At 38.2% G+C, this 93082-nt stretch carries 59 protein-coding genes and 4 pseudogenes (1 of these 63 running past the window's edge); 33 read left to right on the forward strand and 30 right to left on the reverse strand.

Features of this window, described 5'->3' with window-relative positions; genetic code table 11:
- Nucleotides 1-431 carry the start of a sensor histidine kinase gene (locus tag ACM03V_RS14295; protein ID WP_414621460.1) on the reverse strand. The gene continues 1099 nt to the left of window position 1, outside the view, so 431 of the gene's 1530 nt are visible here — the first part of the coding sequence; the start codon lies at nt 429-431; its stop codon lies beyond the left edge, outside the window.
- A gap of 403 nt (nt 432-834) precedes the next feature.
- On the opposite strand from ACM03V_RS14295, the gene ACM03V_RS14300 reads away from it, so the two are divergent.
- Entirely contained in the window at nt 835-1500 is a 666-nt protein-coding gene (locus ACM03V_RS14300; protein ID WP_414621461.1) for a general stress protein, read from the forward strand.
- A 914-nt stretch (nt 1501-2414) separates the two neighbouring features.
- On the forward strand, nt 2415-2918 hold the full coding sequence (locus ACM03V_RS14305; protein ID WP_414621462.1) for a BON domain-containing protein: 504 nt from the start codon (nt 2415-2417) through the stop codon (nt 2916-2918).
- 207 nt (nt 2919-3125) lie between these two features.
- Here the strand turns inward: ACM03V_RS14305 and ACM03V_RS14310 are convergent, their stop codons facing one another.
- Genes ACM03V_RS14310 through ACM03V_RS14320 form a run of 3 tightly spaced genes read right to left on the reverse strand, consistent with a single transcriptional unit; the run spans nt 3126 to nt 8422 of the window.
- A complete protein-coding gene (locus ACM03V_RS14310) occupies nt 3126-5534 on the reverse strand; it encodes a CHASE2 domain-containing protein (RefSeq protein ID WP_414621463.1) in 2409 nt (802 codons plus the stop codon).
- Nucleotides 5527-6789, reverse strand: a complete 1263-nt coding sequence (locus ACM03V_RS14315; protein ID WP_414621464.1) for a DUF1822 family protein — start codon at nt 6787-6789, stop codon at nt 5527-5529. Before ACM03V_RS14315 ends, ACM03V_RS14310 begins: the two co-directional genes overlap by 8 nt.
- 1 nt (nt 6790) lies before the next feature.
- Nucleotides 6791-8422 carry a hypothetical protein gene (locus tag ACM03V_RS14320; RefSeq protein ID WP_414621465.1) on the reverse strand — a complete coding sequence of 544 codons (1632 nt, stop codon included), beginning with the start codon at nt 8420-8422 and terminating at the stop codon, nt 6791-6793.
- Nucleotides 8423-8932: 510 nt separating this feature from the next.
- On the opposite strand from ACM03V_RS14320, the gene ACM03V_RS14325 reads away from it, so the two are divergent.
- Both ACM03V_RS14325 and ACM03V_RS14330 read left to right on the forward strand, forming a co-directional pair.
- Nucleotides 8933-9544 (forward strand): hypothetical protein, encoded by a 612-nt coding sequence (locus ACM03V_RS14325; RefSeq protein WP_414621466.1) that lies wholly within the window; start codon nt 8933-8935, stop codon nt 9542-9544.
- Between the two features lie 372 nt (nt 9545-9916).
- Nucleotides 9917-11059: a calcium-binding protein gene (locus ACM03V_RS14330; RefSeq protein ID WP_414621467.1), complete on the forward strand. Its 1143-nt coding sequence runs from the start codon at nt 9917-9919 to the stop codon at nt 11057-11059.
- Nucleotides 11060-11141: 82 nt separating this feature from the next.
- Here ACM03V_RS14330 and ACM03V_RS14335 read toward each other — a convergent pair whose 3' ends face one another.
- Nucleotides 11142-12542, reverse strand: a complete 1401-nt coding sequence (locus ACM03V_RS14335; RefSeq protein ID WP_414621468.1) for an IS110 family transposase — start codon at nt 12540-12542, stop codon at nt 11142-11144.
- Between the two features lie 446 nt (nt 12543-12988).
- Between ACM03V_RS14335 and ACM03V_RS14340 the strand changes: the two genes are divergently transcribed.
- Together ACM03V_RS14340 and ACM03V_RS14345 are read left to right on the forward strand one after the other, a co-directional pair.
- Nucleotides 12989-13729: a DUF928 domain-containing protein gene (locus tag ACM03V_RS14340; protein ID WP_414621469.1), complete on the forward strand. Its 741-nt coding sequence runs from the start codon at nt 12989-12991 to the stop codon at nt 13727-13729.
- A 359-nt stretch (nt 13730-14088) separates the two neighbouring features.
- The gene (locus ACM03V_RS14345; RefSeq protein ID WP_414621470.1) at nt 14089-14439 is read left to right on the forward strand and encodes a hypothetical protein; all 351 of its coding nucleotides are present in this window, start codon (nt 14089-14091) and stop codon (nt 14437-14439) included.
- Nucleotides 14440-14654: 215 nt separating this feature from the next.
- Here ACM03V_RS14345 and ACM03V_RS14350 read toward each other — a convergent pair whose 3' ends face one another.
- A complete protein-coding gene (locus ACM03V_RS14350; protein ID WP_414621471.1) occupies nt 14655-17552 on the reverse strand; it encodes a CHAT domain-containing protein in 2898 nt (965 codons plus the stop codon).
- On the reverse strand, nt 17504-19321 hold the full coding sequence (locus ACM03V_RS14355) for a ShlB/FhaC/HecB family hemolysin secretion/activation protein (protein WP_414621472.1): 1818 nt from the start codon (nt 19319-19321) through the stop codon (nt 17504-17506). Before ACM03V_RS14355 ends, ACM03V_RS14350 begins: the two co-directional genes overlap by 49 nt.
- Before the next feature lie 293 nt (nt 19322-19614).
- On the opposite strand from ACM03V_RS14355, the gene ACM03V_RS14360 reads away from it, so the two are divergent.
- On the forward strand, nt 19615-20166 hold the full coding sequence (locus ACM03V_RS14360) for a Uma2 family endonuclease (RefSeq protein WP_414621473.1): 552 nt from the start codon (nt 19615-19617) through the stop codon (nt 20164-20166).
- 246 nt (nt 20167-20412) lie between these two features.
- Here the strand turns inward: ACM03V_RS14360 and ACM03V_RS14365 are convergent, their stop codons facing one another.
- Nucleotides 20413-20787, reverse strand: coding sequence for a hypothetical protein (locus ACM03V_RS14365; protein WP_414621474.1), 375 nt, complete (start codon nt 20785-20787; stop codon nt 20413-20415).
- A gap of 584 nt (nt 20788-21371) precedes the next feature.
- The gene (locus ACM03V_RS14370) at nt 21372-24020 is read right to left on the reverse strand and encodes a filamentous hemagglutinin N-terminal domain-containing protein (protein ID WP_414621475.1); all 2649 of its coding nucleotides are present in this window, start codon (nt 24018-24020) and stop codon (nt 21372-21374) included.
- Nucleotides 24021-24688: 668 nt separating this feature from the next.
- On the opposite strand from ACM03V_RS14370, the gene ACM03V_RS14375 reads away from it, so the two are divergent.
- The gene (locus ACM03V_RS14375; protein ID WP_414621476.1) at nt 24689-25549 is read left to right on the forward strand and encodes a hypothetical protein; all 861 of its coding nucleotides are present in this window, start codon (nt 24689-24691) and stop codon (nt 25547-25549) included.
- Nucleotides 25550-25794: 245 nt separating this feature from the next.
- Here ACM03V_RS14375 and ACM03V_RS14380 read toward each other — a convergent pair whose 3' ends face one another.
- From ACM03V_RS14380 to ACM03V_RS14390, 3 genes are all read right to left on the reverse strand, one after another.
- Nucleotides 25795-26733, reverse strand: a complete 939-nt coding sequence (locus ACM03V_RS14380; RefSeq protein WP_414621477.1) for a glycoside hydrolase family 25 protein — start codon at nt 26731-26733, stop codon at nt 25795-25797.
- Between the two features lie 292 nt (nt 26734-27025).
- On the reverse strand, nt 27026-27487 hold the full coding sequence (locus ACM03V_RS14385) for a hypothetical protein (RefSeq protein ID WP_414621478.1): 462 nt from the start codon (nt 27485-27487) through the stop codon (nt 27026-27028).
- Between the two features lie 425 nt (nt 27488-27912).
- Nucleotides 27913-28089: a hypothetical protein gene (locus ACM03V_RS14390; RefSeq protein ID WP_414621519.1), complete on the reverse strand. Its 177-nt coding sequence runs from the start codon at nt 28087-28089 to the stop codon at nt 27913-27915.
- A gap of 340 nt (nt 28090-28429) precedes the next feature.
- Between ACM03V_RS14390 and ACM03V_RS14395 the strand changes: the two genes are divergently transcribed.
- On the forward strand, nt 28430-28621 hold the full coding sequence (locus tag ACM03V_RS14395; protein WP_414621479.1) for a hypothetical protein: 192 nt from the start codon (nt 28430-28432) through the stop codon (nt 28619-28621).
- 33 nt (nt 28622-28654) lie between these two features.
- Here ACM03V_RS14395 and bioF read toward each other — a convergent pair whose 3' ends face one another.
- From bioF to xseA, 6 genes and pseudogenes are all read right to left on the reverse strand, one after another.
- Nucleotides 28655-29818: an 8-amino-7-oxononanoate synthase gene (gene bioF, locus ACM03V_RS14400; protein WP_414621480.1), complete on the reverse strand. Its 1164-nt coding sequence runs from the start codon at nt 29816-29818 to the stop codon at nt 28655-28657.
- Between the two features lie 89 nt (nt 29819-29907).
- Nucleotides 29908-30546, reverse strand: a complete 639-nt coding sequence (gene ruvA, locus ACM03V_RS14405) for a Holliday junction branch migration protein RuvA (RefSeq protein WP_414621481.1) — start codon at nt 30544-30546, stop codon at nt 29908-29910.
- Complete coding sequence (locus tag ACM03V_RS14410) at nt 30543-31289, reverse strand: sucrose-phosphate phosphatase (protein WP_414621482.1); 747 nt, start codon at nt 31287-31289, stop codon at nt 30543-30545. Before ACM03V_RS14410 ends, ruvA begins: the two co-directional genes overlap by 4 nt.
- A 235-nt stretch (nt 31290-31524) precedes the next feature.
- Nucleotides 31525-31866 (reverse strand): annotated as a pseudogene (locus ACM03V_RS14415) (ketopantoate reductase C-terminal domain-containing protein); the annotation flags it as partial.
- A 112-nt stretch (nt 31867-31978) separates the two neighbouring features.
- Complete coding sequence (xseB, locus tag ACM03V_RS14420; RefSeq protein ID WP_414621483.1) at nt 31979-32185, reverse strand: exodeoxyribonuclease VII small subunit; 207 nt, start codon at nt 32183-32185, stop codon at nt 31979-31981.
- Nucleotides 32186-32316: 131 nt separating this feature from the next.
- Nucleotides 32317-33558, reverse strand: a complete 1242-nt coding sequence (xseA, locus tag ACM03V_RS14425) for an exodeoxyribonuclease VII large subunit (RefSeq protein ID WP_414621484.1) — start codon at nt 33556-33558, stop codon at nt 32317-32319.
- Nucleotides 33559-33697: 139 nt separating this feature from the next.
- Here xseA and ACM03V_RS14430 point away from each other — a divergent pair, with 139 nt between their 5' ends.
- Nucleotides 33698-35140 (forward strand): phosphotransferase family protein, encoded by a 1443-nt coding sequence (locus ACM03V_RS14430; protein ID WP_414621485.1) that lies wholly within the window; start codon nt 33698-33700, stop codon nt 35138-35140.
- Between the two features lie 187 nt (nt 35141-35327).
- On the opposite strand, the gene ACM03V_RS14435 is transcribed toward ACM03V_RS14430, so the two are convergent.
- Nucleotides 35328-36782, reverse strand: a complete 1455-nt coding sequence (locus ACM03V_RS14435; RefSeq protein ID WP_414621486.1) for an FAD-dependent oxidoreductase — start codon at nt 36780-36782, stop codon at nt 35328-35330.
- Nucleotides 36783-37274: 492 nt separating this feature from the next.
- On the opposite strand from ACM03V_RS14435, the gene ACM03V_RS14440 reads away from it, so the two are divergent.
- The 4 genes from ACM03V_RS14440 (at nt 37275) to ACM03V_RS14455 (ending at nt 46799) form a co-directional block, all read left to right on the forward strand.
- Nucleotides 37275-38255 (forward strand): ABC transporter ATP-binding protein, encoded by a 981-nt coding sequence (locus tag ACM03V_RS14440; RefSeq protein WP_414621487.1) that lies wholly within the window; start codon nt 37275-37277, stop codon nt 38253-38255.
- A complete protein-coding gene (locus ACM03V_RS14445; RefSeq protein ID WP_414621488.1) occupies nt 38245-39018 on the forward strand; it encodes an ABC transporter permease in 774 nt (257 codons plus the stop codon). The genes ACM03V_RS14440 and ACM03V_RS14445 overlap by 11 nt, the downstream gene beginning before the upstream one ends.
- Before the next feature lie 670 nt (nt 39019-39688).
- Nucleotides 39689-42673, forward strand: a complete 2985-nt coding sequence (locus tag ACM03V_RS14450; protein WP_414621516.1) for an esterase-like activity of phytase family protein — start codon at nt 39689-39691, stop codon at nt 42671-42673.
- Nucleotides 42674-43397: 724 nt separating this feature from the next.
- Entirely contained in the window at nt 43398-46799 is a 3402-nt protein-coding gene (locus ACM03V_RS14455) for an alkaline phosphatase (protein ID WP_414621489.1), read from the forward strand.
- A gap of 67 nt (nt 46800-46866) precedes the next feature.
- Here ACM03V_RS14455 and ACM03V_RS14460 read toward each other — a convergent pair.
- Nucleotides 46867-47332: pseudogene (locus ACM03V_RS14460) on the reverse strand (Uma2 family endonuclease); the annotation flags it as partial.
- Between the two features lie 615 nt (nt 47333-47947).
- Between ACM03V_RS14460 and ACM03V_RS14465 the strand changes: the two are divergent.
- From ACM03V_RS14465 to ACM03V_RS14495, 7 genes and pseudogenes are all read left to right on the forward strand, one after another.
- Nucleotides 47948-48193: pseudogene (locus tag ACM03V_RS14465) on the forward strand (alkaline phosphatase); the annotation flags it as partial.
- Nucleotides 48194-48508: 315 nt separating this feature from the next.
- Entirely contained in the window at nt 48509-50512 is a 2004-nt protein-coding gene (locus ACM03V_RS14470; RefSeq protein WP_414621490.1) for a DUF4114 domain-containing protein, read from the forward strand.
- 379 nt (nt 50513-50891) lie between these two features.
- Nucleotides 50892-55082 carry a phytase gene (locus ACM03V_RS14475; RefSeq protein WP_414621491.1) on the forward strand — a complete coding sequence of 1397 codons (4191 nt, stop codon included), beginning with the start codon at nt 50892-50894 and terminating at the stop codon, nt 55080-55082.
- Between the two features lie 761 nt (nt 55083-55843).
- Nucleotides 55844-56602: a peptidylprolyl isomerase gene (locus tag ACM03V_RS14480; RefSeq protein ID WP_414621517.1), complete on the forward strand. Its 759-nt coding sequence runs from the start codon at nt 55844-55846 to the stop codon at nt 56600-56602.
- A gap of 261 nt (nt 56603-56863) precedes the next feature.
- Entirely contained in the window at nt 56864-59911 is a 3048-nt protein-coding gene (locus tag ACM03V_RS14485; RefSeq protein WP_414621492.1) for a peptidase domain-containing ABC transporter, read from the forward strand.
- A gap of 161 nt (nt 59912-60072) precedes the next feature.
- Complete coding sequence (locus ACM03V_RS14490; protein WP_414621493.1) at nt 60073-61623, forward strand: HlyD family type I secretion periplasmic adaptor subunit; 1551 nt, start codon at nt 60073-60075, stop codon at nt 61621-61623.
- Nucleotides 61624-62485: 862 nt separating this feature from the next.
- A complete protein-coding gene (locus ACM03V_RS14495; protein ID WP_414621494.1) occupies nt 62486-64162 on the forward strand; it encodes a Calx-beta domain-containing protein in 1677 nt (558 codons plus the stop codon).
- Nucleotides 64163-64783: 621 nt separating this feature from the next.
- On the opposite strand, the gene ACM03V_RS14500 is transcribed toward ACM03V_RS14495, so the two are convergent.
- Nucleotides 64784-65305: an ISL3 family transposase gene (locus ACM03V_RS14500; RefSeq protein ID WP_414621495.1), complete on the reverse strand. Its 522-nt coding sequence runs from the start codon at nt 65303-65305 to the stop codon at nt 64784-64786.
- Nucleotides 65306-65927: 622 nt separating this feature from the next.
- Between ACM03V_RS14500 and hppD the strand changes: the two genes are divergently transcribed.
- Both hppD and ACM03V_RS14510 read left to right on the forward strand, forming a co-directional pair.
- Entirely contained in the window at nt 65928-67007 is a 1080-nt protein-coding gene (gene hppD / locus ACM03V_RS14505; protein ID WP_414621518.1) for a 4-hydroxyphenylpyruvate dioxygenase, read from the forward strand.
- A 257-nt stretch (nt 67008-67264) separates the two neighbouring features.
- Nucleotides 67265-67951, forward strand: a complete 687-nt coding sequence (locus tag ACM03V_RS14510; RefSeq protein ID WP_414621496.1) for an HAD family hydrolase — start codon at nt 67265-67267, stop codon at nt 67949-67951.
- Nucleotides 67952-68058: 107 nt separating this feature from the next.
- On the opposite strand, the gene ACM03V_RS14515 is transcribed toward ACM03V_RS14510, so the two are convergent.
- Nucleotides 68059-68685 (reverse strand): CPP1-like family protein, encoded by a 627-nt coding sequence (locus ACM03V_RS14515; protein WP_414621497.1) that lies wholly within the window; start codon nt 68683-68685, stop codon nt 68059-68061.
- A 1379-nt stretch (nt 68686-70064) separates the two neighbouring features.
- On the opposite strand from ACM03V_RS14515, the gene ACM03V_RS14520 reads away from it, so the two are divergent.
- A complete protein-coding gene (locus tag ACM03V_RS14520; RefSeq protein ID WP_414621498.1) occupies nt 70065-70784 on the forward strand; it encodes a response regulator transcription factor in 720 nt (239 codons plus the stop codon).
- A 589-nt stretch (nt 70785-71373) separates the two neighbouring features.
- On the opposite strand, the gene ACM03V_RS14525 is transcribed toward ACM03V_RS14520, so the two are convergent.
- Nucleotides 71374-71574: a DUF2811 domain-containing protein gene (locus ACM03V_RS14525; protein WP_414621499.1), complete on the reverse strand. Its 201-nt coding sequence runs from the start codon at nt 71572-71574 to the stop codon at nt 71374-71376.
- Nucleotides 71575-72059: 485 nt separating this feature from the next.
- Here ACM03V_RS14525 and ACM03V_RS14530 point away from each other — a divergent pair, with 485 nt between their 5' ends.
- Entirely contained in the window at nt 72060-73313 is a 1254-nt protein-coding gene (locus ACM03V_RS14530) for an MDR family MFS transporter (protein WP_414621500.1), read from the forward strand.
- A 406-nt stretch (nt 73314-73719) separates the two neighbouring features.
- Here ACM03V_RS14530 and hisIE read toward each other — a convergent pair whose 3' ends face one another.
- The gene (hisIE, locus tag ACM03V_RS14535) at nt 73720-74367 is read right to left on the reverse strand and encodes a bifunctional phosphoribosyl-AMP cyclohydrolase/phosphoribosyl-ATP diphosphatase HisIE (RefSeq protein ID WP_414621501.1); all 648 of its coding nucleotides are present in this window, start codon (nt 74365-74367) and stop codon (nt 73720-73722) included.
- 537 nt (nt 74368-74904) lie between these two features.
- Between hisIE and hemL the strand changes: the two genes are divergently transcribed.
- A complete protein-coding gene (gene hemL, locus ACM03V_RS14540; protein ID WP_414621502.1) occupies nt 74905-76203 on the forward strand; it encodes a glutamate-1-semialdehyde 2,1-aminomutase in 1299 nt (432 codons plus the stop codon).
- Nucleotides 76204-76309: 106 nt separating this feature from the next.
- Here hemL and ACM03V_RS14545 read toward each other — a convergent pair whose 3' ends face one another.
- Nucleotides 76310-76477 carry a metallothionein gene (locus ACM03V_RS14545; RefSeq protein ID WP_414621503.1) on the reverse strand — a complete coding sequence of 56 codons (168 nt, stop codon included), beginning with the start codon at nt 76475-76477 and terminating at the stop codon, nt 76310-76312.
- 579 nt (nt 76478-77056) lie between these two features.
- Between ACM03V_RS14545 and ACM03V_RS14550 the strand changes: the two genes are divergently transcribed.
- The gene (locus tag ACM03V_RS14550; RefSeq protein WP_414621504.1) at nt 77057-78673 is read left to right on the forward strand and encodes a protein kinase domain-containing protein; all 1617 of its coding nucleotides are present in this window, start codon (nt 77057-77059) and stop codon (nt 78671-78673) included.
- A gap of 1006 nt (nt 78674-79679) precedes the next feature.
- A complete protein-coding gene (locus ACM03V_RS14555; protein ID WP_414621505.1) occupies nt 79680-80450 on the forward strand; it encodes an FHA domain-containing protein in 771 nt (256 codons plus the stop codon).
- 414 nt (nt 80451-80864) lie between these two features.
- Here the strand turns inward: ACM03V_RS14555 and recA are convergent, their stop codons facing one another.
- On the reverse strand, nt 80865-81956 hold the full coding sequence (gene recA, locus ACM03V_RS14560) for a recombinase RecA (RefSeq protein ID WP_414621506.1): 1092 nt from the start codon (nt 81954-81956) through the stop codon (nt 80865-80867).
- 525 nt (nt 81957-82481) lie between these two features.
- Nucleotides 82482-82635 (reverse strand): annotated as a pseudogene (locus tag ACM03V_RS14565) (adenylate kinase); the annotation flags it as partial.
- Nucleotides 82636-83079: 444 nt separating this feature from the next.
- Between ACM03V_RS14565 and ACM03V_RS14570 the strand changes: the two are divergent.
- On the forward strand, nt 83080-83616 hold the full coding sequence (locus tag ACM03V_RS14570; RefSeq protein WP_414621507.1) for a P-loop NTPase family protein: 537 nt from the start codon (nt 83080-83082) through the stop codon (nt 83614-83616).
- 124 nt (nt 83617-83740) lie between these two features.
- Nucleotides 83741-84310: a dCTP deaminase gene (dcd, locus tag ACM03V_RS14575; RefSeq protein WP_414621508.1), complete on the forward strand. Its 570-nt coding sequence runs from the start codon at nt 83741-83743 to the stop codon at nt 84308-84310.
- Nucleotides 84311-84577: 267 nt separating this feature from the next.
- On the opposite strand, the gene thyX is transcribed toward dcd, so the two are convergent.
- Complete coding sequence (gene thyX, locus ACM03V_RS14580) at nt 84578-85300, reverse strand: FAD-dependent thymidylate synthase (RefSeq protein WP_414621509.1); 723 nt, start codon at nt 85298-85300, stop codon at nt 84578-84580.
- Between the two features lie 137 nt (nt 85301-85437).
- Between thyX and ACM03V_RS14585 the strand changes: the two genes are divergently transcribed.
- Nucleotides 85438-86019, forward strand: a complete 582-nt coding sequence (locus ACM03V_RS14585; protein WP_414621510.1) for a thioredoxin family protein — start codon at nt 85438-85440, stop codon at nt 86017-86019.
- A 164-nt stretch (nt 86020-86183) separates the two neighbouring features.
- On the opposite strand, the gene ACM03V_RS14590 is transcribed toward ACM03V_RS14585, so the two are convergent.
- Entirely contained in the window at nt 86184-86702 is a 519-nt protein-coding gene (locus ACM03V_RS14590) for a hypothetical protein (protein ID WP_414621511.1), read from the reverse strand.
- Nucleotides 86703-86853: 151 nt separating this feature from the next.
- On the opposite strand from ACM03V_RS14590, the gene aroA reads away from it, so the two are divergent.
- Nucleotides 86854-88200 carry a 3-phosphoshikimate 1-carboxyvinyltransferase gene (gene aroA, locus ACM03V_RS14595; protein WP_414621512.1) on the forward strand — a complete coding sequence of 449 codons (1347 nt, stop codon included), beginning with the start codon at nt 86854-86856 and terminating at the stop codon, nt 88198-88200.
- A gap of 129 nt (nt 88201-88329) precedes the next feature.
- Here the strand turns inward: aroA and ACM03V_RS14600 are convergent, their stop codons facing one another.
- Nucleotides 88330-90066: a hypothetical protein gene (locus ACM03V_RS14600; RefSeq protein WP_414621513.1), complete on the reverse strand. Its 1737-nt coding sequence runs from the start codon at nt 90064-90066 to the stop codon at nt 88330-88332.
- 305 nt (nt 90067-90371) lie between these two features.
- On the opposite strand from ACM03V_RS14600, the gene ACM03V_RS14605 reads away from it, so the two are divergent.
- Nucleotides 90372-92909: an ATP-dependent helicase gene (locus ACM03V_RS14605; protein ID WP_414621514.1), complete on the forward strand. Its 2538-nt coding sequence runs from the start codon at nt 90372-90374 to the stop codon at nt 92907-92909.
- The last annotated feature ends 173 nt before the right edge of the window (nt 92910-93082 follow it).

Raw genomic sequence — 93082 nt, forward strand, 5'->3', positions numbered from 1 at the left:
TTGCTTTTTTCATTATCTTCTTCTGCTAAGACTAATATTAATGAAAACTTTTTTGTAAAAATTAGACAAAACTGTTCCTTCGACAAGGGATCTACCTTTAGCAGAGGTAAAACCGACTCATCAGAAAGATTTTCTGGTGTTGCGATCGCATCGCCGGACATATGAAAAGGCATCAAAGCCAAGGGATTAAATGGCTTAGCCGTAAAAGTTACAGTCCGTAAACACTGATTAAGCTTAGACTCGCACAATACAGGTGCGGGTGCAGCCAAAACTAATCCTTGATTGGCTAATGGTGCAACTACAGATAAAGAATTTAACAGCAACTGTTGAGCAACAGAAGTAGCTATACGCCATTGTTGTCGTGCTTTATGCGACGAACATTCAGCCTGAATAGCTCCCTTTGCAACTAAAATTTCCTTTAAACTCGGCAAAATCCACTTATACTCATACACTAGGGTTCACCCCTTTATTTCAAAGCGACTAACAGCTTCAGAAACTGGTGATTCACTATTACTTATGAGCTTACCTAAAATATATCTTCTAACAAAAGTAGTAGAACCGAACAACATTAGGTGCGATTTCCGTTTTCAGTTATCAGTAGCGAGTAACTTATTCTTCCGCCCATCTCCCCATCCCCCCATCCCCCCATCTCCCCATCTCTCCATCTCCCCATCTCTCCATCTCCCCATCTCTCCATCTCCCCATCCCCCCATCCCCCCATCTCTTCCCAAATTTCCCCCTGAAGACAGATGCGAATTCTTAACTGATGATTGATTGCAATTGGAGTTCGACAAGGGAGAACAGTTGTACGGACACATAAATTGGAGAATTTAAATGGCTTTGGGCGAAAATAGACGTGCTGTTGGTACATTTTCGAGTCGTAACGATCTTGAATATGCTCTGCGGGAACTTAGAGATGATGGCTTTGATATGAATAAAGTTTCTGTAATTGCTAGAAATAGTGATACTGGTAATCAAGTTGCTGGTGTAGAAACGACTGATGATGTTGGAAACAAAGCTGATGAAGGTGCGGCAGCAGGAGCGCTTACGGGTGGGGTTTTTGGAGGTATAACAGGTTTAATGGTGGGCTTGAGTAGTTTAGTCATTCCTGGTGTTGGCCCAATATTGCTTGCTGGTGAGATTGCTACGGCTCTGATAACAACTGTTGCTGGGGCTGGTATTGGTGCTGCTAGTGGTGGTTTATTAGGTGCGCTGGCTGGCTTGGGAATTCCTGAAGAAAGAGCGCATATTTACAATTCTAGAATCGAGCGCGGCGATTATCTATTAATTTTTGATGGAACGGAAGCTTCTATTAATCGTGCTGAGCTTATTGTCAAAAATCGCAGTATTGAAGAATTTGAAATTTACAATGCTCCAAATCCGGTATTAAACAGTTCGGATAATGTAAATACAAAGGCGTTAAGCGAAGCTCTACCGAAGGTAATGGGCGATACAGATCCTCAAGTTGTAATTATTGACAGTCGCGAATCTGCATTTTAAAGGAAATGGGGAGCAGGAGTTAGGAGTTAGTAATTGTTCACTGCTCACTGTTCACTGCTCACTGCTCCCTGTTCCCAAGTAATTAATATTACTAAAACTAATATCTAATATAGGTTTTGTTGAATTTATAAAACTTTTGGATAGGAACTGTATTGATGAGAAGTAGGTCTTATAGAAAAATAATGTCGAGAGATTTCAACCTTTTACTTACAAGATTCTTGATTGATTTATTCGCTTCTCAAAACAGATCGAAAGTGTCAAGAGTGTAAAGGGTGAAATTATAGTTATTTTTTTTAACATAAGTATCTATAAATAACTAAGTCTTAGCAACAAAACATCAAAGTTATTGCGACTTAGGTCATGTTCAGTTGTTAATTCTTAATGAATTGTACAACTATTTATTAAATTTTTATATATACCAGTTTTTTAAAATACTCATTGTTCAGCAATAATGCTTAAATTAGCGTAAAAAAACTGCAATAACTCACTTCAGTGTAAAGATAGATAAATTTGCTGTATTGAGCTTCTGTAAACTGTTTTAAGTATGATTCTCAGTTAGATTTATTAAACTAATAGAAACTTTGAAAAAAGTGTGGCTAAATTTCACAAATTTGCTAACATCAAATAGCTGCTGTTCGGCGGCCTTGCATACACGCATTTAAAAACTCTTGACGAAGATGTCGAGTGCATATAAATGTAATCCCTTATGCTTTGTCGCACTGTTGATGGTTTACACCTCAAAGATTACAGGAAAACAACTGAGAGGCAAGTAAACTTATCCGATAGTTTTGGTTTAATTTAGTACCTTTTATGGTACTTGCTCAAATCCATCTTCGATTGTTTTTTTAACATTCGCTCCTCAACACAACACACGGATTTATTAATTGCTTAGAAGGGTCTATTAGGAGATTCAAATGAAAAAATTTATTCCTCTTCTCATTAGCGGTATTTTAGCTACAGGTGCAGTTGGTTGTGGTGAAGAAGCCGCTAAGACTGGTTCTGAGAATCCAATACAACCATCTGCAAGAGAAGCTAGCGAGACAGAAGGTTTAAATCAACCTTTAAGCGAACCTGGAGCAGTTCCTGGAGCGGAAAGCGCACCTATAGATCCAACTGCTGTAACCGAAGGCGCAGATCCGCTAGCAAGCGATTTATCAAAAGAAGTTAGTAAAAAGCTAAAAGAAAATTTACCAGCTAGCAACCTAGAAGTTACAGAGCAAGAAGGAGTTGTTACCGTTGGCGGTACAGTTTCTTCCCCTGAAGAACTTCAGCAAGTTGAACCTTTAACTACAGGAGTTAAAGGTGTGAAAGGAGTAAATGTTGAAGCAAATGTTGATGGTGCTGCTCCCGCTCCCGAAGATGTTGTACCTGGTGCTGAAGGTGCTGCTCCTGATGCTGAAGGTGACAATCCTCAGTAGTAAGTAGACCAAATTTATTTAATATCTAATAATGTAGAGACGTAATACCCATTCGTCTCTTTTATTTTGGATCGGGGATCGGGGATTGGGGATTGGGGATTGGGCATGGGGAATTAGCCAGGATGGTGCGTTGCGCTACGCGACAACACACCCTACGTCTATTACCTATTACCTATTACCTATTACCTATTACCCATTACCCATTACCTATTCCTTTTTCACACTCAAGACTGCAACAATTCCACCCGTACCAAGTAAAGCTAACATTGAAGGAATTAACGGCAACCAACCGCCTTTTGTTAATGCAAACCAACAAAGTATATATAAAATAATTGCAGCGCTACTAATTGCTATTGTTTGATGTATTCGGTTTTGCCAGAACCAAATTATTATTCCACCCGTACTAGAAAATAATAAAACTAAAATAGTATCTCCCCATTGAGGAAACCACCATAATAAAGTTCGGTTGTCTTCTACCGCACTCAAAATTTGACTTATTGCATGAGCATGAATAAATAATCCTCTAATTTCTCCGTAAGCTGTATCGTGAGTATCGCGAATGCTTGTTGCTGTAATGCCAATTAATACGATTCTATCTTTTACCCAATCAGGATTAAAATTATGACTATTTTCTAAAACATCTCTGATGGTAACTTGTTGGGCGATTGTAGGGGTATTACGATAATTAATTAATAGTTGATTCCCGCTGGCATCTAAGTTTTGATATCCACCACTTTGAGGCTGTAAGCGTTTGATAACAGTATCGCCAAACTGCCAATTTTTATCTACTGTTGTAACAGGAATTCCTTTAGATGTAGATGTAGATTTAGATTTAAAATATCTATATAATAATTGCCAAGCAAAAGAATAAGTTGTGGTACAACGAGAGATATTTGCAATCGGATTGGGACTCCGGGATAATAAATACCTCCTAATGGTGTCTTCTTGATTTTGATTTTGCAATTTATCATCAAATAAATCGACGTATCCTACTTGTTTTTTGGCAATATTTGGTGGTGGTGCAACACTATTTTTGAGATTATTTCCCGCACAAATGGCAATTAAATTTTTATTTTCTTTCCATTGATTAAGTAGGGTTTGTTGCCGATTGTTTTTATTATCGTTTGTAAGTACGGGTTGATCTCGAAATATATCTACTCCAATCGCTGCTGGTTGATATGTTTGAATTTTTTCTACAAGCTGGCTTAAAGTTTGATCTGGTATGGGATAACCGTATTTATTACTACTAATATCTTCTTCATCAGCACCAATAATTAAAATTCGCTTGTCTGCTTTTTCAACAGGCATTTTTTGCATTAAAAAATCAAAGGCTTTTAATTCCCAGGGTTGCATTATTCCCAACCATCTCAAACCCATCAACAATACTGTAATAATTACGCTGCTAAAGATTACGGTAGAAATTTTTGGTTTAACATATGCTCTACTAGATGAAGGTGAAGGAGAAGGAATATCAATATTTCGTAATTGCTGCCAAGTCGGGGGAATTTCTGCGGGATTTTGAAAAATTACGGGTAGCCAAGATGCACCGGGAAATTCTCCTTCTATTCCCTGCAATCTTTCTCTTGCTTCTCTTACTGCTAAATAAAAAGATTCACCTCCAGCAAAAATTGTTAGAAAATGTTTTAAGAATTGCTGCGCTACACTATCGGGCACGGGTTCCCGCATCACAATGATTTGCGGTATGTGTAAATCTATTAACTGAGCGGCTAAACCTAAACCTTCGCAGGAGTTAAAAATCGCTAGCTGCAAACCTCTTTCGATGGCTTTATGGAGAGCATTTTTTAATTCATTAATTGTTAAACTATCGCTGTTATTAATATAAATATTGCCGATATTATCGTCGCACTGAGTATTACTATGTCCGGCAAAAAATAGAATATCCCATCCCTTTTTATCCCAAAGCAATTCATCTAATTCTCTGCGCTGGGGTTCTACTAAAAATACTGTTTCCGCATCTTTTAGTTGTGTAATAACCTTTTTGTCTGTTTCAACGTCAATTCCGTTACTATCACCAATAATGGCTAAAATTCTCACTTTTTTACCGGAAGTATGTTTGATTTTTCCCGGTTCAAAATTCAAAGAACTTAAAGACATTTCTGTACGAGGATAATCATCAAAAAACTGCCAGTTGTACCAAGGAATTTTGCGTAATTGATTATCTTCGGTTTGAATAATAAAATGAATTTCGTCTTCAGGATGCAATTCTTTACGCAATTGACGCTCTATTGGGCGAAATTCTGGAGAATCTAACCAATTATCCAAATTTATTTTCAACTGCTGACAAACATCGTTAAAATCAGCATGACTAACGTGAGTTATATCTGCTTCATCAATAGTTATATCGTCATCGTCATCTTCATCTTCATCTCGATCCAAAGTTAAAGGCTGAATGCTGCGAATATTAATTGAACGGGCTTTGTATAATAATTCGTAAAAAAGTTGCCAGCGACGATAAAGTTCTACTAATTCGGGTATTGCTGGTAAGCTGCCAGTAAATTGCATTACTTTACCAGATAATTTTAATTGAGCAGTTACGAAGGGAAAGCCTGTTTGTACACTTCCTTTTCCTAAATTTAATACGACTACTTTACTCATGATTTCCTGGCATTTCAATCGCAAAATCTTCGGTGATGCTAAAGTTATCCAGCGCAACTTCTACGCTAAATTTTTTACCTATCGGACAAGTAAACCGTTTTAACTGAATTAAGTTATCTTGAGTGCGCGATTCTAGTTGCTGCAACACTTTCCCGGTGCGCGATCGCAATGCTAATTTCATGTTTGCTGGTAAGTAAGTTTCGCCAGCAGCAGGGTGTAACTGGATACGAACGCCGATTTTATTATCGTTTTCCCTAGTTAAACCAATTAGCAATGCTACCGATTTATTACCTAGCTGTATTCCTAAATCAATTATTTTTGCTGCTTCCACAGTCATTTCTTTAGAAGCATCACGTTGTCTGAAAGCAAAAGCTAGATTTCCGGTATCGGGATTTATTAATGTATCTAAAGATTGCCAACCAGTTTCAAATGCTGACTCAAACCATTGTCCTAAATTTACCGCAGCTTTGTTAATTACTTGGGTAATTACTTCGCGTCTATTTTCCCTTTGCTGTTGTTGATATAGTTGTTTTCTTAAGCTATCGTCGCCAATAAATGCCCCCCATTTTCTAAAAGGTACATCTAAACGCGGTGAATAAAGATTTGATTCATTGAAAATTTCTAGTAATTCTTGTATTTCAGCTTTGGATAAAACGGGTAATGCTTCTACTACGGGTTTTGGAGTAGGAAAAAGTTCGATTCCCATCCACATTGCTGTTAAATCTTCGGTTAATTCTTCAACTGCAATAGAATAAGTTTCATCTGTTAAATCATGTTCGCCAATTTCTTTTAACTGCTGATTAGTTGTATATCCACATATTCGTAACCAGCATTCTGATAAATTTATTTCTACTGCTAAATAGTAATTACCTACCCACTGCGGTAAATCAACCCACTCGCGAGGAACTTTGAATTCGGAAAAATCTTTGTCTTCGTGAGGTATTAATATCAGTTTCGCTGTATCTAATTCAATTGCTGTACCGTTAACTACATTCCAAATACTAGATAAATCGTTTTTTTGCCAAATCTTTAGGTTTTGAGATGATAAATCTGTTTCGTTTTGAATATAATCTTGCAAATATTCTAAAACAGTATTTGTACAAAGAGAATTTAGATAACTTCTCCAACGTGCGGTTGCATTATCATAATGATGCTGTTGCGTTTCTTTCCATATCTTTTCTCGTTGCTGTTGAGAAAATTCGATAAAAATCTGTTCTGGGTAAATTAATGCTAAATCATTTATAGTTAAATTCATTTTATGCCTCTACTTTTTGATTTTGGTTTTGATTTTGATATAATGCGGCTTGATTTGCTACGAGCCAATTTTCAATAAAGCTCTCTACCTTTTCAACAGCAGAATTAAATTGTTGTAGTTTAATTTCTAGTTTATCTTCAACTTCTACGGAAAATGGTTGCTGAATTTTAACAATGCTGTTTTTCGCTTTAATATAAGCATCAGCTAAAGAATCTCTGATGTCCATATTTTTAATTCTTTGCTGGTTATATTCATTCAATGTATCCAGATAAGGGATTAAGTTTAATTTATCCGATTCATTTATTTTATTTAAAAACGTTTTTGCTAATATTTGACGAAAGAAGTTTTTGCTATGAATGCTCAAATATCCTTTAACATCATTGAGTTTATCTTTACAAAGACGATCTATCTCTCGCGCACCAAGTTTTTTTTCTGAAATATCGCTATAGCGTTTAATAAATGCTTTCAAGATAGTTTTAATACTCCTTTGAAAATAACGAGCTACCTGATATTGTTTTTCTAAATTAAGAATTTCTAAAAAGTCATTCTGATTGATTTCTAAACCCAACCAAAGCAGTAATGATTTTTGTTCTGATTTTTCTAAACCTTGAAATTCTTTTAAAATAATATTTCTGACTTCTTTTGATTGTTGTTGCGTTTCTTCCTCAATCAATTCATTTGTCGATTCGGCTGCTATTTCATTAATATAATTGTGTTCTTCAATAGATACCAGTCGTTTGCTTTGTAAATTTCGTACTGCTTCCACGCAGGTTGCTAGCATCTGTTTGATAGTTTGGCGATCGCTCAATGTATCTTCAATTTCCAAACGTCGAATTTGTTTGTTATAACGGATTGCAATTAAATCGAGTTGTTCGTTTGTTAGTGCTGTTGTCGGTGGTTTGCGATGATGGCTGCCATCGCTGCCATCGCTGCTAGGTGGATAAAGCTCTAAAAATAACTCATTAAAAGCTTGCCAAACCAGAGAATACTTGATGAGATTACTTTTAGAAATTCCAAAATTAGTTAAAGCTTGCTCTAATTTACTTTTAGTTGTATTTCGCAGCAAGCCATTATCCGAGTATTTTAAAGACTTTGTTTTTAATTCTCCAACGATTTTATTTTTTATAGTTCTATTTAGAGCTACACTAGCGTAACTTTGTAAAGCTGTTTGAGATTCAAAAGAATATCCTCTTAGTAAATAAGCTGGTGCTAAGGCAATTTCAACACCCATGATAAAACAGTCTTCTAAAGCATAGTATGAACCGGAATTAGAAGTTAGTTTTAACTTTTGGCTAACGTCTCTAGCTGCATAAAAGCAAATTAACTGTAAATAGTTAAACAAACATAATTTGGCAAGTTTGTAACAGATGGTATAGCTGAAAGTTACAGCTAAATTTGCTTGATGACTCCACAAAAAATAATAACTTTTGCGAGCTTCTAGTAAGAATTGCAGAAAATATTGTGCCAATTCATCTTCGCTAGCCCCACAGCTATCTTCAATCAGATTTTCTAAAAAAGGTTTTAATCCTCGGTGAGTTTCTTGCTGAGTAAGTACGCTGGCGGTACCTCTGAAATTATCTCGTAAGGATATACCTGTTAAAAATCTATTAATAATTTGTTGATATTTAGACATTTTTCTAGTTTCTTATGATCTATTTTTTAGATTAATCGCTTCGTTACACCCCAAGTTTTAAGAAATAAAAACACGTCTACTTTTATTTATTGGTACTGATGTATAACGATTATGCAGATAAGGGATTTATATTTCTATTTAATTTAATGTATCAGGAAAAATACTGATTAAACTTAAAAAAAACGTAAAAATATATGATCTTTATATGCTGCTTGTTTGAGAGAACAATCAAGCAGATAAGTAGCTCGGCGTGAATAAATATAGCTGTGATTTGTCATTGCGACGAGGTACGAGGAAGCCATCGCTACTGTTTCGAGTTTTTTACATTTCTTTACATAGTTAGTTTTATTTTGGCTAACTTACTTATATGTTTTAGATGTTCGGAGACGTTGCAGTATGCCATCTCTAGATTTTTTTCAAAAAATTTCTCTAAAAATATTCTACTCCTGCATACAGCTTCTACAGCTAAACCAATTGCTTAATAGAAGATAATTAAAGACTATCAAAAAAATGAAAAACTCTAAATTATTAGGCTTGGCTTTAGCATCACTTTCTACCCTTACTTGTGCATCATTTGCGATGACTACAGATATCAAGTTAGGAGATAAAGGAATTCAAGTTGTACAAGCCCAAGCAGCAGCAGAATCCACTAACCGCAGTCAAGTACGCAGTAATTTACAACAAAACGGTTGGGATGTTGTTTGGGGACACAACTTTACTGAAGGTGATTGGGTAGAAGGAACAGGTGCGATCGCAACTTCTGTTGCATCGGAAAGTCCGGGACCATTCATGAAATGGTTTGATTACAAATTAGAGCAAAACTTACAAAAGCTTGCTCGTAATTCGACTCAATTAACAACCAGTAGGTTGAAAAGCATTGTCCTCCAATCATTGAAATCAAAGCGAATTGTTCAAAACGATCAATTGCAACTTCAAGCAGGATTTGTAACTTACAAACGGTGGAAACGTGTAGTTTACAGTGAACCACACACTTATAAATGCAAGCAGCGTTTACCTTTTGGAGGTTGGACGTGGAGTGTCTGCTCAACAACGAAAACAGTAGATAAATCTGTTCCACTACCAAATTGGCATCAGTTTTATGTACGTTACAGATTGCGATGATTTTCTCACAAGTTTGAATAAATAAATTGGAATAATTAAAAGTTCATCAAGGAAGAGAGAATAAGGACTTAATTAGAAGAACGTAATCGGGAAAGTTAGATTTTAACTGGTTTATTTTCATAGTAGTTGTAGAGACGCTATATATAGCGTCTCTACTTTTTTGCTCGGCTAATTTTCAAATAATTTATAAAAAAAATTCCTACCCCTGCATACGACTTCTACAGCTAGACCAACTGCTTAATACAAGGCTTTAGTAATTAGTCAGCGCGATCGCAAAAAGAAATTTAAAAAAATATTCTACCCCTGCATACCGCTTCTACAACTAGACCAACTGCTTAATAGATAACAAAATTTGCATTAGGAAACAATATCATGTCTAACTTCAAAACTGTACACGGAACTCACGGTAACGATAACTTAAACTATACAGGACAACATCATAAATATGTAGTTTATGGTCGAGGTGGTAACGACTCTATCTATGGTGGTTATGGTGATGATAAGTTATTTGGAGAGCATGGACACGACTTTTTATATGGTCAAGGTGGTAATGACGAGCTATATGGTGGTGATGGAAATGACTATCTATATGGTGGTGATGGAAAGGATAAACTTTACGGTGGAGATGGTAATGACTATCTTATAGGTAATAGTGGAAAAGATTATTACGATGGTGGACATGGTTCGGATCATGTTTCTTATTACTACCATACCGAAGATATTCATGGGGATTTAGAAAAAGGTGTCGTCAGTTTTTCTGATTCACACTACGAAGAAACTCTGAAAAATATTGAAAACTTAACAGGGGGTTCTGGAAACGACAAGCTTAAAGGCGATCGCGGTAATAATACTTTAAATGGTGGTGAGGGGGACGATAAACTTTACGGCCGGGGTGGTGATGACTATCTTTTTGGTGGTTATGGCAACGATAAACTTGAAGGTGATGAAGGTGATGACTATCTATACGGTGGTTATGGCAACGATAAACTTGATGGTGATAAAGGTGATGACTACGTATATGGTGGTTATGGCAACGATAAACTTGAAGGTGATAAAGGCAATGATTATCTAAATGGTGGTTGGGGAAATGATTCTCTCTACGGTGGACACGGCCATGACAATATTCTTGGTGATTTCGGAAACGATAAGTTGGTTGGTGGTTCTGGTAACGATACTTTGGATGGCTATGGTGCTTTTGGAAATACTTCGAGAAGTCATGAATCCGATATTCTGACTGGTGGTGATGGATCTGACCTTTTTGTTTTAGGGTCGAAAGACTTTTCCAGCTATAATACTTACTATTTAGGTAATGGTCATGCTACTATCACTGACTTTGACAGTCATGAAGGTGATACAATTCAGGTCTATGGTAGCAGTAGCCATTACGACTTAAGTTTTGAAAATTTGTCGGGTGGTCACTCGTTAGACACTTTAATCAAAAGTAACGGAGATTTGATTGCTGTTGTTGAAGATACTACTCATGTTAACCTTCACCAAGATTTTACTTTTGTCTAAGTCATTCAAATAGCCTACTGAATTGATTTTGATGGATTGGTTTTCATTGTTATTTCTAGGAGACGTAGCACTGCTACGTCTTCTAAGAAACTTCTTGTACAGTGGGCTGTTCGACAACATCTAAGCCAAGTGATTTGGCTGTTTTTTTCAAATTACGAACAGCTCGTTCTTTGTATTTTTGCTGATAATAATCAGCACCAGGATCAACATAAGATTCGCCATATTTCCATAAATGGTAAAAAATACGAGCGAGTTTGTGAGCAGTGGCAGTAATTGCTTTTGGCGCACCAAGTTGGGCTTTTTTTCGACGATAGAAAGCACCAATGGCAGATTTGGAGGAAGCAACAGATTGAGCGGCAACCCGTAAAGCAGTAGCAGCGCGATTCACAACTGTACGGGTTTTAGAACTAAGAACTTTACCACCACTAATACGACTACCAGGACATAAACCAAGCCAGGAAGCAAAATGCTTTGCTGTTGGAAAGCGTGATGGATCAAGTCCAACTTCAGATATCAGGGTTTGAACAGTTAAAACACCCATTCCATCAATGCTGGTAAAATCGACACCAGTAATCCGGTAAAGATGAGAACGCAAATCAAATTTTGGTGCGTTACCTTTAGGCTTCTTAGCCCGATTTTGAGGTGGTAAAGGTTTTGTATGTTGGCTTTTATCTTCTAAGGAAGCTAAATATTCTTCAATCTGGATATCGCACTGTTGAATTTGAGTTCGATAAATTTCATACAGATACAATTCTTGTTGAAGTACAAATATATGCTCAGCACGATAATCACCACTCAAGGCTTTCTCAATCTCAGCTACACTACTTTTGACACGACAATCTCGCATTGTCGCTAATATTTTTGGGTCACGTTCCCCATTCATGATTGCACGTAGTATTTTTAATCCCGTAACTCCAGTAATATCGCTCAAAACTTGATGTAACTGTAAGTTCATCTGCGAGAGAGCTTTTTGCATTCTTAGTACGTGTACGCTACTACTACGGATTAAATTATCTCTTTGTCGAATGTAACTTCGTAGTACGCAAATTTCGTCATCCGGTCTAAAAGAACCCGACAACAACCCATAGCTGTGTAATTTTTGTATCCATTGACAATCAAGTACATCACTTTTTCGTCCTGGAACTGTTTTGATATAGTGGGCATTTACCAATCTAACTTCAAAACCGTTTTCTTCTAAAATTTGAAATAATGGAATCCAATAAACTCCGGTTGATTCCATTGCCACAGTGGTAACTCCACATTGTTTTAGCCAATCGGCTATTTGATTTAAATCAGGTGTGAAGCAGCCAAAACGACGTACATTTTCACAATCTCGCTCTGCTGGGACGCTTACCCAATGTTCCGATGCTCCGATATCAATCCCTGCTGGATTTGGGTTGATTAGTTCAAATTCTTTAACATTTTTAGACTGGGATTTTTTGGTAAAAGATGATTGCTTGTTTTGGTTTTGTCGTTTTGGCATCTTAATTCACCCTGTGATTCTTCAAGAGTAAAATGCACTCGTGACCTGGACTACGAATAATATATGATTCTTCTAAACGGGATAGTACGCATATAACATGCTCCTTCACCAATGTTCTGTTCGTAAATTGTCCAGAACCAGGCTCTACAACGGGTTATAAACTCACCATTGACGATTCGGTTTTAGCTGTCTGAGTGCCTTTCTAGAATACCGCGCTTTGAAAGTTTCTTTCATTACTGTTGGGGAGAAAGTCCCCCCATGACCCGCTCTACACAGTTTTGGGTAAAACAAATCGTTAATACAATAAATATTACACTATGTAAATATCTGTATTTTTTTCTATATTTTTTAAACTAACTATATCGCTACCTAAGTAGATATATATCATAAATGATACAATACGACTAAATAAAATAAATAATTCTAGTTAACTAAAATTAAGTCATATGAAGATTTTAAAGCATAAATTCAAACTATTCCTGGCGATAACTTTAGGATTTAGTAGCTTAATAATTTATCCCAATTTAGTTACAGCACAAAGTAATACTCAAGAAGACGATTTTCCCGCAGCGCCGGATACTGGTACTCCTACAGGAACTTCCACACCAGGAGGTTCTCGTCCCCAGAAAAATTGCCCGCAAACGAAGTTACCTTTACGGGCTTTAGTTGCTAATAACGGTAAAGATTTTACTGTTTCTGAATATCCAAATTTATTATTTAACGTTCCCTATGCTTCTAATCAAATTCGTAACATTGAATTTGCTTTAAAAGATCCAGCAGAAATGAAAACGGTATACCGTACTGCTATCAAGTTAACTGGGAAGGCAGGAATAGTTAAGGTATCAATTCCTCAACAGGCAAAATATGCATTGAAAGCAAATAAAGATTATCGTTGGAATTTAATTTTATATTGCGTAGGAAATAAAACCGACGAACCAGACCAAAATTTAATGGGATGGATCAGACGAGTCCCGATGACATCTCAGTTAAAATCGCAGAAATATCAAAGTTATATTCAAAATAATATTTGGTATGACGGTATTCATTTATTAGCTGAAAACTATTTTGCTAATCCCAATAATAGCAAATTAAAAGCAGATTGGAATGATTTATCTAAGTCGCTGAAGTGGGATAATTTAGATAAAAATGGCTTTGCTGAAACTGTTTTGGTTGAACCAAGGGAATAAACCTCACCCTGTCTTTACAGACATCCCTCTCCTTATTAAGGAGAGGGAACGAGGGTGAGGTTATTAAACTAATATATTTCTAATAAATTTCCAACAGAAATATAAACACTCCAATCACAAGGTTTGTTAGGATATTTTCTTCTATATACTATTGAGAAACCCGGTTTTTTGAAAGAAACGGGTTTTTTCATTTCTATAAAAAATTTATCAAATTGAAAAATCAGCAAGAAAAAAATTATAAACCTGCATACCGCTTGTGCAGCTAGACCAATTAATAAATAGAAAGCGAGGTTAACTGATTCACAATCATTGCTCGCACTCTAATTGTAAGGAAACTCAATCAAATTAGGTCTAACATCATGATTACTAAGAAAATTTCTTTAGCTTTATCCACTTTGGGTGCAATTGCTTGCTTAATCATTCCTACAGAAGCAAACGCTCAAAGCTACAGACGATTTTCTAGACCCAGAACCAGAAATCGAATACAGCTAACAACTCCAGGTTTTGGAACACGAAGAACTTCAGGAAAAACAAGAACTTCAACAATGACAAATTCTACAGGAAGAACTACTAAAACAATAAATACTCAAGGAACAAGAACTGAGGTAACAACAAGTGGTTCAGGAAGAACAGTAACTGAAACAAAAAGAACTTCAAAGAAAAGTAATTTTTCAATAAAAATGCCTTCTTCAATAAGAATACGTTTTTAACGGATGAAGTTATTCGGTTGGGTTAGACAGGTTTACCAAATTTTACTTGTAACGAGAATTTTCGTAACCCAACATCATGATTATGGATAATAATCGTAGAATATTGATAAAAAGAATGTTGGGTTACGGTTCAAATACAAATTATTCGTTTAAAAACATATTTTATTGTGAACCTAACCCAACCTACAAGCTATTACCCACTACCCATTACCTATTTACAACCAATTGCCAACTAAAATATAAGCCCCCCAATCATAAGGTTCGTTACGATATTTTCCTGCAAATACTAATGCTTTCTGCGCTCGATGTAAGGCTTCGGCTTTACTAACTCCGGCGTTCAATTCCTGATAAAATCTCTCGATCAATTTAATCGTAAATTCATCATTTACTTTCCACAAAGTTGCTAAGGTACTATCGGCACCTGCTCTTACTGCTAAACCTGCTAATCCTAATGTGGCTCTGTTGTCACCGCTAGCGGTTTGACAAGCGCTTAAAACTAATAGCTCGATGCGATTTGATGTTTGTCGATTTTCACCACTTAATAATCTATTTATATCATTTGGTCGCAACAGTTCATTGTAAGCGAGTATATAGGTTTGTTCTGGATCTGAACTGAAGTTTCCGTGGGTTGCTAAATGAAGTACGGAAAAGTTTTCATTTTTTAGTTTTTGCTGTAAAGCTTTTTGATTGAATTGTTGATTTAACAAGCTTTGAGTGGATGCTAATTCTGAAATTTGGTTTAATTCTTCTTTAGCATTTATAGCTTCAAATTGCCGGTTTTCTACTTCCAATGCTTCACTGATTCCACCTGCTAAAATTTTAAGTTTTTCAGAAGAAGGACGCAAATTAAACAGTTGAGAAGTTGGTAAAACGCTTAAAGCATATTTTTTTTCAACCAAATATTCCTTGTTTTTTTGGTCGTATAAAACAGCCATTGGAATATTACGCAGTTCGGTATCGAGAACGAATACTAAGGTTTCTACTGCTTGATTTTTTTCTAGTTCTGTTTCAAGGGGTTTTATCAACCATTGATATACAGTTTGAGAGTTTTCATTTGCTGTTTCGGTGTCTCGTTTGGCTATGGCTTTGCGTAATTTTTGAGCAGTTTTTTCAACTTCATTTCTGGTAACTGAATTGCTGAAAGATTTGAATTGCTCTCCGGGTAGCTTGTAAACAACTTCTAATCTATTTTCTAAAATAATTGGATAGATAAATGCTGCATTTTTTCCAATTTGAGTATTTTGTTGATTTCTAGCTACAGAAGCAAGATTACAGCGCAAAAAGTTTTCTAATTCGGCTAGTTGGAGGGAGTCAATTAAGTTAATCGCTGATGTTAAATTCTTTTGAGGTAATGAACCATTTTCTGTGTTTGTTAAAAGTAAATTAACTAACTGTCGATAAACTGGTTCGACGTTATCGCGGAAGGAAAATTGGACATCTGAATTTATACTGAGTAAATCATCGCGGACTAATTCTAAAGTATTGACTGCTGCTTGATAATTAGCAACAGCTTTTGGTTTATCTCCTTGAATATTCGCTAATCTTCCTAATTGCCATTGCCACTGATAAGCTATACTTGGTGCCTGTGAAGGTTGAGCTAGTAATAAAGCTTCTGAGGTTAACTTTTGGGCTGTTTTAAGATTTTGGTTTTTTGAGTTAGTCTTATTTTGCGAATCAATTTGATTTTTAATTGCTAAATATTCATATAAACTACCGCGATTCCCGATTGCATAAGATTTTGCTCTTTTATCTGCTAAAGTTTCGGCAGTTTGTACGGAATCTTTCAAGATATTATCAATTTCTTGCCATGAAGTAACTTGATTTGTAAGTTGTGGCTGCTGATTTAAACAAGCTAATTCGCGAGCTAAGTTAATTTGAGCGTAAACTTTTGTGCGACTCGGAGATAATTTTGATAAGTTAATATTTTTAGAAGCTTGCAGTGCAGTTGTGAATTTTCCCGTATCTGTCAGCAAACTAAATCGATTGAGTTGGGCTTTTGTCGAAAATTCATCAGATTGCAAATCTATTACTTTTTGATAAGCTTTGTCAGCTTGTTCGTAAAATGGTATCGCTTCTGATGGTACGGTATTTATAGTACACTGCCAGGGAGTAACAATTTTTGGGGTTTGTTGATTGCGATCGCCAGTTTGGCTGGCGCGTCTTTCGCGCTCTAAATTTGCCCTTGCATAAAATGTATTCCCCAGACTCAGCCAGGTTTTGGCAGCAATTGCGGGTTTATCTTTATTTATAGTTAAAGCTTCTTCCAAAGCTGTTTGAGAACCTTTCAAATCCCCGGTAGCTCGTAAAATATCTCCCAAACTCAGCAAAGCTTGTGTTTTCAAAGCTGCTGGTAACGTTTCAACATTTTGCTCTATCTGCCCTACGATAACTTTTGCTTGCTGATACAATCCCAAGGATTGCAATGCTTGCACTTGATTGATTTGATTTTGAATTAATCCAGAATTATCGTTTAATTGTTGATAAATTTTAGCCGCTAATCGCCAATAATTCAAAGCATTATCCGGCTGAGAGCGCTTAAACAAAAGTTTGCCGTAGATATCTAATGATGGCGCTAATATTTTTAAGTTTTGGGTATTAATTCCAGTAATTTGTGGCTTTTGACTATCAAAACCGATTATTTGCAAACTTTGATTAATCGTTTTTTCTGCTTCCTGCCATTCACCAAGTTCTTGGTAAGCTAGGGAAATATTGCTTAAAGTTACAGCTTGATTCAGTGTATTTCCGGTTTTCTCAAAATTATTAATCGCTTGCTGTAGCTTCTCAATCGCTTGCTGATATTGCCCCTTATCGTAATAAATTTTCCCTTCTCTTACTATTTGAACGATAGATGTAGGAGCTTGCGACAATACCGGCGAGATTCCAAACGCCAACAGAAAACCAATCAAAAATAAAACTGCCCATACTCTCTTCATCTTCTTCTTCAGCGCTCTCTGTGTCTCTGCGGTTTTATCATCCGTAAATTTGTGGAAAACGAGTAATATATATTTTTTAAACGCAGAGGAGCGCCAAGGTAAGCGCAGAGGAGCGCGGAGGCGAAACCGTTTCAAAAAGCGTTCCACTGTAAGGAGAAAAGCAAACCATTTTCTTGCCATGTTCTGTCCCTCGAATCTACGTTAGTTAAAGGAATACCCCAGTCCAAACGGGCGATAAAATCGTTGTTGTTGCGCCACTGCAACCCCATCCCCAAAGACACTAAAGTACTGGTACTAGGATTTTCTATACCGGAATTATTCCAAGCGGTACCAATATCGAAAAAAGGAATTATCTGTAAAATTCCTGTTGGTGCAGACTTATTTTTACCAGTGCGAAGAATCGGTAACTGAACCTCAGCAGAAGCAAAAACCCCGTTATCAGCAAGCAGCTGATTTTGACGATAACCGCGCACGCTGCCCAAACCACCGATATTAAACTGTTCCGACGACAAAAGCCCTTTATCCGACAGTTGAGCATTAGCGCGAACTAACAATAAAGTATCTTGTGCTAAAACTCTTACCCATTGCCCTTGCCCTTGCCATGCAAAAAACCGGCTATCGGGGACGAATTCGCCAGTTTCGGGAATCCTTTCGTTAATGGTTGAATCGAAAGCATCCAACCCAACGCTAAATTGAGAACGAAATGCAATTACTTCTTTAGCGTTTTGCTGAGTCCAATCTTGAAAAAATCGCAGCGCAAACACGCGAGTATCTCCCTCATCATCAGCACCGGGAGAAAGCGGAAAAGGTTGATCTAACAAAGAAGTGGAGCTATCTCGTAAAGAAGTGCTTACGCCAACCGCCAATTCTCTAAAAGTTCGGTTTTTGATGCGACGACTCAAAGGTTGACGCAAGGAGATTTCATAAAAACTAGATTGAGATTCAATATCAGAACCACGACCATCTTCGTTTATATCATCAAAAGGTGGTTCGATGACGTTGCTATCGGTGGTGTTAAAGCTAAAACGCAAAGTTCCATTTTGAGAATTCAGCGGTAAAGTATAGCTCGCATCCAAACTATTGCTACCGTCGGTGTTGCTGTAACCCAAACTTAAAGCATCACCCAACCCCGTAACATTACCTTCCCTAGCGAAAATCTGTCTCTGAAAACTTCCTACACTTGGCGATCGCCCGTTATCTAAACTAACGGTAGTATTAAAAGATTTCGCTTCCTTAAATTCTACATTTAACACGCTCAAACCCGGACGGGAACCAGCGCTCAGTTGTGCGGAAACCTGTTTAATTAAAGGATTAAGGCTGAGTAACTGTAATTTTTCCTGTAAGCGATTGACATTCAAAGCTTTATCGGCAGAGATTCCCAAACGAGATTTAACATAGCTGCGGTTAAGTCGTCGGGAACCTGTAATATTAATTTCTTCTAACTTACCTTCAATAACTTTAATATTGACAATTCCCCTTTGTTGATTGCGGGTAGCTTCGGGAATGGAAATAATTGCTCCAGAAGTGGTGTAACCTTTTGCTGCATAAAAACTCGCTACCTCAGCAGCAATTTGCAGCAATTCTTGTAATGAAAAGCTTTGTTTTTTTATAAACTTGCTTAAAACTTGCCGAGTTAATTCTTCAGATGAAAAAACGGTATTTCCCGTAAACTGAAATTCAGTGACGGTAATAGTTTCCATCCCAGGAAATGTATTTAATGGAGTAGGAGTTAGAGGAGAAGGTAAAACATCTTCCGGTGGTGGAGGTGGTGATGGATTAGGGTTGGGAATTGGTACGGGCTGGGGAGTTGGAGGAATTATATCTTGGGGTGGTAATTGCTCGGAGTCAGGATTAGTGATTTGAGCCTTTACAATATCAGCATTCAAAATGGTGGTTATTGTTAAACCTAAATGTAACAATAGCAACCAGCTTGATAAACATTTATTCATTTTTAATTATTTATCATATATAGAATTATTAAATTAGATAAAGTAAATTCAAGTTAATTATAGATTTACTCAAATCTTAATTTTTATTTATAAGAGTAATATTAAGCAATATCACTGAGCTTGTCTAGTAACTTTAATGAAAATAAATATTATTTTAATTTTTGTTGATATGTGAAGCTAGCATCACTAATATTCTCCTTTAGCTTTTCGTTGCCCGATTAATGTTGAAGATAATCCCCCGATTAAAAATGCTTTAACATGAGAAAATACAAACATCATGGAGAAAAAGCGGTATGACTTTTATCGCGACAAAGTGGACAATTGACGACTATCACCGGATGATAGCTGCTGGGATTTTAGAAGAGCGCAAAGTTGAACTACTAAAAGGAGAAATTGTTGAAATGTCACCGGAAGGAGAACCTCATGCTTATTGTAGCGATGAAGCTGGTGAGTATTTAAGCGAATTATTAGGTAAACGTGCCAAAATTCGTCAAGCTAAACCAATTACTTTACCCAACGATTCGGAACCCGAACCAGATATTGCCGTTGTTCAACGTTTAGGAAGGGAATACCGAGAACATCACCCCTATGTAGAAAACATTTTTTGGGTAATTGAGTATTCTAACTCCAGTTTAGAGAAAGATTTGGAGAGAAAAAGCAAAATCTACGCCGAAGCAGGTATTGCAGAATATTGGGTCGTAAATCTCAAAACATTACATTTAATAGTGTTTCGAGAACCATTAAATGGAGATTACGCGACTAAATTTACACTTGCTACAGGAATAATTAAACCCCTTGCATTCGGTGATATTGATGTTTTGGTAGAGCAGATTATTAATAAGTGAAAATAAATTAAATTAAATTAAATTAAATTAAATTAAATTAAATTAAAAATTATTGTTGTGATTTCACATTAATAGGAGACGTAGCAGTGCTACGTCTCTACACAGGTTTTGCGTTTGCGATGAATTAATAATTTATACAGTCGGAAATTACTACTTTTTTCTTTGCTATTCTAGAAACTTTTTTATCCACCTTGCTTTCCTCTTCCAAAACCAACGGAATCCAAGAAGCAATTACATCTTCACTGTTTAAAGTTTATCCCGGTAATTAGTTCCAGCACAGTTTAAACGCGGAGTTAAGACAGGCAACACGCTTAGAGGATTTAAACCACTATTCTGTACTAAACAGTTAGCTTCATTTAGAAAATTTGAAATATTTCTTTTTTCTGGCAATGAAACGTTAACTTCAGCCTTTCCAATGGGAGTATCTATGTAACTTTCAATTATTGAGTTTTTAACTGCTGAATTTCCAGAGGAATTATCAATTTCGTTCGGAGTCTCCAAAACTTCTTGAGTTTGCTGCTGAGTAGGCTCTGCATTAGCAGGGTTTGAATTAGATGCAATAAATCCGGGAATAACTAATGCTGTAGATATAAATAATGCTGCAAGTGTATTGTTTTTCATTTTAATTTATCCTGCGATTTACGAAATGTTGAAGGTTTAATTTGCTCTGTTATTAATCAATTGGTTCGGTTGATTAAGCAGTATGCAGGTTTATAATTTTTTTCTGAAAATTAATTTAAAGATGCACAAGCCAATGGGATTATAGATATTAAATTTTTATTTTGTATTTCTCCCAAAAATTAAGAGACTTTGCATTGCAGCATTGCAACGTCTCTACACATGATTTCTTGGTTCAAAATCGTCTGGGATTGCAAATCAAGCGGCTAATAGCTTAAGACTACTTAAATAGACTGAAACACCTACCCAGTCGTATTTATCTGAAATCTTGCACCATTCTCAACAACCGCCTTGGAATAAATTCCCAGGCTCACATACAAAGTCGTCTAAAGACGACTGAATAAGGCTTTTAGTGCGTTTTAACGTACTTTGTATATTAGCCTTGAAATTGATTTCAAGGCGGGAATTCGGGCTTGACGACAATGGTGCAAGATGTAAGATTTATAGGACTTTTGCTATGAGAAGAGGGTTTGCAACCCTCGGCGGTGTTGATAATGGTACAAGATGTTAGTTGAAAAACCTATTTCTCAACTCCCACAATCAAAAACTCTTCCCTTCCTCTCCACACCCCTCGCTACCCTAGAAACCTTCTCACCCACCTGAGTTTCTTCCAAAACCAAAGGAATCCAAGCAGCAATTACATTTTCACTAGTTAAAGTATCCCCCGGTGAAGATGGTAAACCACCACTCCCAATATTGAAAAATGCCACCGCTGCTTCCCCAGAGACTTGACATCCTTGAGCAACTTCTGTCGATTGAGCATCTTCGGGTAATTCCACAGTCTCCGGATTCGGTTCAATTCCAGGGGTTTCGATATTCACGTTACCATCAAAACCTAGTTGCGAACTTGCCGTAATATCGCTGAGTGAAGTTGGCTCATCTCGAAATTCTATACCAAATATTCCAAAGGCTGTAATATCAACATTTCCCCCATTACCTGCAAAAGCATTCGCAGTAATGTCGCTGTTTTCGTTAGGAAAAGCGACGATAAAACCATCGGGAGAATTTACGTTGATATTACCACCGTCACCACCAAACTGTTCGTCTCCTGCGGTGGTGGAAATTTTACTTTCATTGCGGAGTAATAATAAATCTTGAATATTTAAATTGATATCGCCACCCGTATTGCTGCGGGTTGTGGTGAATATTTTACCGTTATTGAGAGTAAGCGAATTTACATTAAGTTCAATTTCCCCACCTGTATTATTCCCCGAAGAACTAGCAGTTACTTCCCCACCATCTTGGATATCCATTTTCTTCGTCGTTACAAAGATTTGTCCAGCATTTCCCGTACCCTCCGAAGCAGTGAACAAAGTACTGTTAACCAGCGAATCTCCAACCGTACCGCTACCGCTCACCAGTACCGACTCAGCAGCATTAACCCGTAAAATTCCAGCACTTCCTCTTTCCTGACTCACAGCATTTTCTTCCACCAAAGAACCAGTTCTCACCAATCCCCCATTGCGGATAACCAACTCATTGACATTCAAAGTTAATTCACCCGCTTTACCCGTACCAAAAGTATCTGCTATAACTGTTCCCCCTTCTTCAACAGTTAATTTACCAGTATTTATGAGTAAATTTCCAGAATCTCCAGTGGTAGGAACTAATTCTCCTGAATCATTTATGTAAGAAGGTTCCGCAGAAACAAAAATCCCACTTCTTCCACTGAGTAAAGTTGCATTTGGCGCACTTCCACTTACAAGAATAGAATTAGTAGCATTTATATTTAATTCTCCACCCTTGGAAGCATTTCTTGCAGTACTTGCGATTTGTGCGCCATTAAGAAGAGTTAGTTTTGCAGTTTCAACAGTTAAATTTCCGGCGTTACCTGAGCTTCCTTCGTTAACTTGAGCAAACAAACCACTAGGAATATCCGTTCCAGCTACAACACCTTCTAATTCTATTGATTCGGAAGCTTTGACAGTTAAATTCCCTGCACTACCTTCAGCAAAAGTTGAAGCTTTAATTTGTGCCCCATCTTTGATCGTTAGTCGTTGTGTCTCAATTATCAGATTTCCCCCATCACCGATGTTATAAACATCAGCAAACAAAGTACTAGGAAACTGAGCATCGGCTGATGTACCTAAAGCTTCTACTGATTCCGACGCTTTAACAATTAAATTTCCACCCTTTCCTTCTCCAAAAGTGGATGTTGAAATACTTCCCCCATTTTCAACAATCAATCGCTTGGTTGCAATGGAGATAGTTCCACCATTACCTGTATCGTTAACTTCTGCAAAAAAGCCACTGGGAAATTGAAATCCATCAATTGTTGCCGTACCATCCAATTTGACTAATTCCGATGCTTTGACAGTTAAATCTCCAACTTTTGCTTCACCAAAAGAATTTAAATATACCTGACTACCTTCTATAAGGGTTATTTGTCTTCCCTGAATTTGAACGTCTCCCCCTTTACCACCGGAAGTATCAACATATGCAGCTTGAGATAAACTTATATCCCTGAAATTCTCAATTCCTGCATAACCCAGTACAATTCCTTCATCCTTTGAAGTCAAACTAACTGTATTATTCCCCTCAATGCTTCCCAATTCAATTCTTCCAGTTTCCGCTCTGAGGAAACCACCTTCTATATTTACATCACCACCTACCAAGGCTAAGGTTTTTCCCGGCTGTACCCCAAGCCCAATAAGTTCCCCAGTATCTTGATTAATTAGTAGCGAGCGATTTGTTATCTTTCCCGGTACACCTTCAAATTGCAAGCCAACAGGTGCGGGAACATCAACTGTTAGTAAAGGTGGTGGTGCTTGGGGATTACTAGCACTAAATAAATTGTTATCGGAAAAATTGATGCTACTTGCAGTACTAGCGACAAAAGAACCTTTGACATCTAGACTCGCATTTTCTCCAAAGAAAATACCATTGGGGTTAATAAAAAATAAATTGGCATCACCCGAAACGCCTAATTTACCCAACAAAACAGAAGCATTGCTTCCGGTAACTCGGCTGAAGATATTTTTGATTTCTGCGAGATTAGCAAAATTAGCTTCTCTTCCTTCACCAATATTGAATTCCTGGAAACTGTGAAAAAGATTACTTCCCCTCGCAGCCCCTCCTTCAATCAAATCAACTTGTCCGCTTACAGGTGAAACTATCGATTTTTCACCACCAAGGCTATCATCAGCCGTAATTTGAGCTAAAGCTTTATTACCCAAAAATAGTATTGCATTGCTCAGAGCTAAGAAGATAAATATATTACATTTTAAAAGTTTGTATTGCCAGGGAATAATCATTTTTATGAGATTTTATAAATAGTGGGTTGAGTGTGGAAGTAAATTCGGAACCTCTCTCCATGAACGCGAAGCGTTTTCTCGTAGAGTACCTCTCTCCTGCAAGGAGAGAGGCTTTGATTTCATAGTCCCCCTTCCCTCCTAGGGAAGGGGTTAGGGGTTAGGTTTCCGACAACTTGAACTAAAACAAAACTCTTCAACAAGACAGAATATTATGCAAATTTAATCAAATTACCGATCGCTACGTCTTTTCACTCAAGCTGATACCTCTCCTAACACAATATTTAAACTCAAATATAGTTATTCAGCAAAACATCTTAAACTAAATTTATGTTTATCAATCTAACGTAAAAGAATGATAAATTATGTTTAAATTACACGTAAACCTCAGTGAAAACACTTCTATAGATGATTAGTACGTGATAGTATCAATCCGTAAAGATAAAGCACTTCGCAAGCACATTAATTTCGTTCAAACAAAGCTATATTGCATCCTCTGCGATACTTGATTCGCTCAGGGAAGTTTCGTCATGCTTTACGAAACAGTATATTGCTGTAAAAAATTCACTGTAAAAATTTAGGAGAAACAAATAGTGAGAATTAATTTACAAAAATTCACTCTTTCAACATTAACCTTTTCATTAGCTACAACTTTAGCTGTAGGAGGTTTTAGCGAGTCTGCGAGTGCAAGGGGCGGAGGTGCTAGTTATGATAAATCAAATGTTCAACCTGCATTGAGATTTGATGCTTTCTTTGAAATGGATAATGGTGATCCAATACTTGAGGATGAAAGTAGTAAGGATGATGATGATATTGGTATTTTTCTGAATGCTATTAAAGTTGACACTATTCAGATTAATAAAAATGATACGGTTAAACCATTGGAACTAGAATTGGAACTAGAATCATTGCTACTAGGAGCAGAAATTTTTGTTGGTGGAGAACGAGCAGAAAAAATTGGCATACTTGATAATAATCCTAGTCAGAATGATGAAAATTTTCTATTTAATCTGAGTGCAAAGCAAGAAAATGGCTCAATACAATATCAAATCTACCAAGGTGATATTGATACACCAACTACAGGAATAAGATTTGCTCCTATACCTATAGAAGTACCTTCTTCGGATAGTGATTTAGATTTCGTAAATAATATAAAAGACATCATAGAGAGTAGTAATAATGGAGAATATGGAGTAGAAGATAATAATGGCAATTTTAATAAAAATGGCGCAGGTGTGCTTGGATTAGCAATTAACAAGTCAATTCGATTTATTGATGAAGAAACAAAAAAAAATGATGGCGGTTTTGGCGATTTTCCGGACATTCTAAATATTAAACTTATCCCTTCTCAAAGCGCCACCACAATCCCAGAACCAAGCACCGCACTAGCAAGTTTATTCGCAATAGGTTTCGCTGGTAAATTCTTACGCAAATCCAAGAAAAACAACGCTTAAACCAACTTTTCCACCATTATTATTTAGTTATTAGCTGGGACTTTACAACCACAATTGGTATTAAAAATAATGCCAAATGCTAATCTAAAAAAACTCAATTTACAGCAAAAGGACGGAGGCTATATAACTCAATCGATGAGTGTAAATTGCTTCCGTGCTGATTATTTATCTGTATCAAATTAATTCAATATTTTGGATTTGAAAATTTTAGAATATGGTATGCAAAGTTGATGAGTTTACTTTAATTATGCAACCATAGAATTTCTCACAAAAGCTACTAAATTTTCAAACGAACCATTAAAGCGATTTCTATCTACTTTCCCTGAAATTCCTGCAACAGTGCCATTTTCGGTGTATTGCCAAAAAGTCCAACCATTACCACCCCAGTTATTTGCTGGTACGCTGGGTTTTTGTTTGGTGTAATGAGCAAGCCAGAGTGGATACTGAGTCAATACAGGTAAATTATTCATATACTCTTGCCAAAAACTAGGACTGGTATAGATGATTGGCTTAACTCCTTTTGCTTTTTCTACTATCTCCAACCACTCTCGCACGCATTTAATACGCTGATTTACGCTCAGTTGTTGCCACTCTCGTGCGACTTTATCTGGATAGTGTTCCACATCTAGAACTGGTGGCAAATCACCTATTTCCATTGTATTTCCAACTTGTGCGAGAAAGTTTTCTGCTTGTTGTTTTGCATCTTTCAAGGGACGAAAGAAGTGATAAGCACCGCGAATCATACCAGCTTCTTTCATTCGTTTCCAGTTAGTAGCAAACACTTTATCTACATAAGTGCCACCTTCAGTGGCTTTTGCAAAAGCAAAGGAGACATCGCTACTTTTAACGGTTTGCCAATCTATTAATTTACCGTTGTGATTGGAAACATCAATTCCTAATTCCTTGTCTGTTTCACCTACTAAGAATATATCAACAGCATCACTGGTTAATTGCTTGTTCTCTTGATTAAAACCATTCACAATGATGCGTCGTTTACCTGCTCGATTGAAGATATAATCTAGTGACCAATCGCCTTCTAAAACAGTTAGCTCTGCTAGTTTATATTTTTCATCGGCTATCAATTCCACTTTATAAATTTCATTAGCAGCAGTACCTGTAAATGTAACTAAGTTACCAAGTTGAAAGCTAGCAAAATTATTTGGAGCGATAAATTTGACAGACATTTGCAATTTCCTAATTAATTTAAAAAATATTTGGTTGCGAAAATTAATGTGTAGATATCTTTTCTAAAGGCATAATTTTATTTACCTCTACAAAAGCTAAAATGTAGTTGCACCCTAATACTGCTGTGCAAAATTCAAAAGTCATTTAAAGTCAACGGTACTGTCTTTTCTTTAAGTTTTTACTTTTCGTTTTTGACTTGCGCGTAGCGCTATATTTGCTTTACTACTAATCACGTACTAATAATGGTACGTTTTGTAGATAAAGGGACAGTTGCCTTTAAAAAAATCATTTCTAGCTATAGGTAACAAAGAGAGGTAAAGAATTTACTTCTTGTGTGGATAATTTAGACATTTCTTTTTCAAAGTCCTGAAAACGGTCAGCAGTTAAGACAATACAACCCAAAGAACCAGGTACATTAGCATCTTTGTGAATACCAAAGTCACTTCTTACACCACCTTTATCAGTTGTAATTTGGTGTGGATCTATTTTGTAAAAGTTTCCTTGTATTCCTTCTTTGTGATTCAAATCAATCGGCTTAGTGTGAACTTTCCAAGATTTTAATCCTGGTACTCTATACTCTGGTGGTATAAGACCTCCTCTTTCGTGAAAGCTTTCAGCATATTGCTTTTTACTTGTGCTAGCTGTAGCTTTCCATATCTCTACGGTACCTTGTTCCAGATGACGCAAACATAAACGACCTTGGTCTAAACCTCTATCTCTATCAAAGTGTAGTGAAAAATTTAAGAAATACATATGCTCTTCCTCAGATATTTTGACAATAAATTTAGATTTAAGCAATACAAAATATTTTATTAATCTCTTCTTGATTGCTATTTTGTTTTGCTTTATGTTCTATTAATCAATTGGTCTAGTTGTTTAAGCGGTATGCAGGGTTATAATCTTTTTTCTAATTAAATTGAATCTGCCGTGTACTGTTAAATAATTGTGAGCATCTAAAATATGGAAAAATATCATTTGTCATTGCGAGCTTAAACTCTTGGTTATATTGCAGTAATGATATGCAGATGTTTAATTTTAATTTCTTATAAATTTATGCTCAAAAAATTAGAGACTTCGCAATTGCAAAGTCTCTTGAAAATTTTAAAATTAATTTGTCAAACATTTTTCTATACCTTTCCTTGTTTTGTAAAGAGCATAATATGAAATTACTATGATTCTCAAACCATAGGAGCCATAGCAGAAACGCATCCTATCTTGGCAGTAAAATTTGGATTTTCGTAAATAAATTCGCTGTAATCAGCTAAATCATCGATTCCAACCAAGTTAAGGATAATTTCGGTTGCTAACCAAGAAGAAGTTTTTACCAATAATTTTCGCCAACGTACATTCATCACAGCCTCTCTTGCCAGGGTAAGCTTATTAATATTTTTTTTAAACCTTACTTATTTATTAGTGTCAGAGTTGGGATATTATGCAGTTTCTAGAAGAAATATCTGTAGAAATTCGATTTATGGTGCGTTGCTATTATCAAAACCGCCTTGGAATCAATTCCCCTTTCTTATATAGAAAGTCAGATTTATCTAATATCTTGCACCATTGTCGTTAAGCCCTAATTCCCGCCTTGAAATTAATTTCAAGGCTGATAGACAAAGTACGTTAAAACGCACTAAAACCCATACCCAGTCTGATTTATCTTACATCTTGCACCATTGTTGTTAAGCCCGAATACCCGCCTTGAAATCAATTGATGCGGCTAATATACAAAGTACGTTAAAACGTACTAAAAGCCTTGCTCAGTCTGATTTATCAGACTTTGTATTTGAGCCTGGGAATTTATTCCAAGGCGGTGTTGAAAATGGTGCAAGATGTAAGATTTATCAGACTTTGTGTTTGAGCCTTGGAATTCCCAACCGAGGCGGTTTGTGAGGCTAACTGAGAATGGTGCCAAATGTAAATAAATCAACTAAAATCCTGCAACACTTCTACCAATTTTTCAATATGACTTGCTTGATGAGTAGCCATTAATGAAATGCGAATTCGACTTGTAGGAACTGTAGGGGGACGAATTGCTGGTGCGAAAATCCCCGATTCTTTGAGATAATTTCCGATTTTCAAGGCTTCTGCTGCACTTTCTAGTTGAAAACAAACAATAGCTGATTCTGATGGTAATATTTGCAGATTTGGCAGATTAGACATCAAGTCTTTCAAATAATTTATATTTTCCCACAACTGTCTGCGCCGAGTGGGTTCTTTTTTAACTATATTAATTCCTGATAAAGCCGCAGCAGTATCAGCGGGTGAAAGTGCGGTAGTATAAATCCAGGTAGGAGCGCGATTTCGTAAAAAGTCAATTAAATTTTTGCTTCCGGCAACGTAACCACCCAAACTACCCAAAGCTTTACTCAAAGTACCAACTTGGATTAACTGCCTATTCGTACAGCCAAAATATTCCACGCAACCAGCACCAGTTTCTCCCAAAACTCCAGTAGCGTGGGCTTCATCTACCAACAACATACAGTTAAATTCTTCAGCAATATCTAATAGTGACGGTAATGGACACAAATCACCATCCATGCTGAAAACGCTATCGGTAATTATCAAGCAACGGCGATAATTTTTCCGAACTTCTTGCAATTTATCTTTCAAAATTGCAACATCGCAATGGGGATACTCAATAACCCCTGCACCACTGAGAATTGCCCCATTTTTCAAACTCGAATGATTGTACTCATCGGATAAAATTAGATCGCGTTTACCAACCACGGCGGTAATTGCACCCAAATTTGCTAAATATCCCGAACTGAATACTAAAGCATCCTCCGTTTTTTTGAGAGATGCGATCGCGCTTTCTAATTCTCCGTGTAATTCCCGATGTCCGCTGAGTAATCTGGAACCAGTACTACCAGTACCCTGATATTGAATAGCAGTAGTTGCAGCCTTAATTAAACGTTTATCCCCCGCCAAACCGAGATAATCATTGCTGGCAAAATTAATCACCTCGCGTCCTGACAAAATCACCGTCGCACCACTACCACCGTCGATAGACTGCACCTCTCGGTACCAATCAGCGCGGTGAATAGTTGCCAAAGATTGCTCTAGCCAAGCGTAACAGTCATCAGTCATCAATTATCAATTATCAATTATCAGTTACTAGTTATTATTATTCATTGTTCATTGTTCATCAGTAATTGTTCATTGTTCATTGATAATTGTTAACTGTTAACCGATTCGCTGCTAAGATGGGCGATCGCCTGTTTAATCCAATCTTCGACAAAAGCATCTTTGGGTAATCCAATGTCTTCGCCGACGACGTGTAAAGCGTAACTAACTTCGTGAGCGGTGTAGCCCAAAGCTAGTAAAGTCATTTGCACTTCTTCGAGAATTCCGGGTGCGGGGCCACCTGTCGCCACGAAGAAACCGGCATTTTTACGCCAATCAATTAACTTGCTTTTCAATTCCAAGCAAATGCGCTCGGCGGTTTTCTTACCGACGCCGGGAGCTTGAATTAATAACTGAACGTTAGCAGCAATAATCGATTGGACTAACTCGGGTAATTCCAAAGTATCCAACAAGGCAATAGCTGAAGCACTACCAATTCCGCTAACACTGATTAAAAAGCGAAATAAATCCCGTTCTGCTGGGGTACTAAAGCCGTAAAGTAATGGTACCTCTTCGCGAACTTGATAATGGGTAAAGACTTGAACTTCACCCCCCGACTGCGGTAACTGCTGCGCCAATCTAGCGGGAACTTGTAAATCGTACCCAATGCCATTCACTTCCAAAGTCAAAGTATGACGATTGGCGTTATTGTTCGAGATACCAGCAACGATTCCTTTGAGATAACTAATCATAAGAAACCAAAATATTTTAAGCCTTCAAGAATTCCACCTGCACATACATTTTTCGCCAGGTAACGGTGGTTAGCAGGATTTTTATTATGCCACTGGATTAATTCCGGACGAGCGTTTCCCACAAGGATACCTCGTTCTTCTCCAACAGCAAACAAAGCAATATCATTGCCCGAATCACCGCAAGCTACCGTTCTTTCTGATACAAAATCCCACTTTTGGCGGAGAAATTGCATCGCCTGACCTTTATCGCTGTTACTGGGTACAATGTCAAGGTCAATACCACTGCTGTAGATCAATTTGACATCTAAACCGCTTGCGGACAAATTAGATTCCAATTGCGGTAAAACCCCTGTAGCAACTGATTCTTCAAGGAAAAAGCTTACCTTGAATTTACCTTGTTCCGTGTCTGGTTGGGGACGTAACTCGGAGAAATCAGCAGTTTTAGATAATACCACCTCTCGGTTCCATCCTTGAGAAAGTTTTTTTGCCCAGTCAGCATCTGGAGTATCTTTTTTATCCAAATAAATTTCCGTTCCTACGGATAATACCAAAGCATCTGGTTCGATCAGATTTCTTTCCTTTTTAAGCTCCTCATATAAAACTGGCGATCGCCCAGTAGCATACACAATTTTAGTGCCATATTCTTGACGGTGTTTGCTTAGAAGTTGCTCTAATTCTCTTAAAGCATCATCGTCACCGACGAAAGTGTTATCTAAATCCGTTACGAACAGAAATCTAGCCACGTCTTCATTAGCTCCCTGGTTAAAGCTTTACCATCAAAAAGTTTACATTAATTGTTAGTAGTTAGTGGTTAGTGGTTAGTAGTTAGTAGTTAGTAGTTAGTTATTAGTTTTCAGTTAGATGGGGTGAGGGAAGCGGTTTATCAATACTTAATTATTTTTATATTTATATAGGACTTACGCAAAGCCCCCCTTAAAAAGGGGGGTTGGGGGGATCTTAACGTGTGGAAAGCTTAATTTATCGTTGCGATTGCGTAAGTCTTATTATATTCAAAACCGCAAATTGAATATATAAATTATTTGTAAGGGTTATTTCAAATTTGGTGACTATAAAAAATAGAAAACGTAATTTTTTGTGTAGCGTTGGGAATTTAGGTTGCTGATACAGACACTCAATTTGCGGTAAACAAACACCTTTCTCTTGGGCTTTCCGTAATCGATTACCAAAAATTGCTTCTACTTCTAAGAGACGATTTTCGCCGTAGTCAACTTTCATGCTGGTACGGTAAGGTTTCATTTTTACGGTATAGTCGAGCATCATTTGAACGAAGCTATCTTCAATTATCTTGCCAGTACTTTTTTAGATATTTAAGATTAGACATAAAATCAACCACCGTTGCAGAAATTCGAGCAGCCAAAACAATATTAAATCAATGAACAATTATCAATGAAAATTGATAATTGATAATTGCTCACTCCTCACTGTCTTGTAAAGTTTCAATCATTAAATCTACCTGTTGTTGTCGCTGAATAAGAAAACTTTCGCATTCGCGTAGGGATTTTACAGCAGTGCCAAATTGTTCAAAGACTTCTTCTAGCTGCAATTCTCCGGCTTCGATGCGAGATATTATAGTTTCTATTTCCGCGACTTTGGTTTCGTAATTCCAATTTTTACTCATGGTTGTCTTTTAATCTTTAGCATTATTGTACCTGGCGGTTGAAACCGCTGCTACACAAGCAAAACCCACCTCCGTGGGTTGTTTATATTTTAAATTATTATTTGATAAGGCATTTTTCTATTACCAATTACCTATTCCCCATTCCCTTCAATTTCTATAACTTTCACCTTCGCCGCACCTTTGCCCAACTGGATTAATAACTCTTCTCCTATTTCTAAATCGTCAGCATCGCGGGCAATTATTCCATTCTCTTGTCTTACGACTGCATAGCCGCGTTGCAATACTGCTTTGGGATTTAATGTGATCAATTTTTGTCGTAATAATTCCAAATGCTGTTTTGCTGGTTGCGATTTTGAATTCATTGCCTGGACGAGTTTTTCGCGTTTCCAAGCTAAAGCCTGCATTTCTTGTTCGATTTGCTTGTCTAATTGATATCGCTGTAAACGATTTCGCAATGTTTGTATTTTATTCTGGGCAGTTTTCACCGAATCATTAACTACTTCAGATAAAACAGCAATGCGATCGCAATGTTGATTATACAAATCATCTAATGATGGTACTACTATTTCTGCTGCTGCTGTTGGAGTATGTACGCTTGCGTCTGCTGCTAAATCGGCTAAAGATTCATCGCGTTGATGTCCGATACCAGTAATTATGGGAATCGAACAATCGGCGATCGCTCTCACTACCCGCTCATCGTTAAAGCACGCTAATTCTTCAACCGCACCTCCTCCGCGCCCTAAGATCAAGACTTCCGCACGTCCATCTTTTTCGACTCTTTGAATTGCTTTGACTATAGAATTCGGCGCTTGCTCTCCCTGCACGGTAGCGGGGGAAAATAAAACCTGTAATCCTGGATACCGACTCTTAAGTGTTTTCTGGATGTCACCCCAAGCCGCAGCAGTAGGAGAAGTGACAACGGCGATAATTTGCGGATGAGTGGGAAGCGGCTGTTTTCTTTCTTCATCAAATAAACCTTCCGCCGTCAAACGATTTTTTAATTGCTGGAAACGTAAAGCCTGCAAACCCACACCCGCAGGTATAGCTTGCCACACGCTGAGTTGATATTCTCCCCGCGCCGGATACAGTCGAATGCTGCCTAAAACTATTATTTGCTCGCCAACGGTAGGCATTTGAGCAAGTTTCGGGATTTGACTTTTCCAAATAATGCATTTAATCGAAGCATCACCATCCGTATCTCGTAAAGTAAAAAATAATCCCGCACGATGGTTGTTGGCACTAGAAACTTCACCAGTCACCCAAACTTGTCGTAATACAGAATCTTCTTCTAATAAAAGTTGAATATAGTCAGTTAAACCAGCAATTGAAAGCGCCGAATCGGGAATAAAAGATTTTTTTGGTTCGGAATTCATATTTTCAGTTAGCAGTTAATAGTGATCAATTATCAGTGATTCTAGCCAAGAATTTAATACCTTTATTACATCTCCGAAAACGCTAAAATATATACTCAGCATCTTTAACGAATCAATCTTTCTAAAAGGCTAAATTTGTATGAGTGAAAATGCCTCACAAAAATCACATCGAAGTAAAACATCGCCTTTTTCCACCATACAGCTATTCTTCAATCAACTATTAAATAAATTTATTAATCGCAAATGGAAATCTCATCTCTACGCGATTCTACCTCATCCTACTGAAGCTAAGGTTTTGATGCTATGGAATAAAAGTGGTTGTTCGTTACCTCATATTTGTGTAAATGATGATTTAGAATGCGATGATATTCCAATTATCAACAAAGAATTAGAGCAAAAACTTGGAATTTCGGTAAATATTTTATATTGCACTAAAAATTATTACGACAAATCAAAGCATGAAATTCACAGTGTATATGTACTTGAGCAAAATGATTCTATTACAAAACTCAAAGAAGGTTCTTGGATAGATTTAGAAACGTTAAGAAAGTTATCTGTGAAATTACCAGAGTATAAATTAGTTATCGAAGAATATCTGACGGAGATTGAAAGCGGTGATATTCCAGAAGTGCGATCGCCTTGGGCTAAAGTGGGTTGGTTCGATTCTGCAAATCAATGGATTAACGAGCAATTACAGGAATTAAACTATCAGCAGCTTTCTCCGGTGGAATGCATAAAAAATTGGGCAATTTCTTGTGTATTGCGAGTTGCTACAAATCGCGGAAATCTTTATCTCAAGGAAGCTTCTACACTACCGCTTTTTTGTAACGAACCAGTAGTTACAACCGAATTATCAAAATTATTTCCCGAACATATTCCAACTGTTCTCAGTATTGATTCCCAGCGTCACTGGATGTTATTAGCTGACTTTGGAGAACCTATTGGCAGAAGTTCATCTGTCAAAGTCAAAAAAGACGTTTATCTTTTGCTCGCTCAAATACAAATTAAATCGGTTGAGCATATTGATCGTTTGTTGAATGTCGGATGTTTAGATAGACGTTTGGAAAAGTTAGCAACTCAAATCGATGCTTTATTCAACGATAAAAATGCTCTATCGCAATTGAAACAAGCTGAAATAAACCAGCTACAAACACTTGCTCCATATCTGAAAAACTTATGCAGTCAATTAGCTGATTATAAAATACCTCAAACATTAGTTCATGGTGATTTGCATTTAGGAAATGTAGCGTTGTATAACGATAACTACCTTTTATTTGATTGGACTGATAGCTGTATTGCTCATCCTTTTTTTGATATGTTTCAATTTTACTTTAGTCGGAACAATATACCTTTTCTATCATCTGTAAAAGTTGTGAAGAACGAATATCTAAATCAATGGACGATTTATGAATCAAAATCTCGTGTGTTAGAAGCTTGGAAATTAGCAAAACCATTATGTGCTTTGCATCATGCGGTTACATACCAGTATATTAGTAACTGTTTGGAACCTAGAGAAAAACATTTGTTTAGTAATGCTTTAAGTGATTTTCTACGAGAGATTTTGAAGTGTAAAATTGAATAAGTTGAATAATAATCTTTTTAATATATGAAAAAATACAAAGACATTTACGAATGCTTTGATGCTTGTTTTGTCTGTTAAATCTACTTTAAATAACTTAGCGTTGAAACTAAAGCCCCATTATTGCGCGGTTATATCAAAACCTTGCTTCAATTTCCTATGAGCGTGATGATGGAATACTAGGCTTAATTTAATTCTGCAAAGCTTCCACCACTTGCTCAAAATCGCGAGCAAATATTTGTTGATTATACTCGTCTAATTGTTCTTGATTTGAGGAATAGCTAAGCCCTGTCATTGTAACTTTTTGAACGTATTCCATTAATGGGCGGCGTATATTTTCGTATTTTTCAAATGCTTCTTGAATCGCTTTGTCATCGTTTAATTTATCTGAAACGGCAAGTTTATTAATCAGTTCGACAATAGTTAATGCATCTTCCAAGCCTTGATTTACTCCCTGAGCGGCGAAAGGAGGCATTCCGTGGGCGGCATCACCTACTAATACTACTCTACCGAAGTGCCAAGGTGGTTGTATATTGGCGGAATTCTCTTGGGTATGCAGGTTGGCGGTGTCGGGAAATGGTAAGGAATCGGAAATAATGGCGCGGTGAATATAGTAAGTACGATGTTGCATATTCTCCGGGTTTGATAACCGTACTAATTCTTTGATGGCGTGAGGGAAATTATTCTTTTCTAACTGTTTTAATGTTACTTCGATTCGAGAATTTTCATCTAATTGATTTAAGTTTACAGAAATATGAATCAGATATATAAATTCACCTGGTTTTCCAGCTAATAAAATCATTCTCGGTGGTTGCTCGGAAGCAGAATTAGTTAAATTTACATCTTGAGAAATAGTGACTATTGGTAAATTTTGGAGGAATTTTTCTTGTATTTCTGTTTGGATATCATCGGGAACATCAGCGATTTTAGAGCAAATTATAGCTGCATATCCAGAATATTCGGGACGAGAAAAAGTTTCATAACTGGTATCTTTATAAAGTAGCTTGCGAACGGTAGAATTTATCCCATCTGCCGCCACAACTAGCTTAGCCCGAAAACATTTTTCCGCTGCTGTTTCAGTATTAATATCTATATTTTGAGATTCAGATTGAGTATTTTCTGCTTCCGGATTCCAGTGTGCGTAGGGATTATTTTCTACCGTCACATCAGAAAGACAATCGACTCTAACGCATTCATTTTCTGGTTCGTAGACAACATCAATACAGCGATGGTTGGCTTTTACAAGTTCAGGAGGAATTAATTTTCTTAAACTTGTTTGTAAATCAAACCAGCTTATGGTTAATTTCCCTTCACCATAGCTTTCAAACCATTCGTAAAAGTCGAGTGCAATGGTACGTATTGGCTCTCCTTGTAAATCTCTGACAATCCATTTGGGTGAAGGTTGAGAATTTTTTGACTGAGTATTAATTCCTGCGGCTTGTTTAACTTCTTCGTAGGCTGTTGTACTTAAATATTTTAAAGCTTTTAATCCATTAGTAAGAACGTCTAAACGTTGTCCAACCCGACGAAAGGCTTTGGTTTGATCTAAAACTAGAATATTTTCTATCCCACGCTGACGCAAACCATTGGCTATTGCTAATCCAACAGGCCCAGCGCCAACTATAATTACATCATAAATATGCATAATAATTAGCCAATAACTGCAAATCCCTTTCTTAGAGGATCTATACTCGGAACCTCTCTCCAAACCTCTCTCCTAGAAGGAGAGAGGCTTATTACCCCCATTCCCTCATAGGGAAGGGGGGCAGGGGGGTTAGGTTTCTGAGGTGCCCGAAGTAAAACATAATACTTTTCAGACATCCTCTTACAGCAAAAGTCCTCTTCAGAAGACTGCAAACATTCAGGACTATACTATCTTCTCACGTTCATCTAAGAAGTTTAATTTTAGAAACAATTATTTGCAAGACAAGAATATAAGACAGCGAAAGCCGCAGCAAAGCTGAACGCCTTTATAAAATCAAGCTAAAGTGCGATAATTAAAAGTTTTCAGGCTTTGTGAAGAAATTTAAAAAATTACCTACTAAGGTACTGTTATAGTTTCAAGATTTGTTTAATAATAATTTTTGATACTCAAACGGTTGATAAACAGACAATCTAAAATTCAACATCTAAAATTGTGTCAACACAACCCGATTTAATTATTTCCACGGCAAATTTAACAAAAAGCTACAGTAAAAAGTCAGTTGTTGAGAAGTTAAATTTAGCCGTACCTCGTGGTTCAATTTGCGGTTTTCTTGGCCCGAATGGAGCGGGTAAAAGTACTACAATCAAACTATTACTGGGATTGGTAAAGCCAACTAGTGGAGACGGTACTATTCTTGGTAAAAATATTGTAAATGATAGCGTTAGTATTCGGGAAAAAGTTGGTTTTTTAGCTCAAGAGCCGCGTTTTTATGGATATTTAACCGCTCGCGAAACTCTACGTTTTGTCGCTTCTTTCTTTTTCAAAGGTTCTAACAGCCAAATTGAAAGTCGAATTGATGAGATTATCTATATTGTAGGCTTAGATGGCAAAGCAAACCGTCCGGTTAAGGGTTTTTCTGGAGGTGAGCGTCAGCGTCTCGGTATTGCTCAAGCTGCCATTAACGATCCAGAATTAATTATTCTCGATGAGCCAGCGTCAGCTTTAGATCCTTTAGGAAGACGTGATATGTTACAGATTATCGAAAGTTTTCGCGGCAGAAGTACCGTTTTTTATTCAACCCATATTCTTGATGACGTGCAACGAGTCAGCGATATGGTAGTTATTCTCAACAACGGTAAATTAATTGCTCAAGGCTCCATTCAAGAATTGCTGGCAGGAAATCGCAGCCAATTTCATTTAACAGTACGCGGTGACGGTTTAACTATACGCGATAAATTAAAAAATATATCTTGGATTAAAAATATTCATATTGAACCAGGAATTCCCGATATTAATAATAATAGAACTAGTAAGCTGCACGTTAACGTTACTAATCCAAATCAAGCAGAAAACGAACTTTTACGTTTAGTAACATCAGATAGCGAAACGGTTGTAACTGAGTTTGGACGCACTTCTTACCAGTTAGAAGATATTTTTGTAAATTTAGTAGAGGGAGACAAAAATGCTCGTTAGAAGCTCTGCTAATACTTGGCTGCGCGGTTTTTATCCCATATTTAGAAAAGAATTAGTTCGTTTCTTTGGAAATAAACGCTGGATATCTCCATTATTTCTTTGGATGGGATTATCAGCAGCACCAACAATTTCTTTGATTACAGTTGGTGGCTCATCATTCTCAGCAAATCAAGGCATTGCGTTATTGTCGTTATTTTTGTGGCTGGGTACTTTCCCAATGTCGATTGGAACTATTGTAATTAGTCAAGGTGCGATAGTCGAAGAAAAATTAACCCAAACCTTGCTATGGATTTGTTCTAAGCCTTTATCAGGTTCGGCTTTTGTTTTAGCTAAATTTGCAGCTTATGCTGTTTTTATTGCTGTAATCGTGTTAGGTGCCCCCGCATTAGTTATAGGTATTACAGCAGCTATGTTGGGAATAACTCTTAATTTTTTATTCAACTATCTTGGCAGCATACTGATGATTTATTTGCTGTTACTGTTCATTTTGGCATTAACTTTAATGCTGGGAACGTTTTTTCAAAAGATTAGCTTTGTTACGGCGATCGCCCTTATCGTTTATGTTACCGGAGGTAGTTTAAATGCAAATAAATATTTAAAGCAAATTGAACCCTATAGTTTTGCAGCGTTGCAGCGTTATGCTGTTGAAACTGCTGCTGGAAGTTTTCCCATACAGGCTTTGTTTGCAATCGGAATTACGCTTTTATTGATTGCGATATTTCTGTATATTGCTTCTTGGCAAATGGAACGATATGAGTTTTAAATTTTAAAAACTTTATTTTATATTTTACCCAATCCAAAATTGCCGAGATAACAAGGAAAATATTTAGGTTATTATTAACAGCTTTACTGATTTGAATATTGACATTCGCATCATCTTTGTTTAGTCCACTAAATTATGGAGACTTTATAATTACCAAATTTCTAACTTAATAGCATTTAATAGTCTATATGTCAATCAATTTTTATTTTAGATTTACGGTCTTCGTAGCGTGTCCGGAGGACATATTTAGATTGTCCACATAAATAAATTTAGGGGCTTCTCTGATGCCGGGATTCACAAAAAAAGATTTATGACCTAGTTAAAACCTTCTTGCAAGAAAGCCGTTCGTAATTCAATCCAAAATCCAAAACTTGTACTGAGCTTGCCGAAGTATCTAAAATCTAAAATTTTTTCGGTCATATATAATTATTTTTTAGCAAAATATATTTTAAAATCAATTAATTAACATAAGCTTTATCAGTCATTAACACAATATTAAACTTTAATTTCTAATCTAAGGTTGGTAGCAAAAAAAATCACTTTAATAGTTACGTAATATCCAGACGTTCTCAAAAGCGCGATTTTTAAATATATCTCTTATCGTCCCTTTGTCAAGAAGTGAGGGAAACATAAGGGTTATGTTTTGTGGCTATTAAATCGGTAGAAAATCATTAAAAGGAAATACACTTCAATGGCTGACGTTAAGTTAACAGGATTCGCATCGTTACCAGCCGACACCTTTGCAGAGGGTTCCCCAGCAGGTGCTGATATTTCTGCGAATGGACGCATGGGACCTTTTGAAGGGCAGCCGGTACAAGGTTTTAGTGGAGTGCAGTTTGCACCGAATAATGACGGCTCTTACTGGTTTTTATCGGATAACGGTTTTGGAAGTAAAGATAATAGCGCTGATTATTTATTGCGGATTTATCAAGTCAATCCCGATTTTAAGCAAGAAAACCAAGGAGATGGAACCGTTGAAGTTGAGCAATTTATTCAACTTGCCGATCCAGATAATTTGATTCCTTTCGATATTGTTAACGAAGATTCTGCACAACGTTTGTTAACTGGTGCGGATTTCGATATTGAATCTTTTGTAATTGCCGATGACGGTTCGATTTGGATTGGGGATGAGTTTGGACCGTTTCTACTTCACTTTGACTCTATGGGGAAGTTGATTGAAGCACCGATCGCAACTCCGAATTTACCAACTAGCGATGAACCATTAGTGCGATCGCCACAAAATCCCGATGTACTTTTCAACACCTTGGATGGAGAAGCGCCGCTGGTTATAGCCCACCGTGGTGCTAGTGGAGAATTACCCGAACACACTTTGGAAGCATATCGTCTCGCTATTACTCAAGGTGCTGATTTTGTCGAACCAGATTTAGTCATTACTAAAGATGGGGTGTTGATTGCGCGTCACGAACCAATTTTAGATAATACCACTAACGTTGCTGAGGTGTTCGGGGAAGAACGTAAATCTACAAAACTCCTTGATGGCGAAGAAGTTACGGCTTATTTTGCTGAAGATTTTACAATAGCCGAAATTAAGCAACTGCGGGCAGTACAACCCCTTGCTTTCCGCGACCAATCTTTTAACGGTGAATTTGAAATTCCCACTTTCCAAGAAGTTATCGAACTTGTACAAGAAGTGGAAGCCGAAACCGGGGAAAAAGTAGGGATTTATCCAGAGACAAAACACCCGACTTTCTTTGACGAACAAGGTTTATCTTTGGAAGAGCCGTTAATTCAAACTTTGCAAGAGACTGGTTTCACCGATCCCGACAGAATTTTTATTCAGTCTTTTGAAGTTGCCAATCTCCTTGATTTACAAAATAACCTACTTCCCGAAGCTGGTTTGGATTTACCTTTGGTACAACTTTTGGGTGATGTCGAGGATAATTCTATTAACGAAAACGGTGGCGGTTTTTCTGTACCTTACGATATTGTTGCCAACTTCAGCAATCCTGATTTTGATGCAGCAGACGCAGAAGCTGTTTACGGCGATTTTGTGAGTGTAGTTCCCGATTTTGGTCAAGATGTCACTGGTGATGGTATTCCCGATACGACTTATCAAGATTTAGCCACCAAGGAAATCTTTGATTATATCGGTGAAACTTATGCTGAAGGTGTGGGACCTTGGAAAAATAGCTTTGTACTGCGCGAAGCCCTAGACACTCCCGTGGATGGGGATGGTGATGGAAATGCACAAATCACAACCCAACTCACCGGAGAAGTTCGTCCTTATGTAGAATGGGCGCATGATGCGGGTATGCAAATTCATCCTTACACTTTGCGAAATGAAGAACGTTATTTAACTTTAAACCCCGACGGAACCCCGCAAACTGCCGAAGCTGAATTTGAACAGTTAATTGAATTGGGTGTGGATGGTTTCTTTACCGACTTCCCCGAAAGCGGCAGAATTGCGGTTAACCAAGAAATTGTCCCTGCCAATCTTGCTTCATCTCGCGGATTTGAAGGAATGGCATTTAGTCCCGATCGCAATACGCTATATCCTTTATTAGAAGGTGCGGTTGAAGGAGATGCCTCAGATGCTTTACGAATCTACAAATTTGATGCCACAACCAGCCAGTACACTGGCTTAGTTGGTTTCTATCAAACTTCAGTTCCCGGTCATGCAATTGGTGACTTTACTCCTATTAACGATTCGGAATTTTTAGTTATAGAAAGAGATGGCAAGCAAGGGGAGGAAGCTGAATTCAAGAAGATTTTCAAAGTTGATATTTCCAACATAGATCAAGACGGTTATGTACAAAAAGAAGAAGTCGTCGATTTATTAGATATTCAAGACCCCAACGACCTCAATAACGACGGTGAAACCACTTTTGATTTCCCCTTCGTTACCATCGAGGACGTTTTAGTTATCGACGAAAACACAATTTTAGTTGCTAACGACAATAATTATCCTTTCTCTACTGGACGAAGTGAGGGTATCGATAACAATGAAGTCATCCTCCTAGAGTTAGATAAAGCTCTTAATTTAGATCCTCGTTTGGGTAGAAGCGCGATGGAGCCTGAAGAATCTAAATTAGTAGCGGGTAGCGATGGTGAAGATTTATTTGTCGCTGGAGATAATTTCGAGGGTAATAATAACAGCCTCTTTGCTGGTTCTGGTAACGATGAGATCGATTTAGCTTTTGGTGGAAGTAACAATCGGGTTAATGCTGGAAGCGGTGATGATGTAATTTTTGTAGGCAATCAAAACCGCGTTTTCGGTGGTGCTGGTAATGACGAATTTGATGCTACCGATGGCATGGGTGGTAATCGGATCTCTGGTGGTATGGGTGATGATATCTTCTATCTTGGTATGAATGACCGTGCTTTGGGTGGTGCAGGTGATGACCAATTCTATGTACAATCCGGTGATGGTAATATCCTATCTGGTGGTATGGGTGCCGACCAATTCTGGATTGTCAGTGGAGAATTACCCGAAGCTGCGAATACCATTGTTGATTTTGAAGTTGGTAATGATGTAATTGGTATTTTGGGTAGTGCTGGCTTGGGTATTGATGCATCAACTTTAGAATTGAATGTAGTTGATGGTAATACCGAAGTTGGTTTTGCTGGTAATACATTAGCAATGCTCAACGGTGTGACTGGTTTGGATATCAATACCAGCGTTGTATTTGCTTGATTATTAGGTCATAGGGGGACTTCCCCCCAATAAAAACAGAAGAAACTTCAGGTTGTTTGGAAGAGGCTGAAAAGCTCGCCATACTTTTGTGTGTTTCTTCTTTCTCTGTGGTTTCATCTCTATCCTCTATAAATAAATCAAAAATTACAAAAAATACTTTATTGATTATTTTTTCTTGATACTAAACCCTCAATTAATGTGAGTTCGACGGATGAAAAATCATCCTTCCTTCTGACTGGAAGGTCGAAGACCTCCGGTCAAACTGATTGAAAAAATTCTGTTATGCAAACGAGCAGTGATTGAGTCAGTGAACGACCATCTTAAAAAGATATGTTAAATTAAACACTCTCCGCACCATACATAGTACATCTAATTTTTTGGTTAACTAGATGACAGGTTTGAACGCCTATATTACTTTCGACTAAATCCTCATAGATTGCTGCCGAAGTAGTCAGCGTACAAAAATAGTGTATTATTTCAGTTTTTATATATAAGCTAAATAATAATCTTTAGTTTTAAAATTATTCCTTTAGTAAGAAGAAATAATCAAAATTATCTTATGTGTAATAAAAGTATGAGTTACTCGAATTAACCGATTCTTAACTTTTTAATAACTATATATAAATAATTGTTATGTATCTTTAGAAATAGCAATATAAATTGCACTGAGTTATATTTCTTGCTTTTTTAATCAGCAAAAACCAATAAGCATTCATCAAAAAATATGGCGAATTCGACTACTGGTAATCACGTTATTTTCGTTCACCCAGATGGAACTAGTCCATCTCATTATGCGATCGCTCGATTTGTTCAAGAAGGTCCTGATGGCAGATTGAATTGGGACAAATTAAGTAACGCTGGTGTATACCTGGGTCACATGGAAGACCAACTTGGAGGTACTTCCAATGGTGGTGCAGTTACCCACGCAACTGGTGCTAAAGTTTACGCAGAATCTTTTGGTTTTGAAGAAGATGGTTCCGCGATTACCTCGCTATCTGGTACTGAAAAAACCATCGTTGAGGAAGCGATAGAAGCAGGGAAAGTAACTGCTTTGGTTCAGTCTGGCGCTACATTTGAACCAGGTACAGCTGCATTTGTAGCTAAGACCCAAGAGTTAGATAATAACGGTCAAAGAGTTGTACCTCGTTCTCAAGCAGTTGCAATTACCAGGCAAGTGATTGAGTCTGGTGTTGACTTCATCATGGGTGGTGGTGAATTAAATATGCTACCAGTTGGTACTGAGGGTTTCCACGGTACTGCTGCTGAATATGATGCTCTGAGTAGTAACCCACTACAACGACCGACAGAAAACCTGATTGAATTAGCTCAGAGCAACGGTTACACGGTAGTTTACACCGAAGAACAACTCAACGACCTGCTCGACCCAGCAAAAACTCCCATACCACCAACCAAAGTATTGGGTGTATTTGCTCCCATCCATACCTTTAACGACCGTCCCGAGGAAGTTTTAGCGGAACGGGGATTACCACTGTATCTGGAAACTGCTCCCACCATCGCCGAGATGCTGGAAGTTACTCAGAAGTTGATGGAACAGCATCCCAACTTTGATAATGGTTCGATCGCCATTGTCGAGGAAGAAGGAAGCGATAACTTTGGTAATAACAACAATGCTGCGGGTACTCTCGAAGGAGTAATTCGGGCTGATGCAGCAATTGGTACAGCGCTTGATTTTATCAATAAATATCCCAACACACTACTATTAACCGCTGCTGATAGCGATGCAGGTGGTTTGGAAGTGCGTGACCCTCTTAATCCTGAAGAACCTGTAGGGACAGTCAATGCTAACCCCACCACAGAACCCCGTCCAGTTCCTCTTGACGGTGTAGATGGTAGAAATACGTTACCTTTCACCGCTGCTCCCGATGAGAATGGTGATGTATTTAACTTCGGTGTCGGTTGGGCTGGTACACCAGATTTTCCTGGTTCGATTGTATCGAAAGCCGCAGGTTTAAATGCAGATAAACTCCCTTCGACCGTTGATAACACGGCGATGTATGAGTTGATGTATGAAACCTTATTCGACACCGAACTTGAATCCCGCAACCCCGCACCTACACCAGCACCAGAAGCCACAAAAGATACTGGGAACGTCATCTTTATTCATCCCGATGGTACCAGTCCTTCGCACTTCATGGCGCTGCGGAACATTGACCAAGGTCCCGATGGGCGGCTCAACTGGGATAAAATGTCCAATGCAGGTGTGTACCTCGGACACATGGAAAACCAGTTAACAGGTACTTCCAACGCAGGTGCTGTTACCCACGCTAACGGGGTGAAGGTATTTAATGAATCCTTTGGCTTGGAAGAAGATAACTCTCGTGTCACTCCCGCTTCTGGTAAAACTGGTTACACCATATTAGAAGAAGCAATTGAGGCAGGAAAAGCCACAGCCCTGATTCAATCAGGACAAATGGCCGAACCAGGAACCGCTGCATTTGCTGCGGAAACTACTAACCGTGATGGTGACAATATCCGTGCCAGAGACAAGTATGCAGAGATTATCGAGCAGGTAATCCGTTCTGGTACCAATGTGATTATGGGTGGCGGTGAACTGTATATGTTACCGCAAGGTACTACAGGTTTCCATGTCACTGCGGAATTAGATGCAGAAGAAACTAGTCCTGAACGTCGTCCAAGTATCAACTTGATTGAATTAGCTGAATCTTTGGGTTATACAGTGGTGTATACCGAAGACGAGATGAATCAGGCAGTTAATAGCGACACCCCCCCCGAAAAACTGCTCGGTGTCTTCGCGGCTGAAGCTACCTTCGATGCCCAGACTGAAGAAGAATTAGGTTTAAACACCGATAGCCCTTTACCTTTGTACGTAGCAACAGCACCCACTGTTGCAGAGATGCTTGATGCATCTTTGAAAATCCTCGAAAATGACCCCGATGGTTTCTTTGCAGTAATTGAGGAAGAAGGTACCGATAACTTCGGTAATAGCAACAATGCTCCTGGTACAATTGAAGCCATCCGTCGTGCGGATGCAGCGATTGGAACGGCAATAGACTACATCGATAACAAAAACCCCAACACGCTGTTAGTAACCGCAGCAGACAGCGATGCGGGTGGTATGGAAGTATACCAATTTGCACCTTATACTCGTCCTAGTGGTAACTTTGATGCGAGCAACCCAGAATTAGCAGATACTCAACCAGAAGTACCTTTTGTTAACGTCAATCCTACCACTGAAAGAGACATCAATAATTTCCTCGATGGTCAAAAGGGTAGTACAGCAAGCGCGGAAAATCCCTGGGAAGCATTCCCCGCAATGGATAGCATTGACGGTCCTATGGGTAACTTTGGTGTCGCTTGGGTAGGAACTCCCGACTTCCCCGGTAGCATTGTTGCTAAAACCTACGGGATGAATGCGGATAAGTTATCTAGCACCGTAGATAATACAGAAATTTACGATGTTATGTACGAAACACTGTTTGGTCTTGCACCCCAAGATGCGGCTGAACTGCAAGAAACAGAGTTAGTCTCTGGAAATACTGATGGTAGTCCGTTGATTGCGACTCGTAACGGTAGTTTCGACGGTATCAATGATACAGTATTTACGGGCGTAGGTAACGACGAAGTAGATGTTTTAGCAACTTCTGCGATTGCAGGTAGCAACCGGATTAACACAGGTAGCGGCGATGATACCATTTTCATCAGCAGTAAGGATAACCGTGTTTTTGGTGGTGTTGGTAATGACGAATTAGATGCTACCGACAGCATGGGTGGTAATCGAATGTCCGGCGGTGCAGGTAATGATATCTTCTACCTAGGAATGAATGACCGTGCTTTGGGTGGTGCAGGCGATGACCAATTCTATGTACAATCTGGTGGTAATAATATCCTATCTGGTGGTATGGGTGCCGACCAGTTCTGGATTGTCAGTGGAGAATTACCCGAAGCTGCAAATACCATTCTCGACTTTGAAATGGGTACCGATGTAATTGGTATCTTTGGTAGTGCTGGCTTGGGTATTGATGCATCAACTTTAGAATTGAATGTAGTTGATGGTAATACCGAAGTTGGTTTTGCTGGTAATACATTAGCAATGCTCAACGGTGTGACTGGTTTGGATATCAATACCAGCGTTGTATTTGCTTGATATTTGATAGATAGTTGCGTTGAGCGCAGGATTGTGGAGACGTAGCAATGCTACGTCTCTACATAAATCATAAATCCTCTGGATTCACTCCTAACTCTCGCAACCGTGCGGCTAAACGTTCGGCTTTTGCACGTTCTTCTTCAAGCTGCTGTTGTGTTTCTTCAGCTTTCTGTGTAGGTGTTGGTATCCAATTTCCTTGAGCATCATACCAGCGCAACCACAGACCTTGTATATCTTCATAGGAGCCTTGCCAAACTCCTAAACCGGCGTTGAATTGTATCTAACCACAATTTTTGGTCAGATAAAGGCATTTCCTCGAAACGAGTACCAACTAATTGGAATACTCGCAATGTATTAGTATATCTATCAAACACCACATAATAAGGTATTCTTAAAATCTGTTCATAAACTTCCCACTTGGTTGGTGGCTTGTTAACTTCTCGTAGAGTTTGACCTAAATCTTCTGGTTCTGTACCGGGGGAAAGCAATTCGACTACCATAAAAGGACTAACTCCTTCTTGCCAAATTACATGGCGCGAAGCTGCGCTTACGCACACGTCTGGGGAGGGAATAGGGAATAGGGAGTAAGGTTTATATAACTCACGAGTAATTATATAAATAATTTTGCGTCAGTACTTAAATAGTCGCCTTGACCGCATACAACGTCTTTAGATTATTTTAGGACTTAGCAACGGCGGCATATTTTCTTGTAGGGGAGGCAAAAAGCGGTGTAGATTTTCTTCCCGCTTTATTGCCGTTGCTGTGACACTTATAGAAATTCTGAACGTAGTAATAAGGCTTGTGGTATCACGCACCAACCACCTGTATTTATAAAAAAATATAAAGAATGCGAAAAAGCAAATCATATAATCAACTTTGAGCTTGATTGTTAATAATTAATGATTATTTTTTATTTGCCAAAAGTGTTTTTAAAACAACTATTTTCTAGAGAAAAAGTATCCAAATCTATCAATTTGCTAATAAAATAATTTCTTTTTTAAAGTTTATTTAATACTCTCTTAATATAAAAATGAAACAATCTATTTCATGCTGCTCAGTATTTTTTCGCATCCAAATTTTCTGAAGACCTAGCGATCGCTTTTATTTTGGTTTCACTGGCGTAATTTTAGATAGGGAATTTACCTTTAATGGCTAAGAATACAATTATCATGATTGGCGACGGCATGGGCTGGGAAATGGCTCGCGTCGCTGCGATATACAAACAAATTCAGGAAGGTGCTACTGGCAATAGTCTCAGTGATTTTTACACCGAGGGTAAGGGAAGCGGACTTAACCTACAAAACTTAGAAAATTACGGTTTAGTAACTACCTATGGAACCACCATCGCGGGTGATAATGGTATTTACAACACCAGTAATTCTGCTCTTGGAGGTGACATTAGTTGCATAAGTTTTGATTTGATTTTGATTTGATTAGTAATCAGTTAATAAAATGACTGATTCTTAATCGATTCTGAACCAAAATTAACTTTTTAATGGTACGTAATATCAAGTCTGGCTAATTAATAAATCAAGAATAGATAAAACCTAAAAAAATTAGATATAAGCTTATAAATTCATAATTTTATATTGTATCTGTTTAAATTATAGTTACTTTTTTTATGTATCACAGTTTACTTGAGTTGAATTACTAGTTTTATTTAAGTTGTATTGAGGAATAAAAATATATTTGAAAATATCAACAAAATAATGGCAATTATTAACGGTACTGCTGGCAATGATGAGTTGATAACTGTAGAAAGTAATGATGAATTACTCGGCTTAGAAGGTAATGATTTTCTCGATGCTGTAAGTGGGAAAGGAAACAATATTCTGCGCGGTGGTGACGGAGATGATGAGTTATTTGGCTACAAAAACGACCAATTATTTGGAGATGCGGGGGACGATGACCTCTACTCTGATGGTGAAGGAAATAATCAATTGGATGGGGGTGAGGGAAATGACAAAATTTTTCCCGACCGTAACGATATAGTTGATGGTGGACTTGGTGATGATATAATTTTTGCTGGACGCGGTGGTAATACTTTTACGGGTGGTTCTGGCAAAGATATATTTTGGATTGCAAATGTTGAGTTACCAGAAAATCCGAGTATCATTACCGATTTTAATTTTATCGAAGATACAATCAGAGTTGATTTAGAAGGTGTTGAAAATTTTGCTGACCTTTCAATTAACCAGCAAGGTAATGATACTATTCTCAGCGCACTTGGTAGACAATTAGCAATTCTCCAAGGTGTTGCTGCTAATCAACTTAATCCAACCAATGTAATTACCGATAAAAATGCTCCTAACAATCCGGGAACAAATCAACTTACTATTAAAGATGCAACTTTCTCAGTTGCAGAAAATAGTGCTGAGGGAACATTAATCGGTACGGTTAGCGCTAATGACTCCGATGAAGAGAATATCCTCACCTATAGTATTACTGATGGTAATCTAGATATTGATAGCGATGGGAATAGTGCTTTTAGTATTAATGCTAGCGGTGAAATTATTGTTAATGACTCTGATGATTTAGATTTTGAAACAAATCCTCTTTTTAATTTATTAGTTACAGTTGCTGATAATACTACTTTAAGCGATACGGCTAATATCACTATTAATTTACAAGATGAACCTCTACCTCAATTTGATATTGAACAGACTAAACAAGGTATTTTTAGTTTAATTGGAGATACAAACGAAAAAGCAAATCTTTTGTTCTCACTAGTCGGTGTGGATGCTGCTAACATTAATGAAATAGGTGTATTTGCTGTTGACGAGAATAATGCTGTTAATGGAATAAATCCCGATTCTTTACAATATATTCAAGAAGGGTTAAAACAAGGTAGAGCGATTTTTTCGGCCATTAATAATCAGCCAAATGGTTATGCAGAATTAGAAAAAACGCGCATCTTAGAAGGATATCAAAGCGGCGAACGTTTGGTATTCTATCTAGTAACAAATAATACTACTGATAGTGTTGTTGATGGTAGAACTTCTCCAGACAGAGTTGTTTTAAGTTCAACCTTTGCTAGTAATGATTTTGCTCAAGTCAAAATTGCAGATATCGGTAATGGTAAATTTGAGTTAGCTTGGGAAGACGAAATTGGTGGTGGCGATCGCGATTTCAATGATTTAGTATTGAACTTGGAAATTACCGATCAACCCGCACCAGACGGTACTAATTTGCAGGGTGGGAATACTTCAGAATTAATCGACTTGAGAGCATTGACGGGTAATGTAAGTATGACAGCACAAGTTTTTCGGGAAGCTGCGTTTGATAACGAAGTTGTTTTCTACAGAATTGACAACCCCGATGGTATTATCGGTAGCTTTAATCCCGAAACTGCTTCTCAAGCTGATTATCTGAGCCAAGCTTTGCAAAATTTGGTTAAAGATATTAATGGTGATGCGATCAAACTTGGAGTTGAAAATCAAAGTACAGCTTCATTTACAGCAGAAGTTGCAGCTGGGTCAATTTTAGTACCAATGATGATTGTTAATGGTAGTTTAGATCAGCTTCAAGATAGTAACACTAGCAATGACCCCACAGTTTACTTCCCTTACATTGGTGCTAATGCTGATAGTGTTGACCACATTCGTTTACTTGGTGATAATACCTTTGGCTTTGAAGATTTAGCTAATGGTGGCGATATGGACTTCAATGATATGATTGTCAAAGTTGATTTTAATGGTAATATCCCGGTTTAATTAAACTTCTTGGATAAGTAAAAACCTTGTAGAGACGTTGCAGTGCAATGTCTCTAAATGCTTTTGATGAAGCGGTTCGTTTTAAACAAAAATGGCGCAAATCAGCTAAATTAAGGTTGCTAATATTTCATACAGCGCTTTTGAGCTAAGTGAGGTACACCAATTTCAAGGGTAGTTTTTAAGTCTTTAAATTTGAATCGCTTACTGTACATCATAAACATCGAATCTACTGTAAATAGTTATTTAACCCAAATTTATCCTTGACTTAACCTCCAGATGAAACATTTGAAGTGAGTATTTTCACAGAATAAATAATTTCTTTTTTCTACAAAAAATACTCAAATCCCGAATTAAATTAGTTAAAGGATAAACATTAACAATGGCTGATAATTTGAGCCAAAATCAGGTGCGTTTCGCAACCTTCAACGCTTCCTTAAATCGCAACAATGCAGGTGAATTAATTACCGATTTATCTACTCCCGATAACCAACAAGCGAAAGCGGTAGCCGAAATTATTCAGCGGACAAATCCTGATGTGTTGTTATTGAACGAGTTTGATTATGACGAAAACGGAACTGCGATCGCCAATTTCAAACAGAATTATTTAGAAATTAGCCAAAATGGTGTTGATGCTGTAGAGTATCCCTACGTTTACTTAGCACCTTCTAATACAGGAATTGCCTCTGGGTTTGATTTAAACAACGATGGTACTGTCGGTGGTGGTGATGATGCTTTTGGTTTCGGGTTTTTTCCCGGACAATTTGGCATGGTAGTATTATCCAAGTATCCCATCGTAGAAGATGAAGTTCGTACTTTCCAGGATTTCTTATGGAAAGATATGCCGAATGGCTTTTTGAGTAATGACCCTACCGTGGATGATGTCGCTACTCTTGTCAACGAAAATCTAGGTGGTTTCTACTCTCAAGAAGAAATAGATGTTTTACGTCTTTCTTCTAAAAGTCATTGGGATGTTCCAATTAATGTAAATGGTGAAATTATTCACGTTTTAGCTTCTCACCCCACCCCACCAGTTTTTGACGGTGCAGAAGATCGAAACGGTAAACGCAATCATGATGAAATCCGCTTTTGGGCTGATTATGTAACTCCTGGTGAAGGGGATTATATTTACGACGATAGTGGTAATACAGGTGGGTTAGATAATAACGCCAAGTTTGTCATTATGGGAGACCAAAATGCCGACCCATTTGATGGTGACAGCACAGATAACGCAATTTTGCAACTATTAGATAATTCGCAAATAAACACTGCTGTAACTCCGTCGAGTCAAGGTGGGGTAGATGCCGCAAATCGTCAAGGAGGAGCGAACGCTACACATACAGGTAATCCCGCATTTGATACTGCTGATTTTGCAGATGATACTCCTGGTAATTTACGGGCAGATTATGTTTTACCTTCCAATAATTTAGATATTAATCAAGCTGGGGTATTTTGGCCAGAAACTGAGGACCCCCAATTTCCTTTAGTGGGAAATTTTCCTTTCCCCAGTTCCGATCACAGATTGGTTTATGTTGATGTACAAGAGGCTAATGTTGACCGGAAAACTGTTACGGGTGTAGAATTTTTGGGTGAAGTGACTTTCCCCACTGGTTTACAGCTAGATGAAACACAAGTCGGGGGAATTTCTGGTTTAGCTTACGATGCAAATAGAGGTATCTATTACGGATTATCTGACGATCGCAGTCAAATCAATCCTGCTCGTTTCTACGATATATCCATTGATTTGAGTGATGGTTCTTTGGATGATGGGGATATTAGTTTTGATAGCGTTACTACTCTTTTAGATGAAAATGGTCAACCTTTCCCTCAATCAAGTCTTGACCCAGAAGGAATTGCTCTCACCAAGAATAATACTTTATTTATTGCTTCGGAAGGGGATGCGAATCAATTAATTAATCCCTTCGTCAATCAGTTTTCTTTGCAAGGCAAACAACTTAGTGAATTACCAATTCCTGCAAAATTCCTACTTACCCAAGATCAAACCAGCGGAATTCGTAATAATCTAGCTTTTGAAAGTTTAACAATTACTCCCAATCAACGTTATCTATATACTGCGACTGAAAATGCTTTGTTTCAAGATGGAGCAGCAGCAGATGTAGAACAAGAAAGCTTATCGCGAATTATAAAATACGATCTGACAACCGAACAACCCGTAGGAGAGTTTGTTTACGAAGTTGGGGAAGTGCCAGTTGCTCCCGATTCTGACGAAGATTTTCGTACTAACGGTTTAGTTGAATTATTAGCGACTGACAATAACGGTACCTTGTTAGCTTTGGAGCGTTCCTTTACTGCTGGTAAGGGTAATACCGTTAAGCTTTATGAAGTGCAAACTCAAGGTGCGTTGGATGTTAGCAGTCAAAATGATTTATTTAATGAAGCCGAAAATCAAGCTTTTGAAATCGATCCAGCGGTAGATAAACGTTTATTGGTGGACTTTGCAGATTTGGGAATTGCTCCCGATAATTTGGAAGGTTTGGCTTTGGGGCCACAATTAGCAGATGGGAGTCAAAGTTTGATTGTTGTTAGCGATAATAATTTTAGCGATACTCAAAAAACTCAATTTATCGCTTTGGCTTTAGATTTCAAAACTACTCCAGCGGTACTTCCTACTGTAGAAACTCCTTACACTATTGATGATGAGGAAGCACCAGAAGGTGTTTTAGCTGGAGATTCCGACGATCCAGCAATTTGGGTAAATCCGAATAATTCTGGTGAAAGTATTGTGATTGGAACTTTGAAAGATGGTGGTTTAGCCACTTTTAATTTACAAGGAGAAATTCAGCAGGTAATTTCAGCACCAAATTTTGGGGAACAACCTTTATTTGGGGAAAACCTCGAACCAAAAGAATTTGGCGGTCGCCGTTTTAACAATGTCGATCTGATCTACAATTTTTCTCTTGCATCAATGTTAATTGGTGCGGAATCGAAAGTTGATTTGGCAGTTGTTTCCGATAGGGAAAATGACACCCTCGCTATTTTTAGTATTTCAGAAAACGGTCAACTCGATAAATTATCTACACCACAATTAGACGATGAAGAATTTTCAATCTTTGGTGTAGATGATGGTGAAGCAACTGCTTACGGTTTAGCAACTTATACCAGTCCCGTTTCTGGGAAATCTTATGTATTTGTTACTCAAGCAGATGGTAATAAAGTTGCTCAAATCGAGTTAACTTCTAAATTAGGTCCCGCTGACGAACAATTGATAGAAGCTGAAGTTGTTCGTACTTTGGAATTACCAATACCCACAGGTGATGCAGAAGATTCTCAGTCAGAAGGTTTAGTTGTTGACCAAGAATTGGGTTTCCTTTACGTAGCATTAGAAGATGAAGTTGGTATTGTTAAATTCTCTGCGGAACCTGATGGTAGTAGTGATTTCACGGTAGTTCAACCTTTAGATGCTGATTATCTAGAACCCGATATCGAAGGTTTATCAATATATTACGGTGCTGACGGAACTGGTTATTTAATCGCGAATAGTCAAGGTGATTCTTCCTATGCTGTCTTCAGTCGTGAAGGTACAAATGAATATTTGGGTAGCTTCGTTGTCGGCGATAATAATGGAATCGACCAAGTAAACGAAAGCGATGGTTTAGATATTATTAATGTACCTTTGGGTTCGGAATTCCCCAACGGTTTATTAGTAGTACAAGACGGAGCAAACGACCCCCAATTTGTGGTAGAAGACGAAGAAGAATTAGAAAATGCCAGCACTAACTTTAAATTTGTACCTTTAGAAAATCTAGAGATATTAAATCTAGACACGAACAGCTATAATCCCCGCAATCCTCAGCCACAATCCTTAGTAAACGGAATTGCCAGCGGTGATACCACTCAAAATTCTACTGTTTTATGGGCGCGGAGTACATTTCCCGGTGAAGTTAGCTTTGAATATTCTACCGATGCTAATTTCAATTCCGTTATCGGTACAGTTACCGCAAACGTCGAGAATATAAACCTTCCCGTCAAAGTTGAAATTGAAGGTTTAACAGCAGGAACCGAATATTACTACCGCGTTACCGATGCAGCAGGCGATCGCGCATCGGGTGAATTTGAAACCCCAGCAGCAGCCGGTACTAGAAACGGTTTGCGCTTTGGAGTTTCCGGAGATTGGCGCGGTGAATTGGCTCCTTATCCAGTTATTAGCAACGCTGATGAACGGGATTTAGCATTTTTTGTCGAACACGGAGACACTATCTACGCTGATGATGCTTCTCCCGCAGTTTTGAACGCAGATGGTACTCCTAAACAGCAAGCAGAAACTATTGAAGAGTATCGCGCTAAACATAACGAAGTATATTCTAGTCGCTTTGGCAAAAATACCTGGGCAGATTTACGGTCATCTACTTCTATTTTAGCCACCATTGACGACCACGAAGTTACCAACGACTTTGCAGGTGGTGCAGATGCTTCTACAGATGACCGTTTTGCAGAAACCAGCGGTTTGATTAACGACACCCAACTCTATGAAACTGGTTTACAAGCCTTCCAAGAATATAATCCTTTACGCGATGAATTTTATGGTGATGTCGGTATGGAATTTACCGTCTAAAAATAAATTTTTGGGCAAAACATCATAGGTTTGTAGTAGCACGGTGACTCGCATCTGAAATCCGGATACGAGTCACCGCGCTACTACGAGCGAACCTTCCTTTACCCCGCAAAATTAATGTGGTGGAGTACTAGCCTTACAGGCTGCGAGCTAAATTTTGGCGAATTATTTTCACTAAATTCTAATAACAACCCTCTTAATAACCTAACTATTACTCCTCCTATATCCAAGTAAACACTGATGCCTCTATGTATTTAATCGCTACTTACAGAATATACAAGAAGATGCATCTCGATTTACCTAATGCTGGGTTTATACTATGAAGACCATTCTGTCAAGGATAATTTTACGGTTTCAATAATTTTGATTGATTGTTTAATCGTTTGTATGGGCGGGTTTAATAACCCGCTCTTAGAAAGTATTGTATAAAAAACCGGATATCAATTTTTGACAACGGTTAAACTATTAAATAGCTTGTTGCAAATAAAAAAAATGTGTAAAAACTGTAAAAAAACTTACGTATGTATTGACTCTACCCTTGGCAAATGCATGAGTTTTTAACTACTATGATTTTCAGTAATTACCCGAATAGCATATGTGACTAAATCTAGGTATTAATAACATTCAGCAGTAACTAGTAAAATTAACCTCCTTGTTGTCTTTTATTCTTTATTAACATATTCACAACCCGTTAATAACTTTATAGATATACTTTGATTGAAACAATTTATGACAGCGGCAACCCGAATGATACTGATATTATGACCGCACTTTTACAAATTGGCGATCGCGCAATTAATGTTGATGAAATTCTTCCGCTGCTTAAGCAGTACGGAATGCTGCCTCAGTTGCTTAGAGAAATAGTCATTGATGATGCAACTGCTTCTATCTCGCTGGCAGAAGAAGAAGTTCAAGAAGCGTATAAACAATTTTATCAGCAGCAGCAGCTAGGAGATGAGCAGCAATTACAAGCTTGGCTAAAATCCCGTGGTTTGGAGCGCGAACAACTAGATTATTTGGTGACTCGCACTCTTAAACTAGAAAAATTCAAACAAGATACTTGGGGATCGAAAGTAGAATCATATTTTCTTCAGCGCAAGGAAAAGTTAGATAAAGTAATTTATTCGCTAATTCGGGTTAATGATATTGCCGTTGCCCAAGAATTATATTTTCGGGTACAAGAAGATGAGCAGCCTTTTGCAGAACTTGCTCGCGAGTATTCCAAGGGGCCAGAAGCGCAGACGGGTGGTTTAATTGGCCCGGTAGAGTTGGGTGTTCCCCATCCGGTTTTAGCGAAAATGTTGCTTAAGTCTCAACCGGGGCAAGCATTACCCCCAACTCGCTTAGGAGATTGGATTTTAATTGTCCGCTTGGAACAATTTCTGCCCGCTCAGCTAGATGCAGCCACCCACAAGCGACTATTAAACGAGCAATTTGAAACCTGGCTCTCTGGAGAAATATCTTCTGTTATCAACAATAGTCAGTTATCGGCGGATAAAGGTGATTCTAAAACGGATTAATTTTATTTTAGATTTTAGATTTTTGTCCCGCCAAACTTTCCAAGACGGATTTTGGATTGAAATTTCAATATTTTAAAGCTAGCAGTTAGCCCAGTAAAGAAAAATCAAAAAATATGTAATTCCTTTTAGAGTGCATTATGCCGTGAGTCAGCCTCAAAATCCAAAATCCAAAATTCTCAAACATAAAGGTGTATTTACGGGATAAATCCAAAATCCTTGGCTCCAAAAGAAAAGCATCCGTTGTTAAAATCCAAAATTCAAATGACTTATACAACAACTAACATCCAAGAATTTTTAGCGGACATTGCCCCTTTTAACCAGCTGCCACCGACGGCATTGGCAAAGCTTTTAGAAAAAGCACAGCTGTTCCGCTACCGCATGGGGCAGGTGATTTTGGCGCGGGAAAAAATGCCCGCTCAAATATCCGTCCTTTTTTCCGGACAAGTGCGCTTATTGGGTTACGAACCCCAAACCCAAATACCCGTAACTTTAGAAAGAATGCAACCCGGAGAAGTTATGGGTTGGCTCGAAACAGTGCGGGGAGTACCTGGCTCTACTGCTATCGCTTCAACGGAAGTTATTTGTATTAACTTTAATGCTGCGGATTTTTTAGCTTTATTAGATCAAGAAAAAAGCTTTGGCACATATTTTTACAATCGTGTGGGAATAGTTGAAGTATTTGAATTGCTATCGAAGCAGCTAAGTACCCATGCTAATAATCAGTTAATTTTACAAGCATCCGAGTGTGCCAATTGCAAAGAATTAACCCTGAAGATTTTTGATGAGACGCAAATTGTTAATTTAACAAATCGCGATACTGCAAACCAGTTAAATCCCGATTATGTTTGGTTGGTGAGTGGAGGAACGGTTTCTCCGGAATTAATCGGCAATCGTTTTGATGAAGATGAATCTTTACGCTTAGGAAGTAGGGTTCGTTTGTTGGGAGTAAAAGCAAATGTCTTTTCGCTATCAGAAGACACGCTGCAAGATACTACCGAAGAAGTGCAGCAAGCCCACATCAGTGAAGTAATTCCAGCCGGAGAGTCTTCAGGATACGATGATATTCCCTACGCACCTAACGAACCACCTGAAGCGGAAGGTCATTATAACAAGCAAGATGCTGCTGCTGCGATTAAATATCCCCACGTGCGCGGTAGTGGCGAAGTCAATGCAATTCTGGCTTGTTTCCAGATGTTGAGCAAGCATCTAAATATGCCCTTCCGCAAGGAAGTTATTCGTAAAGTATTGATAAATCAAAAAAAGCGCACGGGTTCGCTGTCGTTGCAGCAGTGCGGTGCTGTAGCTCAATTAGTAGGTTTAAGACCCCAGCTTGTCGGCGTACCTTCTAGTGCGTTAGGAAGGATTGAAGCTCCTGCAATAGTGCAATGGCAAGATAGTTTTGCCGTACTTTACGAAATTACCAAAAAAACCATAGTACTTGGCGTACCGGAATCGGGTATCCTGCGTCAGAACACCTCAGATGTAGCCCAGGTGCTGCTTCAGTCGCAACCTCAAACCGAAGAACAACAAGATGCCATCCCCATATTGCTGCTGCAAGCCACCTCAGAAACCCCGCAGCAAAAATTCGGGTTAAGTTGGTTTGTACCATCTTTAAATAAGTATAAAGGCGTACTTGTAGAAGTATTTATTGCCTCCTTCTTTTACCAGTTGTTCGGTTTGGCTAACCCGCTTGTAACTCAGGTAATTATCGATAAAGTAATTAACCAAAACAGTCCGGATACGCTGCAAGTTCTGGGTGTATTTCTACTGGTAATTGCAGTATTTGAAGCAATTATTGGTACTATTCGTACTTATTTGTTTGTCGATACCACCAACCGGATTGACTTAGCTTTAGGTTCGGAAATTATCGACCATTTGTTACGTTTACCATTACGTTACTTTGAAAAGCGACCCGTAGGTGAACTTTCCACAAGGGTGAACGAATTAGAAAAAATTCGCAGCTTTTTAACGGGAACCGCTTTAACAGTGGTTTTAGATGCGGTTTTCTCCGTGATCTATATCGTGGTAATGTTTATTTATAGCTGGCTATTGGCTCTCGTAGCCCTGGGGACATTGCCGCTATTTGCCATTCTTACCTTTGTAGTTTCTCCCATTGTGCGGCGACAGCTACGGTTTAAAGCAGAACGTAACGCCGAAGCACAATCCCACTTAGTAGAAATTTTATCCGGTATCCAGACAGTTAAAGCCCAAAATATTGAATTGCGATCGCGCTGGCAATGGCAAGAACGTTATGCTCGTTATGTAAGTGCTGGTTTCAAAAACGTACAAACTTCTACTGCTGCTGGTTCTACCAGTGGTTTTCTTAACAAGCTTTCCGGCTTACTCGTGCTGTGGGTGGGAGCTTATTTGGTATTAGACAACAAACTAACTTTGGGACAGTTAATCGCCTTTCGTATTATCTCCGGTTACGTTACTTCTCCCTTGTTACGTCTTACCCAGTTATGGCAAAACTTCCAAGAAACCGCTTTATCCTTGGAACGCTTGAGCGACATTATCGACTCACCCCAAGAAGCCACCGAAGAAGACAAAGGTAACATTCCCATGCCGATGATTGAAGGGGCTGTTAAATTTGATGACGTTTCCTTCCGCTTCAAACCCACCGGCCCGATGCAGTTAAATAACATTAGTTTAGAATTTCCACCTGGTGTATTTGTCGGTGTCGTCGGACAAAGTGGTTCCGGTAAAAGTACGCTGATGAAACTGGTACCGCGCCTTTATCCTTTAGAATCCGGGCGCATTCTCATTGACGGTTACGACATTAACAAAGTAGAACTTTACTCCCTCAGACAGCAGATAGGGATTGTGCCACAAGATACACTACTTTTTGAAGGTTCGGTACAGGAAAATATTGCTTTAAACTTTCCTGATGCCACCCCAGAGGAGATTATCGAAGCTGCTAAAATTGCAGTAGCGCATGAATTTATCATGGAACTGCCGAATGGTTACAATAGTAGGGTAGGCGAACGAGGTAGCGCTTTATCCGGCGGACAGCGGCAGAGAGTCGCAATTGCCCGTACAATCTTACAAAATCCGCGTTTGTTAATTCTTGATGAAGCTACCAGCGCTCTCGACTATGAGTCCGAACGTCAGGTATGCTTAAACTTAGCAGAAGCCTTCAAAGGACGAACAGTTTTCTTTATTACACACCGTTTAAGTACAATCCGTAATGCCGATATAATTTTGATGTTAGATAAAGGTTATGTAGTAGAACAAGGAACCCATCAAGAACTAATGTCACTCAAAGGGCGCTACTACTGTCTGTATCAGCAACAAGAAGCACAAATTTAATAAAATCGGGAATCGGGTCTAGGGCGTTGGGCATAGGTCAAAGGTCAAAGGTCTGCATGTTTAATTTATAACTCTCAATTCCCAACTCCCAATTCCTAACTCCTAACTCCCAACTCCTAACTCCCAACTCCTAACTCCCAACTCCTAAATCCTAAATTCCCATGACTCAACTCAACGGTAATCTTAACGGTAAGACCTCTCCGCAATCAATACTCCCTAAATTCGAGAAAACTCCCCAAGATTCCATTCAGCAGAAAAATGGTAGATCCCAGGTTCCCGAATTTGAGCAAGCTGTAATTTTACGGCGATCGCCAGTATTCTCGCGAGCAGCGTTGTGGAGTATTTTGGGCGTAACTGTATTTACGATTAGTTGGGCAGCTTTTAACAAAATTGACCAGGCTATCCCCGCTCAAGGAAAATTAGAACCTCAAGGAGCGGTTAGGGAAGTGCAGGTTCCCGTTAATGGTCTGGTGGAAAAGGTTTTTGTGAAAGATGGACAGCGAGTAAAAGCAGGAGACGTGCTGTTACAACTGGATCATGCTGGTGCTGAAGCGGAACTGACTTCTGCAAATACAGTTCGCAAAGCTTTAATGATGGAAAATCAGTTTTATCGCAGCTTGTTTAGTAATGCGGGTTCTCCATCACAACCAGCTTCGATTCAAGTTCCTCCAGAAATGGCAAGATTGGCTCAAAGCCGTAATGCATTATTAAATGAAAACCAATTTTTTAGAGTGCTGCTGAGCGGAAAGAGCCAAGGTGCAAATCTGACTGGGGAAGAGCAACTGCGTTTATTTTCGAGTCAAACAGAATTAAGAAGCCAAGCGGCTCAAATTAAATTAGAAAGAGATCAGCTAGAGCAGCAATTAGCTCAAACGAAAGAAAGACTTGATAACTCCCGAAACGTGTTAGCTATAAACCAAAGAATCCTTAACAGTTTAGAAAGTTTGAATACAGAAGGTGCAATTCCTCGCTTGCAGTACTTGCAACAAGAGCAGGAAGTTAACAACCGCAAGAGCGAAGTTGCTCAACTCGGTTCCGAAATACAGCGTCTCAGATTAGCTATGATTCAAACAGGTCAGCAATTACAAAATGCTTTGTCAACTTCGACAAAAGATACCTTGACTCAAATTGCAGACAACGAAAAACGCATTGCTGAAATCGATAGCCAAATTAATAAATCGATAGTCGAAAATGAAAAGCGGATTGCCGAATTAGACGGTCAAATCAAGCAAGCAAAATTAACTAGAAAGTACCAAGTTGTTCGAGCTCCAGTAGATGGAACAGTATTTGACTTAAAAGCCGGTAATCCTGGTTATGTGGCTAATACTACCGAACCCGTGTTAAAAGTCGTACCGGAACAATCTTTGATGGCTGAAGTATTTATAACTAACAAAGATATCGGGTTTGTGAGAAAAGGTATGCCCGTTGATGTCAGGATTGAAAGCTATAACTTCAGCGAATTCGGCGATATAAAAGGAATTCTTGTATCTGTTGGTGAAGATGCCTTACCCCCGGATGAAATTTATCCCTACTACCGTTTCCCGGCTAAAGTGGAACTGAATCGACAAACTTTAAACGCAAACGGAGAAAAATTACCTTTACAATCTGGTATGTCCATTACAGCGAACATCAAAACACGAGACAGAACTATTCTGAGTATATTTACCGATAAATTTACTAAAACAGTGGAAAGCGTCAAGTTTGTCAGATAAATCGCTCAGTTTAAGATTAGTTTAACGTTTATATAAAGATTTCATCCTGTGTATTGCAGCAGGATGAAATTTTATTATATATTGTAAGAAAATAATAAACTTTCTGTAAATAAATAAAAAATCTATGTTTTTTTATTGACTTTGTATTTTTTTAGTTTATCTTGTATTAGTGAGTTTACCAAGTATGTGTTCCCCTCCTGTGCTATTTCCGGAAAGTTAGATTCATTTCTGACCAGAAGATAGATAAGCGTGATAATAGAAAAATTAAAATTTAATTATTTCTACCAAAAAAGTAAAATTCCATGCTCTACTTCTAGTACGCCCTATTTGAAAAGCTTTATCATCGGCGTTTTCAGAACATTTCCGGAGGATGTATCAAACAAACTGTATTGCTCTATTGAAGCATACAATAACTTAGATGAATTAAACTGCAATTAAAACCTTTTACTTCAGGCATATGTCCTAATGCAGAGTAGTAGGTTATTTTTGCATCACAGTATTTATCAGAACATCGGCTAGCAGTTTGCTGTTAATGGAAACCGAATACGGATTCCTTAATTTTTGCTACCCGAATAATATCAACAAAAAAATGAATTAGAAAAGTAAATTCTCAAAACTATTGCTCTATAAAGGCTGCTAAAAATCCGGACATTTTTTCCGAGCAGGGAACATCTGCAACGCAACGTCTTCAAATGTTAAGAAGTATATATTTTGTGGTCAAAATTTAAAATCTAAGTAAGGGGGGAACAACGTTTTTCAGAAAATAGAAAATATTAAATGTAGGATAACACAGTCATCATCATATTAGCTGCATCTATCTCAAGAAATATCTTTAATACAAATCTAAAAAGAGGTTTAGGAAATGGACGAAAACATTCAATACAACTTTGCTTACCTTATCGATACATCCGATAGTGTAGGAACAGATACACTTCAACAAGCTAAACAAGCCTATATAGATTTAACTCAATCCTTAATTGATAGCGGAATTGCAGATGTCAGTAAATTCGCAATCATCCCTTTTGGGAGTAATGCATACCTTGAAACACCAGTAAATGCCACCGAGGCGATCGCAACAATTGAAGGCTTATCTAGTAATGGTTTTACCAATTTCAATGCAGCACTTGAAACAGCAACTCAATATTTCTCTACCGCACCCTCTGGAGCAAAGAACATAGCCTATTTTTTCTCTGATGGGTATTCAACTACAGGAGGAAGTTTTAACGATTCCGCAAAAGCTCTTAAAGCAGTAGCTGACGTTCAAACTTACGGTTTTGGTGCTGCGAATATCATAAATTTGAGGATTATAGATTCAGATCGACCTGATTTAGTCCCCGAAGCATCACAACTAGCTACTAAATTTGTTGCTAGTACAGATGGTTTGGTTGTAAATAACCCTCAAGTTGCTGCTTCTAAAAAGGATGGAGATAGTGATATTGAAATCACATCTGCTCCTCCCTTAGCAGCTGTAGAAGAGAACTCATCAGATACTCCTACTGAGGAAGTCTTAAACAGAGACGAAGAAAATTTGGTTGATAATTCTGTTGTGGAAGCTCCAGCAACATCTGAGAAACCAGAAATTGGTAATATAACCAAACTCGCTAGCAGCATCGATCCATTGACTGGTGGAGAGCTTCCCGTTGTAAATATTGAAGATGTTTTCATTAAAGAAGGTAATTTCGGAACCAGCATCGCTCAATTTACCGTTGACTTATCTTCACCTGCCACCGAGGAGATTCGGTTTTTATACCAAACTGTTGATGGAACAGCGATTTCAGGTTCTGATTATAATCAAGCATCCGGACAAATTACAATTCCAGTTGGTGAAACCAGCGCCAAAATTGACGTTGAAGTGAATGGGGATAGTGAGGTTGAGCCAAACGAAGAATTTACTCTGAATATATTCGGGCTATCTTCAGCAAAAGAAGCAAATAACAAAGCAGAATATAGCAAAGTAGCCGTGATCGAAAACGATGATATTGTAGAAAATTCGCCAATTATTACCCAAAATGAAGCCCCAAGTACGGCAATACTGGATGCGCCAAATATTGTTGATGAGAATCTACTCGATTTAAAATCTCTTACTGGAGAGGTAACAATTAACTTCACTGTAGATAGAGAAGCATTGTATGACAATACCGTCGGTTTTTACAAAATTGAAGACGGAGAAGGAACTATTACAGATCCTGTTACCGGGAATCAATTCAAACCAAGTGATGGCCAAGCTTATGCCCAATTAGCGATCCAGCTTCGCGAACCCGAACTAGAACTAAGCGTAGATAGTCAGAGTTCCATAACTATTCAAGATACCCTCTCAGGAGGATATCTCTATGCTCCCTTCCTCATCGCTGATGGAGATATTGATAGTTTTGAGGGAGATTTCAACCAAGTTTATTTCTCGTTTGCTCAAGCCAACTCCGATAAAACCGAGCATATTCGTTCGTTAAGAAACAACACCTTGAATTTTGAAGATTTATCGAATGGTGGTGATAATGACTTCGACGATCTGGTTATCCGCACTGAGATTGTACCTGTATAGCTTGCGCTTGTTGTTAGTTTAATAACTTCTTACTTATTCACGATTTGACTTGGCTAGAGTTTGAAATCCTCATTTAATAACTTGTAAACTGTGTCGATTTTATAAATGTAATTTTGATCGCACCTGTTTAAAAAAAGGCGGCTTTTCAACACTTAAGTAGGTTGGCACCAATAAATATAACTATGTAACGAAATGTAAAAAAGATTGAAACCCTTGCGATGAACCGCAGCTCCGCTGAATGCAACCGAATGCCTCGTCGCAATGACAAAATATAATCACGTTTATTTACACCCACCTACTTAGTAGTTTTTTTATGTCTAATACAAAAAGTAAGTTTGGTATTGGAACCTCTATTGCGATAATCGGAATCATTGTATCTATCTCGGTGCCTGAAGTGAGATGCGTTGTAGGATTTAAATCTGAAACCTGTGCAAATCAACTGAAAACGGTAGAGCTTTTTTTTCAAACAGAGAAAGGAGAAAGCTTAGGCAGTGTGAAAGTTCAAATCAATACTTTTGGTACACCGGAAACAATATGGAGTAATGATAATGGGTATGCCAAAGCTAGAATCCCAAGTAAAGAAGATGTTGTCATTAATTTGAGCAAGGAAGGCTACCCTACTCAAAACTTCACGATTAATTTGGAAAACGAACAAAGTACAAACAGAATTATTAGACTAAAGAAAGATTTGTCCAAAGTCCAATCATCAATCCAACGAATAATTGTTTTTTGGCTTACTGGAAAATCTTTTTTTGCTTTTGATAGCCATAAACCAAGTTCAAATAGTCCTGATAACCAATCATCTGTTTCATCAAAAATAATTCGTATTTTCTCTTTTAAATCATGCATTATTTTCAGAGTAGGAGATACTTCTTTAACTTGAGCGAGCTTCTTTATCTGTTCTTCGTTTAAGTCAAATTCATTTTTTAATAGAGCATATTTACTTTTCCTTAATCCATCTAAAATTTTTTCATACTTATCTTTATTTGGTTGTGATTTTTCTTTTTTAATAGAATCTTCTATCTTTCTTTTCTCTCGTTTTCTTGTCTTATCTAATTCTTTATTGACTTGTGTCATTACATGAAATCTATCTGCAACAACTTGGGCATTTGGTATAATTTCGGAGACTAAATTTTTTAGCATACTAAGTGTTGAAGAGCCAAATATTTTTGTTAATAAACCATTATTTGTAATTCATCAAATACCCGAACATCCAGAAATATACATAACTTTGTTCAAAAAGCCGACTCAGCAAGAAACAGATAATACTGTGGCGGCTATTGACATTTGAGAACAAATCTGAGTTAAAACAAGCACTAATCAAAATTATTACTCATTGAATTGGTAAAACTTCAGATAACTATATTCCCATCTATACTATTGGCGAAACATTTGATAAAAAATACGGTAAAGCAATTACCAAGATACTCAAATAATTAAACATGAGCGGTAATTTAGTCAATTTTTTACAGTCTTGCAATTCTTTTGAGCTAAAGAAAACAGGTAATATATGGCAAGTAGCAGTTATCAGTGAACAGTAACCAGTAACCATTAACCAGTAACCAGTTAGGAGTTAGGAGTAATTAAGGTTAAAGGCTAAAATTATCCTTGTCCCCTTGTCTTTGCATCTCCCCTTTCTCCCATGCTTTAAAAGAAATTTTGCTCAAAAATAGCGATTTCCTGCTTAGGAGTGACTTGAAATTCTAGCAAAAAAGGCAGAATTAACACACAGACAAGCAGAATAGTGCCTTTTTCTTCAATCAAAATGAGAATTGCTTACGTTCACTTCTATGTTGAAGATGCTAAAACTTGGTGTGATTGGTTTGTACATCATCTTGGTTTTCATAAATTAGATGATGATGCTCTTAAGAGTAGTTTTCCCGGTAGGGGAGATACAGCTTCTCATACCTCCACCGAAGTAGTCAAAAGCGGCTTGGTTTGCTTTGTGCTGTCTTCACCAATATCATCTATCAGCCCAGTGACAAAATATCTACGTCAACATCCACCGGGAGTTGTAGATATCGCGTTTGAGGTAGAGAATTTATCCGCGATTATTGCCCTAGCAGAGCGATCGGGAACAAAGGTAACACAGCCCACCGTGGAATATCAAGAAGATAAAAATTATATTAAGCAGGCATCTGTTGTTGCCTGGGGAGGGCTTACACATACTTTATTGGAAAAACAATTAACATCAGATGTTGTTGAAAATTATTCTTCGACAAATTCCATCCAAGCAATAGATCATATCGTCTTGAATGTTCCCGTGGGGGATCTAAAAGCTGCTGTTGCTTGGTACGAGGATATTCTCGGTTTTCGCGGGCAGCAGAAATTTAATATTCAAACCGAATATTCTGCTTTGCACAGCCAAGTAATGGTTTCTCCCGATGGTAGCGTGCAATTACCAATTAACGAACCTGCAACTCCCAATTCCCAAATTCAAGAGTTTCTTAACGCTAATCGAGGAGCAGGTATTCAGCATATAGCTTTACAAACCAGCGATATTATTCGCAGTATCGCTCAATTTCGCAGCCGTGGAGTTTCTTTTCTCCCCATCTCTAAAAATTACTATTCCCGCTTGAAAGAGCGAACAAATTTACCTCTTTTACCAAATGAACTCAACTATATTGCCGAACAAGAAATTTTGGTAGATTGGAAAGAAGATTTTCCGAATGCTTTACTTTTACAAATTTTTACCCAGCCTATTTTCCCTCAACCAACTTTTTTCTTTGAGTTTATCGAGCGTCGGGAATGCGCTCAAGGTTTCGGAGAAGGCAATTTTCGCGCTTTATTTGAAGCAATGGAACTTGAACAAATTAAACGGGGAAGTTTACAGGTTAAAGGTTAAAAATTAAAAGCTAATCCCTTCCCTCTTTCTAAGCTGGAGGGATGGCGATTTAAACCGTTTCTAGTTTAATTATCAAGTTGAAACATTTATCATTGAATTAATCTGAATGCGCTCTAATCTAAGCACGGGATAAAAGCAATCCTTACACAAAAGCATCCGTTGTTAAAATCCATAATCGATTGGCTTATTAAATATTCACAATTGGAAGATAGCAATTCTTGCGATAATCTGTAAATAAACTTTACAATTGAACGGGAATGATAAGAATTATTACAGATTTTGATGGGCCTATCAGCGATGTTTCCGAACGTTATTATCAGGTTTATCTATTGTGTTTAGAAAAAAATAGCTGTCAAAATCAGCAAGTACGAACACTTTCTAAAGAAGAATTTTGGGAATTAAAGCGTTCGCGTATTCCAGAAAAACAAATAGGTATTATGTGTGGTTTAGAAGAAGCACAAGCAGAAAACTTTGCGGCACAACGAAAACAAACCGTACATACACAGCCTTTTTTTGAACATGATATTTTAGCAACCGGCGCTGTAGATGCTTTATTAAAAGCTAAACAAGCCCGAATTGATTTAGCAGTAATGACTATGCGGCGAGTGCGAGAATTAGAGTATGCTTTAAACAAATTTGATTTATACCAGTTTTTTCCTGAAAATCGCCGGTATTGCCTTAGTAATGATTACGTAAAAACCCGCGATATAAAGGATAAACCGCTACTTATGGAACGTGCATTAAAAGAACTACCCCCCTCAGAAGATACTTGGATGGTTGGGGATACTGAAGCGGATATAACTGCTGCAAAAAAACATGGTGTAAAGTCAATTGCGGTGGAATGTGGCATTCGCGATCGCGCTCAACTTGAAGCCTATACTCCAGATATTTTTGTTAAAAATTTAACTGAAGCGGTTAATTTTATACTTAAAAGTTATGAGTAATTAAAAAGTATTAAAACTAGACATAAAAAAATGGGTTTAAGGGAATTAATTGTTACGTTAAAATCATAACTACTTATTAAATAGATTCCCTATTTCCCAACCTTTACCTATTTAAGAAAGCTGCAAACCAGCCATAATAATACAAAAGTGACTACAGTGGCAAACTGATTCGTTGTAAGATCGGCTGATTGTAATTGTTGTGCAAGGGCACTAGCAATAAGTCCTCCAACAATTAAACCAATTATTAAACCAATTAAAGTTAATAAAGCTGCTCTACCGAATCTACTTTCTTTACGATTCAGGAAATAAATACTGACTCCAACTCCAAGTACTAACATTAACTGTAAAATCGAGTCGTTTTCAGTTCTGTAAAACAAACTGTTGGCACTTAAACCTAAATACCAAACTCCAGGTATAACTACGTCAAGGGTACTGGGTTTATCTACTATACGTTGCAGCCATGCGGGTGATTGCTGTTTCGGAACGGGACTTACGTCGGGAGCTACCTGCTCTCTGCGCTCGGGAAAGCGAATGCGTTCGGGTACTTTGATTTTCCCTTCTTGACGCATCCGCAAGCGGTCCATCAATACAGCATCATAAGCCGCTTCAATCATTTCAAGACGCTGACTATCGCCACTTTGTTGTTCTACTAGGCGATCGCGTGTATCTTGAATTTCTTCAAAGCTAGCGTCTTCTGATACCCCAAGTTTTTCGTAGGGATTTTGGTCGCTCATGGGAGTTAATTACTGATAGCAAAGTCGGAGAAAGGCGTTGTTTAATAAAAACTATTTTATGATTTATTTTGGTAGAAACCAATATTGTCGAATCGAGCCACTCTCCCAAATTTAATTCAAGAAATTTAGGCTAGAGGGAAGCTCGCGGTATAGCTTGTCTCCCGGTTTTATATGCATAAAACAGCAATAATCTGCTAAACAATTCTTGCTTTTACAAGAACCACGATAACTTACGATTGGGATTCGGGAAATACACCGGCGCAGGCTACATTGACAGACGAGCTTAGGGCACTCACGGTGACTTGAATCAACATTTGTAAGCAACGGGGCAGTCTGCGGCTTCGATCTGGGGACAAAACCCTATATAGAAACGGAAACGGCATACTTTGTCGAGCGATTATATCTTGGTACTTTCAACCGTGGATTGCGGACAAAATTTGGGCAAGTTAGCAAGGTGGTTAACTAACTTATTATACCATTTTACAGCAATTAAAATTGCCCGATTGTCGTGCTGACCTCCAATTAGAAATAAGTGGGCTTGCGGCAAAATGCAAACTTTGAAGGCGATGGCTAATTTCTTTAAAAAAATAGGTTACGGTTTCCGTAAAAATAGTGGTTAGGCTTTTTTGCAATATGCCAAATGCTACATAGATTAATTGGTTTATAATCAGCGTTGCTTTCGGGTTCGCTGCCTATCTCATGGATATCGGGAATAGTTTACCCCTGAAGAATACGGTTTCATAGTTCTTTTCAATTTTTATCGTATTACTAGGTAGCGATCTTGAAACATACTCAGACTGAGTGCCCAAGTAATTTACACTCTTTTTTAACTTTATAATATCGCAATAACTCCGTGTATCCCCTCATGCCGTTGAGCAATTAGAGCTTTACTCTAGAATTTGAGTTAAAAACACAAAAAGTAGACATCTTTTATGAAAAAATTAAACTTTGTGTTTTATTTAAAGCAGCGATATTTCTCCGGAGGAAAATTTGTTAATTAACCTATGAACTTTTTTTCGTGCCGTTTAACCGCATATAGATTTAAAATTGATAGCGTAACGGTTATTTATATCTTGAATTAACTCATTTTCTAGTTTAATCTTCAAGTTATAGAGTTGGATGTTGAAATATCTATAATTGTTAGATATTCTCACCTGCCTTATAAGAGCATTGCTGCTTTATACTCAGGGTTGCATAAAAGATAAAATTTATGTTCTCCGCTTACCGTGATTCCAAGGCATTACAAAACGTAAGTCGAATGGGAAAACGGATTATGAGAGCTTTAGCATTGTAGATTATTTTTGCCCAAACGCGGATATCCGCGCTTAAAAACGCAATCCGCTTGTAAATCCTATGAATTTTTTTGCAAAGTGATGGTCATGGCTCCCACCGCCAAGATTCTTGTAGTTGACGACGATCCTGCCGTTAGGAATTTAATCCAACGCTTCTTGATGAAACAAAGCTATCAAGTGGAAGCTGCCGAAGATGGCAAAACCGCTTTAGCTCTATTCGAGCAATTTAATCCAGATTTGGTAATTTTAGACGTTAATTTACCAGACGTAATTGGATTCAACCTTTGCCAAGAAATGCAGAGTCGTAACGGTGTTTTTGTTTTAATGCTGACTAGTCGTGCGGACGAAGCCGATAAAATTCGTGGCTTTTCCAAAGGTGCTGACGACTACTTAACTAAACCCTTCGGTTTAGGAGAGTTAGAAGTCAGAGTCGCAGCCATTCTGCGCCGTCAGCGCGTTGTTACCACAGCGGAACAAAAACGTTTGGTTTTTGAAAAATTGATGATAGATCCTGTCCGAAGAGAAGTTTCGCTCAATAATCTACCAGTTCCTTTGACTGCTTTGGAATTTGATTTATTACATTTCCTTGCCAGTCATCCCGGCCGAGTTTGGCGACGTGCCGAACTTATCCAAGAGGTATGGGATTATGAGTATGTCGGCGACCAAAGAGTTGTAGACGTACATATAGGTCAAATTCGCAAAAAGATTGAAGCTGATGCTGCCCAGCCTGCTTTAATTCAGACAGTACGCGGCGTTGGTTATAAATTTGAATGTCCGGCTCCAGCCCCGCAACCTGAGAAAGTTTAGTGCAACGGGAGGTTAAACCTCCTTTCATCCATTCTCAGTTTATGGCGCTCCGAAGCGGGCTTATTTAAACTTTATAATAGACGGGTACTGTAGATTCTTTTATGAATGCCGTTGCTTCAAATTTTAAAAAGGTTTTGATTTTTATGTCAGAATGCCCTGACATTCTCTACGTAGTTTAAACGATGGTGAAATATTTATTTAATTACTAAATTTTTTAACTGATGAAGCCTAACATTTTTTTGTTTGAAGAGTAATATAAATAATTAAATCCTCTCTAAGCAGGATATTAATTTTTATTTGAAAATTCTATTTATCTATAAACCCGGTTTTTTTGGAAAAACCGGGTTTTTTGTTATTGCTAATAACCAATGCGTGTTAATTAACGCTCTCATTTTAGAAGAAAACGAGTAATAAGGAACGACAATCGCTTCCTTATTGGTACGCAGCGAGTAATAAAGAACGTACATCAATTCTTATACTACCTACTACCGTGCATACTCTAACCAATTTTAGATATTGCTCTGCACCTCAACCAAGGCACTCGGCATTAACCGCTCGTAGGCTTTGCACCAGCAAGCGGCTTTCTATTTTAAGAATAATGATGAAATAAGGTTTCTAAATAAACTCTAGCTGCACGGCGATCGCTATCTCCATTTTGAAGCAGAAACAAAGACAGAGCAGCAGTCATTACTCGGTCTTGATCCCAATCTGGATGGGTTTCTAAATAATTCTTCAAAGAGTCGTGAAGTGTTTCGGGGACTGCTGCATTTAGGCTAACTGTGGCGTTCATAATTCTTCTCCTGAAAATCGGGCTATTAAAGGGGCAATACAGAGCTACTATCACCTTTATGGAAAACAAACCTGCTTCATATAAAGCTTACGAATGTGTGCTGCATAAAGGTATCGGCAAACTGCAATATTACATTGATTTTTGGGTGGACTAAAAAAATCTTGTCGCATCATTTTGCGCTAAGAAGGGGTAGGTTTGTCAATGCTGCGAAATGTTACAAAGTTAGGTATCAAATTCTGCCCTCTACGGAATAATCAGGCTTATATACCTTTTATTGTTACAATACTTAATAATAACTCAGTCCTTACAAATTATTATTCTGGTTTTCAGAAATCCCCAGCAATATCTTAAGAAGCCTATTGAAACGTAAATAACCTGTGGAAAACTTATAGAGTGCCTGTGGAAACTATGTGGAATCAGTGAGGAAAATTCTGGTTAATGATAAGAATTACAACGCATATTATCTACTTATTGCTTTATAGCCCATGAAATCCTTTCTACGCAACCACTTACCGACTATTGATACTCAAATTTGGATTTTGGCGATCGGTAGATTGCTAAGCGAAGTGGGTACGGGTTTTACTTTGTTTTATGCTCCCATATTTTTTGTGAATCAAATCGGTTTATCGGCAACTACCGTTGGCATCGCTTTGGGAAGTAATTCTATTTCAGGAGTTGTGGGACGGATTTTGGGTGGCTCTTTAGCTGATTCCCGATTTTGGGGCCGTCGTCGTACTTTATTATTGTCAGCTGCTATTTCAGCAATTGGTTCTTTAGTTTTAGCCGCAACAAATGATTTTGTCACTTTAGTTATTGGTAATTTGATCAATGGGTTAGGTGTAGGTTTGTATTGGCCAGCGACAGAGGCTGTTGTTGCCGATTTAACTAATAGCAAAAACAGCCGTGAAGCGTTTGCTATTACGAGGTTTGCAGATAATATTGGTCTGGGTTTAGGAATAGTTTTAGCTGGAGCATTGGTAGCGAGTACTGCCAACTATCGCTTGCTATTTATCATTGATGGGGTGTCATTTATTGTATTTTTTGGGGTTATTTATGCATCAATTAAACCAACATCACATCATGCAGATGCAATATCGGATTCTACTCCGCCACAACTAGATTCTTGGGTAGCTGCATTAAGAGATAATCGTCTGCTTATATTTGTGGTAGTGAATATTATCTTTACTACTTATATTTCTCAGTTACACAGTACTTTACCTCTTTATTTCAAGAATTTTATTCAGGTTTCCGAAGTAGATAAAGGTATGAATGAAACAACTATCAGCGCTCTTTTTACTTGGCACTTAATAGTCGCGATAATTGCCCAATTACCTGTTGCTCGGTTAATGAAGCGTTTATCCCACTCCTCCGCGCTTAGCATTTCTGCTTTATTATGGGCAATTGGTTTTATTTGTATTTGGGTAACGGGTGTTTCATCAAGCTATTCAATATTTTGGGCAGCTTTGGCATTATTCACCTGGGCTTTGGCTATCGTTTCTTACACACCATCAGCGGCAGCTTTTGTCAGCAATATAGCTCCAGTAGATAAACGCGGTATCTATTTCTCGATTAATTCCCTTTGCTGGGCTGTTGGTTATTTGATTGGCCCCCCTTTGGGTGGTTGGGCATTAGACCAATCCCGATTTGTTATTAATAGTTTTTGGTTAAGTTTGGCTGCAAGCGTTATTTTGACAATTACAATTTTACGCTATTTGCAACGTTTGATTTCTAGTTCATAGTTTGTTAAAAAAAAATAGCCGCTGAATAATTTTTTTATGCTATCAAGAAAATAGGTTTAATAAATTGATTTGTATTTTGATTTTAAAAATAATGAAAAAATCGATTTTTATAAAATTGCGGAAATAGATGAAGAAATTCGTGATATCATTTTTATATAATGGAAACATTGACCAAAAAAATAATTTAGCCAAGATTACCATTATATAAATAAGCTTATCATCAAAACTGCCCCTAAATCAGCTTCTTAAATAAAAAAAAATTTTTCAAGCACAAAAAAAATCAAAAAAAAAGAAATAAACGGCAAACTGAGCAAACCTGATGTAACAAGGAACATAAAGCGATAAATAGTTTTGAATCATTAAAACCAACGACTCAAAACTAGCGAAAAAATGGTGATAAACTACTTTATTTACGTCTTTCTTGCAACTTGCGATAAACAGATTTCAAATCGACATTATGATGAGCTAAAGCGACCAAAGTATGATAGAGCAAATCGGCGACTTCACCAGCGATCGCATCTGCATCATCATCTTTACAAGCCATAACCACTTCAGCAGATTCTTCACCAATCTTCTTCAAAATCTTATTATCGCCACCTTGAAATAACTTACAAGTGTATGAATCCTCGGTGGGATTATCGCGTCGGTTGGATATTACGTCAAATAATTGTGACAAAGTATCCGCAGGAGGTGGAATAATTTTGCTATCAACCTGATGAAAACAACTTCTTTCTCCGGTATGACAAGCGATATCTCCCAGTTGTTCGACACCAATTAAAAGAGCATCACTATCGCAGTCGTAGCGGAGACTATGCACCAGTTGAATATGTCCGCTCGTAGCACCCTTATGCCATAATTCTTGACGGGAACGACTCCAAAACCAAGTTTCACCAGTTCCCAAAGTCTTAGTTAAGGAATCTTGATTCATCCACGCCATCATCAAAACCGTGCCATCCAAATAATCTTGGACTATAGCTGGCACCAAACCTCGTTCATCGTAGCGAATTTTATCGACGGGAATACAGTTTTGCGAATCTGTTACAGAAAAAAACATACCAGCTAAATACCGCCCTTTAGTAAGAATGATTCATCAATTCACGATATCATTCTGTATGGTGTATCTTTACGGGATGTTTTTGATTTATGCTTACGGTTAGACTTCAAAGAATCGGGAATATGCCGCCTTACTAATGCATTCTCGGCAGCTCTTAAAGTGACTTAATGATCCTTGGAAAGTTCACCGTACCAATGGACAGCCGAGTTGAAAGCTGCCCGATAAATATCCTCAACAGCCGTCTAGTAGCGATTGCGAATTTCAATACGGCAAATCCCGATCTGACCTACATAACATATTCTTATTTTTCAGGGAACGCTAGTTCAGCTAATTTATTACGATATAAGTTTGAAACAGCGTTAAGTAGGTGGGTGTAAATAAACATAACTGTACTTTGTCATTGCGAGGAGGCACGACGAAGCAATCGCAAGGATTTCGGGTCTTTTACATTCCGTTACATAGTTAGTTTTATTTCCGCCAACTTACTTAACCCCTATCCAAAGATAGACGATTATTATTACACTCTAGGAGACAGCCTTGGTAAATACAACGATTAAAACTACCAAATCACAAGAAATCTTTTCAGCCGCTCAAAGCTTGATGCCGGGAGGAGTAAATTCTCCTGTCCGCGCTTTTAAATCTGTAGGTGGTCAACCTATCGTTTTTGACAGAGTAAAGGGTGCTTATATTTGGGATGTAGATGGCAACGAGTACATAGATTATGTAGGTACCTGGGGTCCAGCAATTTGCGGTCATGCTAATCCCGAAGTAATTGCCGCACTGCATGAAGCTCTCGAAAAAGGTACCAGTTTCGGTGCCCCTTCAGTATTAGAAAATGTTTTGGCAGAAATGGTTATAGATGCCGTTCCTAGTATTGAAATGGTAAGATTTGTTAATTCTGGGACTGAAGCCTGCATGGCCGTGTTAAGGCTGATGCGAGCTTTTACCAAACGAGACAAAATTATCAAATTTGAAGGGTGTTACCACGGTCACGCGGATATGTTTTTGGTGAAAGCGGGTTCTGGGGTAGCTACCTTGGGTTTACCTGATTCTCCAGGGGTTCCAAAATCAGTTACCAGCGACACCTTAACTGCACCTTTTAACGATCTAGAAGCCGTAAAAGCACTATTTGAAGAAAACCCCTCGGAAATTGCTGGCGTAATTTTAGAGCCAGTGGTAGGAAATGCTGGTTTTGTTCCTCCCGATGCTGGTTTTCTGGAAGGATTGCGCGAAATAACTCAGGAATACGGCGCGTTATTGGTATTCGATGAAGTGATGACAGGCTTCCGCATCTCCTACGGTGGCGCTCAAGAAAAGTTCGGCGTTACTCCCGATTTAACTACTTTGGGTAAAATTATCGGTGGTGGTTTACCTGTAGGAGCTTACGGTGGTCGTCGAGATATCATGTCTATGGTTGCACCCGCAGGGCCAATGTATCAAGCCGGAACCTTAAGCGGTAATCCTTTGGCAATGACTGCGGGTATCAAGACGTTGGAATTGCTGCAAAAGCCAGGTACTTACGATTACTTGGAACGAATCACCAAAAAATTAGCCGACGGTTTAATACAAGTTGCTCGCGAAACTGGTCATGCTGCTTGTGGCGGTAATATCAGCGGTATGTTTGGTATGTTCTTCACTAGCGGGCCGGTTCATAATTACGAAGATGCCAAAGCTTCGGACACTGCTAAATTTGGACGCTACCATCGCGGAATGCTAGAACACGGTATTTACCTAGCACCTTCTCAATTTGAAGCTGGTTTTACCTCCATAGCTCATACTGAAGAAGATATCGAGCAAACTTTACAAGTTGCACGAGAGGTTATGTCTGGGTTGTAAAAACAATTGCTGCTGATTTCTCTTTCTCATATATATGCTAATCCCGTCTAACAAATAAGACGGGATTGTATATTTCGTGAAGATTTTACTTTTATCGATTAAAGGATTAATTACAGCCACAACCACTTTGGGCACAACCTGTCATGGTTTCATGACCTTCAGCGCAAGCTTGAGAACAGTAATATTGGCCATCTTTTTTAATTGCGCTATCAACTTTTACGATACACAAGCATTTCTCGCACGCGCATTTCATTAAATCTACGGTAGTTGTCATTTTTCTCTTAGCTCCAAAACATTTTTTTCAAAATCATTATAGAATATCTGAACTGATATTCATATATTTAAGATTAGCATATATTTTGCTGGTGCTACAAATGTAAGTAGGTAAGTACAAAAAAATGATTATTGAGATAATGTAGGTCAGGAAGTACAGGGGAAGAGGTTTGAAATAAATTTACATTTATTTATTTGTATAGCGTTATTTTTCTGCACCAACTTACAATTTTTAGCAGTTATGTATGATAACGAGATAATTTTGGCTTTCAAATTTAGTAGGACTTACGCAATTGCGACGATAAATTAAGCTTTTCAGACGTTTAGATCCCCCCAACCCCCCGCTAATTTGGAGAGCTTTGCGTAAGTCCTATTTAGTTAACAAAAAATAATAAAAATCAACCGAAAAATTTCTAAAATTACGTATTTATACTATAGATTGTTCAAATATTGCTTAAACTTTAGAAACTCTTCAAAACAAACCTAGCAATTTGCACCTGGCATCTGATTATTCATATCTCAATAATAGAAATAGAGTAATTGCTCCCCGTTATTTTTTTTTGTAGCGAGTTGACAGTGCATGAGCTACTGCTTAAATCCGAACTGTCCCAACCCAGAAAACTTGCCTTTTAGTGAGAGATGCCAATCTTGTGGGGCGCGAATATTGTTGCGCGAGCGTTATCGAGTTACCAAATCATTAGGTCAAGGTGGCTTTGGAGCGACTTTTCTCGCACAAGACGAGGCATTACCTGGAGAACCTAGTTGCGTAATCAAGCAACTACGTCCTTCTGGAACTGCACCCCATGTTTTACAAATGGCGCGGGAATTATTTGAGCGAGAAGCCGTAACGCTGGGTAGGATTGGGAATCATCCCCAAGTTCCACGTTTACTAGACTATTTTGAAGACCGCGAACACTTCTATTTAATTCAAGAATACGTTCATGGTTTAACTATACAGCAGGAGGTAAAACATAGCGGAACATCAACAGAGGCAGGAGTAAAGCAGTTTTTGAGTGAGATATTACCATTATTGCAATATATACACTCACAAAAAGTAATTCACCGCGATATTAAACCCGCAAACTTGATTCGTCGCGCTCAAGATGCCAGATTAGTTCTGATCGACTTTGGTGCTGTCAAAAACCAAGTTAACCAAACAGCAGCAATGCAATCAGGACATACAGCATTAACTGCGTATGCTATTGGTACTCCTGGTTTTGCACCTCCCGAACAAATGGCAATGCGTCCGGTTTACGGTAGCGATATTTATGCTTTAGGAATTACGTGTATATACTTATTAACTGGTAAATCTCCCAAGGATTTAGAATACAATCCAGCAACGGGTGAAGTGATGTGGCAACAACTTGTACACGCGAGCGATCACTTTGCACAAGTACTAGCAAAAATGATGGATGTATCGATTCATAACCGTTATCAGTCAGCTGATGAAGTACTTAGAGCCTTGGAGATGGAGCCTTATTTAGATAGTTTGGCTTCTGGTTTAGCTGCTCCATCAAATCTTAGTGGTAGTCCCAGAACTTCGACAGGTGTTGTAGATGGTACAAATACGACAAATAACTCCTCTACTAGTTCCTCTAGTACTGGAGTAGCTCAAGTCGCGGCAGCGATTCGAGCTAGAAAAGCCAAAGCAACTTCCGGTACTGCTGTACGAACCAGAAGAGCGAACAACCCCGTGTTAACATCTAAAGCCGCAACTTCTGTATCGGATTCGGGTAAATCTTCCAGTGGAAGATCCCAAACACAGCGTCGCTTAAATTCTGAAAGCCTAACGAAAGCTTATTTGAAGGGAAGACGGGATTTTGCTTTACATAATCTGAGTTTGCTAAGTTTGCAAGGTTCGGATTTATCAGAAACAAACTTTCATTCTTCTAAGTTTGAAAAAACTAACCTTCAAAGCGCAAATCTTTACAACAGCGACTTTGGACGAGCTAACTTAAACAAAGCCAATCTTAGAGATGCTAATTTAAGTAAAGCTTATTTCAACCATGCCGATTTAGAATTAGCAGACCTTCGAGGGGCAGACCTCAGCTATGCTCATCTGAGTAATGCTAATCTCCGTGGAGCTAATTTGTGTGGCGCGAATCTTACAGGTGCTAAAGTAACTCCCGAACAATTAGCATTAGCAAAAACTAATTGGATGACTGTACGTCCTAACGGAAGAAGAGGTTTATTATGATTTGACGGGCTGAAAATAAAACAATTTACTGTTTTGTTTAAAGTTAAATCATTATAAGCCTCTATATATTCGAGGGCAAAGATAATTAAAAACGACAAAAACAGCCCCGCGAGCAATAATGTTAAGACCGCAATGAATGTAACCGCGTTGTTTAAAAAGTCATCAATCAAGGATTTATTATAGAGAAATATATGTTGGTTTCATCGCAAAATTACAATAAAAAAGTTTTGGCAATTAAAATTGTATAGGTTAATTTCCTCTATAATTCCTTTTACTTTAGGATTACTATAGAGGAATATTTGTTGGAATTATCATCTTTTTTTAAGTAGGAAATATCTCTAAGCCTTTTTCTTAATTCGCTTGATTTTAGCAAAATCAATCATAGGTTTTAAAAATATACGTTGTTTGTGAAAAATACTGATAATCAATATATTTTTATAATAATTTTTACTTATATATGGATTTCTTTATATAGAATTAGCTTTTGAAAAATCTAACTAAGTATTTGTACAAATATCTATCTAAAGATATATATTTATTTATTTTTCCTCAACAACTTCTACTCTAGGACTGATTACATTAAAAAATATAATAAGATACTTTGAATAAATAATTCTCATGCCAAGCATAAGATACTGTATAGTATAGAACAGCGCAGTGAAAAATTCAGCTTGTCAAATAAATGTTTGATTATGTTGTTCTATAATGCGTCTACTAATAACTATAGAGAAATTAATATTTAAGAATTTATCGCAATTAAACGTACTTTTGATCGCCTTAATGTAGTTTAAAGATAAATAAATCGCTTAATTTCAATACAATACGTCAGGACTTAGGCAAAGCCTCCTCAATTCCGAATGAGAATTGGAGAATTTTGGTAGCCCGAATCTTTAATTTACCGTAATATTGACATAAGCTCTATGTGTATGAATACAAGTAATAAGTTCTGACTTTGGACAGAAACCAAGTAGTGATGAGCAATATTAGCGAGTTAAATTTTTTATCAGTGAAAGGCTCACTTGTAACGCCCGAATCTATACCCCTTGAGCTAAAACAGCGATTAAGTCTATATCAAGTTTTTGTAAAATTGTATGAGAATCATGGCAGTCTCTTAGAGCAGATTCTTAAATTAGAAAACTTTTCCGAATCTTCGTTGAATGTAGCGCAGTTGTATTATATACAGGCTGTTGTTGATGGAGAAACGGTTTACGTAACTACTAACTTACGTGATGGTAAAAGTCAAAGTTTGCGACAGTCTCAGAATACTTGGACTATCGGGCGCGATCGCAACAGTGGAATTAACATTAATAGTAAGTATGTATCTCGTCGCCATGCTGCGATTCGATATATTAAACAAGGGTTTTATTTAGTAGACTTTAACAGTACTAACGGTACTTATATTAATGGCGAACAGATTTATCGCCCAACCAAGCTTGAAGAAGGAGATATTATTCGCGTAGGTAATATTACTTTTTCTTTTTTCATCAATCATAGTTGTTCTGTTTTACCTACAGTTGCAGTAGAGTTATTGATGCAGTTGGTACCCGCCTCACCAGGTGATGATAACGCTCTTAGCAATAAAACCGGAACATTGCATTCGTACTATAAAAGCAAGACGAAAACTCGAAGGCTTAATGATAGCGAGTATATCGATGAGGAAACTGAGTGTGAGGAAATAGCGCGGATGCAGACTTTTGAAAAGCAGTTAAGTCAAGAGTGGAAATCCGACATTTTAGACCGTTTTTATAGCAAGCAAGCACCTAAAGATTTAGTTTGATGAGGTGCTTTAATGGTAGCAGGGAACAAAGAAAAATAGTAATACAGCTATAGGAAAACGAAAAAAAAACACTCTGCCTCTACACAAATGATAGGTAGGATAACTATTATTAAACTTTAATCAAAAAATAGGCTTTTTACTAATATCAGTAAAGACGGCTAATAATGACTAGTCGTCTTAATTTATAGAATATAAATCAAATTTTCTTAACAAAGATTAAGTCCGATCAATTACTTACTATAAAGCTAGTAATTTATGGCAATTAATACATATTTTGACCAGAACCATATTTTAGCTTCAGACATGAACGCGAGATATCGTGGGAAGGCAAGCAGGCATTTAAACTAAACTTGAATTGCCTCCACACGAATTACCAATTATCAGTTACCTAACTCATCCCAGCGAGCGATAATGCTATTCTTCATCTAATTCTTCTTCATCTTCTTCTTCATCTTCTTCTTCGCTTGGTTGCCCTACGGAGTTAGCAGAAACAACAGCGCCTAATTCTAGCTTTTCAAGTACCTTTTGCCTAATTTCTTCGAGTATTTCCGGTTTTTCTTCAAGGTACTTAATAGCGTTATCCCTTCCTTGAGAAATATTATCACCATTGTAACTGTACCAAGCTCCCTTACGATTGATAACGCTAGTTTCTTCTGCTAAGTCAACAATACAACCCAGAGTAGAAATACCTTTACCAAAAATTACGTCAAACTCGGCAATTCTAAAAGGTGGTGCAACCTTATTTTTAGCAACCTTAACTTTTACGCGAATACCGAATTCTTCCGTACCTTTTTTCAAGGTTTGAATGCGTCGAATATCCAAACGTACCGAAGAATAATACTTTAAAGCGTTACCACCAGTAGTGGTTTCAGGATTACCATAACTGACCCCAATTTTCATCCGCAACTGGTTGATAAACATGACCGTGCAGCCAGATTTACCAATATTTCCAGTAATTTTACGCAAAGCTTGGCTCATCAATCGGGCTTGAAGACCGACGTGAATATCGCCCATATCGCCTTCAATTTCTGCGCGGGGAACTAGTGCTGCTACCGAGTCAATCACCACGATGTCAACCGCAGCAGAACGCACTAATTGGTCTACGATTTCTAAAGCAGATTCTCCGGTGTCTGGTTGGGAGATTAACAAGTTTTCAATATCAACACCCAAAGCCGCAGCATAGGTAGGATCGAGAGCGTGTTCCGCGTCTACATAAGCTGCGATTCCACCTTCTTTTTGTACTTCAGCAACCGCGTGCAGCGCTACGGTTGTTTTACCAGAACTTTCCGGTCCATAAATTTCAACTACTCGTCCCTTTGGTAAACCACCACCTAGCGCTAAATCTAAGGTAAGTGCGCCCGAAGAAATCGTCTCTACACGCATCCGGGTGGCATCCCCAAGACGCATGATTGTACCTTTACCAAAAGTTTTCTCTATCTGGCTAAGCACCATGTTGAGCGCTTTTTGCTTGCCTGCATTCTCTTTGCTATCTGTGTTAACCGCCATTTGAGCCTCTAAAATATATTGATGTGGGGTATTGGTTGGATAATCTTAATAGAACAGATATACTATCATGCCATCTTAGCACTGCCGAACGCTATATAGTTTAGCTGGGTATTCAAAGAATATTAAAATTGATGACCAGTTGATGACCAGCTAAGGTTTCGGATAAATGCTTATTAGTCTAAGTTGGGTAAAGGGTAATAGCGATTGTTGAAACAAATATTTTATCTATATTTACATAAATATGGTTTCAGCCCGTTTATTGATTTCTCTCGACTTTTGATCGCTGTTCAATTCAAATAATGATTTGATCTAGCTAGAAGCGAACATTGATACGATGCTCGATGGATCGGTTGAGCTTCTTCCGGTAAAAACTTGACCGATTTGTTTATTGCTTCGTGTGTATTATAGTACTCGCCTTTATGTCTTATTGTAATTGAGAAGCTTGAGTTAAATCTTTAATTTAGATTGTATTCTGAATTATCCAACGCCGGGAAAATATTAATTTATTATTTAGCATCACATCAACTACATAGAAGCCTTGGTATTTGAGAGCAATGAAATGATATTCTCTTCTACGGCTTCTGGGGATTGGTTGCCGTCGATAGTCGTGCCGACGATGACGACGGTGATAACATTCTAATATAGGAACCGTCCGATTGTAGAAAAGTTTAACGCGACGCGCTCACTATTTCTAACTAGTTAAAAGCTAATTCACCCGTTGCGATCGCATACCGTGCATTTTCATCCAATTCGTCTAACCTTGATACAGCCTGCCTTAAAATTTCACCCGTGGAAATTATAGGTACGTCAACAGTGCTACAGAAGAGCAGCCCTTTGAATGAATTGAGATTTTCCTTGATATCGCAACTATTTTTTAAGCCTTATCAATCAATTTAACACTGAGATAAAAGACATTTTTATTTTACCGCCTCTTGCTTTTGTGACAATATAAATATAAATTTTAATAGCTATTGACTTAAACGCAAATGTAGTGATTGACTAATAATGCAGCTAATCACAAGAAGCTACATACATCTATTGTTCAACTTGAGACGGCAAGTAGTTTTGAAATAAATTGCATACCGCGAAAATACTGATTTAACGTGTTTTATAACATTAATTTATGGTTGCTCAGCTAGAAAACAAAAGTGTAAATTCGACCGTTAGTTTATCACATACAGTTAAAGGGTTAGTACAAGTTTTTACTAGTTCTCACCGTAGCTTTTTTACCAATGTAATGGCGCAAGCACTGAGAATAGCGGGTCAAGGGACCCCGGTTTTGATAGTGCAATTTCTCAAAGGTGGTATTCGTCAGGGGCAAAATAACCCCGTGGTGCTGGGACAAAATTTGAATTGGATTCGCTGTGACTTACCGCGTTGCATCGACACACCACAATTAGACGATACTGAAACCGAAGCATTGCATTCATTGTGGCAGTATACACTGAGTGTAGTGAATGAAGGTAAGTATTCTCTCGTTGTATTAGATGAATTAAGCTTAGCGATGAACTTCGGTTTAATTCCCGAAACAGAAGTTTTAGAATTTTTAGCTAAGCGTCCCCAAAACGTTGATATTATTCTCACAGGAGCGGAGATGCCTAAATCTATTTTGGATTTAGCAGACGAAATTACTGAAATTCGTCGTCCGAATCGGTTGTAGGAAAAGATGGGAGTTAAAAGCTAGGAGTTAGGATTTAGGAGTTATTCATTTTTTAACCTTTGACCTTTGACGTTTAATCTTTAATTTTTAGTCTGTGATTAAAAACGATATTTGGATTTCTAAGATGGCTCAAAAAGGTATGATTACTCCTTTTGAAGCTAGTTTAATTAGAGAAATTAAATGCGATGAAGGCAGTTTAGCACGTCGCGTTATTAGTTATGGTTTGTCTTCCTACGGTTACGATATACGTCTTTCTCCCACGGAATTTCGTATTTTTCGACATATTCCCGGAACTGTAGTAGATCCTAAAAATTTTAAGGAGCAAAATTTAGAATCAACAGCGTTACATACTTCTGATTCAGGAGATTATTTTATCTTACCTGCTCATTCTTATGGTTTGGGTGTTGCTTTAGAAAGGCTGGAAGTTCCAGATAATATTTCGGTAATTTGCATCGGTAAATCTACATATGCTCGTTGTGGAATAATAGCTAATCTGACACCAGCAGAAGCTGCGTGGCGGGGTCATTTAACTTTGGAATTCTCTAATTCTTCAAGTGCAGACTGTCGTATCTACGCGAATGAAGGTGTAGTACAGTTATTATTTTTGGAAGGTGAACCTTGCGCTATTAGTTACGAAGCTCGTCAAGGTAAATACCAAGATCAACCTGAAAGAGTGACGATAGCGAGAATATAAGTCAGTGAACAGTGAGCAGTGAGCAGTGAGCAGTTATTAAGAGGTTATAGTTAATTAATTCATTAGGACTTACGTAACCGCAACGTTAGCGCCTAGCGGAGCGTACCGTAGGTATTGCGTGTCCCGCAAGAAACATAAAATTAGGTATTCCCAACATTGAGATCCCCCCAACCCCCCGCTAATTTGGGGGGCTTTCCGTAAGTTTTATTGATAATTGTTCACCGATAATTGTTTATTGATAACTGCTAACTGTTAACTGATAACTGATTATGGTGCCAATCTTGCTTTACCTAAACGGTGAGATTTGTACCATTCTGCTATTGCTGGAACCCAATCTTCAAAGTGAATTATCATTAGTTCGCATAGCTTTTGAATTTCTAGTTGAGCGTCTTTTTTATTTCTCATATCTAAGAAATGCATTAAAGACCTTAAGTTTAAGCTAACTATAAAATGCTGCCGATAGTCAAATGGCATTTTTCCTCTAATGTGTTCTTCAGAAATGCCATTATCAAAATCGATTTTGTAACGTTTAACAGCTTCCATGCACCAGTCTAAATCGGCTTGTCTTTGTTCTGGTGAATAGTAATATTTTTTGCCTTGCCGATTAGTGTAATAGTCTACAGGGCGTAAGTAAAAAACATCTTCTATATCTTTTTCACCTTCTGCTACTTTGATAAATTGTTCTGAAGTATATCTAAAGGATTGAACATCAAAAGATACGCTAATACGATGAGTACGCGCTTGTTGCATAACGCTGTGGGGAAAATAACCGCAGTTAAACACGATTTGAGGATGTTCTAAGGGACCGTAATGACCTCTTTCTCCTGCTAAAAGCCGTTTTACTATAATTTCACCACATTGGGATTCTGAAGGGAATTGATCGCGATCGTCATACACGAATCTATCGGTATAGTCTTGATGCATGGCAGCATAAATTACTTGCTGCGGATTTGGTGTTTTTGTAATAACTTCTACTCGAAATCGATTCATATTTTAAATTGGGCATTGGGCATGGGGAATAGTTAGGAGTTAGGAGTTAGGAGTTGTAAATTATTTTTTGTCTTTTATATCTATCCTTTAAAATAGCTGAAAAAGACTGTTTTTTGAACCAAGGTGTGAGAAAAGTTATGGCTTTAACTGCTTCAACTATGTTGTCTTTGGGAACGAAGGCTCCGGATTTTCAACTACCTGATGTGGTATCTGGGGAAACTATTTCTCTTTCTACGTTTACGGATAAAAAAGCTTTATTGGTGATGTTTATTTGTCGTCACTGTCCGTTTGTGAAGCACGTACAGGAAGAATTAGCGAAGTTAGGAAAGGATTATTTACAAAGCGATTTAGGAATTGTTGCGATTAGTGCAAATGATGTTAAAAATTATCCCGATGATGCACCAGATTTATTAAAAACAATGGCGACGGAATTAGATTTCAATTTTCCTTTGTGTTATGACGAAACTCAGGAAACAGCAAAGATTTATACTGCTGCCTGTACTCCAGATTTTTTCTTGTTTGATGATGAGCAAAAGCTTTTCTATCGCGGACAATTAGATGATAGTCGTCCGAGTAATGGTAAACCCGTAACCGGAACAGATTTACGCGGTGCTATTGATACCGTATTGGCAGGTAAATCGTTAACTGAGGAACAAAAGCCGAGTATTGGTTGCAATATTAAATGGAAGCCGGGAAACGAGCCGGATTATTTTGGGTGAAAGTTAGGAGTTAGGAGTTAGGAGTTGTTTCTTATTTAGGACTTACGCAGTAATAACGTAAAGTATAGTGTTTCAGACATTTTAGATCCCCCCAACCCCCCTTAAAAAGTGGGGCTTACGTAAGTCCGATTATTAACTAACAACTAACAACTAACAACTAACAACTAATTCTGAATTTCTAAGTTGAGGATGTAATTTCCTAGCTGAACTTTACCTGCCCACAATTCGTATTCTACTCGTAGGTGTTCGGGTAAAGGGTTTCCGCTTAAAGTTAGATTGCGAGTAAAGTTTCTCAAGCGGATTGGCTGGTTGTTTTGCAAGGATTCATTAGGCAGCCAATAACGACTCATCCCGTAAACTCCTTCTTCCCAAAAGTGCCGGTAACTTAAATGTGGATTGCCTTGCATTGTCATGATGACTCTGTAAGGGGAGATTTCTAACCACAAAATTCTGGGGCTACTTAAAACGCGAGGGTTGGTTTGTGCTGATGGTGTAAAAAAGGCGTTTTGCGAATTTTGGGATTTCGCTTCTTGCTCGGTTTTAATCGGGGGTGCATTCAATAATAGGTGGAAGCGCTGGCTATCTTTTTGATATAAAGTAGCGGCAGTTTCTACAACGGATCGGACTGGTAAATCCGTAGAAATTAAGGATAAACAAACGGGTTTGCGTTGATGAGTCAGCATGAGAGGGATGGGATAACAAGAAGAAGGATAAATAAGTTTAATATTGGAGTTAGGTGTCGGATTTAACGTTAGGATAAAGGGCGAAGAAGTTTATACGTAAAGCTTTTGCTTGGGTATAATTTCCCATACAGTCACACGCCAGTTTATCCTAATGTCCGCTTCTGTCATAACCATAGAAACTAAACAAAACCGGAACCACAAGTTAGTTGTTCGACGACCAAAGTCGGGACTATCTTTAAATGGTAAAATTCGAGTCCCCGGCGATAAATCGATCTCACATCGAGCATTGATGCTTGGCGCACTTGCTGAAGGTGAAACTCGTATCGAAGGATTGCTTTTGGGAGAAGATCCCCGCAGTACAGCTAGCTGTTTCCAAGCGATGGGAGCAGAAGTAACGGAATTGAATACAGAATTGGTACGGGTTAAAGGTATTGGTTTGGGCAATTTGCTCGAACCAGTTGATATCTTAGATGCTGGCAATTCTGGCACCACATTGCGACTGATGTTAGGTATTTTGGCATCCCATGCGGGACGTTTTTATACAGTAACGGGGGATAGTTCCTTGCGTTCGCGTCCTATGTCTCGTGTGGTTAAACCTTTGGAACAAATGGGAGCGCAAATTTGGGGAAGAGATAATAATTCTAAAGCACCCTTGGCGGTTTGCGGACAAAATCTTAAACCTATTCACTACCATTCTCCCATAGCTTCGGCTCAAGTGAAATCTTGCGTTTTGCTGGCTGGTTTATCGGTGGAAGGTAAAACTACTGTTACCGAACCAGCGCTGTCTCGGGATCATAGCGAACGAATGTTACAAGCTTTTGGCGCAAAATTGGATATTGATACCCAAACTCACAGTGTTAGCGTTAACGGGCCGGTAAAATTATACGGACAAAGCGTAGTAGTACCGGGAGATATAAGTTCGGCAGCTTTTTGGTTGGTAGCTGGTGCAATTGTATCAGATTCAGAATTATTAATTGAAAATGTTGGCGTTAATCCAACTCGTACTGGCGTTTTAGAAGCTTTGGAAATGATGGGGGCTGATATTACGCGAGAAAACGAAAGGGAAGTTGCGGGGGAACCTGTAGCCGATTTAAGAGTACGTTCGAGTAAACTTAAGGGCTGTACCATCGAGGGAGATATCATCCCAAGATTGATTGACGAAATTCCTGTTTTAGCCGTGGCGGCAGTATTTGCCGAGGGTAAGACTGTAATTAAAGATGCCGCCGAATTGCGAGTTAAAGAGAGCGATCGCATTACTGTAATGGCAAATCAACTCAACTCGATGGGAGCCAGCATAAGCGAATTACCCGACGGTATGGAAATTACTGGTGGAACTCCGCTTACTGGTGCCGAACTAGACAGCTTTACCGACCATCGGATTGCAATGAGTTTGGCGATCGCCGCTTTGAATGCATCCGGTTCCACTACGATTAATCGTGCGGAAGCGGCATCGGTTTCTTATCCGGATTTCTTTGAAACTATCAAAAGGATTATTTAATTAAAATGGAATAATTCTTATCCAAGCTTTCCACAAGTTTAGATCCCCCCAACCCCCCTTCAAAAAGGGGGGCTTTGGGTTTAGATCCCCCAAGCTCCTTAGAAAAGGGGGGCTTTGCGTAAGTTCTAATTATTTTGTACACCGATAAAGTTGATAGGGAATACCAATTCTGTAATGCTGATTAGTATCGATGTTACAGGATAAGGATTGAGAAACTTTAATTTGAAGGGGATAATCGTGTCGTAATCTTCCAGGTGCAAATATCCATAAATTGAGTTGAGAAATATTTTGATTGGGTATTTGGGAAAGATTTTCAAACACGGCTTCCCAGCCAGAAGTTTGGGTTAAAAAAGCAAATTTAGAATATTTGTCAGCAGGAATGCCATCGCCTCGATCAAATGCCTGCTTTTCTCTTTCCAAAGCTAAAGCATAACTCAAACCTAAAGCCACATCTTGATAATTACTATATGCCATTACAGCCATTACGGGAACGGTGGGTTCTTGATAGATATTTTGCGCTACTTGTTGGGGTAGATATGGTTTTTGAAAAGCTAAGTTATATACAACGAAAATACAACCGATAAAACCAACGAGTAAAATTATCGGTAGTGATACGCGAGTTTTTATGGAATCTTGGACTTTAGTTAAACTAGCTGCAATTAAAGCGCTGAAGCTGGGATAATAAATAAAGTTGTAGCGGGGTGCAACTGTGATATCTTTTCCTAATATGTAGGAAATCGTAAATATTCCTAGTAATACAAAAGTTGTGAAGCTTAATAAAGCTAAAGTAGGTAAACAAGTTGTGGGTTGTCGTAATAACAACTTGATTCCTCTAAATACTTGCCATCCCAACCAACCCGTAAATAGCAAGATTAGTAAACTAGAAATGATTATTATTGCTAAAGGCTGTCCTTCTACGGGTAACATAACTACCATTACAACCCAATTCATCAAGGTTTGATATAAAGGTTCGATGTGTTGGGGTGTAGGTAGCCAACTGGTTTCGGAACGGTTTAAATGATTTTGCATTACCAATAGCCAGGGGATAATCGCGATCGCAATTGCACTGATGGATAAAATTAATGCGATAAAACAATTTCGTAAAGATGTTTTGCTGCTATGGAAACCTCTTTGAGCATCGGAGAGAGGCTTAAAATTTGACGAGCTAGATAAAGATATTAGGAGTAATAAGGTGGCAACCTGAGCTATTAAAGCAATAATGCAAAAATAGTGAATGTAAATAGCAATAATATTAATAATTGTCCATGTCAGCCAAAGCCAAACTTTAACTTGTTGACGTTGAAAAATATCTCGCTGAATTTGTATCAGCGTTAACAAAGATAAACTTATTGTCAGCATTGGTAAAGTGTAATGCCGCGCTTCCTGGGATAAATAAACAGCGAAAGGGGAAACAGCAACAAAAGCAGCACCCATTAATCCAGCTTTACGAGAAAAAGCTAATCTGTTAAGAAAATACACCGCCACAACCAACGCGACACCAAACCATACAGAAGGCGATCGCAATTTATTTACCCAGTCATCACCAAGGGGAGCAACCCATCCCAAAAGCTCATACATTCCGCAGAAAAATAGCGGTGGATGGGTAGATTCGGTAGCAATATTTTGAGCAATTTGAGAACAAGTTACTCCAGGTTGATAACTAAAAACATCCCGCAATTTTTCTAAAGGAAAGACAATATCTAAGGGTATAGAACTATAATTTTTACCTAAACTAAAGATGGCAGTGATAACTTCATCCATCCACAAAGGTTTTAGTTGCAAATTCCAAAAGCGCAAAATAATCGCCAGTGAAATAAAAAAAGTTAAACTCAAATAATGTAAATTTAGCTTTCGATTTGTCATCATTAAATTATTAGCTAATTGAGGAATGGGAGCAACTAAGAGGATGTTTTAGAAGCATTATGTTTTACCTACAGCATCTTGGAAACCTAACCCCCTACCCCCTTCCCTACGAGGGAATGGGGATTAAAAGCCTCTCTCCTTGTAGAGAGCAGCGCGTTGCGGAGGTTCCCTCCGTTGTAGCGACTGCGGAGAGAGAGGTTTGGAGAGAGGTTTTTAGTATTTTTCTTGACTTTTAAAACATCCTCTAAACTTCTTTCCAATCTCAATATTTATTGTGAATATAGAAAATCTACTGTATAAATTCTCATATGTCAGACGCTAATCTAACAAGTTCAGTGCCAGATAGTTTATTGTCATCGCGATTGCCGACGCTGCATACATCTTCGCGTACTGCCTCGATTGTCAATATCCGCAACTCTCTACGTATCGGGCAGCAACCAATGGCAGACTGGAAAGGTGGCCCCTTAGCAGTATCTGCGGTACCCGGAGCCGGTAAATCAACGGGAATGGCTGCTGCTGCTGCAATTGCCATAGCTCGCCAATACGAAAATAAAGACTCATTACGTCCGACAATTCGTCGTCAATTAGTAGTTGTCACCTTTACACGTTCCGCTGCTGCTAATATTAAAGCCAAAATCCGCCAATATTTAAGAGAAGGTTTATCTTTACCTCAAACGGGTTTTGTTGTTTATACTTTGCACGGTTTAGCGTTAAATATTGCCACCCGTCATCCCGAATTATCCGGTTTAGAGCTAGATTACGTCACGTTAATTACCCCAAATCAAAGCCACCGCTTCATCCGCACCGCCGTAGAAAAGTGGATTGCAAATAATCCTCGACTGTACGCTCTATTAATGGAAGGAATGCAGTTTGACGGAGAAGAAACCGAAAGATTGCGCCGTCAATCGGTTTTACGTACAGAAGTATTACCAGAATTAGCAACAGCGGTTATTCACGAAGCCAAAAGTTCGGGAATGACACCCGAAGATTTACATCAATTAAGCCAGCAAAGCATCGATGCATATGAAGTTTTGAAAATCGCCGCCGGATTATACGAACAATATCAAAACCTGATGAGGGATAAAGATTTCATCGACTACGACGACATGATATTAGCAGCATTGCGAGTATTAGAAAACGAAAACGCCAGAAAAATCGAACAAAAGCAAGTATTCGCCGTATTTGAAGACGAAGCCCAGGATTCTAGTCCGCTTCAGACTCGTTTGTTGGAAATATTAGCGAGTGGGGAAGTAGAGGGGGGAGAGGGGGAGAGGGGGAGAGGGGGAGATGGGGGGATGGGGAGATGGGGACAAGGGGACAAGGGGACAAGGAGATGGGGGGATGAGGATATAATCCAAAATCTAAAATCTAAAATCCAAAATCCGTTGCCCAATTCCCAAATTAATATAATTCGGGTTGGAGATCCAAATCAGGCGATTAATTCTACTTTTACGCCAGCAGATCCGATTTATTTTCGCCAGTTTTGCCAGGAATGCGATTCTCAAGCACGTTTGGCAACTATGGATCAAGCTGGAAGAAGCAGTAGAATTATTATTGAAACTGCAAATTTTGCTCTCGAATGGGTAAATAGTCTCTACCAAAGCAGACAAAATAATCACGCACAAAAACAATCTTCCCCCCATCCTCTTCCCCTCCCTTTTCGCTATCAAAGAATCCTTCCCGTGGATGCTAACGATCCACAACCGAATGCTAACCCCGCAGCAATAGGAAGAGGAGTAGAAATTTACACTCCGGAAGATATTCATAATACCGTTGAATTACTGTCAAAAAGAATTATCGAATTATTTCCAGAAGATAATGAAAATAATGGCAGTGCGGCAATATTAGTGAGAGAAAACCGTCAGGGAAACTGGTTAAGCCAAGAACTTAGACCAATTTGTAAAAAGCATAATATTTTACTTTACGACGTAGGGGAACAAGATAGACATTCTCACGTACCAGAAGAGATATTGGCAGTTTTGCAATTTTGCGATCGCCCTCATTCTCCAGATTTTCTCAAGGCTGCTTTAGGGGTTTTAGTTAAACGAAGATTAATCGAACCCCAAGATTTAAACGCTTTAGCTTCCTTACCCGAGGAATTTCTATATCCTTCTCCTTTAGCACCACTGCAAACCGAAGCCGTAAAAAAAGCCGGTGAATTTTGTCGCGATTTACTCAACGCTCGTTTAGAATTACCTCTTTACCAAATAATTTCTTTTATTGCTTTAAAACTGGATTACCAACAAGCCGAATTAGCCACAGCCGATAAACTTTCAGAAAGAATCAATCATCAAATTGCCGGTGAAATTTCAATGGGGGCAATGCTCAATGTACTTAATGAAATTGTCAGTTCCGAACGTTTTGAACCCGTGGACACCGAAGACTCAGAAGCGCGTTATACAAGACGAAATCAACTGACAATCATCACCATGCACAAAGCCAAAGGTTTAGATTGGGATTACGTATTTTTACCGTTTTTACATGAAAACTTAATACCGGGTAAATTTTGGGTTCCGCCACAAAGAAAATTCATGGGTGACTTTACCTTGTCGGAAGTAGCTCGCGCTCAAATCCGCGCTGCACTGCATGGTGAATCTAAATTACCCGACGTAACCGAAGCATGGGAACAAGCGAAACATTTGAAATTAGCTGAAGAATACCGTTTATTGTATGTTGCTATGACTAGAGCAAAACGTTTGTTGTGGATATCGGCAGCGAAGAAAGCGCCGTTTACCTGGAGTAAACCGGATAATTTGCAAGAGCAGCCAGCTTGCCCGGTTTTTAATGCTTTGAAGCGGGAGTTTACGGAATGTGTGGTGGGGGAGAGGGTAGTAGTTAGGAATTGATTAGTTTGTAGGTTGGGTTAGGTGCATTTTTAATCGTCATTTTCAACGCAGGAATTAGAAATTGCACCGTAACCCAACATTACGTTTGTGGGTAAATAAGATGTTGGGTTACGACACGAATTAAGATTCTCGTTACAAATCAAATTAATTTTCGTGTCTAACCCAACCTACGA

Source organism: Calothrix sp. CCY 0018 (assembly GCF_963920925.1).
In the GTDB taxonomy this organism is placed as follows: domain Bacteria; phylum Cyanobacteriota; class Cyanobacteriia; order Cyanobacteriales; family Nostocaceae; genus Rivularia.

Bases quoted from the DNA above. Each gene is read 5' to 3' on its own strand.
- ACM03V_RS14300 (WP_414621461.1), top strand. From the start codon at position 835: ATGGCTTTGGGCGAAAATAGACGTGCTGTTGGTACATTTTCGAGTCGT.
- ACM03V_RS14305 (WP_414621462.1), top strand. From the start codon at position 2,415: ATGAAAAAATTTATTCCTCTTCTCATTAGCGGTATTTTAGCTACAGGT.
- ACM03V_RS14310 (WP_414621463.1), bottom strand. From the start codon at position 5,534: ATGAGTAAAGTAGTCGTATTAAATTTAGGAAAAGGAAGTGTACAAACA.
- ACM03V_RS14315 (WP_414621464.1), bottom strand. From the start codon at position 6,789: ATGAATTTAACTATAAATGATTTAGCATTAATTTACCCAGAACAGATT.
- ACM03V_RS14320 (WP_414621465.1), bottom strand. From the start codon at position 8,422: ATGTCTAAATATCAACAAATTATTAATAGATTTTTAACAGGTATATCC.
- ACM03V_RS14325 (WP_414621466.1), top strand. From the start codon at position 8,933: ATGAAAAACTCTAAATTATTAGGCTTGGCTTTAGCATCACTTTCTACC.
- ACM03V_RS14330 (WP_414621467.1), top strand. From the start codon at position 9,917: ATGTCTAACTTCAAAACTGTACACGGAACTCACGGTAACGATAACTTA.
- ACM03V_RS14335 (WP_414621468.1), bottom strand. From the start codon at position 12,542: ATGCCAAAACGACAAAACCAAAACAAGCAATCATCTTTTACCAAAAAA.
- ACM03V_RS14340 (WP_414621469.1), top strand. From the start codon at position 12,989: ATGAAGATTTTAAAGCATAAATTCAAACTATTCCTGGCGATAACTTTA.
- ACM03V_RS14345 (WP_414621470.1), top strand. From the start codon at position 14,089: ATGATTACTAAGAAAATTTCTTTAGCTTTATCCACTTTGGGTGCAATT.
- ACM03V_RS14350 (WP_414621471.1), bottom strand. From the start codon at position 17,552: ATGGCAAGAAAATGGTTTGCTTTTCTCCTTACAGTGGAACGCTTTTTG.
- ACM03V_RS14355 (WP_414621472.1), bottom strand. From the start codon at position 19,321: ATGAATAAATGTTTATCAAGCTGGTTGCTATTGTTACATTTAGGTTTA.
- ACM03V_RS14360 (WP_414621473.1), top strand. From the start codon at position 19,615: ATGACTTTTATCGCGACAAAGTGGACAATTGACGACTATCACCGGATG.
- ACM03V_RS14365 (WP_414621474.1), bottom strand. From the start codon at position 20,787: ATGAAAAACAATACACTTGCAGCATTATTTATATCTACAGCATTAGTT.
- ACM03V_RS14380 (WP_414621477.1), bottom strand. From the start codon at position 26,733: ATGTCTGTCAAATTTATCGCTCCAAATAATTTTGCTAGCTTTCAACTT.
- ACM03V_RS14385 (WP_414621478.1), bottom strand. From the start codon at position 27,487: ATGTATTTCTTAAATTTTTCACTACACTTTGATAGAGATAGAGGTTTA.
- bioF (WP_414621480.1), bottom strand. From the start codon at position 29,818: ATGACTGATGACTGTTACGCTTGGCTAGAGCAATCTTTGGCAACTATT.
- ruvA (WP_414621481.1), bottom strand. From the start codon at position 30,546: ATGATTAGTTATCTCAAAGGAATCGTTGCTGGTATCTCGAACAATAAC.
- xseB (WP_414621483.1), bottom strand. From the start codon at position 32,185: ATGAGTAAAAATTGGAATTACGAAACCAAAGTCGCGGAAATAGAAACT.
- xseA (WP_414621484.1), bottom strand. From the start codon at position 33,558: ATGAATTCCGAACCAAAAAAATCTTTTATTCCCGATTCGGCGCTTTCA.
- ACM03V_RS14430 (WP_414621485.1), top strand. From the start codon at position 33,698: ATGAGTGAAAATGCCTCACAAAAATCACATCGAAGTAAAACATCGCCT.
- ACM03V_RS14435 (WP_414621486.1), bottom strand. From the start codon at position 36,782: ATGCATATTTATGATGTAATTATAGTTGGCGCTGGGCCTGTTGGATTA.
- ACM03V_RS14445 (WP_414621488.1), top strand. From the start codon at position 38,245: ATGCTCGTTAGAAGCTCTGCTAATACTTGGCTGCGCGGTTTTTATCCC.
- ACM03V_RS14455 (WP_414621489.1), top strand. From the start codon at position 43,398: ATGGCGAATTCGACTACTGGTAATCACGTTATTTTCGTTCACCCAGAT.
- ACM03V_RS14470 (WP_414621490.1), top strand. From the start codon at position 48,509: ATGGCAATTATTAACGGTACTGCTGGCAATGATGAGTTGATAACTGTA.
- ACM03V_RS14475 (WP_414621491.1), top strand. From the start codon at position 50,892: ATGGCTGATAATTTGAGCCAAAATCAGGTGCGTTTCGCAACCTTCAAC.
- ACM03V_RS14480 (WP_414621517.1), top strand. From the start codon at position 55,844: ATGACCGCACTTTTACAAATTGGCGATCGCGCAATTAATGTTGATGAA.
- ACM03V_RS14485 (WP_414621492.1), top strand. From the start codon at position 56,864: ATGACTTATACAACAACTAACATCCAAGAATTTTTAGCGGACATTGCC.
- ACM03V_RS14490 (WP_414621493.1), top strand. From the start codon at position 60,073: ATGACTCAACTCAACGGTAATCTTAACGGTAAGACCTCTCCGCAATCA.
- ACM03V_RS14495 (WP_414621494.1), top strand. From the start codon at position 62,486: ATGGACGAAAACATTCAATACAACTTTGCTTACCTTATCGATACATCC.
- ACM03V_RS14500 (WP_414621495.1), bottom strand. From the start codon at position 65,305: ATGCTAAAAAATTTAGTCTCCGAAATTATACCAAATGCCCAAGTTGTT.
- hppD (WP_414621518.1), top strand. From the start codon at position 65,928: ATGAGAATTGCTTACGTTCACTTCTATGTTGAAGATGCTAAAACTTGG.
- ACM03V_RS14510 (WP_414621496.1), top strand. From the start codon at position 67,265: ATGATAAGAATTATTACAGATTTTGATGGGCCTATCAGCGATGTTTCC.
- ACM03V_RS14515 (WP_414621497.1), bottom strand. From the start codon at position 68,685: ATGAGCGACCAAAATCCCTACGAAAAACTTGGGGTATCAGAAGACGCT.
- ACM03V_RS14520 (WP_414621498.1), top strand. From the start codon at position 70,065: ATGGCTCCCACCGCCAAGATTCTTGTAGTTGACGACGATCCTGCCGTT.
- ACM03V_RS14525 (WP_414621499.1), bottom strand. From the start codon at position 71,574: ATGAACGCCACAGTTAGCCTAAATGCAGCAGTCCCCGAAACACTTCAC.
- ACM03V_RS14530 (WP_414621500.1), top strand. From the start codon at position 72,060: ATGAAATCCTTTCTACGCAACCACTTACCGACTATTGATACTCAAATT.
- hisIE (WP_414621501.1), bottom strand. From the start codon at position 74,367: ATGTTTTTTTCTGTAACAGATTCGCAAAACTGTATTCCCGTCGATAAA.
- ACM03V_RS14545 (WP_414621503.1), bottom strand. From the start codon at position 76,477: ATGACAACTACCGTAGATTTAATGAAATGCGCGTGCGAGAAATGCTTG.
- ACM03V_RS14550 (WP_414621504.1), top strand. From the start codon at position 77,057: ATGAGCTACTGCTTAAATCCGAACTGTCCCAACCCAGAAAACTTGCCT.
- recA (WP_414621506.1), bottom strand. From the start codon at position 81,956: ATGGCGGTTAACACAGATAGCAAAGAGAATGCAGGCAAGCAAAAAGCG.
- ACM03V_RS14570 (WP_414621507.1), top strand. From the start codon at position 83,080: ATGGTTGCTCAGCTAGAAAACAAAAGTGTAAATTCGACCGTTAGTTTA.
- dcd (WP_414621508.1), top strand. From the start codon at position 83,741: ATGGCTCAAAAAGGTATGATTACTCCTTTTGAAGCTAGTTTAATTAGA.
- thyX (WP_414621509.1), bottom strand. From the start codon at position 85,300: ATGAATCGATTTCGAGTAGAAGTTATTACAAAAACACCAAATCCGCAG.
- ACM03V_RS14585 (WP_414621510.1), top strand. From the start codon at position 85,438: ATGGCTTTAACTGCTTCAACTATGTTGTCTTTGGGAACGAAGGCTCCG.
- ACM03V_RS14590 (WP_414621511.1), bottom strand. From the start codon at position 86,702: ATGCTGACTCATCAACGCAAACCCGTTTGTTTATCCTTAATTTCTACG.
- aroA (WP_414621512.1), top strand. From the start codon at position 86,854: ATGTCCGCTTCTGTCATAACCATAGAAACTAAACAAAACCGGAACCAC.
- ACM03V_RS14600 (WP_414621513.1), bottom strand. From the start codon at position 90,066: ATGATGACAAATCGAAAGCTAAATTTACATTATTTGAGTTTAACTTTT.
- ACM03V_RS14605 (WP_414621514.1), top strand. From the start codon at position 90,372: ATGTCAGACGCTAATCTAACAAGTTCAGTGCCAGATAGTTTATTGTCA.